At 66.4% G+C, this 112651-nt stretch carries 105 protein-coding genes, 1 tRNA gene and 1 riboswitch (2 of these 107 only partly in view); of the genes, 59 read left to right on the top strand and 47 right to left on the bottom strand.

All coding sequences use genetic code 11. The features are described 5' to 3' along the window. The 3 genes in view from ACFOOQ_RS19480 to ACFOOQ_RS19470 are tightly spaced (each overlapping or abutting the next) and all read left to right on the top strand, a layout consistent with a single transcriptional unit that may run on beyond the window. On the top strand, positions 1–1367 hold the 3' portion of the coding sequence (locus tag ACFOOQ_RS19480; protein ID WP_379729335.1) for a PAS domain S-box protein. It extends 1063 nt beyond the left edge of the window; 1367 of the gene's 2430 nt are visible here — the last part of the coding sequence; the start codon falls outside the window, past its left edge; its stop codon occupies positions 1365–1367. After that, the gene (locus tag ACFOOQ_RS19475; protein ID WP_379729334.1) at positions 1364–1738 is read left to right on the top strand and encodes a response regulator transcription factor; all 375 of its coding nucleotides are present in this window, start codon (positions 1364–1366) and stop codon (positions 1736–1738) included. Before ACFOOQ_RS19480 ends, ACFOOQ_RS19475 begins: the two co-directional genes overlap by 4 nt. Then, positions 1735–2349, top strand: coding sequence for a response regulator transcription factor (locus tag ACFOOQ_RS19470; protein WP_379729333.1), 615 nt, complete (start codon positions 1735–1737; stop codon positions 2347–2349). The genes ACFOOQ_RS19475 and ACFOOQ_RS19470 overlap by 4 nt, the downstream gene beginning before the upstream one ends. Positions 2350–2763: 414 nt before the next feature. Here the strand turns inward: ACFOOQ_RS19470 and ACFOOQ_RS19465 are convergent, their stop codons facing one another. Then, complete coding sequence (locus tag ACFOOQ_RS19465; RefSeq protein WP_379729332.1) at positions 2764–2973, bottom strand: hypothetical protein; 210 nt, start codon at positions 2971–2973, stop codon at positions 2764–2766. Next, on the bottom strand, positions 2973–3644 hold the full coding sequence (locus ACFOOQ_RS19460) for a DUF4136 domain-containing protein (protein ID WP_379729331.1): 672 nt from the start codon (positions 3642–3644) through the stop codon (positions 2973–2975). Before ACFOOQ_RS19460 ends, ACFOOQ_RS19465 begins: the two co-directional genes overlap by 1 nt. A gap of 145 nt (positions 3645–3789) precedes the next feature. Between ACFOOQ_RS19460 and ACFOOQ_RS19455 the strand changes: the two genes are divergently transcribed. Together ACFOOQ_RS19455 and ACFOOQ_RS19450 are read left to right on the top strand one after the other, a co-directional pair. Beyond that, entirely contained in the window at positions 3790–5226 is a 1437-nt protein-coding gene (locus ACFOOQ_RS19455) for a tyrosine-type recombinase/integrase (RefSeq protein ID WP_379729330.1), read from the top strand. 160 nt (positions 5227–5386) lie between these two features. Beyond that, positions 5387–6067, top strand: coding sequence for an alpha/beta hydrolase (locus ACFOOQ_RS19450; protein ID WP_379729329.1), 681 nt, complete (start codon positions 5387–5389; stop codon positions 6065–6067). Between the two features lie 106 nt (positions 6068–6173). On the opposite strand, the gene ACFOOQ_RS19445 is transcribed toward ACFOOQ_RS19450, so the two are convergent. Further along, positions 6174–6551, bottom strand: a complete 378-nt coding sequence (locus ACFOOQ_RS19445; protein WP_379729328.1) for a helix-turn-helix domain-containing protein — start codon at positions 6549–6551, stop codon at positions 6174–6176. Positions 6552–6711: 160 nt separating this feature from the next. On the opposite strand from ACFOOQ_RS19445, the gene ACFOOQ_RS19440 reads away from it, so the two are divergent. The 17 genes from ACFOOQ_RS19440 to ACFOOQ_RS19360 all read left to right on the top strand — a co-directional run bounded on the left by ACFOOQ_RS19440 (position 6712) and on the right by ACFOOQ_RS19360 (position 22286). Beyond that, positions 6712–7269 (top strand): hypothetical protein, encoded by a 558-nt coding sequence (locus tag ACFOOQ_RS19440; protein ID WP_379729327.1) that lies wholly within the window; start codon positions 6712–6714, stop codon positions 7267–7269. A gap of 198 nt (positions 7270–7467) precedes the next feature. Beyond that, positions 7468–7746: a hypothetical protein gene (locus tag ACFOOQ_RS19435; protein WP_379729325.1), complete on the top strand. Its 279-nt coding sequence runs from the start codon at positions 7468–7470 to the stop codon at positions 7744–7746. Continuing rightward, positions 7747–8253: a type II toxin-antitoxin system VapC family toxin gene (locus tag ACFOOQ_RS19430; protein ID WP_379729324.1), complete on the top strand. Its 507-nt coding sequence runs from the start codon at positions 7747–7749 to the stop codon at positions 8251–8253. It begins immediately after the preceding gene. A 356-nt stretch (positions 8254–8609) separates the two neighbouring features. Further along, on the top strand, positions 8610–8984 hold the full coding sequence (locus ACFOOQ_RS19425) for a hypothetical protein (protein WP_379729322.1): 375 nt from the start codon (positions 8610–8612) through the stop codon (positions 8982–8984). 3 nt (positions 8985–8987) lie between these two features. Next, positions 8988–9434: a hypothetical protein gene (locus ACFOOQ_RS19420; RefSeq protein ID WP_379729321.1), complete on the top strand. Its 447-nt coding sequence runs from the start codon at positions 8988–8990 to the stop codon at positions 9432–9434. Positions 9435–9513: 79 nt separating this feature from the next. Next, positions 9514–9726: a hypothetical protein gene (locus ACFOOQ_RS19415; RefSeq protein WP_379729320.1), complete on the top strand. Its 213-nt coding sequence runs from the start codon at positions 9514–9516 to the stop codon at positions 9724–9726. Between the two features lie 178 nt (positions 9727–9904). Continuing rightward, positions 9905–10624 carry a Tn7 transposase TnsA N-terminal domain-containing protein gene (locus ACFOOQ_RS19410; RefSeq protein WP_379729319.1) on the top strand — a complete coding sequence of 240 codons (720 nt, stop codon included), beginning with the start codon at positions 9905–9907 and terminating at the stop codon, positions 10622–10624. 60 nt (positions 10625–10684) lie between these two features. Beyond that, entirely contained in the window at positions 10685–12880 is a 2196-nt protein-coding gene (locus ACFOOQ_RS19405; protein WP_379729318.1) for a hypothetical protein, read from the top strand. Positions 12881–12903: 23 nt separating this feature from the next. Beyond that, positions 12904–13959, top strand: a complete 1056-nt coding sequence (locus ACFOOQ_RS19400) for a TniB family NTP-binding protein (protein WP_379729317.1) — start codon at positions 12904–12906, stop codon at positions 13957–13959. Further along, positions 13956–14915, top strand: coding sequence for a TniQ family protein (locus tag ACFOOQ_RS19395; protein WP_379729316.1), 960 nt, complete (start codon positions 13956–13958; stop codon positions 14913–14915). Before ACFOOQ_RS19400 ends, ACFOOQ_RS19395 begins: the two co-directional genes overlap by 4 nt. 17 nt (positions 14916–14932) lie before the next feature. Then, positions 14933–15346: a hypothetical protein gene (locus ACFOOQ_RS19390; protein ID WP_379729315.1), complete on the top strand. Its 414-nt coding sequence runs from the start codon at positions 14933–14935 to the stop codon at positions 15344–15346. A 100-nt stretch (positions 15347–15446) separates the two neighbouring features. Then, on the top strand, positions 15447–16505 hold the full coding sequence (locus ACFOOQ_RS19385; protein ID WP_379729314.1) for a TniQ family protein: 1059 nt from the start codon (positions 15447–15449) through the stop codon (positions 16503–16505). Positions 16506–17013: 508 nt separating this feature from the next. Beyond that, positions 17014–17853 carry an intradiol ring-cleavage dioxygenase gene (locus ACFOOQ_RS19380; protein ID WP_379729313.1) on the top strand — a complete coding sequence of 280 codons (840 nt, stop codon included), beginning with the start codon at positions 17014–17016 and terminating at the stop codon, positions 17851–17853. A gap of 291 nt (positions 17854–18144) precedes the next feature. Next, positions 18145–19131: an ABC transporter substrate-binding protein gene (locus tag ACFOOQ_RS19375; protein WP_379729312.1), complete on the top strand. Its 987-nt coding sequence runs from the start codon at positions 18145–18147 to the stop codon at positions 19129–19131. 21 nt (positions 19132–19152) lie between these two features. Beyond that, positions 19153–19923 (top strand): ABC transporter ATP-binding protein, encoded by a 771-nt coding sequence (locus ACFOOQ_RS19370; RefSeq protein ID WP_379729311.1) that lies wholly within the window; start codon positions 19153–19155, stop codon positions 19921–19923. Further along, on the top strand, positions 19913–20734 hold the full coding sequence (locus ACFOOQ_RS19365) for an ABC transporter permease (RefSeq protein ID WP_379729310.1): 822 nt from the start codon (positions 19913–19915) through the stop codon (positions 20732–20734). The genes ACFOOQ_RS19370 and ACFOOQ_RS19365 overlap by 11 nt, the downstream gene beginning before the upstream one ends. A 25-nt stretch (positions 20735–20759) precedes the next feature. Continuing rightward, entirely contained in the window at positions 20760–22286 is a 1527-nt protein-coding gene (locus ACFOOQ_RS19360) for an amidohydrolase family protein (protein ID WP_379729309.1), read from the top strand. Between the two features lie 12 nt (positions 22287–22298). Here the strand turns inward: ACFOOQ_RS19360 and ACFOOQ_RS19355 are convergent, their stop codons facing one another. Next, positions 22299–22517, bottom strand: a complete 219-nt coding sequence (locus tag ACFOOQ_RS19355; protein ID WP_379729308.1) for a hypothetical protein — start codon at positions 22515–22517, stop codon at positions 22299–22301. A 151-nt stretch (positions 22518–22668) separates the two neighbouring features. Between ACFOOQ_RS19355 and ACFOOQ_RS19350 the strand changes: the two genes are divergently transcribed. Then, a complete protein-coding gene (locus tag ACFOOQ_RS19350; RefSeq protein WP_379729307.1) occupies positions 22669–23256 on the top strand; it encodes a TetR/AcrR family transcriptional regulator in 588 nt (195 codons plus the stop codon). Positions 23257–23262: 6 nt separating this feature from the next. Here ACFOOQ_RS19350 and ACFOOQ_RS19345 read toward each other — a convergent pair whose 3' ends face one another. Continuing rightward, on the bottom strand, positions 23263–24243 hold the full coding sequence (locus tag ACFOOQ_RS19345; protein ID WP_379729305.1) for a fatty acid desaturase: 981 nt from the start codon (positions 24241–24243) through the stop codon (positions 23263–23265). A 328-nt stretch (positions 24244–24571) separates the two neighbouring features. On the opposite strand from ACFOOQ_RS19345, the gene ACFOOQ_RS19340 reads away from it, so the two are divergent. Further along, entirely contained in the window at positions 24572–24928 is a 357-nt protein-coding gene (locus ACFOOQ_RS19340) for an SPW repeat protein (RefSeq protein ID WP_379729303.1), read from the top strand. A gap of 60 nt (positions 24929–24988) precedes the next feature. Here ACFOOQ_RS19340 and ACFOOQ_RS19335 read toward each other — a convergent pair whose 3' ends face one another. Next, positions 24989–25531, bottom strand: coding sequence for a PAS domain-containing protein (locus tag ACFOOQ_RS19335; protein WP_379729302.1), 543 nt, complete (start codon positions 25529–25531; stop codon positions 24989–24991). Between the two features lie 234 nt (positions 25532–25765). Next, positions 25766–27679 carry a ribonucleoside-diphosphate reductase subunit alpha gene (locus ACFOOQ_RS19330; protein WP_449265824.1) on the bottom strand — a complete coding sequence of 638 codons (1914 nt, stop codon included), beginning with the start codon at positions 27677–27679 and terminating at the stop codon, positions 25766–25768. A 600-nt stretch (positions 27680–28279) separates the two neighbouring features. Here ACFOOQ_RS19330 and ACFOOQ_RS19325 point away from each other — a divergent pair. From ACFOOQ_RS19325 to ACFOOQ_RS19315, 3 genes are all read left to right on the top strand, one after another. Further along, a complete protein-coding gene (locus ACFOOQ_RS19325; RefSeq protein WP_379729300.1) occupies positions 28280–31750 on the top strand; it encodes a hypothetical protein in 3471 nt (1156 codons plus the stop codon). Between the two features lie 10 nt (positions 31751–31760). After that, positions 31761–32636: an FAS1-like dehydratase domain-containing protein gene (locus ACFOOQ_RS19320; RefSeq protein ID WP_379729299.1), complete on the top strand. Its 876-nt coding sequence runs from the start codon at positions 31761–31763 to the stop codon at positions 32634–32636. A 112-nt stretch (positions 32637–32748) separates the two neighbouring features. Then, the gene (locus tag ACFOOQ_RS19315; protein ID WP_379729298.1) at positions 32749–33972 is read left to right on the top strand and encodes an MFS transporter; all 1224 of its coding nucleotides are present in this window, start codon (positions 32749–32751) and stop codon (positions 33970–33972) included. A 26-nt stretch (positions 33973–33998) separates the two neighbouring features. Here the strand turns inward: ACFOOQ_RS19315 and ACFOOQ_RS19310 are convergent, their stop codons facing one another. Then, positions 33999–35504, bottom strand: coding sequence for an aspartate ammonia-lyase (locus ACFOOQ_RS19310; RefSeq protein WP_379729297.1), 1506 nt, complete (start codon positions 35502–35504; stop codon positions 33999–34001). Between the two features lie 157 nt (positions 35505–35661). Next, on the bottom strand, positions 35662–36999 hold the full coding sequence (locus ACFOOQ_RS19305) for a hypothetical protein (RefSeq protein WP_379729295.1): 1338 nt from the start codon (positions 36997–36999) through the stop codon (positions 35662–35664). Positions 37000–37156: 157 nt separating this feature from the next. On the opposite strand from ACFOOQ_RS19305, the gene ACFOOQ_RS19300 reads away from it, so the two are divergent. From ACFOOQ_RS19300 to ACFOOQ_RS19290, 3 genes are all read left to right on the top strand, one after another. Then, positions 37157–38092 carry a LysR family transcriptional regulator gene (locus ACFOOQ_RS19300; RefSeq protein ID WP_379729293.1) on the top strand — a complete coding sequence of 312 codons (936 nt, stop codon included), beginning with the start codon at positions 37157–37159 and terminating at the stop codon, positions 38090–38092. Between the two features lie 138 nt (positions 38093–38230). Continuing rightward, positions 38231–39004: an SDR family oxidoreductase gene (locus tag ACFOOQ_RS19295; protein WP_379729291.1), complete on the top strand. Its 774-nt coding sequence runs from the start codon at positions 38231–38233 to the stop codon at positions 39002–39004. Beyond that, positions 39001–40038: an alpha/beta hydrolase gene (locus ACFOOQ_RS19290; protein ID WP_379729289.1), complete on the top strand. Its 1038-nt coding sequence runs from the start codon at positions 39001–39003 to the stop codon at positions 40036–40038. Before ACFOOQ_RS19295 ends, ACFOOQ_RS19290 begins: the two co-directional genes overlap by 4 nt. Positions 40039–40060: 22 nt before the next feature. Here ACFOOQ_RS19290 and ACFOOQ_RS19285 read toward each other — a convergent pair whose 3' ends face one another. The 5 genes from ACFOOQ_RS19285 to ACFOOQ_RS19265 all read right to left on the bottom strand — a co-directional run bounded on the left by ACFOOQ_RS19285 (position 40061) and on the right by ACFOOQ_RS19265 (position 45155). Next, positions 40061–41410, bottom strand: coding sequence for a chloride channel protein (locus ACFOOQ_RS19285; RefSeq protein ID WP_379729287.1), 1350 nt, complete (start codon positions 41408–41410; stop codon positions 40061–40063). Between the two features lie 158 nt (positions 41411–41568). Next, the gene (locus ACFOOQ_RS19280; RefSeq protein WP_379729285.1) at positions 41569–42492 is read right to left on the bottom strand and encodes a glycosyltransferase family 9 protein; all 924 of its coding nucleotides are present in this window, start codon (positions 42490–42492) and stop codon (positions 41569–41571) included. A gap of 7 nt (positions 42493–42499) precedes the next feature. After that, positions 42500–43771: an O-antigen ligase family protein gene (locus ACFOOQ_RS19275; RefSeq protein WP_379729284.1), complete on the bottom strand. Its 1272-nt coding sequence runs from the start codon at positions 43769–43771 to the stop codon at positions 42500–42502. Continuing rightward, complete coding sequence (locus ACFOOQ_RS19270; RefSeq protein WP_379729283.1) at positions 43771–44727, bottom strand: glycosyltransferase family 2 protein; 957 nt, start codon at positions 44725–44727, stop codon at positions 43771–43773. Before ACFOOQ_RS19270 ends, ACFOOQ_RS19275 begins: the two co-directional genes overlap by 1 nt. Before the next feature lie 134 nt (positions 44728–44861). Beyond that, positions 44862–45155 (bottom strand): hypothetical protein, encoded by a 294-nt coding sequence (locus ACFOOQ_RS19265; RefSeq protein ID WP_379729282.1) that lies wholly within the window; start codon positions 45153–45155, stop codon positions 44862–44864. Positions 45156–45279: 124 nt separating this feature from the next. Here ACFOOQ_RS19265 and ACFOOQ_RS19260 point away from each other — a divergent pair, with 124 nt between their 5' ends. The 7 genes from ACFOOQ_RS19260 (at position 45280) to ACFOOQ_RS19230 (ending at position 51693) form a co-directional block, all read left to right on the top strand. Beyond that, the gene (locus ACFOOQ_RS19260) at positions 45280–46887 is read left to right on the top strand and encodes a class I adenylate-forming enzyme family protein (RefSeq protein ID WP_379729280.1); all 1608 of its coding nucleotides are present in this window, start codon (positions 45280–45282) and stop codon (positions 46885–46887) included. A gap of 121 nt (positions 46888–47008) precedes the next feature. Beyond that, the gene (locus ACFOOQ_RS19255; RefSeq protein WP_379729278.1) at positions 47009–47737 is read left to right on the top strand and encodes a GntR family transcriptional regulator; all 729 of its coding nucleotides are present in this window, start codon (positions 47009–47011) and stop codon (positions 47735–47737) included. Between the two features lies 1 nt (position 47738). Next, the gene (locus ACFOOQ_RS19250; protein WP_379729277.1) at positions 47739–48584 is read left to right on the top strand and encodes a transporter substrate-binding domain-containing protein; all 846 of its coding nucleotides are present in this window, start codon (positions 47739–47741) and stop codon (positions 48582–48584) included. A gap of 13 nt (positions 48585–48597) precedes the next feature. Then, positions 48598–49275 (top strand): amino acid ABC transporter permease, encoded by a 678-nt coding sequence (locus ACFOOQ_RS19245; RefSeq protein ID WP_379729276.1) that lies wholly within the window; start codon positions 48598–48600, stop codon positions 49273–49275. 19 nt (positions 49276–49294) lie between these two features. After that, on the top strand, positions 49295–49960 hold the full coding sequence (locus ACFOOQ_RS19240) for an amino acid ABC transporter permease (RefSeq protein WP_379729275.1): 666 nt from the start codon (positions 49295–49297) through the stop codon (positions 49958–49960). 6 nt (positions 49961–49966) lie between these two features. Next, the gene (locus ACFOOQ_RS19235; protein ID WP_379729274.1) at positions 49967–50755 is read left to right on the top strand and encodes an amino acid ABC transporter ATP-binding protein; all 789 of its coding nucleotides are present in this window, start codon (positions 49967–49969) and stop codon (positions 50753–50755) included. 20 nt (positions 50756–50775) lie between these two features. Then, on the top strand, positions 50776–51693 hold the full coding sequence (locus tag ACFOOQ_RS19230; protein WP_379729273.1) for an aminotransferase class IV: 918 nt from the start codon (positions 50776–50778) through the stop codon (positions 51691–51693). 73 nt (positions 51694–51766) lie between these two features. On the opposite strand, the gene ACFOOQ_RS19225 is transcribed toward ACFOOQ_RS19230, so the two are convergent. From ACFOOQ_RS19225 to ACFOOQ_RS19215, 3 genes are all read right to left on the bottom strand, one after another. Beyond that, positions 51767–51841: transfer RNA gene (locus ACFOOQ_RS19225), tRNA-Val, on the bottom strand. A 115-nt stretch (positions 51842–51956) separates the two neighbouring features. After that, positions 51957–54401 carry a penicillin-binding protein 1A gene (locus ACFOOQ_RS19220; RefSeq protein ID WP_379729272.1) on the bottom strand — a complete coding sequence of 815 codons (2445 nt, stop codon included), beginning with the start codon at positions 54399–54401 and terminating at the stop codon, positions 51957–51959. Positions 54402–54576: 175 nt separating this feature from the next. Then, complete coding sequence (locus ACFOOQ_RS19215; protein ID WP_379729271.1) at positions 54577–55830, bottom strand: N-acetylmuramoyl-L-alanine amidase family protein; 1254 nt, start codon at positions 55828–55830, stop codon at positions 54577–54579. A 455-nt stretch (positions 55831–56285) separates the two neighbouring features. Here ACFOOQ_RS19215 and ACFOOQ_RS19210 point away from each other — a divergent pair, with 455 nt between their 5' ends. Both ACFOOQ_RS19210 and ACFOOQ_RS19205 read left to right on the top strand, forming a co-directional pair. Further along, entirely contained in the window at positions 56286–59438 is a 3153-nt protein-coding gene (locus ACFOOQ_RS19210) for an Rne/Rng family ribonuclease (protein ID WP_379729270.1), read from the top strand. Continuing rightward, positions 59426–59890 (top strand): GNAT family N-acetyltransferase, encoded by a 465-nt coding sequence (locus ACFOOQ_RS19205; protein WP_379729269.1) that lies wholly within the window; start codon positions 59426–59428, stop codon positions 59888–59890. The genes ACFOOQ_RS19210 and ACFOOQ_RS19205 overlap by 13 nt, the downstream gene beginning before the upstream one ends. Positions 59891–60094: 204 nt before the next feature. Here ACFOOQ_RS19205 and ACFOOQ_RS19200 read toward each other — a convergent pair whose 3' ends face one another. The 3 genes from ACFOOQ_RS19200 to ACFOOQ_RS19190 all read right to left on the bottom strand — a co-directional run bounded on the left by ACFOOQ_RS19200 (position 60095) and on the right by ACFOOQ_RS19190 (position 63141). Further along, positions 60095–60382 carry a GIY-YIG nuclease family protein gene (locus ACFOOQ_RS19200; protein ID WP_379729268.1) on the bottom strand — a complete coding sequence of 96 codons (288 nt, stop codon included), beginning with the start codon at positions 60380–60382 and terminating at the stop codon, positions 60095–60097. 108 nt (positions 60383–60490) lie between these two features. Further along, the gene (locus ACFOOQ_RS19195; protein WP_379729267.1) at positions 60491–61660 is read right to left on the bottom strand and encodes a pyridoxal phosphate-dependent aminotransferase; all 1170 of its coding nucleotides are present in this window, start codon (positions 61658–61660) and stop codon (positions 60491–60493) included. Positions 61661–61677: 17 nt separating this feature from the next. Further along, positions 61678–63141, bottom strand: coding sequence for a gamma-glutamyltransferase (locus tag ACFOOQ_RS19190; RefSeq protein WP_379729266.1), 1464 nt, complete (start codon positions 63139–63141; stop codon positions 61678–61680). 187 nt (positions 63142–63328) lie between these two features. Between ACFOOQ_RS19190 and ACFOOQ_RS19185 the strand changes: the two genes are divergently transcribed. The 4 genes from ACFOOQ_RS19185 (at position 63329) to ACFOOQ_RS19170 (ending at position 67620) form a co-directional block, all read left to right on the top strand. After that, the gene (locus ACFOOQ_RS19185) at positions 63329–64636 is read left to right on the top strand and encodes a M48 family metalloprotease (RefSeq protein WP_379729264.1); all 1308 of its coding nucleotides are present in this window, start codon (positions 63329–63331) and stop codon (positions 64634–64636) included. Between the two features lie 126 nt (positions 64637–64762). Then, positions 64763–65527: a DsbA family protein gene (locus ACFOOQ_RS19180; RefSeq protein WP_379729263.1), complete on the top strand. Its 765-nt coding sequence runs from the start codon at positions 64763–64765 to the stop codon at positions 65525–65527. Positions 65528–65617: 90 nt separating this feature from the next. Beyond that, positions 65618–66737 (top strand): peptide chain release factor 2 gene (prfB, locus tag ACFOOQ_RS19175; protein WP_379729262.1). Its coding sequence is split into 2 segments (ribosomal slippage): positions 65618–65686 and positions 65688–66737, totalling 1119 coding nucleotides; the frame shifts between segments, so codons are not numbered across the junction. A gap of 187 nt (positions 66738–66924) precedes the next feature. Then, positions 66925–67620 carry an esterase/lipase family protein gene (locus ACFOOQ_RS19170; protein ID WP_379729260.1) on the top strand — a complete coding sequence of 232 codons (696 nt, stop codon included), beginning with the start codon at positions 66925–66927 and terminating at the stop codon, positions 67618–67620. Between the two features lie 56 nt (positions 67621–67676). Here the strand turns inward: ACFOOQ_RS19170 and ACFOOQ_RS19165 are convergent, their stop codons facing one another. From ACFOOQ_RS19165 to ACFOOQ_RS19150, 4 genes are all read right to left on the bottom strand, one after another. Next, positions 67677–68222, bottom strand: a complete 546-nt coding sequence (locus ACFOOQ_RS19165; RefSeq protein WP_379729259.1) for a bactofilin family protein — start codon at positions 68220–68222, stop codon at positions 67677–67679. After that, a complete protein-coding gene (locus ACFOOQ_RS19160; RefSeq protein WP_379729258.1) occupies positions 68179–69663 on the bottom strand; it encodes a M23 family metallopeptidase in 1485 nt (494 codons plus the stop codon). Before ACFOOQ_RS19160 ends, ACFOOQ_RS19165 begins: the two co-directional genes overlap by 44 nt. A gap of 215 nt (positions 69664–69878) precedes the next feature. Continuing rightward, positions 69879–70361: a peroxiredoxin gene (locus ACFOOQ_RS19155; protein WP_379729257.1), complete on the bottom strand. Its 483-nt coding sequence runs from the start codon at positions 70359–70361 to the stop codon at positions 69879–69881. Beyond that, positions 70348–73386, bottom strand: a complete 3039-nt coding sequence (locus tag ACFOOQ_RS19150; RefSeq protein ID WP_379729256.1) for a bifunctional [glutamine synthetase] adenylyltransferase/[glutamine synthetase]-adenylyl-L-tyrosine phosphorylase — start codon at positions 73384–73386, stop codon at positions 70348–70350. The genes ACFOOQ_RS19155 and ACFOOQ_RS19150 overlap by 14 nt, the downstream gene beginning before the upstream one ends. Before the next feature lie 111 nt (positions 73387–73497). Here ACFOOQ_RS19150 and ACFOOQ_RS19145 point away from each other — a divergent pair, with 111 nt between their 5' ends. After that, positions 73498–76854, top strand: a complete 3357-nt coding sequence (locus tag ACFOOQ_RS19145; RefSeq protein ID WP_379729255.1) for a YhdP family protein — start codon at positions 73498–73500, stop codon at positions 76852–76854. Positions 76855–76871: 17 nt separating this feature from the next. Here ACFOOQ_RS19145 and tyrS read toward each other — a convergent pair whose 3' ends face one another. After that, positions 76872–78134 (bottom strand): tyrosine--tRNA ligase, encoded by a 1263-nt coding sequence (tyrS, locus tag ACFOOQ_RS19140; protein WP_379729253.1) that lies wholly within the window; start codon positions 78132–78134, stop codon positions 76872–76874. 100 nt (positions 78135–78234) lie between these two features. Between tyrS and ACFOOQ_RS19135 the strand changes: the two genes are divergently transcribed. Together ACFOOQ_RS19135 and ACFOOQ_RS19130 are read left to right on the top strand one after the other, a co-directional pair. Then, positions 78235–79344, top strand: a complete 1110-nt coding sequence (locus tag ACFOOQ_RS19135) for an anhydro-N-acetylmuramic acid kinase (RefSeq protein WP_379729252.1) — start codon at positions 78235–78237, stop codon at positions 79342–79344. 74 nt (positions 79345–79418) lie between these two features. Continuing rightward, on the top strand, positions 79419–79628 hold the full coding sequence (locus ACFOOQ_RS19130) for a hypothetical protein (protein ID WP_379729251.1): 210 nt from the start codon (positions 79419–79421) through the stop codon (positions 79626–79628). 7 nt (positions 79629–79635) lie between these two features. Here ACFOOQ_RS19130 and ACFOOQ_RS19125 read toward each other — a convergent pair whose 3' ends face one another. Together ACFOOQ_RS19125 and ACFOOQ_RS19120 are read right to left on the bottom strand one after the other, a co-directional pair. Further along, a complete protein-coding gene (locus ACFOOQ_RS19125; protein WP_379729250.1) occupies positions 79636–81930 on the bottom strand; it encodes a methyl-accepting chemotaxis protein in 2295 nt (764 codons plus the stop codon). A gap of 228 nt (positions 81931–82158) precedes the next feature. Further along, positions 82159–82515, bottom strand: coding sequence for a hypothetical protein (locus ACFOOQ_RS19120; protein WP_379729248.1), 357 nt, complete (start codon positions 82513–82515; stop codon positions 82159–82161). Between the two features lie 170 nt (positions 82516–82685). On the opposite strand from ACFOOQ_RS19120, the gene ACFOOQ_RS19115 reads away from it, so the two are divergent. After that, positions 82686–83618 carry a hypothetical protein gene (locus ACFOOQ_RS19115; protein WP_379729247.1) on the top strand — a complete coding sequence of 311 codons (933 nt, stop codon included), beginning with the start codon at positions 82686–82688 and terminating at the stop codon, positions 83616–83618. 5 nt (positions 83619–83623) lie between these two features. Here ACFOOQ_RS19115 and ACFOOQ_RS19110 read toward each other — a convergent pair whose 3' ends face one another. Further along, positions 83624–84313 (bottom strand): alpha/beta hydrolase, encoded by a 690-nt coding sequence (locus tag ACFOOQ_RS19110; protein ID WP_379729246.1) that lies wholly within the window; start codon positions 84311–84313, stop codon positions 83624–83626. Positions 84314–84458: 145 nt separating this feature from the next. Between ACFOOQ_RS19110 and ACFOOQ_RS19105 the strand changes: the two genes are divergently transcribed. The 4 genes from ACFOOQ_RS19105 to ACFOOQ_RS19090 all read left to right on the top strand — a co-directional run bounded on the left by ACFOOQ_RS19105 (position 84459) and on the right by ACFOOQ_RS19090 (position 87523). Then, a complete protein-coding gene (locus tag ACFOOQ_RS19105) occupies positions 84459–85643 on the top strand; it encodes a cysteine desulfurase family protein (protein ID WP_379729245.1) in 1185 nt (394 codons plus the stop codon). Between the two features lie 201 nt (positions 85644–85844). After that, the gene (locus ACFOOQ_RS19100; protein ID WP_379729244.1) at positions 85845–86309 is read left to right on the top strand and encodes a group III truncated hemoglobin; all 465 of its coding nucleotides are present in this window, start codon (positions 85845–85847) and stop codon (positions 86307–86309) included. Positions 86310–86425: 116 nt separating this feature from the next. Next, positions 86426–86755 carry a ferredoxin family 2Fe-2S iron-sulfur cluster binding protein gene (locus ACFOOQ_RS19095; RefSeq protein ID WP_379729243.1) on the top strand — a complete coding sequence of 110 codons (330 nt, stop codon included), beginning with the start codon at positions 86426–86428 and terminating at the stop codon, positions 86753–86755. Positions 86756–86806: 51 nt separating this feature from the next. Then, the gene (locus ACFOOQ_RS19090) at positions 86807–87523 is read left to right on the top strand and encodes a ribonuclease activity regulator RraA (protein ID WP_379729241.1); all 717 of its coding nucleotides are present in this window, start codon (positions 86807–86809) and stop codon (positions 87521–87523) included. Positions 87524–87582: 59 nt separating this feature from the next. On the opposite strand, the gene ACFOOQ_RS19085 is transcribed toward ACFOOQ_RS19090, so the two are convergent. Continuing rightward, a complete protein-coding gene (locus tag ACFOOQ_RS19085) occupies positions 87583–87771 on the bottom strand; it encodes a CsbD family protein (RefSeq protein WP_379729239.1) in 189 nt (62 codons plus the stop codon). Positions 87772–88020: 249 nt separating this feature from the next. On the opposite strand from ACFOOQ_RS19085, the gene ACFOOQ_RS19080 reads away from it, so the two are divergent. Then, positions 88021–88854 (top strand): ferredoxin--NADP reductase, encoded by an 834-nt coding sequence (locus tag ACFOOQ_RS19080; RefSeq protein WP_449265823.1) that lies wholly within the window; start codon positions 88021–88023, stop codon positions 88852–88854. Positions 88855–88894: 40 nt separating this feature from the next. Here ACFOOQ_RS19080 and crcB read toward each other — a convergent pair whose 3' ends face one another. Then, positions 88895–89305: a fluoride efflux transporter CrcB gene (gene crcB, locus ACFOOQ_RS19075; RefSeq protein WP_379729238.1), complete on the bottom strand. Its 411-nt coding sequence runs from the start codon at positions 89303–89305 to the stop codon at positions 88895–88897. An 89-nt stretch (positions 89306–89394) separates the two neighbouring features. After that, positions 89395–89468, bottom strand: a riboswitch (Fluoride riboswitch). 76 nt (positions 89469–89544) lie between these two features. Between crcB and ACFOOQ_RS19070 the strand changes: the two genes are divergently transcribed. After that, a complete protein-coding gene (locus tag ACFOOQ_RS19070) occupies positions 89545–89922 on the top strand; it encodes a TfoX/Sxy family protein (protein WP_379729237.1) in 378 nt (125 codons plus the stop codon). Between the two features lie 6 nt (positions 89923–89928). Here ACFOOQ_RS19070 and paaI read toward each other — a convergent pair whose 3' ends face one another. The 15 genes from paaI to ACFOOQ_RS18995 all read right to left on the bottom strand — a co-directional run bounded on the left by paaI (position 89929) and on the right by ACFOOQ_RS18995 (position 105691). Next, positions 89929–90381, bottom strand: coding sequence for a hydroxyphenylacetyl-CoA thioesterase PaaI (gene paaI / locus ACFOOQ_RS19065; RefSeq protein WP_379729236.1), 453 nt, complete (start codon positions 90379–90381; stop codon positions 89929–89931). Next, entirely contained in the window at positions 90378–91184 is an 807-nt protein-coding gene (locus ACFOOQ_RS19060; protein ID WP_379729235.1) for an enoyl-CoA hydratase-related protein, read from the bottom strand. The genes paaI and ACFOOQ_RS19060 overlap by 4 nt, the downstream gene beginning before the upstream one ends. A 64-nt stretch (positions 91185–91248) precedes the next feature. After that, entirely contained in the window at positions 91249–92298 is a 1050-nt protein-coding gene (locus ACFOOQ_RS19055; protein WP_379729234.1) for a GGDEF domain-containing protein, read from the bottom strand. Positions 92299–92534: 236 nt separating this feature from the next. Further along, positions 92535–93245: an ABC transporter ATP-binding protein gene (locus tag ACFOOQ_RS19050; RefSeq protein WP_379729233.1), complete on the bottom strand. Its 711-nt coding sequence runs from the start codon at positions 93243–93245 to the stop codon at positions 92535–92537. A gap of 19 nt (positions 93246–93264) precedes the next feature. Continuing rightward, a complete protein-coding gene (locus ACFOOQ_RS19045; RefSeq protein ID WP_379729231.1) occupies positions 93265–94020 on the bottom strand; it encodes an ABC transporter ATP-binding protein in 756 nt (251 codons plus the stop codon). Then, a complete protein-coding gene (locus tag ACFOOQ_RS19040; protein WP_379729230.1) occupies positions 94013–95158 on the bottom strand; it encodes a branched-chain amino acid ABC transporter permease in 1146 nt (381 codons plus the stop codon). The genes ACFOOQ_RS19045 and ACFOOQ_RS19040 overlap by 8 nt, the downstream gene beginning before the upstream one ends. A 12-nt stretch (positions 95159–95170) precedes the next feature. After that, positions 95171–96091 carry a branched-chain amino acid ABC transporter permease gene (locus ACFOOQ_RS19035; protein ID WP_379729229.1) on the bottom strand — a complete coding sequence of 307 codons (921 nt, stop codon included), beginning with the start codon at positions 96089–96091 and terminating at the stop codon, positions 95171–95173. 80 nt (positions 96092–96171) lie between these two features. Further along, complete coding sequence (locus ACFOOQ_RS19030) at positions 96172–97371, bottom strand: ABC transporter substrate-binding protein (protein ID WP_379729228.1); 1200 nt, start codon at positions 97369–97371, stop codon at positions 96172–96174. Positions 97372–97594: 223 nt separating this feature from the next. Continuing rightward, the gene (locus tag ACFOOQ_RS19025) at positions 97595–98785 is read right to left on the bottom strand and encodes an ABC transporter substrate-binding protein (protein ID WP_379729227.1); all 1191 of its coding nucleotides are present in this window, start codon (positions 98783–98785) and stop codon (positions 97595–97597) included. A 397-nt stretch (positions 98786–99182) separates the two neighbouring features. Then, positions 99183–100823: an AMP-binding protein gene (locus tag ACFOOQ_RS19020; RefSeq protein WP_379729226.1), complete on the bottom strand. Its 1641-nt coding sequence runs from the start codon at positions 100821–100823 to the stop codon at positions 99183–99185. Continuing rightward, a complete protein-coding gene (locus ACFOOQ_RS19015; RefSeq protein ID WP_379729224.1) occupies positions 100816–102288 on the bottom strand; it encodes an oxidoreductase in 1473 nt (490 codons plus the stop codon). Before ACFOOQ_RS19015 ends, ACFOOQ_RS19020 begins: the two co-directional genes overlap by 8 nt. Next, complete coding sequence (locus ACFOOQ_RS19010) at positions 102285–103484, bottom strand: acyl-CoA dehydrogenase family protein (protein WP_379729222.1); 1200 nt, start codon at positions 103482–103484, stop codon at positions 102285–102287. Before ACFOOQ_RS19010 ends, ACFOOQ_RS19015 begins: the two co-directional genes overlap by 4 nt. Position 103485: 1 nt before the next feature. After that, positions 103486–104325, bottom strand: a complete 840-nt coding sequence (locus ACFOOQ_RS19005) for an enoyl-CoA hydratase family protein (RefSeq protein ID WP_379729220.1) — start codon at positions 104323–104325, stop codon at positions 103486–103488. After that, positions 104322–104846 (bottom strand): MarR family winged helix-turn-helix transcriptional regulator, encoded by a 525-nt coding sequence (locus tag ACFOOQ_RS19000; protein WP_379729219.1) that lies wholly within the window; start codon positions 104844–104846, stop codon positions 104322–104324. Before ACFOOQ_RS19000 ends, ACFOOQ_RS19005 begins: the two co-directional genes overlap by 4 nt. Beyond that, the gene (locus ACFOOQ_RS18995; protein WP_379729218.1) at positions 104843–105691 is read right to left on the bottom strand and encodes an SDR family NAD(P)-dependent oxidoreductase; all 849 of its coding nucleotides are present in this window, start codon (positions 105689–105691) and stop codon (positions 104843–104845) included. Before ACFOOQ_RS18995 ends, ACFOOQ_RS19000 begins: the two co-directional genes overlap by 4 nt. A gap of 213 nt (positions 105692–105904) precedes the next feature. Between ACFOOQ_RS18995 and ACFOOQ_RS18990 the strand changes: the two genes are divergently transcribed. Further along, entirely contained in the window at positions 105905–106360 is a 456-nt protein-coding gene (locus ACFOOQ_RS18990) for a hypothetical protein (RefSeq protein ID WP_379729217.1), read from the top strand. Between the two features lie 23 nt (positions 106361–106383). Here the strand turns inward: ACFOOQ_RS18990 and ACFOOQ_RS18985 are convergent, their stop codons facing one another. Both ACFOOQ_RS18985 and ACFOOQ_RS18980 read right to left on the bottom strand, forming a co-directional pair. Further along, the gene (locus ACFOOQ_RS18985; RefSeq protein WP_370155031.1) at positions 106384–106626 is read right to left on the bottom strand and encodes an Lrp/AsnC ligand binding domain-containing protein; all 243 of its coding nucleotides are present in this window, start codon (positions 106624–106626) and stop codon (positions 106384–106386) included. Positions 106627–106709: 83 nt separating this feature from the next. Then, positions 106710–108299 (bottom strand): DEAD/DEAH box helicase, encoded by a 1590-nt coding sequence (locus ACFOOQ_RS18980; protein ID WP_379729216.1) that lies wholly within the window; start codon positions 108297–108299, stop codon positions 106710–106712. A 190-nt stretch (positions 108300–108489) separates the two neighbouring features. Here ACFOOQ_RS18980 and ACFOOQ_RS18975 point away from each other — a divergent pair, with 190 nt between their 5' ends. From ACFOOQ_RS18975 to ACFOOQ_RS18955, 5 genes are all read left to right on the top strand, one after another. Beyond that, a complete protein-coding gene (locus tag ACFOOQ_RS18975; RefSeq protein ID WP_379729215.1) occupies positions 108490–109659 on the top strand; it encodes a M20 aminoacylase family protein in 1170 nt (389 codons plus the stop codon). A gap of 33 nt (positions 109660–109692) precedes the next feature. Further along, a complete protein-coding gene (locus ACFOOQ_RS18970; protein ID WP_379729214.1) occupies positions 109693–110520 on the top strand; it encodes an MBL fold metallo-hydrolase in 828 nt (275 codons plus the stop codon). Positions 110521–110532: 12 nt separating this feature from the next. Then, positions 110533–111093 carry a histidine phosphatase family protein gene (locus ACFOOQ_RS18965; protein ID WP_379729213.1) on the top strand — a complete coding sequence of 187 codons (561 nt, stop codon included), beginning with the start codon at positions 110533–110535 and terminating at the stop codon, positions 111091–111093. A gap of 187 nt (positions 111094–111280) precedes the next feature. After that, positions 111281–111766 carry a MarR family winged helix-turn-helix transcriptional regulator gene (locus ACFOOQ_RS18960; protein WP_379729212.1) on the top strand — a complete coding sequence of 162 codons (486 nt, stop codon included), beginning with the start codon at positions 111281–111283 and terminating at the stop codon, positions 111764–111766. 207 nt (positions 111767–111973) lie between these two features. Then, positions 111974–112651: the 5' portion of an FAD binding domain-containing protein gene (locus ACFOOQ_RS18955; RefSeq protein WP_379729211.1), read on the top strand. 192 nt of this gene lie beyond the right edge of the window; the window shows 678 of its 870 coding nt (coding positions 1–678); it begins with the start codon at positions 111974–111976; its stop codon lies off the right edge, out of view.

Here is a 112651-nt window from a genome sequence, read left to right as displayed (position 1 = left end):
CATTGTCCTTCGGACTGCAGGCATGCTGGTCAACGCCGATTGTTGCGCCCTGTGGAAGCGTGCTCGGTACGCTAGGGCTGCACTATCACAAGCCTTCTACACCGAATCAGCTGCAGCAGGATCTCATTGCCCAGTTCACCCATCTGGCAAGTATCGCTATAGAGCGGTCTCACGAAGAGGATGCATTGAAGCGCAACCAAGCGTTTCTTGCTGAGGCCCAACGCCTGACTTCGATTGGCAGCTTTTCGTGGAAGCCAACGACTGGTGAGATACTTTGGTCGGACGAGACATATCGCCTTTTCCAGATTGACCCGGGAACGCCGGTAACATTCGATTTGATCTCGACCCGGTACCCGACCGATGAGTGGCATCTCCTGACCAAAATGAAGGAGGATGCCAGACAGGGCGTAGAGAAATTAGGATTCGGACATCGGCTCATCATGCCGGATGGAACGGTCAAGCATGTGCATCTGGTGGCGCAAGGGCGCGTGAATCGCGATGGCGAAATGGAATACATCGGCGCCTGTCAGGACATTACAGACCGGCGATATACCGAAGAGACTCTCGACAAGGTGCGCTCCGAACTCATTCGGGTTTCGAGAGTGATGAGCCTGAGCGCTCTGACTGCGTCGATAGCGCATGAGGTAAATCAGCCGCTGGCAGGCATCATCACGAATGCCAGCACCGGTCTGCGCATGCTGTCAGCTGTTCCCCCCAATATTGAAGGAGCACTTGAAACGGCGCGACGGACAATTCGTGACGGAAATCGTGCTTCGGAAGTCATTGCCAGGTTGCGGGCACTATTTGCCGGGAAAGAGCTGGTTGCGGATGCGGTGGACCTGAATGCCGCGGCCCATGAAGTGGTGGCGTTGAACAGGACCCAGTTTCAACGGGCAAGAGTCGAAGTCAGGCAAGACTTCGAGGGCGACCTACCTCTTGTGAAGGGCGATAGGGTTCAACTCCAGCAGGTCATAATGAACTTGGTGACAAATGCGATGGATGCCTTGTCCGGTGTTCACGGTCGACCCCGTCAGATGTCAATCATGACATCTTCAGATTCCAATGGCGATGTTTGCCTGACGGTCTCTGATAACGGCATTGGTATCGATCCGGAGGTTTCCGATCGACTTTTTGATGCGTTCTTTTCAACGAAGAATGATGGAATGGGGATTGGTCTGTCTGTGAGTCGTTCAATTATCGAGAAGCACCAAGGGCGTATTTGGGCTGAGCGAAACGATATGCATGGTTCCACCTTTTCATTCTCGATTTCTGGTATACCGCCACTTGTCGTCGATGACCTGTGCGGCGGAAAGTTTGCAACGTCTTCCATTGGAGAAGCTGATGAGTCGGTGGGAAGTCGCCGATGACAAAGCGTTCTCTGATTTCGGTCGTCGATGATGATGAGTCGGTTCGAGAATCCCTGCCAGATTTGGTGCGCGAGCTGGGGTATGAAGCCCAGGCTTTTTCATCTGGCGAAGAGTTCCTGGAATCGGAGTTTGTCGGAACGACGGATTGTCTGATTATGGATGTCATGATGACCGGCATCTCGGGGCTGGATGTCCAGAAAGAGCTGAAGCGTCGAGGCTCGAAGATTCCGGTTGTATTCATTACCGCACACAAGGACGAAACGGTGCGTCCACGGGTCATCTCGCAGGGGGCGGTGGAGTGCCTGTTCAAGCCATTCTCCGACACAGCATTGCAGATCGCCCTAAAGGCGGCTTTCCGGTTGAACGAATGACCGATACCAGTTCGCAGCCTGTAGTCTTTGTCGTAGATGACGATATCTCGGTTCGCGAAGCGCTTGAGTCACTGATCCGGTTTTCCGGGTGGCAGACTGAAGTCTTCGCGACCGCGACTGATTTTCTGGCGCGACCGAAGGAAAGCCGCCCATGTTGCATGGTTCTGGATGTTCACTTGCCGGATCTGAACGGACTGGAATTGCAGGAACGGATCGCGTCGCCCCGGGGCGAGATGCCGATTATCTTCATCTCTGGTGTCGGTGACATCCCTACCACAGTGCGGGCAATGAAGGCGGGGGCCATCGAGTTTCTGCCAAAGCCATTCAGCGACGACGTTTTGCTGGACGCCATACGGCAAGCCATTGGCAGGAGTCAGTCTGTACTTGCCGAAGAGGAAGAATTTCGCGAGCTCCGCGAAAACTACGCATCGTTGAGCGATAGAGAGCGGGAAGTCATGGACTTAGTCGTTACGGGCTTGATGAATAAGCAGGTCGGTGGACGGCTCGGGATTAGCGAGATAACCGTTAAAGCTCACCGCGGCAGGGTCATGCAGAAAATGAAGGCCAAATCTCTGGCTGATTTAGTCGGAATGGCAGCTAAGTTGCGATAGAAACGGGAGGGGGTGCCGATACGGGAATTCGGCCGAACGCCGGGACGATTGCCAAGGATTGACGCTGCGTTGTGACTTAGCAAACGTAAGCCGACACTATAGGCCGTGGCTTTGGCGATAACGCCGAACCATCTCATCCGTGATGTCGGTGGGGTAGCAAAGTGGAGCTGCTCCACCTGGTCTGGAATACGCACTGCGGCCACCGCATCGCGAGCCATTCCGGGCGGCGTTATAAGGGCACGGGCAAGTACCGCGGTACCCACGAATGGACTCTTCAATCATCCGCTGGCGAATGTCCGCGTCGGACAGGGTTGATTTGGCGACGACAACAGATGCCGGTCCGCAGAGCGCCAGAAAAGCGATAAAGACGCCTGCGAGAACCGGTGCTGTGCTTTTGTCTGCCAATATAGCCGCCTAGTTGGGTGTCGCGCCTTCGGTGTCCGTCATCGATATGATGGCGCGGACGACCCTGAGCCAGACCCGCTGCCCCGCCATGTCGCCCGCATCCAGCAAGCTATCCGCCTTCTTCGAAGCCTCGAAGGAGGCCATGTCGCCATACTCCTGCAGAAGCAGCCCCGCGGTCGCCCAGATTTCCCGATCGCTGATGACCCGATCGTCGGCCATCAACACTGGTCCACCTGGGCGTCGACCTGTTCCGAGCCTGCCTTGCGGAGGTTCTCGAAGACCGCCCGGATCATGCATTTGGAAACCGGCGCAAATGAACTCGAGGTGCCGGAACTCATGGATTTGCCTTCCCAGACCCGAATGAGCTTGTTCTCCACTACCGAGCGCCGCATGTCGTAAATCTCGGCGTCCAGGAAACGGGTGTAGACGGTGCGGGTCTCAGTGGATGTCCCTACGACGCCATAGGTCGGTTGCGTGTAAGTAGTCCCGGAATAGGAGCCGTAGGCGGTGCCGCCCGAGCCGTAGGCGTAACCGGTGCCCGACGTGTAGGAGGTCCCGCCACCAGTCTGGCCATATAAAGGCGAGCTGTGGGTCTCGGTTCGGCCGCCGCTCTGGCCGTAGCTGAACGCCACAGCATCGTCGGCCGTCTTCTCGTCATTGGTCCGGTGCAGACCCTGCTTCTCGAGGAAGGTCGCGATAGCCGCAGCGTGGCTCTCATATTCGAGACTGCCCTGTTGCTTGTCCGTCGGCATGAAGACGAAGGTCTTGCCTTCAAGGTTGGTCGGCAAGCTGGTGCTCGGGAACCGATTGACGTCGGTCCGGACCTTAGGTGCGCACCCCGCCACGGTGACGGCCAGCAGCGCGCACAGAACACTCCCCCAAATACGCATCGAACTCCCCATCGACGGATTTGGTGAGGAGGATAGCCAACGGGATTTTGGCAGGCTAGATGCCTAATAATGTATGCCAGAATTGCCTTGGGATGGCTGTTGTCCGGGACTACGCTGATCGCCCCTTAGTCAGGGAGGTCGTCCAATGGCAAAGGTTGCACCTAAAGGCAGTACCCTTGAGCCCCGGCTCCTGACATTGGACGACGTCGCCGCGTATATGCGGATGTCCAAGCCAGAGTTCTGCCAGCAGCTACCCGAGTTGAGCAGACAGGGATTTCCCGACCCGGTTCCGGTGACAGGCCTGTGGGACCGTAAGGTCATCGACATCTGGCTGGACCGGGCCAGTGGCCTGAGTTCAGAGCGCTATGGCTTTCACGCTCCAGAGCCGGTCATCCTGGACAAGAAGAAGCTCAACCCGACGAAGCGGCGGTCTCCATCGGCAATGCGTCGTTACGAGGGCTATACCGTTTCCGAGTGCCTCGATGACTACATGCGCTGGTTCCGGGCGCACCGCAGGCGCATCAAGGAAACCGAGTACCAGATAAATGCTCGAATCAGGCCGCACTTCGGGCACCGGCTGGTTTCCAGCCTGACCGTCCATGAGATCCGGAAGTGGCACGAGGCAATTGCCAAGTCGCCCAAGTCAATTCATGTCGCGTTTGGTAAGCCGCGCCGGTATGGCAAACCGCCATCGACCCCGGAAGAGAAGCGCAAGCGCAGGAGCACGGCCAACAGGGATTTGTCGATACTCAAGGCTGCGCTCAACATGGCGCTCCGAGACGGTCACATTGACACGGACGTCGGCTGGCGAGGTGCGCTGCAGTTTCGGCAGGTCGAGGTCTCGAGCGCCGAGTGCCTATCCATAAACGAATGCCAGGTCCTGATGCCATTCCTGACCGCCGACTTCAGGGAGCTAGTCCGCGGCGCCCTATTTACCGGCGCCAGGTTCGCGGAGCTTTCGGTCCTGGCGGCCGGTGACTTCGATGACCGGGCGGGCAGCATATATTTGTCGCCGTCTAAGAACTTTTCGGATCGCCATGTCATTCTGACTGAAGAAGGCTGCGCGTTCTTCCGGCGGATGACGTTCAATCTGCACAAGAATGACATGATATTCAGGCGGGCCGATGGCGAACCGTGGAGGGGCAGCGACTGCAGCCACCGGCTGAAAATACCTTGCCAGCTGGCCGGTATGCGGCATGTGACCTTCCACATGTTCCGGCACACCTATGCCAGTTTGCTGGCCATGAGCGGCGTACCGATTCCGGCCATCGCAAAGAACCTGGGGCACCACAGCACCGAGACGTGCGAAAAATACTATGCTCACTTCACCAAGAACTATGTGGTGGACTCCATCCGGAACGGGACGCCGAGGCTCGGGATTGATGCCCATATCGAAGGCGATATCCGAGGCGGCAAGGTGGGGATCCGTACCAACCGCCGGGATACACCTGTCCCTCCGCCCGAACCAAGGCGCGCCCAGACGTTTACCCGTGCCGAGCTTCTAAAGCGTGCTCGGCTCCGGGGCCTGACCGGCTACAGCCATATGTCGAAGCAGCAACTCGAGCAGGAGCTTGGCCTATAATTTCCGAAAGGGAAGAGGAAGGCATGGCCCAGGGCACGGCACATCTAGAGAGTGTTGCTGGCCAGGACGTCCTAGGACCGCATCAGATCAGAACATTTCTGCTAAAAGAATTGGCGTCGCATGAGCAAGATGAGTCACGATCCTGATTTGGAGACGGAGAATGAGTACTTTTGTTTTGGTGGCTGGGGGCTGGCGTGGCGGATGGACATTCGCTCCGATTGCCAGGGCGCTTCGAGGTTTGGGGCACGAGGTTTTCACGCCGACTTTGACCGGTCTTGGCGAACGGGTCCATCTCGCGTACGCCCGCCCCAATCTCGATACACATATCATGGATGTCGCCAACGTTCTGATATACGAGAACCTGGAGGACGTGATCCTTTGCGGTCACAGCTATGCCGGAATGGTAGTCAGCGGCGTGGCGGATCGGTTGCCCGAGAAAATTGCGGCACTGGTCTACGTGGACGCGTTTGTCCCAAACGATGGCGAAGCATGGTGGGACCTGGCGGGAGATTATTTCCGCAAGCTCGCGATCGATGGATCCGCGGAGGATGGCTTTGGGGTCACGCCGCCGCCGGGCAAAGACCCGAGACGCGTTGCCCATCCGCTGGCTGCGTTTCGCCAGGCCATTCGCCTCACGGGAAGATGGCAGGAGATTCCGGAAAAAATGTTCATTTACGCGAGCGGATGGGACGGGACGCCGTTCACCCCGACCTACGAGCGCCTCAAGGACGATCGAGGTTGGATAGTGAAGACATTGCCAACCGGCCACGATGTGTTTGGCCAAGCACCTGCAGATTTCCTGAACTTCGTCCAAGAGCTCAGGGGCGTGAAGGCCAGGTGAGCCTTTCCAGCCCCTGGCGACTGATATGTAAAGGAATGGCCGAAATTTTTACATTCCCAGCCGGGGATGCAAAGAAAATCGGGAAATCTTTACATATGGAGGCGGCTCAGCGCCCCTTACCCTTGGGAGCGGGCTTCTTCCGGGCGGCCATGTTCAGCAGCTTGATGACGTCCTCGGCCTGAAAGGCCAGCTCGCCCTCGAGCATGGCCCGGAACCGGACCATGGCCACATCGATGGCCTCGTCCTCGCGGGACTTCTTCACCCGCGGTGTCCCGGCGAACAACTCGTCCATGTTCCGCCCGAGGACCTGCCCAATCTTGAATAGCGTCTGGGCGGTCGTGAAATACTCCCCACGCTCGAGGTACCCGACCGTGTCCAGGGATACCCCGACCTTTTCCGCCAGCTGCGCCTGGGTCAGCCCGGCTTCCTTACGGAATCCCCGGACCGTCCTGCCTACCGCGACGAGTATTTCCCGCTCTTTCATCGGCGGAAGATGCGCTGGTCGGCAAGGATTCGTACATGGCAGACACTGCCATATTTTCTTGTCAATAAATTCAAAATATGGCAGTGACTGCCATATATGGCGAGCGGCCAAAAAGTCCTGCCCGCGAATCGGGTGATTATCGGCGAGAGGGGTTCAGCAGATGGGGTTCAAGGTCATCACCGGCACGCTGGAGGCAACTGGCGATCGCAGGACAAGTGGCGAGGTCACCACATGGAACTTCCTGCAGATCCATGACGACGACGGCAATGATCACTTGGTGAAGGACGTGCAATCGCGCGAGCTGATGTTCGCCTACCTGCTGACTGTGCCGACCCATGGGTCGTTCGTGATTGCAGAGCACGGCCTGCCGAAGGTCGTGGGCCTGGCTACCGAGGGACGCGTCGTCCAGGACTATGCCAGCTGGGAGGCCGCCAGGCAGTTCTGGCGCAAGTTCCGGAGAATCTGCGGGATCTGTCTGGTTGCTCCCATCCTGTACATGTTTCTGTTCGTCGACATGAAGCACAGGTCGGAATTCGGCCACGTCTCCGCGAGCGACGTTCTGGTCACCTTGATGACGATCTTCGGACCCATTCTTGTTGTGGCGTGGCTGATTGCGTGGGGCGGAATGCGCCGGGCGGCCCTGCCGCCGAAGGCAGAGTTCGATGCCATCATTGCGAAGCTGAAGAAGGATGCTGGCGACAAGGCTGCTGCGGCGTAGTGCGCATCAGAGTTCAGCCGGAAACGTCACCGCTGCGGGCCGCGGGACCACACATCCGGTGCGCTGAAGACGACAGAATCTGCAAGACCGACAGGCCGCTTCAGCATACACTTCTCGCGTAACACGGTGCTTTCTGGTTTGCTTGGCGCGGTAATGTTGACAAGCTCACCCGGTACAGTTGTCGCGAGGATGCATGCGATGCCGTTGAAGACATGGACAGCGACCGATGCGCAGACGCGCTTCGCAGAGATGACAGCGGATGCACAAGCCATTCCGCAGATCGTTGCACTGCCTGATGGCAAAAAAGTTGTCGTCGTCTCTCAAGATTATTTCGACAAAGCTGAGCACGCGATTAAGCTACCTCTGATGACTGGAGGATTTGCCGGTCCAGGGGAAAGCGACTTCGATCGGGCGATGCAGGACGTTCGCGCAGAAGCAGGCTCCAAGGGTCCCGGCAGCGATGCCGAGGACTCCTGATTGTACATTCTCGACACGAATGTCCTGAGTGCGACCCACTACATCCGCCCCCCGCCAACCCTGATGGCGTGGCTGGCCTCCGTGCCGTCAACTGAAATCGCCACCACTGCCATCACCATCGCCGAAATCCAGGCGGGCATCGAAAGCATGCGCGCCACGGGCAAGAAGGGCCTGCCCGAGGTCAAGAAGTGGCTCTACCAGGCGGTCTTGCCGGTGGTCCAGGTGGTCCCGTTCACCACGGAAGCGGCCCTGATATTCGCCAAGATGCACGCCCGGCCGCAGATCCGGCATCAGATGCAGCCTGGCCGCCAGTCATCCAGGAAGGTCCTGCTCGAAGCGGATGTGATGATAGCGGCGGTCGCGATATCCATGAACGCGGTCATCGTCACTCGCAACGTCTGTGACTTTCTGCAGGTCGAAGAGCACTTCGCATTGCCCGGACTCTACGACCCGATTGCTGATGTATGGCATGTGAGGCCGCGGTGGCAGGAAGAGCTCAGGTTCTGACGGTGCCGGATGCTAACATTTTTGCAGTGCATACGGTTCGCACAGAGGCGAATGTTCGCGATGAATTCTCTGAGGTGTGGGAGGATATAACAAAATACGTTATATTCTCCCACACCTCACCTGCATGCGAAAAAGTTGTTGACGCCGATCGTGTACCTCGAGTAGAACCTCGCTCCCATGAACGCGACCTCGACATACACTGTCTCCAAGACGCTCCGGCTGCTGCCGGGCGCCGTCGCGTCGTTCATCTCCTCGATACGCTAAGACGCCCCTGACGTCTTAACAGCCCGGGTCCCAGACCCGGCGCAGGCCCAGCACGTCTGGCCTGTTCCGAAGCGTATCGAGAGGAGCCTCCCATGCTCATCACCCCGCGCCGCCAGCTGAGCGGCGAGCAGATCCGTAGCGAAGGCTACGATGTTCCGGTGCACGACGCCGTTATGCTGACCTTCCGGGCCAGCAATGACGTGACCCTGGCCGACGGCTCATCAGTTGCCGCCTGGATCATGCTGCTCGTGGATACCGCAACCGGCGAGGTCCATGCCGCCGAAGTCCAGCTGGCGGAAGACCTCGTTCAGACCGTCGGCATCGCCCAGGCAGGCCTCGACGGCTTTGGCGATCCGCGCGCAAGCTACGTGGTCACGAAGCCATGCAATGCGCCGGTCCGGGTCTTCTTCGAAGATCCGGCGGCCGTCAACGAATTCCCCCGCTATTCGCTGGCCATGGAGGGCTAAGCCATGAACAAGTTCTCAATTCCCATGTGCTTCATCGACCGTGGCCAGCAGCTCGGAGCCGCCCTGGAGGCTTTCATCGCCGATGCCAAGCCGATGGCCAAATGCCGGACCTTCGCCGAGGCGCTCGATAATCTGCAGCCAGGCTTTGCGGCTGAGGACGGGTCCTACGGCCGCGAGACGGAGCGCCAGTATATGGATCGGTGCCGCAAGAAGGGCGTAAAGCCCTGGCGCCGGATCGCCGGTGCTCCCGGCAAGGCAGGCTCCCTGGTCTACAATCCGATTTGGCGGATTGTGTTCTTCGATCCGGAAACGCTGGAGCCGGTGGCGACGCAACTCTTCTTCGAACAACCCGCCTATCACAAGGTTGTCGAGGCCATGCCGGATGAGCTGTACGACATGGGGGCACTTTTCACCTTCGATGAGGTGGAAGTCAGGGTGCCGGTCCAGTAAGGCGACACTCCAACCACACCATCTACCAACCTGAACTCTCTAGAGAACCCGGACCGCAAGGTCCGGGAACGGGGAAGCTATGCCTGCAGACGCGAAGATCAAACCTCTCAAACGGGTCATTCACCCGATCGAAATCGACACGACGGCATTGGATGTCGTTGTTCTCGACGAGAATAGCGCCGCCTCGAATGCGGCAAAGGTCCAAGCCGAGGCTCACTGGCGATGGTTCGGAACGCCTGAGTTTTACGCCTTCGACAATGGGCCGGATTTCTGCGCGATCCGCTGGAACTAGGTCGACCTCGGGACTCTGGGGATGGAGCCCCTGAGTACCGAACTGGCAAGCACAGAATCCTGAGAATTCGGGCATGTCAGTGACCGTGGAGAACAACGTGATGGCCACGAGAATACCTGAAGCGCGCTCCTCCGGGTGTCCGCCGTAACGCCTCGTATCCGCAGAGAAGGAATCTATCATGGTCCGCATCATCGGCCGCAAATCTGCCTCGGAAGTCCGGGCAGCCACAGTCAAGCGATACCCGTACCTGGCATTCGACATGGCCAGGAAGGTCGGCACCCGCCGCAAACGCCGCGTCATGGGGAAGTTCGTGTCCGTCAAAAATGGCGGGATGATGCCGTGGGAAAGCTCGCTCGAGCTCGACATGTTCCGGCTGCTTGAGGTCGATAACAACGTCATCGCGTACAGGCCCCAGCCCGAACGCCTGATCTACGACAACGGCGAGCGCGTCCGCCTGCATTACCCCGACATCGAGGTGACGTTCCTGGCGGGCAAGACCCAGATTGTCGAGGTCAAGGAAGCGGACGACGCAAACGACCCGGTGAACCAGAAGGAATTCGCTATCCGCTCGTTCCTGTATGCCAAGGAAGGGCTGGAGTACGTCGTCCGCGACCGCGACTGGGTCCATCAGGGGGTGGCGCTGGCGAATGCCCGCCAAATCCTGCTGTTCAATGACATGCGACCGGCCCCGCTGCTGCGCAAGAAGGTCCTCGAGCTGTTCGATGTCGAGCCGCCGAAGACGCTGGCCGACCTGCATGAAGCCTTGAAGATGCCGCTCGCTGACCGCGGCCTGCTGCTGAACATGGCCATGCGGAACATCTTCACCATCGATACCCACTCGGCTCCGCTGTCCGACCGGAGCGCCGTCTCACCCCGCAAGGAAAGGGCAAAGCCGTGACCATATCGCCTCGCTGCCGCGACCCACCACGACACCGAACCTTATCCAGGAGATACGGCGATGAACGCCTTCCTTCCGAAGACCACCCGGACCAACATCCACCTCGACCTCAAGGTCGGCCAGCGCATCGAGCTAGATGGCGAAGTCTATACGGTGCAGGAGCGCACCGCCGATGGCTGCACCGTTCTGCAGCACGTTACCGCCAACCGCCAGATTGTCGTGTCCAACGACGAAATCTGCCGGAAGTTCACGGAGAAGACCTTCCGCCAGCTGAAGACCAGCAAGATGCTGGTCAACTGGCAGGCGTCCCACCTCGACCGGCCGTTCGACATGTGGCCCGAGGACGTCAAGGCCGCGACCCGCCGGAAGCACTGGTATGTGCAGGGCTTTGTCGACAAGGGCCTGACGAAGCGCACCCGGGCAATCCTCCGCGCGCTGATTGCGGAAATCGCAGAGGCGAAGGGCGACAAGGATCCGCCGAGCGTGCGGCAGCTCCAGCGTTGGCTGCAGCAATGGTTCGACATCGGCCAGCCCGACCTTCGCGACATCCGCGTCCTAGTCCCCGGTTACTACCGGTGCGGCAAGAAGCGCAGCCCGCTGTTCGCCGACGAAGTCGAAGACGCGATGATGGACATCATCAACAAGCGCTTCATGCGGCCGTTGGGTCAGTATGTGACTGCCCGGGACATCTGGCTCGACCTGTGCGCTTCAGTCGCGGATCTGCAGGCGGCACTTGAAAAGGACCCAGAAGCATTCAATGTCCCAGACCGCTGCAAAGACAAGGACGGCAAGCTCCGGATTCCGAGCGAGCGCACCATCAACCGGGTGCTGAATTCGTTCGACCTGGGTGACGTGACCCAGGCACACAAGGGTCGGTACGCCCGGTACCGGAAGTATGTGCCGGTGCTGCGTGGCCCCCGTCCGAGCCGTCCGCTGGAGCGGGTCGAAATCGACCACACCCAGCTCGACGTCATCGCCATGGACGAGGTGTCTGGCCTGTCGATGTATCGCCCATGGCTGACCCTGGTGCTCGACTGCTACACGCGGTGCATCCTGGGCTTCTACCTCTCGTTCAATGCGCCTTCGGCCCGGTCGACGAGCAAGGCGGCCTACATGGCGCTCATGCCGAAGACATGGGTGCACGAGATGTACCCGGACATCGTTAATGACTGGCCCTGCTTCGGCAAATGGGAAACGGTCGTGACGGACAACGGCTCCGATTTCATCTCCGTCGACTTCACGGACAAGATGCATTCGCTGTGCATCAACGTGCAGCAATGCCCGGTCATGATGCCGAACTTCAAGGGCATGGTGGAGCGCGTTCTCGGGCGCCTGCTGCGACAGGTGTGTCACAAGATGCCGGGCGCAGCGTATCCCGACATCAAGGAGCGCGAGTTCTATGATTCGGAGATGTACGCCTGCTGCCCGGTGAAGGAGCTGGTGCACATCATTACCCGGTGGATCGCTGATGACTACCACGTTTCGTGGCATTACGGCCTGAAGGGTATCCCGCTCGAGAAGTGGAAATCTGCGACGCAGGCGAACCCGGTCCGCCTTCCGGCCAGCATGGAGGATGTCGAAGGTTTGCTCTCGGCCGTCACGACGGCGGGGTTCACCCGCGAGGGCGTCAAGATCAAGGGGCTGACGTACAACAGCAAGGCCTCGCAGGTCCAGAGGATGCTGGGCGACCCGGGAGCTCCCGACAAAGCGCGTGTTCGCTACGACTTCGACGACCTGTCGAAGTTCGAAATCCAGGACTGGCGTCCGGACGACAACGGCCAGTACCGGTGGTGGCGGCTGGAGTCCCAGATGCCGGAGTACACCATCGGCCTGAGCGAGCGGGCACACGACTATCTACGCGCCGAGGAACGCAAGACTCGCAAGGAGGGTGAGAAGGCAAAGCTCAGCAGCCTCATCGAGGCTCGCCGCACCGCCGTCCGCACGGTCGCCGCGCTGGAGGAGGCTGCGGTCGAGGGCAAGAAGAAGAAGGACCGCAAGCCGTTGCCGGTCCGCCTCGAGGCCATCTTCGGCAAGACCAGCCGCGCCGAGCTCGTTCGCGAGAAGGGGCAGGAGTTCGTCGACAAGATGGACGCCATCTACTCGCCGACCTTCACCGAGAAGGTCGAGAAACCGAATCGCCGTCGTGCGGAGGAGCAGGAAGCCGAGCAGGCCGCTCAGTACGACGCCGACGCAGAGGACGACGACATCGTGGATGACACCGATGTCCAGCCCTCTGTGACCACCGAATCCTACTAACCGGCAACCAAAGGAGACATACCATGCCGAACACCACCAACCCGGCCGACACCACAAAGGCCATCGCCGACCAGACCGGGGCCGCTGCGAGCGGCACCGCCACCGAGAAGATGGATCGCATCCGCAAGTTGGCGGAAATGCGCAGCCTCTTCTTCAATTACTCCAAGCTGGAGCACATCCAGATTGCCCTGGAGTCGCTGCTGGAGATGGGCAACCTGACGCCTCAGCGGGGAACTCCTGCGCGCTGTCTTCTGGTGACCGGACAGCCCGGCGTCGGCAAGAGCACGCTGCTGGACAAGTTCCGCTACATGCACCTGCCGTACGAGCTCGACAATCGAACGATTGTCCCGGTTCTCGTGGTCGGCCTGCACCGTGCCTGCACGCCAAAAATGCTGGCCGAGCAGATGCTGCGCGCCATGGGCGTTCCCGAGGGCTTGTGCAGCAAGGGCACCGAGGCGTCGCTGACCGAGCGGGTCAGGCACAACCTGGTCGAGCAGCGGGTGCAGGTCGTGGTGCTGGATGAATTCCAGCATCTCCTCGAGCACCGCAGCAAAGGCGGGGTATCGCGGGTCGCCGACTACATCAAGACCCTGCTGAATCTCGGTGTCGTGTCCTTCGTACTGTCCGGTGTCCCGGACGCGGAGGCCATCTATACCGAGAGCCTGCAGCTGATGCGTCGGTCCCTGGGGCATTTCGTGATTGAGCCCATGGACAAGCAAAGCGGTCAGGACATGGCTGACTATAAGGCCATCCTGGCGAAGCTGCAGACCCTGCTGCCGGTTCCGGTGACCGTCGACCTGACGCACAAGAAAATGCGCCTCAGGTTGCTCGATTTCTCCGATGGCACGATCGGCCGGACGGTGGACTTCCTCCACGCGCTCGGAACCCGGGCCATCAGCCGGAACCTCGACTGCATCGACTACGCTCTCATCAGCCGGACGGCCTATGAGATGCGCGATGCGACGAAGGGGAAGGACTGGGTCAACCCCTTCGACATCGATGACGGCGCGGAGTTCCTGAGGCCCGAGTACAAGCACCTCGCGGGAGGGTCGGCAGGCACGGCTGACGCGGCGGAGTGACGGACATCGTCAGCCAAGGGGCTCGTTTTGGGGCAGCCGGATTGTTCCGGCTGCCCCTGAGAGTCCACCCGGAAGACGATGAACCAATCCTGAGCTTGCTGGTACGCCTGTCAGAGGAAAACCGGTTCACCAAAGTCTGTAGCTTCACCCGGCTCATCAGACTTCCCACAGCGGGAATTCATATGGTTGCAGAACGCCCCGTGCACCTGGCGGCACTGGCGGCCGCCAGTGGCCTGACGGAGAACCGGCTGCAGTACATGCAGTACCAGCGAGTGTCTTCCACCCACGTTGCCTGGCTTGGGAGACCAATTCATCGGTCCCTGGTCCACAGCAAGCATCGCAGATGGTGTCCGGCATGCCTCGAAGAAGTGCCGTATCACCGGGCGGCTTGGGACCTTCTGCCGATTGGTGTCTGTCATCGGCACAAGCTGGCACTGGCGTGCTTGTGCCCTGCATGCGGTAACGAGGTCGGATGGCCGGGAAAGATGGTCGCGTGCCGGTGCGGCGGGGACCTCAGACGGTCGCCTCATAGGCCAGTAAGCGAGAGTGCCGCCGGTGCGGTCCGTGACCTGCTGGAATGGCTGTGGGTGGACGCCGAGCGAGGCGCCGAGGTCATGGTGCTGGCGACCACCTTGGGGTGGTTGAGCAATCAAGGGCGGTGCGAGCCGCCATATAAGCGGACGCTGCGGCAGTCCCTCGATAGAAGGGCGCAGGATCTGGAAATCGGATGGGCGGCGCTCCAGGACTGGCCAGACGGGTTCAACGAGTACCTGAACAGGCATTTCCCGCCTGACCGCGCGCAGTGGCCATTCGTCCGTTGGCTTGGGCGCCGGTACCAAGGCCCCCTGAAGGGAGAGATGTCCGCGGCGGTGACAGCGCGCTCTCTGGCAGCTGGCCGTAGTGAGCATCGGGCCAAGGAATTTTGCGGTCCCTTGCATGCCGATCACCCACAGTGATGGGCAGAGAGGATTGTATGAAACAGCGTTTGGTTATGTTGACCGTGTTGAAGTCGAAGCCCGAGGGTTTGTCCGATGGCAGCTTCGTGTCCCTGCTGCTTCCCGGCACGGTCCAGGAACTCCGAGACCATTTCCGCGCGTGCCTTTCAATGGATGCGGCGGCAGGTCAGGGGCGACCTGGAATAACATCGTATGTGATTGCCGTTGCCGGTGTGCGGCCGCCGACCCAAACGATGCTCAAGCGCTTCGCAAAGCTGGTCGCCGACAGCAGGCTTCAGGCGTGGGATAGCTTCAATATTGAGGCGCCGGTGGATCTGGCGCGTTACATTGGTCGAGTGGACAGGCTGAGCCGTGACCTGCATTTCGCGGGCAAGGCGCGCGCATCCGAGCCGTTGCCATCCGCCGACATCATTCCGCTGCGGCGCATCTGAGGGTCTTGTCCGGCACAAGCCTTCTCGGCCAAAATCCTTGGCACAAAAGGACTCACATTTCAGGAGTCCTTGGTAATCCTTGTGCCAAAGAGTTGGTCCGGTGCCGAAGCCAGAAGAAATCGAAGTCAGCCTCCTTACCATTCGCGATGTCCCCAAACCAGAGGAAAGCCTCGATGGCTATCTCGCCCGTTTGGGAGAGCTCAATCTCCTCGAGGTGATTGGCGCGCAGATGTCGGGTTTCCTGGGTCTCACGGTAGGCGATGGCCCCCATGACGCAGCAGCCATTCGACGCGCCGCCATAGCGACCGGCGTTAGCGCAGAGCGCCTGACCGAGATGCAGGCGCACCATTCGGCTTTGACCAACAGCTCAGACCGGCAGCCGGAAGACACTTTTGGCCGTGCTATGGTTTACCGGGCGCGCCGAGCCTGCCCCGGCTGCCTGCGGGACCACGGATACCACAAGGCGGCATTCGAATTCCGGTTCGTCCGCATCTGTCCGGAGCACAAGACGCAGCTTCTCTATGAGTGCCCTGGATGCGGAACCGGCCTGACCTGGCAGACGCCATTCCTGCATCGGTGTGGCGGGAAGTGCAAATTTGACCTGCGGTCGGTCGTTCAGGAACCGGTGCCATCGATATTGCTCGAGGGGCAGACCTATCTCCTGAACGCCATACAGGGCGTCCAGCAGCAGGAGCCGCCATTGCTGGCCGGGCTGTCGCCCTCGGAGGTCAGCTACCTCTTCAGGCATTTCGGCTACTTCGCCCATGCCTCACGGGCGGGGCTGCCCGATGACCCCTTCGGGAGGCATATCGCCGCGTTCGAGCTCGATGGGCCGGACAGCATCCGCAACGAGCGGTCGACCGACCTCTATGTCAGCCGGTTCCTGTCCGCGGGACTGCGGGTACTCTCCGAGGCGCCCGACGTCTTCGAGCAAGGGGTGGCGATGGCTATCGGTCGGGCCGAGAAGCGGGCGGTCTACATCGCCCAGACGGTACGCTTCGATGCGCTCGGGTGGGCTGAGAAGCCGCTGGTCGCCGAGATACTGGACCGGGCCGTCCAGGCGCTGCCGGAGGGGCAGGAGCGGCTGCTCAGCAGCCATGGGTCGCAGGGGCAGATGAGGGAGAGGCTGAGCAGGGGTGAGGTGAAGGCCCTCGAATAAGCGCCTCGGACGGCGAAATAGGGGATATAGACACTATTAGCGTCGATAATGGGGGCCATATACACTATTTGCGGCGACCAAATACGGGATATGGCCAGCTTTATCCGGGCCAATACTGGCTATATCCAGTATTTGGCCCGTCCTGCGCGGCCGAGGAAGGGCATTGGGCTACCCGCGGCTGGGTGATTGGGCTCGAACTCCCTGCCCGCCCCCGGATAATGGGACGGGTCGCCATTCAATAAAAACAATGGGTTGCAGAGTCCTGCATCCGAGGTGTCAAACTCTGTGTCGCGGCACCCCGCCGGGTGACAGACTCCATGGCAAAAAGCGACCAAGTAGCGGGGCAAAACGGCCGCTAAGTCGTTGATTTATGGTGGGCGGGAATCCGGTCTTTGTGGCGAACTACATGCTGCCCATCAGATAGTCCGGCTTTTCGCCTGGCACACGATGTGGCAGCAAAGAAGCCGGGCCGCGGCGGACAATACCTGGCCCCGCGAGGAGGAAGCGCATGCCTGCCCATTTCACCGAACAGCATTCGGCCGAGACCGTGAATGGCCGTATCAGCCCTGAGTCCTCGCCGCGCCTGCGCCAGATCATGGCGGCGCTGGTCAATCACCTGCATGCCCTGGTCAAGGAGGTGCAGCTGACACCGGAGGAATGGGAAACGGCGATCGGCTTCCTGACCCGTACCGGCCAGCTCTGCTCCGACCGGCGCCAGGAATTCATTCTGCTGTCCGACACGCTGGGGGTGTCGATGCTGGTCGACGCGATCAATCACCGCCGTCCGGGCAATGCCACGGAGAATACCGTCTTCGGTCCCTTCCATGTTGCCGGCGCGCCGGAGCTGCCGATGGGCAGCCGGATTTCCCGCGACGGCAAGGGCGAGAGCTGCCTGTTCACCGGCCGGGTGCTCGATCTCGACGGCCGGCCGATCGCCGGGGCGGTGCTGGACGTCTGGTCCGACAATGCGGATGGCTTCTACGACGTGCAGCAGCCGGGCGTGCAACCGGACTGGAACAATCGCGGCCGCTTCACCACCGGGCCGGACGGGCACTACAGCTTCATCGGCATCAAGCCCGTCTCCTATCCGATTCCAGATGACGGGCCGGTCGGCCAGATGCTGGCCGCACTCGGCCGCCATCCCTGGCGTCCCGCGCATATGCATTTCCTGGTCTCGGCGCCGGGCTTCGACCGGCTGACCACGCATGTTTTCGTCGCCGGCGACACATACCTCGACTCCGATGCGGTCTTCGGCGTGAAAACCTCCCTGATTGCCGATTTCAAACGGAACGCGACCGCAGATGCCGAATGGCTTTGCCAGTTCGATTTCGTCCTGAATCCGGCGTGACCGGCGCCAGCGTCACCGCGCGGCGATGCATGCGACAGGTTGCAGGACCCTGCGTGCATGCACTTCCCCAGCCCGACTGTGAACACATTCTGGCATCGCTGCCGATGCAATAGGCATTTTGCCCTTCGTCCATAACCGTGTGTTAAGGGCGGGGGTCAAATCGCTATGCGACAGAGACGTGATTCTGCGCCAGCGTTGTCAGACGGGCGCTGGCGGCGATGCCTGATCCTTGATGCTTCTGTTTCATGCGTCGTCAGACCCTTGGCAAAGGGCGATGAAAGAGGGCTGACAATGATCACGCATACCATGCAGAAACTGTTCTGTGCCGCCGCACTGGCCGCGCTCCCGTTCTCGGCCTCCGCTGCCGACAAGGTGCGCTTCCAGACCGACTGGCTGCCATCGGGCGAGCATGCCATGTTCTACGGCGGCTGGCAGAAGGGCATCTATGCCGCCGAAGGCATCGATGTCACCATCACGCGCGGTTATGGCTCCGGTGACACGGTGACCAAGATTGCCGGCGGCGCCGCCGATTTCGGCGTGGCCGACCTGGGTGCCGTGCTGACGGCACGGGCGCGCGCCAATGTGCCGGTCAAGGCGATTGCCATCAACTACCAGTATTCGCCGCATTCGTTGTTCGTGCTGAAAAGCTCGGGCATCACCGATTTCAGGCAGGTCGAGGGCAAGAAGATCGGCACGACACCGGGCAATTCGCACCAGGTCTATTTCCCTGAAGTGGCAAAGCTGGCCGGTGCCGATCCGGACAAGATCACCTGGGTGAACATGGACGGCGCGGCGATGGGCGCGCAGCTGATCGCCAAGAATATCGACGCGGCGCCGTTCTACTCGATCCACTGGTATTACCAGAACAAGGCGGCCAAGGCGGCCGGCGAGGAGATCGTCGTGCTGCCCTTCGTGAAGACGGGCTTTGCCATCTATGCCGCGACCATTATCGCGACCGACAAGACGATCGCGGAAAAGCCGGACCTGACCAGGCGGTTCCTGCGGGCGACCCGCAAGGCCTATGAGTGGGCCGCGGCCAACCCGGAAGAAGCCTGCAAGGCGCATATCGAGAAGGTGCCCGAGGTGGCGCTCGACGATTGCATCGGCAGCCTGCAGGCGACGCTGAAGTTCGTCTTCACCGATTACAACAAGACCATCGGCTACGGCAAGGAGACCGCCGAGCGGCTGGCCTTCACCTGGAAGGCGGTGGCCGACGCGCAGCATCTCGACAAGTCGTGGGACCCCAGGCAGGCGGTCGATACCAGCCTCGTCAACTGACCGCAGAACGGGGGACCGGCCATGATCGAAATAGAACGCGCATCAAAGGTGTTCACGACGCGCGACGGCGAAGAGATCGTCGCGCTGAAAGACGCCTCGCTGACCATCGGCGATTGCGAGTTCATCGCCCTGGTCGGTCCCTCCGGTTGCGGCAAGTCGACCCTGCTGCGGATGATCGGTGGCCTGCTGCCGCTGAGCGGCGGGCAGATTGCCATCGACGGCGCCAGGGTGACCGGCCCGCGGGACGATACCGGCATCGTCTTCCAGGCGCCGACCCTGCTGCCCTGGGCCACGATCAAGGACAATGTGCTGTTTCCGCTCAGCCTGATGGGCAAGATCCGGCCGGAAAGCACCGACAAGGCGCGCCAGCTGCTGGCGCTGGTCGGTCTGGGCGGGTTCGAAGGGAAGTATCCGCGCGAATTGTCCGGCGGCATGCAGCAGCGGGCGGCGATCTGCCGGGCCCTGCTGCATGATCCTTCGGTGCTGCTGATGGACGAACCGTTCGGTGCGCTCGATGCCCTGACCAGGGAGGAACTCACGCTTGAGCTGCTGCGCATCTGGACAGAGCGGCCCAAGACCATCGTCTTCGTCACACATTCGATTTCCGAGGCCGTCCTGCTGGCCGACCGGGTGGTCGTCATGTCGCCGCGGCCGGGCCAGATCGTAGAGGTGATCGACGTGCCGCTGCCGCGGCCGCGCAGTTTCGACCAGGAGGGCAGCCATGACTTCCACGAATGCGCCTCCCGCATCCGCGAACTCATTTTCGGCCGGCGGGGCGCCCGTGCAGCCTGATCCCGCCGTTGCCACTACCCTGGCGCCGATGCGCCGGCGGCCGTCACTGCTGCGCCGGACGCAGGAAATCTGGCTGCCCGTGGTGGTGATTGCTGTCCTGGTCATGCTCTGGGAAATCGCCTGCCGGGTCTTTGCCGTGCCGGGATATCTGCTGCCCAGCCCCAGTGCCATCTGGGCGGAGACCTGGCAGATGCGCAAGCAGGTGCTGGTGCATGGCGAAGCCACGCTGATCACCGTGCTGGCCGGTTTTCTGGTCTCGGTGGCGATCAGCCTGCCGCTGGCTGTCGCGCTGACCGCCTCGCGCACCATCGCCAACGCCATCTATCCGGTGCTGATCCTGACCCAGTCGATCCCGAAGGTCGCCCTGGCGCCGATCCTCGTCGTGCTGCTGGGGGCCAACGAGCTGCCGCGCATTGTCATCACCTTCCTGATCGCGTTTTTCCCGCTGGTGCTGTCCTGCGCGGCCGGCCTGCTGGCCGTGCCACCCGAACTGATGGAACTGGGCCGGGCCTGCAAGGCCTCGCGATGGCAGGAACTGACCCGCATCCGCCTGCCATTCGCCATGCCCTTCGTATTCAGCGGCCTGAAGGCGGCAATCGCGCTGGCCGTGGTCGGCGCGGTGGTTGCCGAATTCGTCAATGCAGATCGCGGGCTGGGTTACATGATCATCAGCGCCACCGCCTTCTTCAAGGTACCGCTGGCCTGGGGCGCGCTGATTCTGCTGTCGATCATGGGTATAGTGCTGTTCCAGGTCGTGGTGGTCATCGAACGCATCCTGGTCCCGTGGTCGAACGGCAACGAGAAGGCATGAGCGGAAAGCAATGAGGAAGCCTGCTATGGCAAAGCGCAAGACGACGGTCATCCGGGGCGGCAGACTGCTGGATGTCGCAAAACACCGGGCGGAGCCGGCCGATATCCTGATCACCGGCGATACCATCCTCGAGATCGGCCGGCCCGGCATGGCGGCGCCGGCCGATGCCGCCGTCATCGACGCGAGCCGCCGGCTGCTGCATCCGGGGCTGGTCAACGCGCATACCCACGGGCACGGCAATCTCGCCAAGGGCATGGGCGACCGCTGGACCCTGGAACTGCTGCTGACCGCCGGACCGATGATGACCGGCAACCGCACGGCGGAGGACAAATACCTCACCACCCTGATCGGCGCGGCGGAGGCTTTGCTCAAGGGCTGCACGGCGGTCTATGACCTCACCGTCGAATTCCCGCTGCCGTCAGTGGATGGTCTGGCGGCCTGCGCCCGGGCTTATGCCGATGCCGGCCTGCGCGCCGTGGTGGCGCCGATGGTGGCCGACAAATCCTTCTACGAGGCTGTCCCCGGCCTGATGGAGCGCCTGTCGCCCGGTCTGCGCAAAGAGGTCGAGCAGTACCGCCTCGCGCCCTACAGGCTGAGCGTGAAAAACATCCGCGCGGCACTGAAGGGCTGGCAGCACGATACCGACCTGGTGCGGCCGGCCATCGCGCCGACCATTCCGCATCACTGTTCGGATGCCTTCATTGCCGATTGTGTGAAGATCGCCCGCGATTTCGGTGTCGGCCTGCATACCCATGTGTCGGAATCGAAGACGCAGGTGATCGCCGGCTACAAGCTGTATGGCAAGAGCCTGACCCGCCACATGGACGATCTCGGCGCCGTGGGACCGGATTTCACCGTGGCCCATGGCGTCTGGCTCGACGATGACGACATGGCTTTGCTGGGCAGCAAGGGTGCCTCGGTGGCGCATAATCCGGGCAGCAACATGCGGCTGGGCAGCGGCCTGGCCGATGTGATCGGCATGATCCGGCGCGGCGTCAATGTTGGCATCGGCACCGATGGCGCCAATTGTGCCGATAACCAGAATATGTACGAGGCGATGCGGCTGGCCTCGCTGGTCTCCAAGGTGCGCGGGCCCGATATCGCCGACTGGCTGACGACAGAGCAGGTCGTCACCGCTGCCACCGAAGGCAGCGCGCGGGCGCTCGGCTTCCAGGGCAAGATCGGCCGCATCGCGGCGGGCTACAAGGCCGATATCGTTTTCCTCGATCTCGACCATATCAACTGGATTCCGTTCAACGATCCGGTCAACCAGCTCGTGCATACCGAAGACGGCACGGCCGTGCATTCCGTCATGGTGGGCGGGAAAATGATGGTCGAGAACCGCCAGCTGGTGAATGTCAGCCTGGCCAAACTGGCGCAACAGGCCGAGGCTGCCCGTGCGCGGCTGGCCAAGCTGAACAAGCCGCATGCGGCGCTGTACCGGAAACTCGAGAAGACGGTCAGCAGTTATTGCAGCGGCCTGTGCCACGAGCCGCTGCACATCCACCGCTACGGCGCGCCGCTCGGCGCCCACCGTTTCGGCCAGAGCTAAGGGCGGTGGCGGTTACAGCCTGAGTATGACGAAGGTCGATATATAGAAGGCGACCATCAGCGACATGGCGGCGAGCATCACGCCGAACAGGATGCGGATCATGCGCCGCGCGCCGTCGGACAGGCGGAACAGCGCCAGCAGGCGGCAGCACAGCATGTCCAGGAAGTAGGACAGAACAGCCATGCCGAACAGGGCAGCCCAGAAGACAATGTCGGCCGTGTAGGATTCCATATCCGGGCAAAGCCTAGTGCTGCTGCTGATGGCTGCAAATCCCAGTCCGGTCAGTATACGTCTGGCCGGCCTCCCCTGAACCTGCGGTCTGGTCACTTTCGCGTCACCCGGCCGCATTGACCGGAACCCGGCGCCATGGCTTCTATTCGCCATGACCGAAAAGACCAAGCCACCGGCCCGTCGCGGCCGGCCGCGCTCGCTGGAATCCGAAGCCGCCATCCTGCAGACCGCCTACCGGCTTGCCGCCGGCGAGGGGCTCGGTGCCGCCAGCATCGATGCCATCGCCCGCGATTCGCAGGTCTCGAAGATGACGATCTACAAATGGTGGCCGTCGCGCGAGGCTTTGCTGATCGATGCCTTCCTGCGCCAGGCCGCGGCGCTGCTGCCTTTGCCCGACGAGGGCGAGCCGCTCGCCATCCTGCGTGACCATGCGGCGGGCTACGCGAAACTGCTGAACGAGGATTTCGGGCGGGTGCAGCGCGCCATCATTGCCGAATGCATCGCCACGGCGGGCACGGCGGCCCTGTTTGCCGACCGTTACCTCGCCGCCCGCCGCCAGCTTGGCGTCGCCCTGATCCGGCGTGGCCAGGCGCAGGGCACGATCCGGTCGGGCGTGGCGGCCGCCGATCTCTATGACCGGATCTATGGCACGCTGTTTTACCAGTCGCTGTTCGGCTGGCGGGCGGTTACCCCGCGTTATGCCCGCGCCCTGGTCGATTCGGTACTGACCGGCCGCTGAGGCGCGTCAGGTAGTGGCCGCCATGCGGTCGCGCATGAAGGCCCAGACCCCGCGGACGACCTTCCGGTAGCCATCGCCCTTGTGCTGGATGCGGTCGTCGACCAGCCGGTTCAGCGCCGGCAGGGCATGGAAGGGCACCGACGGATAGGCATGGTGCTCGGCGTGATAGGGCATGTTCCAGGTGAACCAGCGCATCAGCGCGTTGGTATACGTGGTGCGGGTATTCTCGAAAGCACTGCGTGTATGCCCGCAGCCGGTATGCTCCGACAGCAGATAGGGCCGCAGCATCAGCTGGCCGACCAGGATCGGCCCGATCCAGACCCACAGCAGCAAGGTGCTGTGCAATACGACGGAGACCGCGGCCAGTGCCAGATAGGCGAGGATGTAAAGCCGCGCCTCGGCGACGATCTGGCGATGTTTGGCCTCCGGCACCCAGGGCACGGTGACCCGTCCGGTGATCGCATGGCGCAGGATCAGCGCCAGCCGCTTGAACACCTGGGTGATGCCTGAGAAGGCGAAGATCAGCATCGGCAACGAGCGCGGCGGATCGCGGAACACCAGTTCCGGGTCCTGCGCGGTATCCTGGGTGTAACGGTGATGGTCCCAGTGGAACTGGGTGTAATATTCGTAGGGCAGGATGATCGCCGCGCCGGAGATATGCCCGAACAGCAGGTTGGGCCAGCGGCTGCGGAAAGCGGTGCGGTGTGCCGTCTCGTGCACCAGCATGAACTGGAACGAGACGAGGAAGCCCTGCAGCACGACCAGCGGCAGGGCCCACAGGCCGCCGACCTGCGTCTTCACCTGCCAGATCGCCGCGCCGGTGACGGCAATCAGGAGGTATTGCAGCAGCACGCGGACGAAGGCCGGCGCATTGCTCTTGCCCGACAGGTCGCGCAACTGCAGCGGCGTGATCGGCCGCTGGCCGGCGGTGTATTCGGGGGCAAGGGCCTCGCGGATCGGTGTCTCGCTCATCGGCGCGTCGCTCATGGGTATCCTGCGTCGTCCGGCTAATAACTGTACTATTCGTATAGTTATTAAGAAAAGAGTCAATCGTCCTTTCCGCCGCCGGCCCCCATGGCTGATTTCCCCGGAAAACCGTCATCGGGTCGCGGAACTTTCCGACGGCCTGCCACGACTTTGCCCTAACTCTCTGGAATAACAACAGAAGCGACCCTAGTTCAGAGTCACGCCGTGCATCGCTGCACGGGGGGAAGGGCCGGGTCGGCCCGCAGTACGCCATCCTGGCCGATGCACCGCGCAAACCGGACACATGTCCGGAAGGCAAACCGGACACACGTCCGGAAGGAGGTGCGTCATGGTCCATATCACCCACCACGAGGAAACCCGCCACTGGCAGGACTGGGCCAATATGGTGTTCGGCATCGCCATGGTGGCGTCGCCCTGGCTGCTCGGCTATGCGGGACTCGAGGGCGCCACCATGAATGCCGTCATCATCGGCTTCCTGGTCTTTGCGCTGTCGGCCTTGGCGCTGACCCTGCTCGACCGCTGGGAAGCCTGGATCAATGCCGCGCTCGGCATCTGGCTGATCCTGTCGCCGTGGCTGCTGGGTTTCGCGATCTACGATCCGGCGCGGCTGAGCCATCTGGGCATCGGCATTCTCGTCGCGGCGGTTGCCGGGATCGAAATCTGGGACTCCCGTGCCCGCCGGTAAAAAAACGGCCCGGACGAAGCCGGGCCGAGGCGGGAGGAAACACGGGGAGGAAAAAGCGGCTCAGGCCGCCTGCGGTTCGTACTGCAGGACCAGCGTGAGCACGAATTCGTCGTAATCCTGGTGGCGCCCGGCCAGGTGATGGTCCAGCATCCGGTTGCCGGCCTGCAGGCCGGGCTCGTCGTCGCCGGCCGCAATCTCCGCCTGGCGCAGGCGTTGGTACAGCGGTGCGATTTCCGCCACCGCCGCGGGGCTGATGCCGCGTTGCACCGTGTGGTAGCCGGTCACCCGGCCAGCCGCATCGCGGCAGGGCGAGAATTGCGCAAAGGTCCAGTAGTCCACGCCGTCGCTGTTGCGGTTCTTCAGGACGGCGAAGGTTTCCGTGCCGGCCTGCAGCCGCTGCCAGATGGCGGCGAATATGCTGCGCGGCATCTCGGGATGGCGCAGGAAGTTGTGGCGCTGGCCGATCAGGTCGCGTTCGCCATAGCCATAGGCCTGGGCAAAGCTGTCGTTGGCGTAGGTCAGGGCACCCTGCAGATCGGTCTTGCACACCAGGATGTCGTTGTCGCCGATCCTGGGCGTGCGGGCGAAAGCTGTCTTGGTCATTGCGGCTGTCCTTGTTTCCATAACGACAGCAACATGGCCCCCGTGGGGATGCCTGCGCAGGTACACAGCCGGTAACCCGTCGCGGATTCTGCTAAATAGCCGGTAACGCACGGCGCTGTCCGTGCCTTGCCGCGCGGCGCAGCCGCTGCGGGGAGCTGCGACCGCTTTGCAGCGCCAACGAAAACGGCCCGGGATTGCTCCCGGGCCGTCGATACTCACCCCGTTTGGCTGCTGTTACTGGCAGGCTAGGCACTCATCGTAATCGACCGTTTCGCGCGGGCCGCCTGAAGCCGTCGCGGCGGCAGCCAGCGGCAGTTCCGGCGCGATCTCCGGCATCTTCTGCGGCCGTTCGCCGTCGTTGACGCGGCCGCCGAACGGGATCGATACCACATTGGCATCGGCGATCGACTTGCCCGACACGGTTTCGGCGCGCTGGATCGACATCGAGCGGCAGTAGTAGAGGCTCTTCACGCCCTTCTTCCAGGCCATGAAGTGGATCTGATGCAGATCGCGCTTCTGCACGTTGGCCGGCAGGAAGACGTTCAGGCTCTGCGCCTGGCAGATGAACGGCGTGCGGTCGGCCGCCAGCTCGATCAGCCAGCGCTGGTCGATCTCGAAGGCGGTCTTGAACACGGCCTTCTCGTCATCCGACAGGAAGTCGAGATGCTGCACCGAGCCGCCGCCGGTGGTGATCGACGACCAGGTGTCGTCGTCGTTCTTGCCGTATTGCTCCAGCACGGTCTCGAGATAGCGGTTGCGCACCGAGAATGAGCCCGACAGCGTCTTGTGGGTGAACGCATTGGCCACGTTCGGCTCGATGCCCGGGCTGGCGCCGCCGGCAATGATCGAGATCGACGCGGTCGGCGCGATCGCCATCTTGTGCGAGAAGCGCTCCATGATGCCGTATTCGGCGGCATCGGGGCAGGGGCCGCGCTCTTCCGCCAGCTTGCGCGAGGCGGTATCGGCGGCGTCCTTGATGTGCTTGAAGATGGTGCGGTTCCACACCTTGGCCATCACGCTTTCCCACGGCACGCCGTTGGCCTGCAGGAAGGAGTGGAAGCCCATCACGCCGAGGCCGACCGAGCGTTCGCGCTCGGCGGCATAGCGTGCCTTCGACATGCTGTCGGGCGCCTTGTCGATGAAGTCCTGCAGCACGTTGTCGAGGAAGCGCAGGCAATCCTCGACGAACAGCGGATGCTCCTTCCACTCATGGAAGTACTCGAGGTTCAGCGACGACAGGCAGCAGACCGCCGTGCGCTGCTTGCCGTGCTGGTCGATGCCGGTCGGCAGGGTGATCTCGCTGCACAGGTTCGAGGTCTTGACGCTGAGGCCGGCCAGCTTGTGATGCTCGGGCAGGGCGCGGTTCACATGGTCGATATAGACGATGTAGGGCTCGCCGGTCTCGATGCGGGCGGTCAGGATACGAATCCACAGCGCGCGTGCCGAGACGGTGCGCTGCACGGTCTGGTCATGCGGGCTGAGCAGGGCCCACATCTCGTCGTTCTCGACCGCGCGCATGAAGGCGTCCGAGATCAGGATGCCGTTATGCAGGTTCAGCGCCTTGCGGTTCGGATCGCCGCCGGTCGGCCGGCGGATCTCGATGAACTCCTCGATTTCCGGATGGTCGATCGGCAGGTAGCAGGCGGCCGAGCCGCGCCGCAGCGAACCCTGGCTGATCGCCAGGGTCAGGCTGTCCATCACGCGGATGAAGGGGATGATGCCCGAGGTCTTGCCGTTCTGCCCGACCTTCTCGCCGATCGAACGCAGGTTGCCCCAGTAGCTGCCGATGCCGCCGCCGCGGGCCGCCAGCCAGACATTCTCGTTCCACAGGCCGACGATGCCGTCGAGGCTGTCGTTCGCCTCGTTGAGGAAGCAGGAGATCGGCAGGCCGCGGCTGGTGCCGCCGTTCGACAGCACCGGGGTCGCCGGCATGAACCACAGCTTGCTCATATAGCTGTAGATGCGCTGGGCGTGGGCGGTGTCGTCGGCATAATGGCTGGCGACGCGGGCGAACAGGTCCTGGTAGGACTCGCCGGGCAGCAGGTAGCGGTCGTCCAGCGTGGCCTTGCCGAAATCGGTAAGGAGGCGGTCGCGGCTGCGGTCGACGTCGATGCGGATGCCGCGTTCAGTCTGCAGAGTGTTCAGCACGGGTTTGCTTCCCCTCGTTATCGCGGCAGGCACCACATTTTGTGGTCGCAGAGCGCCAGCCGACATATGAATCCAAAAACCGCCGTCAAAACCTGTCGGGTATCGCGCACCCGCCCTCTTCGCTCCCCGGAAAACCGGTAAAAAACAACACTGGGAAGCGGCGCGACATCCAAACGAAACAGGTCAACGAACACTACATATGGTACTGACGGTTAAGGGACCGTCAATACGATGTATGCCATCACCCTGCAAAAAAACGGGTTGACGAGTCGGCTGCAGCGTGAGCCCCCCGGTTTTATGCCGTGTCGCGCACGATGGCCGTGGGATAAAAAATCTGCCTGTGGATAGCGGGGATAACCTTTCCGGGTGACGCGGGGGCATCTTTCGTCGCAAGCGGGCGTTAACCAATCCGGTCTATGGGTTACGACGGACAGTTCCGCGTCGGGGGAGATTCGCCCCGGCGCCGGCCGCAACCGGCCGCGACCCGTGATGCACAGGGGCCGCGCCGCGCTTTGTGGCCGGGGGATTTGGTGTTTCAATGCGGGTCTTACGCGATCCGACCGGCACGGACAGGGGTCCGGCCCGGCGGGGGAGGTTGCGATGCTGATCAAACATCCGCGGGCCGATATGGCCGCCAATGCCGCGAGGCCGGCCAGCGAGGCCGCCATGGAGCGCGCCGAAGCCGAGGCGGGCGAGCTGATCGGCCTGCCGGCATTGGAACGCCGGCGCTACCTGCTGGTCGGCATCGGCGGCAGTCTCACCGTCATCTGGCTCGCGACCTGCGCTCTCTATGTGCAGAACGCAGTCGGCTGGAGCAACCTGTGGCACATGCTGCCGCATGAATTCGGCGCCTTCATCGCCGGCTGTGCGGCACCGCTCGCCTTCCTCTGGCTGCTGCTGCTCAATATGTGGCGCGGCACCGCGGTCCGCCGCCAGGCGGCGGCCCTGCATCAGGTGCTGCTCGACCTCAGCTACCCCACCCCGGAAGCCGAGCGCCGCGTCTCGGCGCTGTCCGGTGCGCTGCGCCGTCAGGCGCGCGAGATGGAAGAGGCCGCCCAGGTCGCCACCAACCAGATCGCCTCGCTGGGCGACACCATGTCGGGCCAGCAGCAGGCGCTGCTCGCCGCCGCCGCCAGTGCCGGCGAGACGGTCTCCGACCATACCCGCCAGCTCTCCGGCACGCTCAGCAACTCGTCGCGCCAGCTCGTCGCCGCCGCCGAGCAGGTCAACCGCGACCTCGACGCCACCGTGAAGGGGCTGGCCGGCCAGTTCGAGGAGCAGAGCAGTGTGCTGCTGCAGGCCGCCACCAAGGTCGGCGAGGAGATGAACGCCAAGGTCAACGGCATCGGCCAGACCGTGTCGACCCAGGCCCAGGTGCTGCTGCAGGCCGCCGACGTGATCGTCCGCGAGGTCGAGACGGCGCGCGGCATCTTCCAGAACAAGGCGTCCGAGATCGCCCGCATCACCTCGGCGATCCAGTTCCAGAACGACCGCGTCGAAGAACTGTCGCGCCGCCATGGCGAGCTGATGGAACAGGCCGTCGAGCGGGCCGCCGCGGTCGCCCAGCAGATCGCCGGCGCGCTGGAGCAGAAGATCGTCACGCTGGAGCAGGCGGTCAGCCGTGCCAGCGGCGAGGCCGGCCGCATCGGCACCAGCTTCGTCGAATCCGCCCAGACGATCACCACGGCGGCCGAGATCACCGTGGCGCGCGCCACCGCCGCCAGCGAGAGCTTTGGCCGCGAGACCCAGATGTTTACCGCTGCCAGCGAGAAGGTGATCGGCAGCGCCGAGGCCGCCGGCACCGTGCTGCGCGAACGCGTGCGCGAGATCGAGCAGGCGACCAGCACCACCATCGGCCGCATCCGCGATATCGGCGAGACTGTGCGCTCCGAGGTCGGGGCACTGGACGAGCAGGGTGCCCGCGTGGTCGAGCGCCTGCGCATCGGCGCCGACGACATGCGCACCCGCACCGGCGCGCTGGACCAGGCCGGCCAGTCGGCCAGCCGCCAGGCCGAGGCCTTTGCCGAGGCCGCGACCCAGGCCGAACAGCGCCTCAAGCTGACCGGCGACCTGGTGCGCCACCAGACCGACCAGCTCGGCCATGCCGCCGAACTGGCCGACCAGCGGCTGGCGCAGGCCGGCGACGCGCTACGCCGCGAGGCCGCCAACATGGGCAGCACCCTGCAGCAGATCGCCGAACGCACCATGCGCACCGGCGACGATCTGAAGCAGCGCGCCGAAAGCCTCGACGAGACGGCAGGGCGCGCGCTGGCCAAGATGGGCGAGGCCGACGACACGGTGAAGGCGCGGGTCGAAAGCCTCGGCCAGGCCGGGCGCGACGCCCTGGCGATGGCCGCCCAGGTGCAGGAGACCATGACCCAGGCCAATGCGCTGCTGGCGCAGGCGAGCCAGCGCACCCAGGACCAGATCGGGCTGGCCGGCGGCCAGCTGCGCGACCAGACCATGCAGATGGAAGTCTCGATCGGCGGGCTGGCCCGGCAGATCAACGAGTCCGGCGACCAGATGCGCGACCAGATCGAAAGCCTCGACCAGGCCGCGGCACGCACCGCCCAGCGGCTGCGGTCGGCCGGCGAGAGCGCCGGCCAGGATGCCGTGCAGCTGCAGACCGCTGCCGAGCGCACCGCCCAGCGGCTGCATCAGGTCAGCGAGATCGCGCAGACCCAGGCCCATGCGCTCAGCGCCGCCTCCGAGCGCGCCGCCATGGAGGCGCAGCTTGCCGGCAACGCGGCGCAGGCGCGGGCCAAGGACCTGCAGGATCTTGCCGTCGGCGTCGCCGATGCGATGGCGCGGCTGGCCGAGACGGCGCAGGCACAGAGCGCCGCGCTGGTCGGCATGAGCGAGAAGGCGCAGAACGAGGCGACGGCGCTGAACGCCGTGGCCGAGAAGGCGACCGCCAGCATCGTCATCGCCGGCGACACCGCGCAGGAACGTTCGGCGCAGCTCAGCGCCGCCGCCGGCAGCGTGGTCGACCGCACGCTGGAACTGCGCAGCACCATCCACGAGCAGGCCGGCGCACTGACCGAACTGAGCACCGAACTGAGCCGCCAGGCCGAGAATATCCGGGAGAATTTCCGCGGCCGGGTGCAGGAACTCTCGGAAGCCTCCGACGCGGCGATCCTCAAGACCGCCAATATCGGCGACAGCTTCCGCCGCCAGGCCCAGGAGGTCGCCCGCATCTCCGACGAGGCAGTCAGCCGCGTCGACCAGGTCGGCACGGCCTTCGATGCCCGTGCCCGCGAGATCAACCTCGCGGTCGGCAATGCCTCGGGCCGCATCGACGATGCCAGCGAACTGCTGCGCAACCGCACCCGCGAGCTGGCCAATATCGTCGAGGATGCGATGAAGCAGACCGACCGCATGTCGGACGGTTTCCGCCGCCAGGCCGACGAGGTCGATACCCGTGCCGGCCGGCTCAGCGAGAAGGTCACCGAGATCGGCGAGCGGCTGACCCGCACCGGCAACGAGTTCGGCGCCGTCACCGACCGCGCCACCGCGCGCGCCGCCGAGACGGCGGAAGTGCTGGCCAAACGGGCGCAGGAGCTGTCCTCGGCCGCGGCCCGCGCCGCCAGCGAGGCGGCCAATGCAGAGGCCAGCCTGAAGGCGGATTCGAAGGCCCTGGCCGAAGCCGCGCGCACCGCCAGCGTCGAGGCCGAGGCCTTGCGCAAGGCGACCCAGGCGCTGCGCGGCGAGCAGTTCCTCAAGACCGCCGCCTTCATCACCGGCCACCTCAATTCAATGGCCATCGACATCACCCGCCTGCTCAACCGCGACCTGTCGGAAGACCTGTGGCGCCGCTACTACAAGGGCGAGCGCGGCCTGTTCACCCGCAAGCTGATCGACCAGCGCGACCTCGACAAGATCCGTGGCAAGTACCAGGAGAACGGCGAGTTCCGCGATTTCACGGATCGCTACGTCGCCGAATTCGAGCGCGTGCTGGCCGGCGCCAAGGGCGTCGAGCACGAGGAACTGCTGACCTCGGCCTTCGTGACGGCCGATATCGGCAAGGTCTACCTGCTGCTGCGCGAGGCGGTCGGCAAGGCCCGCCACTGACGGGGATTGAATGCCGGACCGGATACCGGACCTCAAAGACTGGGTCGGCGGCTCGCAGGAAGCCGCCGATCTCGTTTTGACCGAACGCTGCGTGGCCCTGGCGGCTGCGCTCGGCGAGCCGACTGTGGACCTGCAGGACGGCGGTGTCCTGCCGCCGCTCAGGCACTGGCTGTATTTCTGGGACATCGTGGCGCGCGACCGGCTCGGCCGCGACGGCCATCCGGCATTGGGCGGCTTCCTGCCCGATATCGGCGCCCATTGGGGCGGCAGCGCCACCCGACGCATGTGGGCGGGCAGCCGCATCGACCTGCACCGGCCGCTGACGCTCGGCCAGCCGGTCCGGCGGCTGTCGGTGATCGAGGCTATCGCCGAGAAAAGCGGCCGCAGCGGCCGGCTGGTGTTCGTCACCGTGCGGCACGAGATTTTCGACCATGCCGGCGACCTCGCGATGACCGACCGCCACGACATCGTCTACCGCGAGGAGACGCCCGGCAGCGGCGGCGGTCTCGCGGCGCCCGAACCGGCGCCGGCCGACCACGCGTGGGAAGACGCAGCCACCGGCGACCCGGTGCTGCTGTTCCGCTATTCGGCGCTCACCTTCAACGGCCATCGTATCCACTACGACCGCGACTATGCCCGTGAGGTCGAGGGCTATGCCGGGCTGGTCGTGCACGGCCCGCTGCTGGCGACCCTGCTGTGCGACTTCGCCTGTACCCTGCGGCCGGGCCAGAGCCTGCAGGGCTTCGCGTTCCGCGGCCGCCGTCCGGTCACCGACGGCCGGCCGTTCCGCCTGCGCGCGAAGGTGCTGAGCGATGCGGCGCTCAGCCTGTGGATCGCCGATGCCGACGACGCGCTGGCGATGACGGCGGAGGCGACCTTCGGCTGACGCTTTTTGGCGCTGAATGGCCATGGGGCAAGGCCGGCATCTCTGCTATGCTGGCGGCGTCCGTTCCCGCCCGCCGATTCCAGGCCCCCGCACCCGCGCAAAAATCCGCTGCATGTTTCGGCTGTCTTTCCGTTCCGGTGGTGACGCCGCCGGCCTGCCGCGCCGGCTGGTCTGGGGCATCGCGCTCGGCCAGCTGATCGCCTGGGGCACGCTGTATTATTCCTTCGCCCTGGTGATCGGCCCGATGGCCGACGAGCTCGGCTGGTCGCGCGTCGACCTCAATGCCGGGCTGACCCTCGGCCTGATCGCCGCCAGCCTCGCCGCCATCCCGGTCGGCCGCCTGATCGACCGCCATGGCGGACGCTGGATGATGACGGCGGGGTCGGTGGCGGCGGCCGTGCTGCTGGTGCTGTGGTCGCAGACCGGCAGCCTGGCCGGCTTCTATGCGATCTGGATCGCCATCGGCCTGACCCAGGCCTGCTCCTTAAGCGAGGCGGCCTACAACGTGGTGGCCGCCAATGCCGGCGATTACCGCCGCGCCATCATGGGCATCACGCTCATCACCGGCTTTTCCTCGACCGTGACGATTCCCTTCATCACCCTGGCGGTCGAACTGCTGGGCTGGCGCCATGCCCTGCTGGTGCTGGCGCTGATCCAGCTGCTCGGGCCGGCGCTGCTGTACTGGACCTGCCTGCGCGATACGGTCAGCGGTCGGCAGAAGCTGGCCCGGCAGCCCGAGGGCAGTGCCGCCGCCTACCTGCCGCTGGCCGATGCCTTCCGCGATTCGCGTTTGTGGATCATGGCGGCCTGTTTCGGCGCGCAGATTTTTTGTACCAGCGGCATGACCTTCCACATCATCCCGCTGCTGCAGGAACGCGGCTACGAGATGGCGCTGATCGCCGGCCTGCTGGCCCTGCACGGCCCGTCGCAGGTGCTGGCGCGGCTGCTGGTGGTGCTGCTCGGCAAGGCGACCTCGACGGCGACGCTCGGCCGGCTGTCGTTCGGCATGCTGGTGGTGGCGATGCTGCTGCTCTGCCTCGGCGCGTCGCTCGGTGTGCCCGGCCTCGTCGCCTATATCATGCTTTACGGCGCCGCCAGCGGCCTGGTTATCGTGGTGCGCACCACCAGCACGCTCGAATACCTCGGCGGCTATGGCTTCGGCACCGCCGCCGGCGCGCTGGCGGTGGTCACCCTGCTGCCGCGCACCGGGGCACCGACCGTCATCGCCGCCCTGTGGGAAGTAATCGGCAGCTACACGCCGGTGCTGTGGCTCATCGTGCTGCTGCTCGGCGGCGGCACAGCGGCCTTCTGGTATATCTCCGGCCGCCGCGCCTGAAAGGCCGGCCTCAGGCGTTGCCGCCCTTATGCGTTGCCGGGCACGATCTTGCGGCCGCGGCGGCGCGGCGCGGTCAGCTTGGCGACATCGAGGATGTCGTCGAGCTGGGCCTCGGTCAGCCAGCCTTTCTCGGTGACCAGCTCGCGCACGGTGCGCCCGGTCTTCAGTGCCTCCTTGGCCAGCGCCGCCGATTTCTCGTAGCCGATATAGGGGTTCAGCGCGGTGACGATGCCGACCGAGGCCTCGACATGGCGCCGCGCATTCTCGGGATTGGCCTGGATGCCGGAGACGCATTTCTCGGCGAAGGTGCGCGCCGCGCGCACCAGCATGTGCATCGAGTCGAGGATGTTGTAGGCGATCACCGGCTCCATCACGTTGAGCTGCAGCTGGCCGGCCTCGGCCGCCATGGTCACCGCCACGTCGTTGCCGATCACCTGGAAGCAGACCTGGTTGACCACTTCCGGGATCACCGGGTTGACCTTGCCCGGCATGATCGACGAGCCCGGCTGCATCGGCGGCAGGGCGATTTCGGCGAAACCGCCGCGCGGCCCGGACGACAGCAGCCGCAGGTCGTTGGCGATCTTGCTGAGCTTGACGGCGATGCGCTTCAGCATGCCGGAATACAGCACGAAGGCGCCCATGTCCCAGCTCGCTTCGATCAGGTTGCTGGCGCGCACCATCTCGATGCCGCAGATCCGCGTCAGCTCGCCGATGGCGAGGTTGGAATATTCCGGCTCGGTGTTGATGCCGGTGCCGACCGCCGTGCCGCCGAGGTTGATCTCGCGGAACAGCTTGACGATCTCGTCGCCGCGGGCGACGTCTTCCTTGATGTTGATGGCGAAGGCCTCGAATTCCTGGCCCAAGGTCATCGGCACGGCGTCCTGCAGCTGGGTGCGGCCCAGCTTGATGATGTCGGCGAATTCGACGCCGCGCTGGCGGAACTCATACGACAGGTCGTCCAGCGCCTGCATCAGTTCGGCATGGCTCAGCAGCACCGACAGACGCACCGCGGTCGGATAGACGTCGTTGGTCGACTGCGACAGGTTGACGTCGTCGTTCGGGTGCAGGTGCTGGTACTCGCCCTTGTGGAAGCCGAGCAGTTCGAGTGCCCGGTTGGCGATCACCTCGTTGGCATTCATGTTGGTGGACGTTCCCGCACCGCCCTGAAACACGTCGATGGCGAACCATTCGAGCAGCTTGCCGGCGATCAGCTCGTCGCAGGCATGGGCGATCGCCTTGTATTTCTCCGGCGCCAGATAACCGAGCTTGTGGTTGGCGGCGGCGCAGGCCTTCTTCACCATGCCGAAGGCGCGGATCAGGTTGGGGTAGTGGTTGATGCCGACGCCCGAGATGTGGAAGTTGTCGAGCGCGCGCTGGGTCTGGATGCCGTAGTAGCTGGCGGCCGCGATCTCCATGTCGCCCAGGCTGTCATGCTCGCGGCGGGTGGCGGTGGCGCCGGGAACCGGCTCGCTGGCGACGGCGGCGTCGCTGCTGTGGCTGACGGTGTCGGTGGGGGTGCTGTGCTGACTCATGGGGCTGCCCTGTTGCCTGCGAACTGCCGTGAACGGCAGTGCCATTCTGCGCTGCCGCTACGTCAATGCGAAGGCTTTGGGCAGGTTTATTTGGTTGAAATCATTAATGATTTTGCATGCAAACAAATGACCGCCGCACCTAAGCCCTTGCGCGGCCTTACGGCCGGCGCGGATAGACCCGGGTGCTGAAGGCGGCCGGATGGTAGTCCGGCCGGAAGGCGCAGAGGCCGCCATAGACGGCCTGGTACTGCGCGCAGGAAGCGGCGATGCCGGCCGGGGTCGGCTTCTTGCCCGCGGTGATCCACTGCATCAGGGCATTCAGCATGGCGGGGTATTCCGCGTCATGCAGCTTGCTGTGCACATGCTCGTCGGTGAAGGTCTGCACCAGCAGGTCGCCGTGGCCGGCCTTCTCGACCACCGCGCGGTAATGCGCCTCCTGTTCGACCATGGCGGTCGGATCGTCGATGGCATGCATGGTGACCACCGGGATGGCGATCTGCCCGGTCATGTCGCTGTCATCGGCCAGCATGGCCACCGCCTTCAGGTCGGCGCGGAAGCGCACCACGCCGGCATTCAGTGCCGCGTCGTCGGTCGAGCCGGTGTAATGCACCCCCTCGTTGGTAAAGGGGTTGCGGCCGTCGAGGCGCTTCTGCACCAGGTCGCGGAACAGGAAGGTCGCCCAGGCCATATGCGAGACCAGGGTGCGTTCCGGGATGCGGATCACGTTCAGGATATTGTCGAGGTTCTGCTGCTGCGCCGCGCTGCGCTGGTCCTTCGGCAGGCCGACGCCGGTGCAGTCCTTCATGCGGGCGGCGAGCTCGTCACGGGTCATCTTTGAATCGGCGGCGAGGCCGGACCACAGCGGATACTGCTCCTCGTCGGGCTTCGGATGGTTGTGGCAGTAATACTGGTAGACGGCGCGCAGGTCGGCGCGGAAGTCATAGGCATCGGTGCCGCCGGCCAGCATGCCGCTGGTCAGCAGGGCGCCGTCATAATTGCGGTGGCCGTCGGGTGCCACGGCATAGAGCTCGATCAGCTTGGCACCGACATTGCCGCCCCAGCTCTGGCCATGCACGATGGTATGGCGCGGCTGGCCGAAACTGGCGATGAAGATCTTGCGCGCTGCCTCGCTGTCCTCGGCGGCCATGCGCACGCCATAGCCGCCGCGACGGTAGCTCGAGGCGATCCAGGCATAACCTTCCTGCACCGTGACGGCGAAGCGCTCAAGGTCGGCCTTTTCAGAATTCTGGTTCGGTGCACCGAGGCGCGGGCCGCCATGGGCATGCACGATCAGGGTGCCGTTCCACGACAGCGGCCGGGCGATCCAGTAATGGGCGCCGCGGTCGTCGGCGCCGGTATAGCAGGTGATGGCGCCGGCCAATTCCTTCGGACAGGGGGTTTCGGCGGGGGGTGCGGCCGCATGGCCGGCCACAGGCACGGCAAAGACGGCAAGGACGGCCAGCGACAGGCCGGCGGCGGCGTGACGGAACAGCATGGTTCACTCCCGGATTTGCGCTCCCGTCCTTGTGATGCGGGGCATTATGGCCGGGAGCATACAAAAGCCCGGCGCAGCCCGATAATATAACCTCGTTATGACTTGATAGGCGGCGCTTATAAGCTGCCGGCGACAAACGATCTGGGGAAACGCGGGCATGAACATCCGGGCATTGCAGGCCTTCCGCCTGGTGGTCTCCGAAGGCTCGGTGGCCGGCGCGGCGCGCGCCATGCACATCAGCCAGCCGGCGGTCAGCCGGCTGGTCGCGCTGCTGGAAGCCGAGTTCCGCCTCACCCTGTTCCGCCGCAGCCGCCAGCGCCTGGTGCTGACCGACGAGGGCCGCGCCTTCCTGCGCGAGGCCAGCCGCATCCTCGCCAACCTCGACGAACTGCCGCGCATCGCCGGCGAGATCCGCGCCAGCCGCGGCCAGCGCCTGCGGCTGGTGACCATGCCGCGCATCTCGCTCAGCATCGTCAGCCCGGCGGTGGCGCGCTTCGCCGCGCAGCATCCCGACCATCATGTCAGCGTCGACCTGCGCACCCGCCGCGACCTCGAATTGTGGATCGCCGGCCGCGAATACGATCTCGGCATCGGCAATGTGCCGGTGCACCGCGACACCGTGCAGGGCATCCCGCTGGTGCGCGCACGGCTCGGCGTGCTGCTGCCGGCCGGCCACCGGCTGGCCGGACGCAGGAAACTGCGGCTGGAGGACATCGCCGGCGAGCGGCTGATCGGCCAGATGCCCGGCCTGCTGCTGCGTCGCCAGGTCGACGAGCTGTTCGGCGCCATCGGCCTGGTGCCGGATTACGCGCTCGAGACCTCGTCGTCGCAGATTTCCTGCCAGATGGTGGCCTGCGGTGCCGGGCTGACCGTCATCGACCGGCTCAGCATTTCGGATGCGCTGGCCGACAGCACCCGGCTGGTGGCGCTGGAGCCGGCGCGCTGGGTGTCGTTCGGCCTCATCCTGCCGTCGGGCGCCGGCCTCGACGGCCTGACTGCACAATTCGCCGACTGCCTGAAAGCCGAACTCGCGGCCCGGCATGAAAAGGGCTGGGTCGCACCGGCGCGCGGCGGTGACTACGACCTGACCTGAGCCGGTTTCGGGCGGGATACCGGCCGCGGCGACACGCCGGGGGCCGCCTCTCTTGCGCCCGTGGGTCCGGTGGATTAGCCCTAGAGGCGACGACAAAAACCATTCCCCTCCCAGGGGGCCAATCGAGGACTCCGAGACATGGATCTGCAGCTTTCCGGCAAGGTCGCCATCATAACCGGCGCAAGCCGCGGCATCGGCCGCGCCATTGCCGAAACCCTCTCCGCCGAAGGCATGAAGCTGGTGCTGGCTGCCCGCTCGCGCGAGCCGATGGAAGACCTGGCGAAGAGCCTGCCGACCGAATGCCTGGTGCAGGCGGTCGACCTGCGCGACCCGGCCGTGCCAGCCGCCGTGGTGGCCGTCGCGAAACAGAAATTCGGCGGCGTCGATCTCGTGGTCAACAATGCCGGCGCCACCAAGCGCGGCGATTTCCTGGCACTCACCGACGACGACTGGGCCGACGGCTATGCCATGAAGCTGTTCGGTGCCATGCGCCTGAGCCGCGCCGCCTGGCCGGACCTTGCCGCCCGCAAGGGCGGCATCATCAGCATCATCGGTGTCGGCGGCCGCACCGGCGCGGCGGAATTCGCCATCGGCGGTTCGGTCAACGCGGCGCTGATGAACCTGACCAAGGTGCTGGCCGACCGCGGCATCACCGATGGCGTGCGCGTCAATGCCATCAATCCCGGTGCCATTGCCACCGAGCGCCTGCAGGTCCGCATCCGCAACTTCGCGAAAGAGCAGGGCATCGACGAGGCGGAATCCGCCCGGCGCCTGCCGCGCGCCATGAACATCGCCCGCTTCGGCGAACCGCGCGAGATCGCCGAGGCGGTGGCTTTCCTTGCCTCGCCGCGCTCCGCCTATATCCAGGGTGCTATCATTGACGTCGATGGCGGCGTGACGCGCACCCTGTGACGCGGCCCGGGCTGTTCCGCATCGCCGGCTGGCGGCTGCTGCCGCTGGTTGCCCTGCTGCTGGCGCTGCAGCTCGGCGCCTGCGCGCCGCGGCTGCAGCCGCCGGGCGATGCGGCGCTGCCGCCGGCACTCGATACTGCTGCCGGCGACTGGCGGGCCGATGACGGGCGGGTGCTGCCTCTGCGCAGCTGGCTGCCGGACGGCAAACCGAAGGCGGTGATCCTCGCCCTGCATGGCTTCAACGATTACGGCATGGCCTTCGCAGATCCCGGCGCCTGGTGGGCGCAACGCGGCATCGCCACCTTCGCGCCGGACCAGCGCGGTTTCGGGGCCGGGCCATATCACGGCTACTGGCCGGGCGGGCAGCGCATGGCCGATGATGTCGGCGACCTGACCCGCCTGCTGCGCAAACGCTATCCCGGCGTGCCGCTCTACTGGCTCGGCGAGAGCATGGGCGGCGCCGTGGCGCTGGCCGCCTGGCAGGACGAGACGGATCATCCAGACGGGCTCGTCCTGTCGGCGCCGGCGGTCTGGGGCCGCGCCAGCATGCCGCTGCTCTATCGCGCCTCGCTGTGGCTGGCGAGCTACACCATACCGTGGAAGACCTTCACCGGGCAGGGCCTGGACATCCAGGCCTCCGACAACATCCCGATGCTGATCCGGCTCGGCCGCGACCCGCTGGTGATCAAGGCGACCCGGGTCGATACCATCCATGGCCTGGTCAACCTGATGGACATGGCCTCGACCGTGCGGCCGCAGGGCGTGCCGCTGCTGCTGCTCTATGGCGCGAAGGACGAGGTGATCCCGCGGCCGCCGGTGGAAAGGTTCGCCGAGGCCCTGCAGGCGGCGCGTCCGTCCGGCCTGCAGATCGCGGTCTATGGCAACGGCTGGCACATGCTGCTGCGCGATCTCGAGGGCAAGACCGTATGGCGCGACATCGCCGCCTGGATCGCCGATCCGGCGCTGGCGGCGCTGCCGTCCGGGGCCGGGCGGAAAGCCCTGCCGCTATTTGCCGGCGCCGTGCCGGCGCGCTAGAGGCCTGCGCCGTGCCGGCGCGCTAGGCGGACGGCGGCGTTTCGCCGGCCACGGTCGCCATGGCCTGCTGTTTGCCGGCGCGCAGCGCGCGGGTGTTGCGGATGAAGTTCTTTGCCAGGCCGTGATAGAGCGGCGTCGGGCAGATCAGCCGCGAAGTGGCAAAGGCCAGCATCGAGGCCGCCATCAGCGGCAGGATCATGTTATGGCCGCTGGTCATCTCGAACACGATGACAAACGAGGTGATCGGCGCCTGCACCACGCCGGCGAGGTAGCTGACCATGAACAGCAGCACGATGGTGCCCGGGTCGATCTGCGGCAGCAGGGCGGCGAGGTTGGCGCCGAAGCCGGCGCCGATCGACAGCGACGGCGAGAAGATGCCGCCGGGAATGCCGCAGATCGCCGACAGGGTGGTGGCGACCATTTTCAGGATGCCGTACTGCCAGGGCAGGGTGCCCTCGCCGAGCAGGATGGTGCGCGCCTCGTCGTAGCCGGTCGCGTAGGTGTGGTTGCCCGACAGGATGCCGCAGATCGCGGTGCCGAGGCCGCAGAGGGCGGCAAAGGCGATCGGATGCTGGCGGATGAAGCTGCCGAGCCGGCCGCCCGGGCCGCCCAGCACGAACAGCAGGATGCGGCTGAAGATGCCGCCCAGGAAGCCGCCGACGACGCCGCAGAGCAGCACGGCGGGAATGTCCTTGTAGCCGGTCAGCGAGATATTGGCGTGGCCGAAATAGACATAGTCGCCGAGGAAGAACAGCGACACGAGGCCGGCGGCGATGATCGAGCCGAGCACGAATCCGCTCATGCGATGCTCGAAGGAGCGGCTCATCTCCTCGATGCCGAACACGAGGCCGGCCAGCGGCGTGTTGAAGGCGGCGGCGATGCCGGCCGAGGCGCCGGCCAGCACGAGGCCCTGGTGCTTGCGGAAACGACCCTTGCCGAGCGTATGCATGATCGAGGCGCCGACCTGCACGGTGGGGCCCTCGCGGCCGACCGAGGCCCCGACGCCGAGCGCGAAGACGGTCAGCAGGATCTTGCCGATGGCGATGCGCAGCGACAGCAGGCGGCTGCGGTCATCTTCATCCGAGAGATGGCGGGCCGCGATCGCCTGCGGAATACCGCTGCCCTGCGAATTCTGGAAATAGCGCCGGGTGATCCAGAAGGAGAGCGCCAGTCCGGCCGGCGTGACCACCAGCGGCGCATAGGGGGAGATGCCGACAAGCAGCTTGAACAGGTGCTGCGCGTAATCGGCCGCCCAGGCGAAAGCCACCGTCACGATGCCGATCAGCAGGCCGCCGATCCAGAAGATGCCCCGCCGCTGCCAGATGTAGCGGTTGAACCAGATGCGACGCAAAAGATGAGTGCTGTGGGACATCGGAAGTCGTATTTCGGGCTGTGGAACGGGGAGGGCCGCGCTGGACGCGCTGTTGCGGCCAGTATTTGCCCGATGCGCCGGCATCGCAAGCGCAGCGGCATGAATTTTTGCCGATTTGCGCCGCAATTTGCGCGACGATTTGCCGCCTGAGCCCGGATTCAGCCGCCGCGTGGCGGCGGCAGGGCCGCGATGGCATCGGCGGCGGACAGGGTCTCCAGCGTGGGCCGCTGCAGCAGGCGAACCCAGTCGCCGCGTGGCGAGACCTTGCGCGGGTCGGATTCTGCCGAATAGAGCACCAGCGACGGGCAGCCGGCGGCGGCGATGATATGCATCGGTCCGGTGTCGTTGCCGACGGCCAGTGCGGCACTGCGGGCCAGCGCCGCCAGCTCGGCGACGGAGGTCTGTCCCAGCAGGCTGACGGCGGCCGGACAGGCGGCGGTGATTGCGTCGATCGCCTGCTGTTCGGCGCGCTGGCCGATCAGCACCGGGGTGATGCCGCGACCGGCAAGATGACTGGCCATTGCCGCGAAGGCGGTCGCCGGCCAGCGCTTGGCCGGGCGGTGCGGCGCGCCACCGGGCACCAGCAGGGCATAGCGCGGCGGCAGGCCGTAGCGGCCGGTATCTGCGGTCAGGAACGACAGGTCGGGCAGGCCGGGATCGGGGATGCCGACCAGGGCGAGCTGGCGCCGGCGATGCTCGGCGATATGCACCGGTTCGACCGGGTCGGGAATATGATGCCGGCAGCCCGCCGCGTTGCCGACCCAGCGGTCGCGCGGCGATCCCATCAGGCGGTAATAGATACGGCGGGTGCGCTGGCTGCCCTGCAGGTCGTAGATGCGGCTGAAATCCTCGCTGCGCAGCAGCCGGGCCAGCCGCAGCAGGGCGCCGGGCTGCCACAGCTTCGGCCGGCTGTCGGTCCAGATCGCATCGAAGCAGCCGCTGGCGCGCGTCAGCTCGACATAGGGTGCGGTGGTCAGCAGCACGATCCGTTCGCCCGGATGATGCGCCCGGATCGCACGAAACAGCGGCAGGGCGAGGATCATGTCGCCGAGCGCCGAATGCTTGATGACCAGGATCGTCATGATCGTGCTATGCCGACTTGTCGGTCGCAGCCTGCTGCGCGATGCGCGTCACGCCGGCCACCACGCCCAGCGCCGTCCACACCACCATGGCCGGCCAGTTGCTGAAGAAGCTCTGGGTGGCGGCGACGGGGAACAGCGTGACGATCAGGCCGCCGCAGAGTGCCGCGCCGGTCAGCCGCCGGTCCGGTCGCGTCCAGGTCAGCCGCAGCACCGGCCAGACCAGCAGCGCCACGAAGGTCACAAAGCAGATGAACCCGACCAGCCCGCTTTCCGACAGCCATTCGAGGTAGATGTTATGGGCGTGGGGATAGCAGGCATCATGCAGTCCCGGCAGGGGCGTTTGCTGGCAGGCGAGCTGGAAGTTCTTCATGCCGCTGCCGGTGAGCGGGTTGCGTTTCCAGATGCCAAAGGCCACGCGAAAGATCTCGCCATAGGGCGATACCCAGAAATGGTCGACATCGGTCCAGAAATCGCTGACCCGCTCCTGCACGTTTCTACTCAGGGTGTACAGCAGCAGAAAGGCGGCCGGCACGGCAGCCAGCAGCAGCAGCCCGTAGAGGCGCAGTTGCCGGGCGCGCAGTATGACAATGCCGGCGCCGAACAGCACCGCCATCATGGTCAGGATCGCTGCCGTCCGTTCGCCGCTGAGGATAATGAAGGCGAAAGCGACCAGCGCAAAGCCGGCGAGCAGCACAAGCCGGCTGGCCGATATCCGCTTGCTCGCCGCCAGCGTCAGGGCGGCAGCCAGCAGCGGAAAGCCCATGCGTGCGGTGAACATGCCGATATTCGGGCGGTCGAGCGGACCGGTCAGCCGTTCACCGGTGGCGATATTGCCGGACAGCGAGGTGCCGGTCAGCAGTTGCACATAGCCGTCGAGCATGCCGAGCGCCAGCGTAACCGACCAGAAGACCAGCAGAAACTTCAGGTCGCGACGAGACCGCAGCAGCCAGGTCGATGTGCCGGCGAAAAACATCACAAAGCGCAGCCACAGCAGCGAGCGCGAGAAGGAAACGCCCGGATCGAGCGCCAGCGGCGAGATGACCAGGTTCAGCAGCAGCCAGGTCACCAGCAGGATGGCGATGCTGCGCTCGGTCAGGTTGCTCCAGCGCCGCTCGGCAACGGTGACCCACAGGAAGGACAGGCCGATCACCGCCATGATGACCTCGGCGCCGCCGCGCGCCAGCAGCAGGGCGGCCGGCATCAGGCCGAGCAGGACCAGGTTGGCATGCCGCAGGCGCGCGAAACGCTCCGCGCTGGCCGGCAGGAAAAAGGACATCATCAGGCAATCGCTTTTTCTGAAGGAACGGGGACCCGCCTGACACCGTCGAGGGCAGTAAAAGCTATTGCAATGCGTGCCAGTGTCGCGTCGGAAGGCGGGGCCAGGCCTGCCTTCGCCCCGGCATAACCGAGCAGGATGCCAAGCCGGACATCGCCGAGCAGGCCGGCACGCAGGGCCTTCCAGGCCGCCGACAGGCAGCGCCGGCGCAGGGCGGCGCGGATGCCGGCGGGCAGGTCCGGGCGGTCGCGCAGCAGGTTGTAGGCGGCGAAGAAGCGGTCGTGATGCTGTTGCACCTTGTCGGTCGACAGCCGCGAGGCCGCCGCCGGCGCGTAGCCGGTGGTTGCGCGCAGGTCGACCATGCGGCGCGCCGCCGCCGCCAGCCGCAACGGCAGCGATTCATCCTGGATGAAAATGCGCGGGTCGCAACCGCCGGCGGCGTGGAACACAGATGTCTCGACCAGCCAGCTCATGCGCACGAAGCCGCGCCCGGCCAGGATATCGGCCAGCGGGGCGTCGAGTACGGCGAAGTCCGGAGTGCCGCCGACCGGCGCCGGCGTCAGATCGGCGGCCGGTCGCTCCGCATCGCGGATCTTGCCATGCACCATCTGCGCGCCGGTACGCTCCATCAGGGCCAGCATGACGGCGACGGCGTCGGGCGCGATCAGTTCGTCGGCATCGATCAGGCAGAGATGGCGGCCACGCGCCGCGGCGGCGCCCTGGTTGAGCCGGATACTGGGACCGGCATTGCGGTCATTGGTCATCACGGTCATGCCCGGCAGCTGCGTCGCCAGACCCTGCAGCAGCGCGACCGAGCCATCGGTAGAGGCGTCATCGACGAAAATATACTCGGCCTGCGGCGCTGGCTGCTGCGCGGCCAGCGCGCGCACCACGGCCGGCAGGACATCGGCCTTGTTGTAGACCGGAATGACGAAGCTGATATCCGGAGCGGATGCCATGAGGGCAGGCCTGGGCGCTGGGCGGAAACGGGTGAAGGCCGGATTACAGGGGTTTCCGGCATTTGACAAGCAAGGCAGCCTGCCGGCCGTCGCCCAGGTGCCAGGGCCGGGCGATCAGGGCCGGGCGATCAGGGTCAGGCGATCAGGTTGATCGATTCGGCCGGCGGTGTCCGCGCGGGGGAAAATCCGCCCTCGGTGATCGGCGGCGGGTGGAATTCGCGCAGCGAGGCCTCCTGCTCGGCACGGGCCTTGTCGGGGCCGCCGATGGCGCCGCGGATCTTCAGCAGCTGCTGCATCATCGTCTCGGCGCCGGCCGGCTGGCCCGAGGAGACCACCTCGGCGAGCGACTGCGGACGCACGCCGACGCCGTAACTCAGACTGGCCATCTGGGTCGGCAGCTTCGGATATATGGCGGTCACATCGCTCATTAAGACATTTTTTACCATGAAAACGGCCGGCCGGGTAGGGCAGTTCTGGCGCGGTTGACACCCGGCCCGCTGCCCGAGCAGGCTGCCGGCAAGGCCGCGCGCACAGGCGGCCACGGAGGAAACCATGGCCTGGCAACTCGACCCCGCCGTCGTGCTGCGTCACGAGGTGCATTTCGGCGACCGCGTGCTGCGCTGCTTCGCCGATCGCCCGCCGCACAGTTTTGCGATGTTTGCCGATACCGTCGCTGCGCGGCCTGGTGCCGAGGCGCTGGTCTGCGGGCCGGTCCGCCTGACCTATGCCGAGCTGGCGGTGGCCGCCGAAGCCCATGCCGCCGGTCTGGCCGCGCTGGGGATCGGCGCCGGCGACCGGATCGCGCTGCTGCTGGGCAACCGGGTCGAATTCGTCGTCGCGCTGCTGGCGGCCTTGCGGCTCGGCGCCATCGCCGTGCCGCTCGGCACCCGGCTGCAGACGCCGGAGATCGCCTATATCCTCGATCATGCCGGCGCCGTCGCGCTGGTGCACGAGGCCGATCTCGCCGCGCGCCTGCCGCCTGATGCTGAAACCCCGCTGCTGCGCCATCGCTTCTCGGCCGGCGGCGACTGTGTCGGCGCGCGGCCTTTCGCCGATCTCGCCGCGGGTGGGGCTGCGCCGCCACTGGTGCCGCCGGCGGAGGATGACACGGCGGTCATCCTCTACACCTCGGGGACCACCGGGCGGCCCAAGGGCGCCATGCTGTCGCACCTCAATCTGGTGCATTCGACGCTGCATTTCCGCTATTGCATGGATCTCGGCGCCGAGGATCGCATCCTGCTGGCGGTGCCGGCCAGCCACGTCACCGGCCTGGTCGCGGTGATCATGACCGCCTGGGCCTGCGGCGGCGCCATCATCATGATGCCCGAGTTCAGGGCGCGCGATTTCCTCGCGCTGGCGGCACGCGAGCGGCTGACCTACACCGTGATGGTGCCGGCGATGTATAACCTGTGCCTGCTGCAGCCGGATTTCGACAGTTACGATCTCGGTCCCTGGCGGGTCGGCGGCTATGGCGGCGCGCCGATGCCGGAGGCGACGATTGCCGCGCTGGCGCAGAAGCTGCCACGGCTTGGCCTCGCCAATGCCTATGGCGCCACCGAGACCAGTTCGCCGACCACCATCATGCCGGCCGCGCTGACCGCCGCCAATCTCGACAGCGTCGGCTGGACGGTGCCCTGCGGCGAGGTGATCGTGGTCGACACAGATGGCCGCGAGGTGCCGCCGGGCGCGACCGGCGAGATCTGGATCCGCGGCGCCATGGTGGTCGGCGGCTACTGGAACAACCCGGAGGCCACGGCGCAGAACTTCACGGCCGGCTTCTGGCATTCCGGCGACATCGGCTCGGTGGATGCGCAGGGCTTCGTGCGCGTCTTCGACCGGGTCAAGGACATGATCAACCGCGGCGGCTACAAGATCTTCTCGGTCGAGGTCGAGAATGTGCTGGGCTACCACCCGGCGGTGCTGGAAAGCGCCATCGTGGCGCGGCCCTGCCCGGTGCTGGGCGAGCGGGTGCATGCCTTCGTCGCCCGCAAGACGCCGGACGGGGTGGACGAGGGGGCGCTCCGCGCCTTCTGCGCCGCGCGGCTGGCCGACTACAAGGTGCCCGAGACCTTCACGCTGCTCGACGAGCCGCTGCCGCGCAATGCCAACGGCAAGCTGCTCAAGCGGGTGCTGCGCGACACCCTGCTGGCGGGGACCTGACCGGCGCAGAACCCGCCAACCGGCCGGCTGACCGGCCGGTTGTCCGCGCCGGGCGGCATTTTCGCCTTGACGGCCGCTTTCTCAATGGTAGATTGTCAACAATCGACAATTGGTGGGGCAAATGCAGGCAGCCGCGGTTCCGTCGTCTTCCCAGCCGCTGGCCCGGCTGTCCAAGAGCACCTTCCGCGAGCACATCGTCGAGCAGCTCCGCGCCGCCATCCTGTCGGGCGAGTTGCCGCCGGGCAGCCAACTGGTCGAATCCGGGCTCGCCCATCAGTTCAATGTCAGCCGCGGCCCGCTGCGCGAGGCGCTGCGGCAGCTGATCGAAGAGGGGCTGGTCGTCACCGTCCCCTATACCGGCACCCATGTCATATCGCTGTCGGTCAGCGACGTGCGCGAAATCCATTCGATGCGGGTGACGCTGGAATGCTTCGCTTTCGAGCAGGCCTGGGAGCGCCGCGACCAGGCCTTCCGCGACGAGCTGCTGCGCCGCCATGCCGTGCTGGTCGGCACCATCGACGACGGCGACGACCGCGCCAGCATCCTCGCCGAACTCGAGCTGCATGGCCTGGTCTACGAGGCCAGCGGCCATCGCCTGCTGCAGCGGACCTGGAGCAGCCTGCGCGGCCGGCTGCAGCTCTACTGGGCGGCGCATCACCGCGCCCACGCCATCCGCGGCCCGAAACGCGAAGGCCACGAAAGCTATGTGGCCGCCGCACTCGGCGACGACCTCGCCGCCATGCGGGCGGAACTGGTCGAGCATATGCGCCGCGGCGGCGAGCAGACCGAGAACTTCCTGCGCGCCAGCGGGCAGGCCAGCAACGAAAAACCCGATAGACAGGAGAGCTGACATGACGATCGACCGCCGCACCCTGATGACCGGCCTTGCCGCCGCCGTCGCCGGCCTGACCCTGGCCACGCCGCGGCTGGCGCGCGCCGATGCCGATACGCTGGCGCAGATCAAGCAGCGCGGCAGCCTGCGCGTCGGCGTCACCCAGGCGCCGCCGTGGTATTCCAAGGACCCGAAGACCGGCGAATGGTCGTCCGGCGTCGGCGTCTCGCTCGGCAAGGCGATGGCCAGGGCGCTCGGCGTGAAGTTCGATCCGGTCGAGGTCACCTGGGGCACCGCCATCGCCGCCCTGCAGAGCAACAAGATCGACATCATGTACATGATGGATGCGACGCCGGAGCGCGCGCAGGCGGTCGATTTCCCGAAAGCGCCGCTGTTGTACTATTCGCTGGCGGTACTGGCCAAGGATGGTCTCAAGGTGAAGACCTGGGAAGACCTCAACAGGCCCGAGGTGCGTATCGCCGTGCCGCAGGCCAGCAGCATGGACAAGTTCCTCACCGAGCATGTCGCCAAGGCCAGCATCGAACGCTTCCCCGGCAACCAGGAGGCCATCGCCGCCTTCCAGGCCGGCCGCGCCGATGCCGTCTGCCTGTTCCACCCGCCGCTGCTGGCCGCCCGCCAGAAGCTCGGCACCGGCAACATCATCGTGCCGTCGCCGGCGATGTCGCAGGCCTCCAGCGCCGCCGTGCGCAAGGATGACGACAAAGCCTTCGTCAACTGGGTCGACAAGGAAATCGCCGGCTATTACCAGAGCGGCCAGACCGAGAAATGGTACGAGGAGTTCCTCGCCGGTTTCGGCCTCGACCCGAAGACCGTGCCGCCGGTGATGAAGGAAATGCTGAAGTAACCGGCGCGTCCGGATGTATCACTGGGACTTCTGGCCGGTCATCGCCAATGCCGACCTGCTGTTCCGCGGGCTGCTGAACACGCTGGCGGTCACCGGAACGGCGCTCGCCTTCGGCGTGCCGCTCGGTCTGGCGCTGGCGCTGTCCCGCCTGTCGGGGCGGCGCTGGCTGTCCTGGCCGGCGGGCTTCGTGATCGAGGTGTTCCGCACCACGCCGCCGCTGGTCCAGCTGTTCTGGTTCTTCTTTGCCCTGCCGCTGCTGATCCATGTCGAGATGACGCCCTTCGTCGCCTCGGCGCTGACCTTCTCGATCCAGTCGGCGGCCTTTTTTGCCGAGGTGTTCCGCGCCGGCATCGTCTCGGTCGAGCGCGGCCAGTGGGAGGCGGCGCGCGCCGTCGGCATGACCGGGCGGCAGTCGCTGCACCGGATCATCCTGCCGCAGGCGGTCAAGCGCATGATCCCGGCCTTCATGGAACGCGCCATCGAGCTGATGAAGACGACGACGCTGGTCGCCACCGTCTCCTACGCCGACCTGCTCTACCAGGCCAACGAACTGGCGCAGAAGACCTTCCGTCCGCTTGAAGTCTTCACCGTGGCGGCGCTGATCTATTTCGTCTTCATCACCATGGTCAGCGTCTTTGCCCGCCGGCTCGAACGCCGGCTGGCGGTCAGCGGCGATTCCACGGTGCAGTGAGGGCAGAGGGGGCAGGGCCATGGGCTATCACTGGAATTTCGCACCGGTCTTCGAGAATGCCGACGCCCTGCTGGTCGGCGCGGTCGGCACCCTGCGGATTTTCGTCATCTGCCTGCTGCTCGGCCTCAGCCTCGGGCTGGTGGTCGGATTGGGCCGCTATTCCCGGCGCCGCCTGCTGAACTGGCCGGCCACCGCCTTCGTCGAGTTCTTCCGCAACACGCCGGTGCTGGTGCAGATCCTGTGGTTCTATTTCGCGCTGCCGATCCTGCTGCCCTTCGAGATCAGCCCGCTGCTGGCGGCGACGCTCGGCATCTCGCTCAACTCGGCGGCCTTCTCGGCGGAAATCTACCGCGCCGGCATCCAGTCGATCGAGCCCGGCCAGTGGGAAGCCGCCCGCGCGCTCGGCATGAGCCCGCTGCAGGTGATGCGGCGCATCATCCTGCCGCAGGCGATCCGCCGCGTGCTGCCGGCGCTGACCAACCGCGGCATCGAGATCTTCAAGATGTCGACGCTGGCCTCGGTGGTCGCCTATGTCGAACTGCTGCAGCAGGGCAAGCTGATCGCCTCGCTGAATTACAACCCGATTGAGACCTACAGCGTCATTGCCGTGGTGTTCTTCCTGTTTCTCTATCCGCTGGTGCGCGCGACCTATCGGCTCGAACGCATCCTGTCCCGCGGCGACTGAGGCCCGATGATGACCGAACCCCTGCTGCGCGTGAGCGGACTGCACAAGAAATTCGGCAGCTTCGAGGTGCTGCGCGGCATCGACCTCGACGTCGCGCCGGGCGAGCGCATTGCCATCCTCGGCGCGTCGGGCTCCGGCAAGAGCACCCTGCTGCGCTGCCTGAACTTCATGGAAACCCCCAGTGCCGGCACCGTCACGCTGGCCGGCCGGGCGATCGGCAGCGAGCGCCAACGCCGCGACGGCAGCATCGAACGGGTCTATGCCGAACGCGAGCTGACCCGGGTGCGCCAGCGCGTCGGCATGGTGTTCCAGCAGTTCAACCTGTTTCCGCATATGACCGCCGTCGGCAACGTCATGGAGGCGCTCCGCACCGTGCGCGGCGTCGATGCTGCTGCCGCGCGCGAACGCGCCATGACCGAACTCGCCCGCGTCGGCCTCGCCGACAAGGCGGACCAGTATCCGGCGCGGCTGTCCGGCGGCCAGAAGCAGCGCGTCGCCATTGCCCGCGCGCTCGCCATGGACCCCGAGCTGCTGCTGTTCGACGAACCGACCTCGGCGCTCGACCCCGAACTGGTCGGCGAGGTGCTCGGCGTCATCCGGTCACTGGCCGACGAGGGCAGGACCATGCTGCTCGTTACCCACGAAATCGGCTTTGCGTATCACGTCGCCACCCGCGTGCTGTTCGTCGCGGATGGCGTGATCCATGAGGCCGGTACGCCTGACGAGGTGCTCAAGCACCCGCGCCGTGAGCGCACGCAGGCCTTTCTCGCCCGCCACCGGGAATTCAGCCTTTAACCCTGTCCGGACTCGCAACCATGACCCAATCCGCCACCCAAAGTGCCCAGTCCTACATGGACGATCCCCGCAACGCCGACGTGCTGGTCTACGTCAACGGCGACTACTTCCGCCGTGACGAGGCCCGCGTCTCGGTCTTCGACAGCGGCTTCGCGCTGGGCGACGGCGTCTGGGAAGGCCTGCGCCTCGTCAACGGCAGGCTGATCAGCCTGGAGGCGCATCTCGACCGGCTGTTCGAGGGCGCCGGCTCGATCGCGCTCAACATCGGGCTGGGGCGCGACGGCATCCGCGCCGCCCTGCTGGAAACCCTGAAGCGCAACGACATGCAGGACGGCGCCCATGCTCGCCTGATGGTCACCCGCGGCGTGAAGAAGACGCCGAACCAGGACCCGCGCTTCGTCATCGGCGACGCCACGGTGGTGATCGTCGCCGAATACAAGACGCCGCGGCCGGAACTGCGGGCGCGCGGCCTGTCGCTGTTCACCTCGACCTTCCGCACCAGCGGCCCGGACGTCTTCGACCTGCGGCTCAATTCGCACAGCCGGCTCAACCTGATCCAGGCGCTGATCCAGGCGATCAATGCCGGCGCCGACGAGGCACTGATGCTGGACCCGCGCGGCTTTGTGGCGAGCTGCAACTCGACCAACTTCTTCATCGTCCGTCGCGGCGAGCTGTGGACCTCGACCGGCGGCTGGAATTTCCGCGGCATCACCCAGCAGACCGTGCTCGACGCCTGGCGCGCCGCCGGCTGGGTGGCGCGCGAATGCGACTTCACGCTGGCCCAGGTCTATGCCGCCGACGAGGCTTTTGTGACCGGCACGCTGGGCGGGGTGACGCCGGTGACCCGCATCGACGGCCGCGTGATCGGCGACGGCACGCCCGGTCCGCTGACCCAGGCGGCATCGGAGCTGTATCTGGCGGAAGCCCTGCGTCGCTGACGCGGGCAGGGGGCGGCATCGGGGCTGCTGCATCGGCAGTCCCGGACGTCGTGCATTTTTCCGAGGGAGAAAATGGTGGGCGGTACTGGGATTGAACCAGTGACCCCAGCAATGTGAATGCTGTGCTCTACCGCTGAGCTAACCGCCCGACCGGGACGGTGCGCAAAGGCCGGCACCGTCTGGATGGGCAGCGTATAAAGACGCTGCCGGGGAGTGTCAAGCCGTCTCCTTAGGCCTGCCGGATCAGGCGGTTAGCAGCCCGCCTAGTACAGCCCGCCGGTGCCGGAAATGGCGCCGGCCCCGGCGCTGTCGCCGGCGCCGCTGATCCCCTCGTGCTCGTCCATCGAGCCGTCGAGCACGCTGCCATGCTCGCCGGGCTGCGGTTCGGTGCCGGGGCGGAAGGCTTCGAGGATGACATTGCGGTCGCCCGGCGGCGGCAGTTCGCCGGTGCTGGCGTCGACGCGCACCAGCCGTACGCCCGGCGGCACGCGGAACTGGATCGCCGGCTTGCCCTTCAGTGCGGTGCCCATGAATTCCTTGAAGATCGGCACCGCGATGGAGGCGCCCTGTTCGTGCTTGCCGAGGCTTTTCGGCGTGTCGTAGCCGGTGAAGACGCCGACCGCGAGGTCGGGGCTGAAGCCGATGAACCAGGCGTCGTTGCTGTCGTTGGTGGTGCCGGTCTTGCCGGCGAGCGGGATGCCGAGCTCGCGGATGCGCACGCCGGTGCCGCGCTGCACGACGCCTTCGAGGATCGAGACGATCTGGTAGGCGGTGACGGGATCGATCACCTCGGGCCGCATGTCGGGCAGGGCCGGCGTGCTCTGGCCGTCCCATGGCGCGGTGCAGCCGGGGCAGGGCCGGTTGTCGTGGCGATAGATGGTATGGCCCTGGCGGTCCTGGATGCGGTCGATCAGGGTCGGCGTGATCTTGCGGCCGCCGTTGACGAATTCCGAATAGGCGGTGGTCATCTTCAGCAGGGTGGTCTCGCCGGCGCCGAGTGCCATCGACAGGACCTGCGGCAGGTCCTCGACCACGCCGAAGCGCTTGGCGTAATCCGCCACCTTCTCCATGCCGACCGCCTGGGCGAGGCGCACCGTCATCAGGTTGCGCGACTTCTCGATGCCGATGCGCAAGGTCGACGGGCCGTAGAACTGCTTGGTGTAGTTGCCCGGCTTCCACAGCGGCAGGCCGGGGCCCTGGTCCATCACGAAGGGCGCATCGAGGATCAGGCTCGACGGCGTGAAACCGTTGTCCAGCGCTGCGGCATAGACGAAGGGCTTGAAGGCCGAGCCGGGCTGGCGCTGCGCCTGGATGGCGCGGTCGAACTGGCTGACGCGGTAGTCGAAGCCGCCGACCAGCGCCAGCACGCGGCCGGTATGCGGGTCCATGGCGACCAGCGCGCCGCCGACGTCGGGCACCTGGCGCAGGCCGTAGCCGTCCTTCGGCGTGGGCCCCAGCGGCTCGACCGCGATCACGTCGCCCACCTTGACCACCTCGGCCGGCTTTTTCGGCAGCGGCCCGAAGCTGTCGGTGCCGAGCTTCTTGCGGGCCCAGCGCAGGCCGGCATAGGGCAGCTTGCCCTGGCTGCCGTCGGCGAAGCCGATTTCGGCGGCATCGTCGGTGACGCCGAGCACGACGGCCGGCTGCCACGGCGGCAGCACGCCGGGGATGCTGCCCAGCTCGCTCAGCCGGCCGGGCCAGCCGACATCGACGGAGATATGGTTGAGCGGGCCGCGCCAGCCGCCGGCGCGGCGGTCATAGGCCTCGAGGCCATCGCGCAGGGCTTTCTCGCCGATCGCCTGCAGGCGCGGGTCCATGGTGGTGCGCACGCTGAGGCCGCCCTCGTAGAGCCGCTTCTCGCCGTATTTCTGCGCCAGCTCGCGGCGCACCTCTTCGGCGAACCAGTCGGCGCGCGCGACGTCGGATTCCGGACGGGCCACCACCGTCAGCGGGGTGGCCAGCGCCTCCTTGGCCTGGTCCTGGGTGATCACGCCGTCTTCCAGCATGCGTTCGATCACCCAGTCGCGGCGCGCCTTGGCGCGGTCGTGGTGGCGCACGGGGTTATAGTTGCTCGGCGCCTTGGGCAGCGCGGCGAGATAGGCGGCTTCCGCGACGTTGAGGTCGTAGAGCGACTTGTTGAAGTAGGTCAGCGCGGCCGACGCCACGCCATAGGCACCGCTGCCGAGATAGATCTCGTTGAGATACAGTTCGAGGATCTTGTCCTTGGAGAAGGCGCGCTCGATGCGGAAGGCGAGGATCGCCTCGCGGGCCTTGCGGCCGAGCGAGACCTCGTTGCCGAGCAGGAAGTTCTTCGCCACCTGCTGGGTGATGGTGGACGCGCCGACCGGCCGGCGGCCCTGGGCGATGTTGCCGAGGTTCTGCACGACGGCGCGGGCGATGCCGACCGGGTCGATGCCGGCGTGCTCGTAGAAATTCTTGTCCTCGGCCGAGATGAAGGCGTGCTCGACCAGCTTGGGGATCGCGTCGACCGGCACGAACAGCCGGCGCTCGCGGGCGAATTCGGCGATCAGGCGGCCGTCGCCGGCATGCACCCGGGTGGTCACCGGCGGTTCGTAATCGGCAAGCTGCTGGTAGTCGGGCAGGTTGCGGCCGAAATACCACAGGCCGCCGAGGCCGGCGATGGCGGCGCCGAGGCAGGCGATGATGGCCAGGACGACCAGAAAAATGAAATGACGCAGCAGACGCATGACGGTACCGGCTTCTCCGGACTGGTGTTCCCCGGACTGGTGTGTTCCCCGAGCGGTGGTCTCGGCGGGCGCAACTGGTACTCCCGGCCGGGCCGCCTGTACAGCGGCATGTGGCCCTCAGATGCGGCATTAATGTGGCGCGAATAGGGCGGTGCCCGGCGCGGTTTCCGGCGGTTTACCGGTCGTCGACCCCGAAGAACCGGTCGATGGCCGCGACCACCCCTTCGGCCAGTTCGGCGCGGCCGGCATCGGAGAACAGCAGGGCCTCGTCGGCCGGGTTGGACAGGTAGCCGAGCTCCAGCAGCGCCGAGGGAATGTCGGGCGCCGACAGCACCTTGAAATTGGCGGCGCGCAGCGCGTTGTGGCGGAGCGTCAGGCGGTGGCCGAGGCTGGCGGTCAGCAGCCCGGCAAAGCGGCTCGACAGCCGGCCGGTATCGCGCGAGGCAAGATCCAGCAGGATGGCGACCACCTCGTTGACGTCCCTGGCCGGCGCGCCTTCGGCCAGCTGGTCGGCACGGTTCTCGCGCAGCGCCAGCGCTTCGGCATCGGTGTCGCTGGCATCGTCGGCGCGCACATAGACGCTGGCGCCGCGGGTGGCGCGGTCGGCGGCCAGGCTGTCGGCATGGATCGACAGGAACAGGTCGGCCTCGTGGCGGCGGGCCAGCGCGACGCGGTCGCCGAGCCGGATGAAACGGTCGGCCTCGCGGGTCATCAGCACGCGGTAGCGATGGGTCTGGCGCAGCCGGGTGGCGACGGCGCGCGCGATGGCCAGGGTGACATCCTTCTCGTAGCGGCCCGCGGCCGAGATGGCGCCCGGGTCCTGGCCGCCATGGCCGGGGTCGAGCACCACCAGCCGCAGCCGGCCGGGCGATACCGGCGGTGGCGGCAGGATGTCGGCCGAGCCGGCCAGCGGCAGGGACACCGGCGCGGCGAAGGCGGCCTGCCAGGCCTGCGGATCGGCCGGGCGCAGGTCGATCACCAGCCGGTCGCCGACTGTGCCTTGCGGCGGCAGGCGGAAGGCACGCTCCACCACCGCGGGTTCCACCAGGTCGATGCCGAGGCTGACCTGGCCGGCGCTGTCCACCGGCAGGCCGAGGCCCGCCACCAGGCCGGCGGCGCGGCTGCTCGGCACTGCGGCGTCCCAGCGGGCCTGGCTGAGGGTCAGCACCAGGCCGAGCCCGTCCGCGGCGGCGCTCAGGCTGCCGTTGAGCGGGCCGTCGGCTTCCACCACCAGCCGGGTCAGGCCGGCATTCAGGCCAAGCTGCAGCCCGGTAACGCGCAGCGCCGCGGCGCTGGCGGCCCCGGACAGGAAAAACAGCGAAAATACAAATAAAAACAGCTTGTTAATCGGAAAACCCCCGGCCGGACCGAATCCGCGCGCCCTGTGACGAGAAAGACCTTGTGGGTCAGCCCCATGGCAGCGTACCATGCCGGCGCGAATATCCGAGTCAGATCCCGCCGTCCTGCCAGGGTTTTATCCCGCAAGGGTTTCCACGGTCGCGATACGGGGATCGGCGCGTCGGCGGTGAGCCTTCTGCATCATCCAGTAGCCAGCCCTGAAGGAGGCGGCCTGGGGCAGGGGGCCTCGGTCGCCGCGCTCAAGACACCACGGATTTGGAGTGAACCTTCGAAGCGTCCGCCGTCTTTTCTACAGGCGGTGGTGGCGCGGTTGGCAGGTGGCGCGGTGCGCGCTCGGGCCGGAAACTTTCCCGGCCGGATAAAGCGAGCCCCCCATTCGCCTTGCGGATCATTACCGCCTGCGGGATCAGACATCGTTCTGGGACTGTCAGGCGGGCCGGTCCGCCCGATGCCGGCTTCGAGAACCCAGGCGCGCCGCCGTTTGTTATTCGCGCGGGCGGCGCCGCGCCGCAGGAATTATGCCGCATGGGCATGCGTATGCTGATCGACGCCACCCACCTGGAAGAAACCCGGGTGGTTGTCGTCAAAGGAACCCGTCTCGAAGAATTTGACTACGAGACCTCCACCAAACAGGTCCTCAAGGGGAATATCTATCTGGCACGGGTCACCCGCGTCGAACCCTCGCTGCAGGCCGCTTTCGTCGAATACGGCGGGAACCGTCACGGTTTCCTCGCCTTCAGCGAAATCCATCCCGACTATTACCAGATCCCGATCGCCGACCGGCAGCGCCTGCTCGCCGAACAGGCCGCGGAGGAGGCGCTCGCCGCCGCCGAGGAAGAGGCCGAGCTCGATGCCGCCGAGGCGCGCGCCGCTGCCGGCGGGAATGACGCCGACGGCGAGGCCGATACCGGCGGCATCGAAACCGTCGAGGGCGACTTCGACAGCGTCGAGGAAATCACCGCCGACGGCGCCGATGACCACGACGATCACGATGATCACGACGATCACGATGATCACGATGATCACGATCATGACGACGACCACGACCACGACCACGATCAGAATCATGACGAGCATCACGACGAGCCGGCCGTGGCCGCCGGCCCGGCGGCCGATGATGCCGTGTCGCCCGCCCCGGCCTACTGGAACGTGCCGGCGGCTGCGGCGGATGCCGTGCCGACCGTTACGGCCGAGGCCGAGCCGGAAGACGCCGCCTACGGCGAGACCGCCGAAGACGGCGCCGCTGCGGAAGACGATGACGGCGAGGATGACGACGCCGACGACGAGAATGATGACGAGCACGGCGACGAGGCTGCGGCCGAGGCCGGGACCGGTGAAGGCGGGGCTGGCGAGGAGAGCACCGGCGGGAACGGCCGTGGCAACCGCCGCGGCAACCGTCGCGGCAACGGCCGGCGTGGCCGCACCGGCGGTCGTGGCGGCAACGGCAGCAGTAGCGGCAGCAGCAGCAGTGCGGGCGGCAGCGGCGACGACAGCCGCCGTCGACGCACCAACGTGTTCCGCCGCTACAAGATCCAGGAAGTCATCAAGCGCCGGCAGATCATGCTGGTGCAGGTCGTCAAGGAAGAGCGCGGCAACAAGGGCGCGGCGCTGACCACCTATCTGTCGCTGGCCGGCCGCTACTGCGTGCTGATGCCGAACACGGCGCGCGGCGGCGGCATCAGCCGCAAGATCCAGTCGCAGGCCGACCGCAAGCGGCTGAAGGCGATCACCAGCGAGCTCGACATTCCGGAAGGCATGGGCGTCATCGTGCGCACCGCCGGCATGGAACGCTCGAAGCCGGAGATCAAGCGCGACTTCGAATTCCTGCTGCGCAGCTGGGACAGCATCCGCGAGATGACGCTGGAATCCTCGGCGCCGGCGCTGATCTACGAAGAGGCCGGGCTGATCAAGCGGTCGATCCGCGATCTCTATTCCGACCAGATCGACGAAGTGACGGTCGAGGGCGAGCAGGGCTACAAGTTCGCGCACGACTTCATGCAGATGCTGATGCCGACGCATGCCGATCGCGTGACGCTGTATCAGGACAAGATCCCGCTGTTCCATCGCTACCAGGTCGAACAGCAGCTCGACAGCATGTTTTCGCCGACCGTGCAGCTCAAGTCCGGCGGCTATATCGTCATCAATCCGACCGAAGCGCTGGTCTCCATCGACGTGAACTCGGGCAAATCGACCCGCGAGCACAACATCGAGGAAACCGCATACAAGACCAACCTGGAGGCGGCCGAAGAGGTCGCCCGCCAGCTGCGCCTGCGCGACCTCGCCGGCCTTGTGGTGATCGACTTCATCGACATGGAGGAGAACCGCAATATCCGCAAGGTCGAGCAGAAGCTGAAGGAATGCCTGCGCAACGACCGCGCGCGCATCCAGGTCGGCCGCATCTCGGCCTTCGGCCTGCTGGAAATGTCGCGCCAGCGTCTGCGCCCCAGCCTGATCGAAAGCTCGACCATGCCCTGCCCGCATTGCCAGGGCCGTGGCTATGTCCGCTCGATCGAGTCCACCGCGCTGCAGGTGCTGCGTGCCATCGAGGAAGAGGGCATCCGCGACCGCTCCGGCGAGATCACCGTGGCGGTTTCGGCCGAGGTGGCGATCTATCTGCTCAACCACAAGCGCGAGCGGCTCAGCGACATCGAGCGCCGCTATGTGATGAAGGTGATCGTGGCGGCCGATGCCAGCCTGGTGCCGCCGGATTACCGCATCGAGCGGACCCGCACCCGCCAGCCCGGCGAGGTCAGCCGGCCGGAACTCGCGGTGCGCGGTGACGGCCAGAGGCCGATCACCCAGGAAACCGCCTATGCCGAGACCGATGAGGAACCGGCTGCCGTTGCGGATGTCGCCGAAGGCGAGGCCGACGAGGCTGTTGCCGGCGAGGGCGACGAGCAGGGCGAGGACGGCCGCAAGCGTCGTCGTCGCCGCCGCCGTCGCCGTGGCGGCCGTGCCGGCGAGGTTGGCGCGGAGGGCGCTGCCGGTGATGAGCCCGGCAGCGACGAACCGGGCGACAGCGAAACCGCCAGCGAGGATGCCGCCGGCGATGACGCCGGTGATGACGAGGCAGGTGAGACCGGCGAGACGGAGACCCAGGCCGAGACCGGCGATGGCGAGGTCGGCGATGACGGTCGCCGCCGCCGCCGCGGCCGCCGTGGTGGCCGCCGCCGCCGTCGCGGTGGCGAGGGTGACGACGCCGGCACTGCCGGCGACACCGCCCCGCAGGACGAAGCCGTCAGCCAGCCGCGCCGCATCGCCCCGGCGATGACGCCGGCCGCGATCGGCGCCATGCTGGATGGTGTCCCGAGCTTTGAATTCGATGACGAAGAGGATGTGCGGCCGGCCCCGAAGCCGCAGCCGAAGCCGCAGCCGCGGGAAATCCCCGTCGCTGCCGATGTCCCGGTCCATGTCATGCCGACGCCGCCGGTGACCACCGACGATGTCGTGCTGCCCGAGGTGGCGCCTGCGCCACCGCCGGCGGCTGCGACTCCCGCACCGGCTCCCGCATCGGCACCGGCCGCTACGCCGCCGCAGCCTGCGCCTGTCGCGCCGGTTTCCAGCGGCCCCATCTTCGAGGGCCCGGTCTTCGAGACCGTGGTGGTCAGCACCGATGGCACCAAAGAGAAAGCGGACGCCGAACCTGCGGCGCCGAAAAAGGGCTGGTGGAGACGCTGAACGAGCCGGCGATCCGCCGGGCCACGCCGGATGACGTGGCCCGGCTGGGCGCTCTGCAGAAGCGGGCTTATGTAAAGTATGTCCCGCGCATCGGCACCGAACCGGAGCCGATGGCAGAAGACGCGGCCGCCCTGCTCGATGCCTACGAGGTCTGGGTCGTCGATGGCGACGAGGATGTGCTGGCTGCGGCGCTGGTGCTGCACCAGGCGGCCGACCACCTGCTGATCTGGAGCGTCGCCGTCGACCCGACCCAGCAGGGCACCGGGCTCGGCCGCCGGCTGATCGATTTCGCCGAGGAGCAGGCGCACAGCCGCACCTTGGGCGAGGTACGGCTCTACACCAACGCCGAATTCACCGAGAACCGCGCGCTCTACGCCCATATGGGCTATGTCGAGACCGGCACCAGGCAGAACGGCGACGGCGCCTACGTCCACATGGCGAAGACGCTGTAGGGCGTCCCCTGATCTATAGATCATCACCCCGTGTAGATCGTTACCCTGACCTGTAGATCGTCACCCCGGGCTTGCCCCGGGGTCCCGTTTATCCTGACCATCCGGTATGGCAGGTGGTTGGGTCTATATCGTCACCGACAAGCCCTATGGGACGCTGTAGCGCGTCCTGTTCGTCGTCCCGGCCTTGAGCCGGGACCCCGTTTGTTATGCCAGGGTATCATACAGGTCGGCCCATGTCGGATTGACCGACTGGATCAGCTCAATCTTCCAGGCTCTTCGCCAGCGCTTCACGCGCTTCTCCCTGAGGATGGCGTCCTGGATGGTGTCGTGGGCTTCGATATACACCAGCCGTTTGAGGCCATGGCGTTTTGTGAAGCCGTCTGCGACCGCTTCACGGTGTTCCCATGCACGCCGTTGTATGTCCGATGTGACGCCCGTGTAGAGCGTGCCGTATGGCTTGTCCGTGACGATATAAATCCAGCCGCCCGCCATGCGGGGATGATTCTGGAAATGGGACCCCGGGGCAAGCCCGGGGTGACGGAATGTTCTTATTAAAGCGGCGCCCCTCAGAACGTAGCGGAGAGCCGGGGCTATTCCTCTTTATTTCCCCCACGCCTTCAGGCGTTTTGCCGCCTCGATCATGCGGTCGGTGGCGCCGGCGAAGGAAAAACGCATGAAGTAATGGCCGCGGCCGCGGTCGAAGTCGAAGCCCGGCGTGGCCGCGATGCCGGTCTCGGCCAGCATGCGCTGGCAGAAGGCCGCGGCATCGTTGGTGAAGCGGCTGATGTCGGCATAGAGATAGAAGGCGCCGTCGGCCGGCGCCAGCCGGTCGAAGCCCGCCTGCGGCAGGTCGTTCAGCAGGATCTCGCGGTTCTTCGCATAGCGCGCGACATTGGCTTCCAGCTCGTCATAGGCGGACAGCGCGGCGACGCCGGCGACCTGGCTGATGCCCGGCGCCGAGATATAGAAATTCTGCGTCAGGCATTCGATCGGCCGCAGCAGGGCCTCGGGCACCACCATCCAGCCGAGCCGCCAGCCGGTCATCGAAAAGTATTTCGAGAAGCTGTTGATCACGATGGCCTGGTCGGTCAGCGCCAGCACCGACTGGGCGCGGCCGCCATAGGTGATGCCGTGATAGATCTCGTCGACGATCAGCCAGCGGCCATGGGCGGCGCAATCGTCGACCAGCGCCCGCATCTCGGGCTCGCCCAGCATGGTGCCGGTCGGGTTGGCCGGACTGGCCACCAGCACGCCGCGGGCCTGCGGCGCCTGGGCGGCGATCTGCGCCGGCGTCGGCTGGAAGCGCGTCTCCAGTTCGGTAACGATCATGGCGGGCACCAGATCGAGCGCCTTCAGGATGTTGCGATAGGCCGGATAGGCCGGCTCGCCCAGCGCCACCATGTCGCCGGCATCGAAAGCGGACAGAAAGGCCAGTTGAAAACCGGCCGACGAGCCGGTGGTCACCACGATGCGCTCCATCGGCACGTCAAGGCCGTAGTAATCGCGATAGTGCCGGGCGATGGCGGCGCGCAGTTCGGGAATGCCGAGCGCCAGCGTATAGCCGAGCGGCTCGCGCTGGGCGGCGGCGACGGCGGCTTTGATGGCCGCCTGCGGGGCCGGCGTCGACGGCTGGCCGACCTCCATGTGGATGACATCGCCGCCAGCGGCCGCGCGCGCGGCGGCGGCCTTCATCACCTCCATCACATAGAAGGGATCGATGGCGCCGCGTCGCGACGGCTGCGGCGGCACTGCAGGCCTGGCGATCGACATGACGGGCGGCTCCCGGCTCAGAACTGCCGGCCGAGCGACAGGCCGTAGCCGCGCGGATCGGCGGCGAAGCTGCAGCTCTGCGGACTGCGCGGCAGGCCCTCGCCGCAATAGGCGATGTTGACGCGGCCAAGCGCCGTCGTGTCGGTGACCTGCAGGCCGCGCTGGCGCAGGGCGGCCAGCGCGTCGGCCGGCGCACCCGGCTCGGCCAGCACCGGCGCCTGCGGCCCGGCATGGAACAGGCGCGGCTGGCGGATCGCCTGTGGCGCCGGGTCCTTCTGCTGCTTGGCGAGCGTGGTCTGCAGCACGGTCTGGGCCAGCGCGGCCGCCGCCGGTGCGCCGCCGGTCGCGGCGCCGGCGATGTAGCCCTGGCCGATCTTGGTGTTGATGCCGACCATGGCGGTGAGGTAGGGGCTCTCGTCGTCGGCACCGCCGGGCGGTGCGGCGAACAGCAGGCCGGTTTCGCGGCCGACCAGGCGGGCGCCGAACGGCCGGTCCATGGTGAAGGCGCAGGCGACGGCCTGGCCGGTGCGGTCGATGACGGCAATGCTGCTCGATCCGTTGCCGTGCAGCGGCGCGCTGGTGGCGAGGCCGCGATAGGCCTGGCCGATATTGTCGGCGAATTTCCGCTGGTCGAAGCGCGACGAATTCAGCAGTCCGCCATCGTCATAGCCCTGCTCGGCCAGCCAGGCGGCGATGGCGCCGCCCTGCGGATTGCTCGAGGTGAACAGCGTGACGCTGTTCTCGAAGGCAAGCTGGATCGGCTTGCCGATGGTGACCGCATAGGCGCGCAGCTCGGCGCCGGTGACCTTGCCGCCGGCACGATCCATGTCGCCGAGCAGGGTCTGCGCCAGGTTGCCCTGGTAGAAATCGGCCGAGCCGGCACTGCGCAGGCGGGCCAGCACGGTGGCGAGTTTCGGCTGGCTGCGCCGGGTGCCTTCGGCCGGCAGGCTGCCGCCGGGACCGCCGAGGATTTCGGCCAGCGCCGGGTCCTGTGCCAGCGCCGGATCGCTGTCGGTGACCGAGCGGAGGAAGGCGCGGCTGGCGCCTTCGCCGAAGCGGGCGATCTGTTCGGCGGGCACGACGACGGATTCCCAGCGCAGCTTGCCGTAACGGCTCTGCAGCAGGCCGAGGCCGCGTACCATGCCGGGAATGGCGATCGGGCCGCCGCCCTGCGGTGCCAGTGCCGGGAATTCGATGGTTTCGGCCTGGCGCTTGTTCGGCGTGCCGACCACGCAGACGCCGCCGCCGCCAAGGCCACCGCCGCCCGGATAGGTGACGGCATAGGTCAGCGCCGCAGCGGCCACCGCATCGGCGGCCGAACCGCCGGCCGACAGGATGTCCCGGGCCACCAGGGCGGCGCGCGGCTCGTCGGCGGCGACGCCGCCAATGAAACCCTGCAGGTAATCGAGCTGGCCGACGGTCGCGGTTTTGTCGGATCCGGAGCAGTTTACCAGGATTATCGCCGTCACGGCGAGCAGCACGCATTGACGCATGAGTTTACGGCCCTTACCTAAATGAGGCTGGCGCAACGGGGCCAGCCTGTCGGGACAATGCTCCACCATGACCGTTCGCTGGTCCGCCATGCGCCGTTCTTTCGTGTCTCACCGGTCGATGGGAGTCCGCCGGGCCGTGGTGATGTGTTGCGCGGTCCTGATGGCGGCCTCCGGCATGATGCCGGACGCTGCCCGAGCCCAGGGGCGCGGCCCCCAGCTGGTGCGGGACGCCGAGATCGAAAATACCATCCGGGTCTATGCCGCGCCACTCTTCGCGGCCGCCGGACTCGATAACAGCGCCATCTCGGTCCATCTGGTCAATGACAGTGTGCTGAACGCCTTCGTGGCCGGCGGCCAGCGGATTTTCATCAATACCGGCCTGCTGATCCGGGCCGAACGGCCGGCCCAGATCATCGGCGTGCTGGCCCATGAAATCGGCCATATCGCCGGCGGCCACCTGCTCCGCATGGGGCAGGAGGTCGAGAATGCCACCACCGCGCTGATCCTGTCGGCGCTGTTCGGCGCCGCCGCCGCCGTGGCCGGCTCCGGCGATGCCGCCGCCGCTGCCGTGCTGGGCGGCCAGCAGATCGCCGAACGCAGCTTTCTTGCTTACACCCGCGGGCAGGAGGCCGCCGCCGACCAGGCCGGCGCCACCTACCTCGAGGAGAGCCACCAGTCGGCCAGCGGCCTGATCGAATTCCTCAAGATCATCGGCCAGCAGGAACAGCTGCTGGTCGGCCGCCAGGACCCGTATATGCGCACCCATCCGCTGACCCCGGATCGTGTCGCAGCCCTGGAATCGCGCCTGCAGCGCTCGCCCTACAAGGATGCCAAGGACAGCCCGGAGAACATCGAGCGGTTCAAGCGCATGCAGGCCAAGCTGATCGGCTATCTCGACGGCCTGCCGGCGACCTTGCGCAAATATCCGGAGACCGATACCAGCCTGTATGGCCGCTATGCGCGGGCCTTCGCCTATTTCCGGGGGCTGGACTTCGACCGGGCGATCAAGGACACGGATTCGCTGATCCACGATTATCCGAACGATCCGTATTTCCACGAGCTGAAGGCCGACATCCTGCTGAATATCGGCAAGGTCGCCGAATCGATCCCGCCGATCACCGAGGCCTACCGGCTGGCGCCGAACGAGCCGCTGATCGCCTATGGCCTCGCCAGCCGGCTGGTCGCCCTGGAAGACACCAGCCGGCTGCCCGAAGCCATCGGCATCCTCAAGAAGGTGACCCTGGCCGAACCCGACAATGGCAGCGCCTGGCAGCAGCTTGCCGTTGCCTATGGCCGCAGCGGCGACATCGGCATGGCCTCATTGGCCTCGGCCGAACGGTTTCTGGTGCAGGGCGACCTGCGCGATGCCCAGGGCCAGGCCGACCGTGCCGCCCATTTGATGAAAGAGGGCACGCCCGGCTGGCTGCGCGCCCAGGACATCATCGTTTTCGCCAAGGACCAGCGCCGGCAGCAGCGCCGGTAAGGCGGTTTTCCCGGTTCCCTTCACAGCCCCGTTTCCCTTCACAGCCCCCGCTTCTCTTCACAGCCTTGTGGCTTGCCGCGGCCGGCCCGCGGCCGGCATAGTGCCCCTGCTAACCGAGGATTCTGCATGCCCCCGTTCCGTTTCCTGTCCGCCGCCGTTGCGGTGCTTGCGCTGAGCCTGGCGCTGCTGGCGGCCCGTCCCGCCGCGGCGCAGCAGACAAGCTTCACGCCGGCGCAGAAGACCGCCATCGAGGCGATGATCCGCGACTATCTGGTGAAGAATCCGGAAGTGCTGGTCGAGGCCATGCATGCGCTGGATGCCAAGCAGCAGGCCGGCGCCGCCGCGGCGTCACGGGCGGCGATTGCCGCCAGCCACAAGGACCTGTTCGAGGATGCCGCCTCCTACGTGGCCGGCAACCCGAAGGGCGATGTCACCATCGTCGAGTTCTTCGATTACCGCTGCCCCTACTGCAAGCAGATGCAGCCGCATATCCAGGCCCTGCTGAAGGAAGACGGCAAGCTGCGGCTGGTACTCAAGGAACTGCCGGTGCTGGGCCCGGAAAGCGTGATCGCCTCGCGCGCCGCGGTGGCCGCGCTGCAGCAGGGCAAGGGCAGCAAGTACATGGCCTTCCATGACGCCATGATGGCCTTCCGCGGCCAGCTGTCGGATACCGAGATCTTCCGCATGGCCGGCGAGGCCGGACTCGATGTGGCGAAGCTGAAGACCGACATGCAGACGCCCAAGGTCGAGGCGGTGCTGCGCGACAACCTGGCACTGGCCGACAGGCTCGGCATCCAGGGCACGCCGGCCTTCGTGATCGGCACCGAACTGGCGCCCGGCGCGGTCTCGCTCGACAGCCTGCGCCAGATGGTGAAGGCGGCGCGGAGCTGACCGCCGTTTTCCGCCATTCCGGTGATTTGACGGCGGGGCCGGGAATCCGTATGGTCCGGCCCGGATTCACCCGCTTTTTCAGGAACCGACATGCGCGCCGAAATCAGGGCGATGGCCGACGAAATCCAGCAGTCGCTTGGACTGCTGAGGAGGTCTCTTTGACTGGGATAGCGCGGTCAAGAAGCTCGAAGAACTGAATGCCCGGGCGGAGGATTCCGCCCTCTGGAACAATCCCGCCGACGCCCAGGCCATGCTGCGCGAGCGCAACCGGCTCGACCGTGCCGTCGGCACCCAGCGCCGGCTGGAATCCGGCCTGCAGGACAACATCGACCTGATCGAACTCGGCGAGGCCGAGGGCGACCAGGGTGTGGTCGACGAGGCGGAAGCCGCCATCGCCGGCCTGCGCGACGAGGTCGCCAAGGCGCGGCTGGAAAGCCTGCTGTCGGGCGAGGCCGATGCCAATGACGCCTTCCTCGAGGTGCATGCCGGCGCCGGCGGCACCGAAAGCCAGGACTGGGCCTCGATGCTGCTGCGCATGTATGTGCGCTGGGCGGAAGCCCATGGCTACAAGGTCGAATTCCAGGAAGAGAGCGACGGCGAGGAGGCCGGCATCAAGTCGGCCACCATCAAGGTCTCCGGCCCCAATGCCTATGGCTGGCTGAAGAACGAGAGCGGCGTGCACCGGCTGGTGCGCATCTCGCCCTACGATTCCAACGCACGCCGGCATACCAGCTTCGCTTCCGTGGGCGCCTATCCGGTGGTCGACGACACCATCGAGATCGAGGTGCTCGACAAGGACCTGCGCGTCGATACCTACCGCGCCTCGGGTGCGGGCGGCCAGCACGTCAACAAGACGGATTCGGCGGTGCGTATCACCCATATGCCGTCGGGTATTGTCGTGGCCTGCCAGACCAACAAGAGCCAGCATCGCAACCGCGACGAGGCGATGAAGATGCTGAAGGCGCGGCTCTACGAGCAGGAACTGCAGAAGCGCGAAGCCGCCAAGCAGGCCGCCTTCGACAGCAAGAGCGACATCGGCTGGGGCCACCAGATCCGCTCCTACGTGCTGCATCCCTACCAGATGGTGAAGGACCTGCGCACCGAACTCGAGACCAGCGACACGCAAGGGGTGCTCGACGGCGATCTCGACCCGTTCATGGCCGCCCAGCTTGCCGCCAAGGTCGGCGCCGGCGGCGACGAGGCGGCGTAAGCCGCTGTCTGGAACGTCGTTCCCGCGCAAACGGGGACCCCGGTTTTAACGGGACCCCGGCGTGACGGGGTGGCGTAGCGTTAAGACAAGATAATTTCGTCATGGCCGGGCCTGACCCGGCCATCCACGTTTATGGCTTCAAAAAAGCGTGGATGCCCGGATCAAGTCCGGGCATGACAATAGGGCTATGGACAAGACACCCCCCGACCGCGTGATCCTGCTGCATGGCCTGGCGCGCACGCCGCGCAGCATGGCCGGGCTGGCCCGCGCGCTTGCGGGCGCCGGCTATGCCGTCGTCAATCACGGCTACCCCAGCCGGCGGCACGATATCGCCACGCTGACCGCGCAGGTGCGCGACTTTCTTGCCGGGCTGCCGCCACTGGCGGAAGGCGGCCGGACTCATCTGGTCGGTCATTCGCTCGGCGGCCTGCTGATCCGCGCCGCGCTGGCCGGGCCGCCGCCGCATTTCGAGCCCGGCCGTGTCCTTGGCCGTGTCGTGCTGATCGGGGTGCCCAATCGCGGCGCGAAAGTCGTCGACCGCCTGCTGGCCCGGCCGCTGACCCGGCCGGTCGCCGGCTGGTTCGGCCGGCCGACGGCCGAGCTTGGCCGCGATGCCGCCTGGCTGAACACCCTGCCGCCGCTGCCGGCGCCCGAGACCGGGGTGATCGTCGGCACCCGCCGTTTCCATCCGTTCAACCCGAGCGCCTGGGTCAATCTTGCGCATGGGGCGGGGGAGGCCGGTGACGGCACGGTGGAGCGCGATTCCGCCATGCTGGCCGGCGCCGCCGACGGCATCGCGGTGGATGCCGCCCACAGCCTGCTGCCCGGCGACCGCCGCGTGATTGCCGCCGTGCTGCGTTTCCTGCGCGACGGGCGGTTCTGAACCCACAAAAAAGGCGGCCGAAGGGGCCGCCTTTTTCCGGGAATGATCGGTTGCGCCTAGCTGGTCACCGCGGCGGTGCGCGCCATCGCCGGCATCGGCATGTCGGCGCCGGTAGTGTTGCCTGCGCTGCTGCTGCTGCCCTTCACGGCGGGCTTGCCGGCGAGCTTGGCGTCCTTGTCGGCGGCCTCGTCCTTGCGCGCCTCGGCGCCGTCGATGACGCTCAGCTTGGTCGGCAGCTCGCGCGGGTTCTCGGTCTGCTTGCAGTGACCCTCGACCTTGGCACCGGCGGCGATCGACAGCAGCTCGTGCCAGATGTCGCCGCGCACCCGGGCGGTCTTGTCGAGCTCGACCGACTTGGCGCGGATGCGGCCGACCACTTCGCCGCGGATCAGCACCTGGTCGGCCATCACCTCGCCGACCACGCGGGCATTCTCGCCGACGGCAAGCCGCACCGCAGTGACGTCGCCGTTGACGACGCAGTCGATCTGCATTTCGCCTTCGCTGACCAGATCGCCATTGACCGTCAGCCCTGCGCTGAGGATCGACGGCGGGTTCTGCTTAGCGGCGGGCGCTGGATTGCTCTTCTTGCTGCTTGAAAACATGGTAGCCGGCCTCGATGAATTTGGCGGGATCGATCTGCTCGTCGTCGAGCAGGATTTCATAATGCAGATGCTGGCCGGTACTGCGGCCGGTGGAACCCATGGTCCCCACCTGGCGCCCGTAGGGAACGGTGTCGCCGGTCTGCACGGTGATCGAACTCATGTGAGCATAGCGCGTTTTGATGCCGAGGCCATGGTCGATTTCGACGGTGCGGCCGTACGGGCCTTTGCGGCCGGCGAATACAACGACGCCGGGCGCGGTCGACAGGATCGGCGAGCGCAGCGGGCCGATGAAATCAATGCCTGCGTGAAATGCCCATTGCTTGGTAAACGGATCGAGCCGGCGGCCGTAGGTGCTGGAGACTTCCGGGTCGCCGGCCATCGGCACGGCGAGCGGCAGGCGCTGGGCCAGGATCATCAGTTCGCCCCAGCGGCCGAGCTTGCCTTCCAGGCTGTTCATGTCCTGGTCGATCCCGTCGGTGCTGCCGAGCGACGCGACGGCGACGCCGGTCTTGGCGGCATCGCCGCCGGTCTTGCTGTCGCCGGCAAAGCCGAGCGCCTTGAGCGGGCCGCCGATGCCGACATCGGCGCGGGCCTCGGCGGCACGCGCCAGCATGCCGCCGACATCGAGGCCGGTCAGCTTCAGCGCCTTCTCCATCTGGGCGACGCTTTTCTCGGTGCGCTGCGACAGGTCGTCGAGCAGTTCGCGCTGGCGGCCGCGCACGGCGAGGATGCGGGTTTCGAGATCGCCGGGCTTCACCGCGGGAACCGGCGGGCGGCTCTTCGCCTCGCGCTGCATCGCCTCGAGGTCTTCGCCTGCGGCGGCATCGTCGGCGCTGTCATGATCGTCGCCGGCATGCAGCGGCGCCACCGGCACGATCGAGGCGAGCTTGGTGCCGGCATTGGCGGCAGCATCCTTGACGGCCGGTGCCGGATCGGCAGCCGGCGCGGCGGCGGCCTTGCCCTTGGCGGGTTTGGCATCTGCGACTTTGGCCTCGGGCGCCTTGTCGGCGGTTTCAGCCAGCTTGCTCGTGTCGGGCGCCTTGTTGGCCGGCGCGGCGGGCAGGGCGCCGGTCTGCACATTGCTGCCGGGGCTGCCGGCGCTGCCGGGCAGGCCGGGGGCGCGCTGCTTCATCGTCATGTCGTAGAGGCGACGATAGCGCTCTTCGAGGTCGCGCGAGGCGACGACGAAATTCTCCTGGCTGTGGTCGAAATCCGCCGACAGGCGGTCATAGGCGAGGCTGAGTTCGGCGATGCGGCGGTCCCGCGCGTCCAGCAGGCTGTCGCGGTAGAAGACGTTCACCGATGCGTAGCCGACCCAGCCGGCGAAGGCCACCACGGTCGTCGCCATCAGCAGCTGGCTGCGGGTCGACAACGCGATATAGCGGACATCGCCCCGGCTGCGGAAGATGATCTGCCGCTCGGGAAACAGGCGGTCGCGCAACTCCCGCCATTGCCGTCTCGCGCGTCTTATCACACGGCCCCCCGGTGTTTGTTGATAATCCCTCTGAAATTCTCGCGAGGATTAGGGCTTATTTGGTTTGGTTAATGCAAGGTGGATTCGATGACGTTTCGGGAAAAAACGCGCGCGAACACAGACTTAGGTGGTGTCGCGTTGGTTATCCACAGGATGTGGATAAAAGCCGCAAGCAGTTGATTCTAAATCGACTGGGCTGCTTTCAGCACCGCCTCGACATGGCCGGCCACTTTCACCTTGCGCCAGACGGCAGCGAGTTTTCCCGCCCCGTCGATCAGGAAGGTGGCCCGCTCGATGCCCATGTACTTGCGCCCGTACAGGCTTTTCTCGCCCCAGACGCCATACGACTCGGTGGCCTTGCCGGTTTCGTCGGCCGCCAGCGTCACCTTCAGCTTGTGCTTGCCCTTGAACTTGTCGTGGCTGGCGACGCTGTCGCGCGAACAGCCGATCACCACGGCGCCCAGCTTGTCGAACTTCGCCTTGGCGGCGCTGAATTCGATGGCTTCCTTGGTGCAGCCCGAGGTGTCGTCCTTGGGATAGAAATACAGCACGACGATCTGGCCCTTGAGGGAGGACAGCGAAACCTTGCCGCCGCCATCGGTCGGCAGGGTGAAGGCCGGCGCCTTGTCGCCGACGGCGAGCTGTACGGTGTCAGTCTTGCTCATGATCCTGTCCTGTGGCCGGGCCGCGCGTGGCGAGGGAATCTGCCAGCGCCAGATAGGGGGCGGCGGGAGTTTCAACCAGCGTGTCGAACAGTGCAAGCACCGCCTGCTGGGTGGCGGCGAGCCGCGCGGTCAGCGCGTCCATATCCGCGCAGCCGGCCAATTCAGGCAGGCGTTTCGCCAGTGCCGGCGGCCAGTGCGCCGGGTCGCCGGCTTCCTCGCGGCCGGCCAGCCGCGAGGCGGCCAGCAGGGTGGCATAGAGCTGCGCCGCCGCGGTCAGGGTGGCGACGGCGTCCGCATCCAGCAGGCCGGCCGCACCGATGGCGGCCAGCGCCGCCACCGGATTGCTGTGCAGGATCTGCGGCGCCGCCGCGCCATGGCGCAGCAGCAGGTATTGCACGATGAATTCGAGATCGACGAGGCCGCCGCGCTGCTGCTTCAGGTCCCAGGGTCCGCTGGCGCGCGTATGATCGGCCATGCGTTTGCGCATGCTGGCGACATCGGCCAGCAGTTTTTTGCCGTCGCGGTCGCGGGTCAGGATTTCGGTGCGCAGCCGGTCGACCTTCTTCGCCAGCGCCGGCGGGCCGCAGATCACCCGCGCGCGGGTCAGCGCCATATGCTCCCAGGTCCAGGCCTCGTTGCGCTGGTAGCCGGCGAAGCCGTCGAAGCCGACGGCCATCGGCCCGGCGTTGCCGCTGGGCCGCAGCCGCATGTCGACCTCGTAGAGGCGGCCCTCGCCGGTCATCGCGGTCATGGCGTTGATGAAGCGCTGGCACAGCCGGGTGAAATACAGCCCCGGCGTCAATGGCCGTTCGCCGTCGGATTCACCGGCCTTGGCCGGCACCTCGAACACCAGGACAAGATCGAGATCGGATTCCAGCGTCAGTTCGCGGCTGCCGAGCCGGCCGAAGCCGACCAGCACCAGTTTCGCCTGGCGGATGCGGCCGTGCTGGGCGGCGAATTCCGCCTCGACATGACCGAGCAGGTCGGCCAGCACCACATCGGCCACCGTGCTCAGCGCCGCGCCGGCGGCGGCGCCGTCCAGCGTGCCGCGCAGCAGGCCGATGCCGACCTGCAGTTTCAGCTCGTGGGTCCAGCGCCGGGTCCAGTCGAGCACGTCCTGGAAATCGCGCGCCGCCGACACCTGGCGCTGCAGGCTGGCGGCGAGCTTGGCGGCGTCGAATTCTGCCGGCCGGTCGGCATATTCCAGCAGGCTGTCGAACAGCGCGGCATTCTGCGCCAGCGCCTCGGCAAGCTGCGGCGCCGCGGCCAGCAGCTCGGCCAGCGTATCCAGCACGCCGGGATTGGCCTGCAGCAGGGCGAAGAGCTGCACGCCGGCCGGCAGGCTGGACAGGAACTGGTCGAAGCGGCGGATCGCCACATCGGGGCTGCCGGTGCGCGCGAAGGCATCCAGCAACTGCGGCATGATCGCGGTCAGCTTTTCGCGCGCGCGCTCCGAGCGCATGGCGCGATAGCGGCCGAAATGCCAGCCGCGGATCATCGCGGCGATCGCCGGCGGATCGGTGAAACCGAGGCCGCTCAGCGTGCGCAGGGTTTCCGGATCGTCTTCCTTGCCGGTGAAGACCAGACTGCCGGCATCGCTGCTCAGCGCCGGCGCCTCGCTGAACAGGTCGTCGTATTGCGTCTTCACGCGCTTGAGCACCGCCAGCAGTTCGGTCGCGAAGGCGGCGGTATCGGCGGCACCGAGAAAGCAGGCGAGATGCGCGAGGCGATCCGGATCGTCGGGCAGGGTATGGGTCTGCTCGTCGTCGATCATCTGCAGGCGATGCTCGACGCGCCGCAGATAGCGGTAGTCCGCAATCAGCTCGTCGCAGGCCGCCTGCGACAGTCGCCCGGTGGCGACCAGGGCGCGCAGCGCGTCGCAGGTCGCCGTCTCGCGCAGCCGGATGTCGCGGCCGCCGGCGATCAGCTGCTGGGTCTGGGCGAAGAACTCGATCTCGCGGATGCCGCCACGGCCGAGCTTGATGTTGTGGCCGGCCACCGCGATCTCGCCGTGGCCCTTGTGGGCATGGATCTGCCGCTTGATCGAATGGATATCCTCGATGGCGGCGTAATCGAGATTCTTGCGCCAGACATAGGGCGTCAATCGCTGCAGGAAGCCGGCGCCGGCCGCGATGTCGCCGCCGACCGGCCGCGCCTTGATCATGGCGGCGCGTTCCCAGTTCTGGCCGAAGCTTTCGTAATAGGTTTCGGCGGCGGCCATCGACAGCGCCACCGGTGTCGAGCCGGGATCGGGACGCAGCCGCAGGTCGGTGCGGAACACATAGCCGTCCTCGGTGCGGTCGCTGAGCAGGCGCACCAGCTGCTGGGTCAGGCGCACGAAGCATTCCAGCGCCGACTTGCGGCCCTGATAGCGTACGACATCCTGGTCGTAGAGCATGATCAGGTCGACATCGCTGGAGTAGTTCAGCTCGCGGGCGCCGAGCTTGCCCATGCCAAGGGCCACGAAACCCGAGCCGCGGCAGGGATCGGCCGGATCGGCCAGCACAAGGTCGCCATCGGCCGCCGCCGCGCGCAGCAGCACCGCCATGGCGCTGTCGATGGCCAGCGCGGCGAGATCGCTTAACATTCCCGTGATCCGTTCCAGCGGCCACAGGCCGGCGATGTCGGCCACCGCCACCGCCAGCGCCGCCTGCCGCTTGGCCCGGCGCAGCGGCGCCTCGATATCGCCCGGTGTGGCGGCCGTCACGGCCGCGGCACGCAGGGCCGCCAGCGCCTGGGCGACCGCCTCATCCGGGCCATATTCCAGGAGTAGGGACACGGTCGCCGGTTCGTGCAGCGCCAGCTGGGTCAGGTAGGGCGAGTTGCCGAACAGGCAGTCCAGCAGGGCCCGGGCGCCGGATTTGCGCGCGGCGGCCGTGAGGGTCAGGGTCTTCAGCCGGCGGGCGAGGTCCCGGTCTTCCAGGGCGGCCAGGGCCTCGGTCCAGCTTTCGATGCCGCGCGCGGTAGCCGCGGTGTCGTACGGAGACGGAAGGTCGCGCCATTGCGGCGCGGTGCTGACAGGCATGCGTTCCCCTCGTGCCGGTCGGCAAGTTCGGCTAAACTTGCAGGCGGGTCAAGCGACTGGCCCTCGAATCGGTTTTTCCCGCATGGAACAGGATGAATGGCGCGGCGCGTGATGTTGCGATGGAGTCGGTTGCTGGTGCGCTGGGTGATGGCCGCCGCGGTGACTCTTCTGGTGCTTGCCGGCGCCCTGGTCTGGCGGATTTCGCAGGGGCCGATCTCGGTCGGCTTCCTCGCCCCCTATGTCAGCGACGCGCTGGCGCTGTCGGATTACGGGATCACCGCCGAATTCGACGATATCGTGGTGGCCTGGGCCGAGGACGACGAGGCCCTGCGGCTGCGCATGTACAATGCGCGCTATCGGGCTGCCGGCGGCCAGGTCGCCATGCGGATTCCCACGGTCGACATGGCGCTGAGCATCCGCGCGCTGCTGCATGGCGTGATCGCGCCGCGCTATGTGCATGTCTCCGGCATCCTGGCGCGCATCGTCCGCGATCGCGACGGTCATTTCCAGGTCGGCATTCCCGCCGCCGACGGTGACGATGCCGCCGCCGCGCCGCCCGGCCAGCTGCCACCGGCCGCCCAGGTCCCGCCTGCCGGTCAGCCCTCTGATGTGCCGGCCCCGTCTGGTCAGGGCCTGTCTGGTCAGGGCCTGTCTGGTCAGGGCCCGTCTGGTCAGGCCCCGGCTGCCCAGGTGCCGTCTGCCGGTCCGGCAGCGGGCCCCGATCTTGCCCAGGTCATGCTCGGCGCATTGTTCACCGAGATGTCGGCGCCGCGTGGCTACGACAATCCGCTCGGCCAGCTCGATACGGTGTCGATCTCCGCCGACCGTCTGGTGCTGGAGGACTGGAAACTCGGTCAGCGCTGGGTGGTGCCCGGCGCGCAGATCGTGTTGCAGCGCGGCGAGGGCCATGTCTTCGCCACCGGGACCGGCGCGCTGGATTTTCGCGACAAACGGGTCAACCTCGATGTGAAGGCCGATTACACGCTGGCCGACCGTTCGGCTGGCGTCACGCTCGGCTTCGACAACATCGAGCCGGCGGATTTCGCCGATGTGGTGCCCGAGCTGGCGCCGCTGAAATACCTGCGCACGCCGCTCGGCGGCAGCCTGATCCTGCATCTCAACGAGAACGGCGAGCAGGTCGATCTCGGTTTCGACCTCAAGGCCGGCGCCGGCACCATCGTCATACCCGACCAGACGGCCGTGCCGCTGCAACTGCAGGAAGCGGCCTTCCGCGGCACGGTGCTGGATGGCGGCCGCCGCCTGCGGCTCGACGAGGCCAATTTCGCCTTCGCCGACAAGTTCCATTTCTCGCTGGCCGGCATGGTGACCCGCGATCCCGCGCCCGCCGGCGGCAGCGACCGTGTCGGCGCCGATCTCACCGGCCAGTTCTTCGACCTGTCGACCGATGCCACGGCACGTTACTGGCCGCCGGCCATGGCGAAGAACGCCCGCGACTGGATCATCGGCCACCTGCATGGCGGGCGCATATCGGCCGGCCGGTTCGCCGCGAAGCTGACGCCGGACATGCTGGATGGCACCACGCGCATCCCGGCCGATGCGATCAAGCTGGATTTCGCCTTCGATGGCGTCGATGTCGATTACCTGCCGCCGATGACTAGGCTGACCGGCGGCAATGGCGTGGCCAATCTCGATGCCGACACTTTCCGCCTCACGCTGGAGGCAGCGAAAGTCGGGCCGCTGGTGGTCGATGGCGGCGAGGTGACGATTACCGGCCTGCAGGACAAGGACCAGTTCGCCACCATCAGCAGCATGGCCAAGGGCAGCAGCCGCGACCTGCTGGCCCTGATCGATCAGAAACCGCTGGGTTTCCCGTCCAAGCTCGGGATCAGGCCCGACCAGACCAGCGGCAGCGGCAGCGTAAAATGGCGGCTGAAATTCCCGCTGGAGAGCAAGCTGAAGCTCGATGACCTGACGGTCAGCGCCGAATCCACCATGACCGACATGGGTATGACCGGCCTGATGGGGCGCTACGACCTGTCGGGCGGCGCCATGACCATGAAGGCCGACAACAAGGGCCTGCAGGCCGAAGGCAGCGCATCGCTGAACGGCGTGCCGGTGCAGATCGGCTGGCGCCAGAGCTTCGATGCCAAGGCCGCCGTGCAGGCGCGGTACAATCTCAAGGGCCGCTTCGACGAGGCGCAGCGCAAGGCGCTCGGCTATCCGCTGGCGCCTTATGTCGAAGGCCCGGCCGACGCCAATCTCGATATCGAGGAGCGTCGCGGCGGTGAAGTGGCGGTCGGCGGCGAGTTCGACCTGACGGCCGCCACCATCACGGTGGCCGAGGCCCATGTCGACAAGCCGGCCGGCGAGCAATCGCAGGGCCGCATCCTGGTGCGCACCAAGACCGGCCAGCCGGTGCAGTTCGATGCCGTCGAGCTGACCGGACCCGGCCTCACGCTCCGGGCACGGGCGACCCTGCCGCAGGGCGGCGGCTGGAGCGCCGAGGTGACCCGGCTGAAATATGGCGACAGCGAGGTTGCCGGCAAGGTCGCCTTTGCCGCCAATGGCGACACCACCATCGACATGGCCGGCAAGCGCTACGATCTGCAGCCGTTCCTGAAGGATGCCTTCGAGGACGATGCCGGGCCGGACGCGACCAAGCCGCGGCTGGTGCTCAACCTGCGGCTCGACGAGGCGGCGATCGACAAGGATCTCGAGATGCGCAATCTCGTGCTGCAGGTCCGCCGCGAGCCGACCCGGCTGGAGCATGTCTCGCTGACCGGCGGCTTCGCCAAGGCCGGTGGCGTTACGCTGACCATCGCGCCGGAACTTGGCGCACGCAACCTGGAGCTGGTCTCCGACAATGCCGGCGCCGTGCTGCATTTCCTCGGCCTGACCAACATGGAAGGCGGCACCATGCAGGTGCATGCCCGCTACGACGACACCAAACCCGGCCACCCGATGGCCGGCAAGATGGAGATGAAGAACGTCAAGGCGGTGCGCGCGCCGTTTCTCGCCCGGCTGCTCGGCATCGGCTCGTTTGCCGGCCTGTCGGCGGTGCTGAATTCCGAGCAGGGCATCCTGTTCGAGCGTGGCGAGGTGCCGTTCAGCCAGAAGGATGGCGTGCTGACCATCGGCGACAGCCGCCTGCAGGGACCGCAGCTCGGCATCACCTTCTCCGGCACCGTCAACAACAAGACCCGCGCGATCAGCGTCAGCGGCACCGCGGTGCCGGCCTTCGTGCTCAACACCATCCTCGGCAAGATCCCGATCCTCGGCGATATTTTCGTCGGCGATGGCATCATCGGGGTGAATTTTGCGGTGTCGGGCCCGAAGGACGACCCGCAGTTCACCGTCAATCCGCTGTCGGCGATTGCGCCGGGCTTCCTGCGCAAGATCTTCCAGGCGCCGGAGGCGCCGCCGCCGCCGCTGCCGGGCGAGAAGCCGAAACCGGTGGTCCCGCCGCCGCGCTACGATCCCTCGGTACCGGCCCTGCGGCCGGAATAGGCGATCCGGCGGGCGGCTTACGCCGCCTCGATCAGCACGTGACGCTTCTTGCCGAAGCTGAGCCGCAGCCGGCCGTCGGGGCCGAGATCGGCGCTGCCGATCTTGCGGGTTTCCTCGGCGACCGCCGCGTCGTTGACGCGGATCGAGCCGCCGCGGATCTGCCGGCGCGCCTCGCCGCCGGACTTGGCGAAACCGGCTTCCTGCACCAGCGCGAAGGCCTCGATGCCGGCATCGAGGCGGTCGCGGGCGATGCGGAGCACCGGCAGGTCGCCGCCGAAGCTGCCTTCCTCGAAGGCCTTGCGCGCCGTCTCGGCGGCCAGCTCGGCGGCCTCGCGGCCGCGGCACAGCGCCGTTGCCTCGGTGGCGAGGATCTTCTTCGCCTCGTTCAGCTCGGCGCCCTGCAGCGTTTCCAGCCGGGCGATCTCGTCGAGCGGCAGTTCGGTATAGAGGCGCAGGAAGCGGCCGACATCGGCATCCTCGCTGTTGCGCCAGTACTGCCAGTAATCGTAGGTCGGCAGCATGTCCTCGTTCAGCCACACCGCGCCCTGGGCCGACTTGCCCATCTTGGCGCCCGACGACGTGGTCAGCAGCGGGCAGGTCAGGCCGAACAGGCTGAGGTCGGCGGCGCGGCGGCCGAGCTCGACGCCGTTGACGATGTTGCCCCACTGGTCGGAGCCGCCCATCTGCAGGTTGCAGTCATAGCGCCGCGCCAGTTCGACGAAGTCATAGGCCTGCAGGATCATGTAGTTGAATTCGAGGAAGCTGAGCGGCTGCTCGCGCTCCAGCCGCAGGCGCACGCTGTCGAAGCTGAGCATGCGGTTGACCGAGAAATGCCGGCCGTAATCGCGCAGGAAGTCGATGTACTGCAGCTTGTCGAGCCAGTCGGCATTATTGGCCATCACGGCATCGCCCGCAGCCTCGCCGAAGCGCACGAAGCGGGCAAACGCGGTCTTGATGCTGGCCATGTTGCCGGCGATGTCGTCGGCGGTCAGCAGCTTGCGGCTCTCGTCCTTGCCGGACGGATCGCCCACCTTGGTGGTGCCGCCGCCCATCAGGACGATCGGCTTGTGGCCGGCCTTCTGCAGCCAGCGCAGCATCATGATCGACAGCAGGTTGCCGACATGCAGGCTGCGCGCGGTGCAGTCATAGCCGACATAGCAGACGATGCCGCCGGGCTGCATGGCCTTGGCGTCCAGCGCCGCCGGATCGGTGCACTGGTGCAGGAAGCCGCGCTGGCTCAGCGTCTGCAGGAAGTCGGACTGGTAGCTGTACTCGGTCATCACGGGCCTGATGGTCTGGTCTGTGCGGAAAGGGGCCCGATGATCTAACATACAGGTCCCGATTCTCCCAGCCCTCCAACCCGGACGCAGCGTTCCCCTCTTGTCCCAGCCCGTCCTTTCCCAGCCATACTGGATCATCGGCCTGATGAGCGGCACCTCGATGGACGGCATCGATGCCGCGCTGCTGCGCACCGACGGCGAGACCATCGCCGGCTTCGGCCGGGCCCTGACCCTGCCTTACCCCGAAGCGCTGCGGGCGCAGATCCGCGGCTGCCTCGGCGGCCAGGGGCCGACCGCAGCGGTCTCCCGCGCGCTCACCGCCGCCCATGCCGATGCCGTGCGGGCGCTGCTCGGGCAGGCCGGCATGGCGCCGGCCGACATCGCCTGGCTCGGCTTCCACGGCCAGACCCTGCTGCACCGGCCCGATGCCCGGCCGCGGCGGAGCTGGCAGCTCGGCGACGGCGGTCTGCTGGCGCGGCTGACCGGCATCGCCACGGTCAGCGATTTCCGCGCCGCCGATATCGCCATGGGCGGGCAGGGGGCGCCGCTGGTGCCGCTGTATCACGCAGCCCTCGCCCGCCATGCCGGACTGGCTGCACCACTGCTGGTGCTCAACCTCGGCGGCGTCGGCAATGTCACCTGTATCGGCGCGCGCGACGACGACCTGCGCGCCTTCGACACCGGCCCGGGCAATGCGCTGATCGACGACTGGCTGCGTCGCCATACCGGTGCCGCCCATGACGAAGGCGGTGCGCTCGCCGCCACGGGTATGGTCGACGAGGCGGCGCTCGCCGCGCTGATGGCGCATCCGTATTTTGCCGCGCCGCCGCCGAAGTCGCTCGACCGCGACGATTTCGCCGCCCATGCCGAGGCCATCACCGCCGGGCTGTCGCCGGCCGATGGCGCGGCGACGCTCACGGCGTTTACCGCGGCCAGCGTGGCGCGGGGGCTGGCGCATCTGCCGGAACGACCGCTGCGCTGCCTGGTCGCCGGCGGCGGCCGGCATAATGCGACCCTGATGCGGCTGCTGCCGGGCTATCTCAACATGCCGGTGGAGGCGGCCGAACAGGCCGGCTGGCACGGCGACCATCTGGAAGCCGAGGCCTTTGCCTTTCTGGCGGCGCGCGCGGTGCGCGGCCTGCCGCTCAGCCTGCCCGGCACCACCGGCGTGCGGGTGCCGGTCACCGGCGGCCGGCTGTGGCGGCCGTGACAGTTCGACCTCATGAGCCGGCCCGGATGCCCTATACTGGGTCCTGACGGAGCCGTATTCAGGGAGGACCGACCATGACCGACAGTTACGCACTGGCCGAGGATGAGCGTCGGGTGCTCGAATGCCTGGGGGCTGCGGTGGTGCTGCAGTGGAACGAGCTGCCGATGCCGCTGCAGCGCGACCTGTTTCGCGCCGCCGCGGCAGCAAAGACGCAGCCTGACCCGGCGCTGAAGACCGCCATCGCCCGCTTCCTGCACCTGCACAAGGACGATCCGGCGTCCTAGCCGTCGCTTACTTGGTGCGGAAGAAGCCGACCAGTTCGGCGAGCTGGCGGGCCTGGTCGGCCAGCGCCTGCGCCGAAGCGGAGGTCTCTTCCACCAGCGCGCCGTTGCGCTGGGTGGTTTCGTCCATGCTGCCGACCGCGGTGTTGATCTGCTCGAGCCCGGTGGCCTGCTCGCGCGACGCTGCCGCGATCTCGGCGACGATGTCGCTGACCTTCTTGATCGCCGCGACGATCTCGTCGAGCGAGCTGCCGGTCTGGTTGACGAGGCCGGCGCCGGTCTTGACCTGCGCGTTCGACGCCGAGATCAGCGCCTTGATGTCCTTCGACGCATTGGCGCTGCGCTGCGCCAGCCCGCGGACTTCCTGCGCGACCACGGCAAAGCCCTTGCCGGCCTCGCCCGCACGCGCCGCCTCGACCGAGGCATTGAGGGCAAGGAGATTCGTCTGGAAGGCGATCTCGTCGATCAGGCCGACGATGTCGGCGATCTTGCGCGCGCTGTCCTCGATCTGCGTCACGGCAGTGACGGCATCGCGCACCACGGCGCCGCCCTTCTGTGCCGTATCGCGGGCCGTGACGGCCAGCTGGTTGGCGGCCTGGGCGTTGTCGGCATTCTGCTTCACGGTTGTCGTGATCTCGTGCATCGACGCCGCCGTTTCCTCGATGCTGGCTGCCTGCGATTCCGTGCGGCTGGCCAGGTCCTGGCTGCCGGCGGAGATTTCCGCCGAGGCATCCTGCACCGTGCGCGCCGCCTCGGCGAGCTGGCGGGCGATGGTGTTGAGCCGCTCGCCCATGCGGTTGGTCGAGCCTTTCAGCTCGCCAAACGCACCGCGATAGTCGCCGGCCACCGCGCGGGTGACGTCGCCTTCCGACATCGCCGAGACCACGGCGGCGAATTCGCCGATCATGCTGTCGAGCGTGCCGGCGAGGCCATTGAGCTGGCGCGAGAAGTCGAGGAACACGCCGTCCTTGCCGGTCTCCGCGATGCGGCTGTCGATGCGGCCGTCGGACACCGCGCTGCAGAAGGCGGCGATCTCGCGGGTGATCTCGGCGTTGCGCGCCATCTCGTCTTCCTGCTGGCGCTGCTGCTGCGCCAGCCGGTTGCGCTCGTCCTCTTCCAGCCGCTTGGCCTGGCCGGCGCTGTCGCGCAGGGCTTCCAGCGCGGTGCCGATGCGGCCGAGCTCGTCGGGATGCCGCGACGGCGGCACCGGGGTGGCGAAGTCGCTCGCGCGCAGGCGGTCGACGGCGCCGAGCAGCTCCTGCACCGGGCGGCTGAAGCGGCGACGCAGGGTGACGATGCCGAACAGCGCGATCAGCAGGGCGGCGGCAAGCGCCAGGCCCGACAGGGCGAGGCCCTGCTGGGCGGCGGCCTGGCCGGCCGAGGAATCGGCAATCGCATCATCCAGCGCGGTGAAGGCGATATCGACGATCGGATTGAACGGGCCCTGGCAGGTCTTGTCCCAGTCGACCGGCGAGACCACCGGCTTGCCGCTGCCGTCCAGCTTGGCGACGAGGCCATCGACGCCGGCCTGGTATGTGTCATAGGCCGCCTTGCCCTCCTGCACTGCCTTGGCGATGGAGGGCGGGATGCCGTCGCGGGCGACGATCTCCGCCAGACCGCTCCAGCCGGCCAGCACCATGCCGCGATTGCGGTCCAGCATCTGGCGCTGCTTGTCGTCGAGCGGTTTGCTGGTGTTGATGTTCAGGCGCTGCTGCGAGCACTGCAGGCCGTAGCGGTCGCGGATCTGCCAGGCGAAGCGGCGCACCTGCACCAGCTCGGCGATGCTCGGATCGAGGATGCGGATCTCGTTGCTGACCACGCCCGAGGCGGCATTGGCGGCGGCGATCACCGCGCCGGCGGCGTTGTACCAGTCGCTGGTGTTGGGCACCGACCGCTCGCCGCGCGGCTTGGCGGCCTCGGCGTAGAGCAGCGCATACTTCGGCTCGAAGGCCGCCCAGCGCTGGTTCAGTTCGGCAATCGCCTTGTCGCGGCCGGGGATCGCCACCTTCTGCAGCGCGGCCAGCATGCCCTGGTATTTTCCGGTGGCGGTGGCCTTGGCCTTGTCGATGCTCGGCCTGGCGTCGTCCTCGCCGAGCAGGGCGCTCTGCACGTTGCCGCGGTCGGTGCGGATATGGATGACGGCGTCGAACAGCACGCGGTCGGCCTGGGCCAGCGCGGCGATGCGGCCCTTCTCGGCGACATTGTCCCAGGCCTCCTTGACCTGCAGCAGGGTGACGACGAGGCCGACGGCGCCCAGCAGCAGGATGATCACCAGCAGCAGGCGGTTGAGCGATGTGCGGAACATGGTGCGTTTCCCCACCCGCCAGGGCGGGTTGTGTCAGGTCAGATGAAGGGTCGGGTTGATCCCGACCTCGCGGAATGACAGTACCGGAGGGTAGGGTGGCGGGACCATACCCGCCGTACACGCACCGTACAATCGAAATAGTATTGCATGGACTGCACGTCATGATTGATGTGGCAGCATAGCCGATGGCCCGGTTTTTGCCTGTTTCCGGGGCGAAAGAGTCCCGATCTAGACCTGGTGCAGCAGGAACATGCCGCCGCCGAGCAGCACGAGTGCGCTACCGAAGGTGCGGGCGATATACAGCAGCCGGTGGCGCTCGGTGCGCAGGGCCAGCCTGGCGAGGCGGGCTTCCGGCACGCGCTCCTGCATGTCCTCGTACTGCCGGGCTAGCATATGGGCGGTGGGCAGCGGCGCCGGGCTGTCCTCGGTCATTTCCTGCCGGCTGGCGACCAGCAGCACAGCCAGCCCGATCAGCGCGATCCCGGCCCAGCCGACATGGGCGACCAGCATCAGCGCCAGCAGGCCGGCCGCCGTCCAGCCGGCGGCGGCGATCACGGCAAGGGCAAGCCAGTGGCGCGGGTCCATGGCGGCAGGATAGGGCGGGATGGCCCCGGCAGGACACCGGGAATTGCAGGAATCCGGCCGGTTGGCCTCTCTATCTGTGTATTATATCCTAGTTTGTTCCCTATATGTATTGAAATGCGCTGACCGCCGCCTATCTCCCCCTGCATCCCCAGCAGCAAGGAGCCGGACCCATGTCCACCGAAGCCCCCATTGCGTCCGCCGATGACTCCACCAGTGCACCCGGGCCTGCCGGCCCGGCGTCGCGGCCTTACACGAAAATCGACTGGAAGCAGGCGGCGGCGCTGATCGCCGGCGGCCGCACGGTGGAGGCCACGGCCGTCGCGCTCGGCCTGGCGCCCGAGCGGATCTGGCGGCATCTCAATCGCAGCCTGCGCTTCCGCTTCTATCTGCGGCAGGCCATCGAGCGGCAGCGGCTGGAGGCCGAGCTGCATCTGGCCGCGGCGGCCCGCGACGCCGTGCTGGCGCGCAGCCGCGACCCGGCCGGGCTGGACGGCGCCGACCTGCGCTGGCTGGCCGGCGAAGGCGGGCTCAGCGGCTGCGCCGGGCGCCGGGCTGCCGAACAGGGCGGTGCCGGCGAGGATCTGGTCATGCAGCTTGCCGCCACCGGCAACCGGCCGCCGAGCCAGGCGCTGCGCCGCCGGCTGGCCGCCCGGCAGGCCGAGATGGACCGCTTCATGGCCGAGGCCCGCGACGAGCTGGCGGCCGCCGAAGCCGGATGGCGCGCGGCGGATGCCGGCGCCGCGCCGGTCACCGCGCCGGGCGCTGCCGGTGCGGAACAGGCTGGAACGGTCACCAGCGGTCACGAACGGGCGGAAACGGTCACCAGCGGTCCGGAACGGTCCGCAGCGGGCGCCAGCGGTCTGCAACGGTCGTCAGCGGGCACCAGCGGTCCGGAACGGACCGCAACGGTTACCGCCGGGGCGGAGGAAGACGCGGCGCCGGACGACAGGGAGCGGGATTGCCGCATCCCGCGGCCGTATCTGTCAGGGGCCGTCATCGACCTGCCGCCCTCGACCGATGCGGCCGGCAATCCGCTGGAACCGGAGGCGGCGGCCGACGGCACGTCCCGGGCCGGGTTCCGTGCGGGCGGGCGGGACGGATAAGCGTGTCAGTTCTGCTGCTGGGCGGCGGCGGCGCCCTTGCCGGCGCGCGCCGAGGTCGGCACCAGCGAGACCTTGATGTATTTGTCGGCCGCGGCGGTCAGCTCGTCGAGCTTGCCCTCGAAGAAATGGTCGGCGCCCTGCACCTTCTTGTAGTCGATCTTGATGCCCTTCTGCAGCGCCAGGCGCTGGGACAGCTTGGCGCTGTCGTTCTCCGGCACGATCTTGTCGTCGCTGCCCTGGATGATCAGGCCCGAGGAGGGGCAGGGGGCGAGGAAGCCGAAGTCATACATATTGGCCGGCGGCGCCACGGCGATGAAGCCGTCGATCTCCGGCCGGCGCATCAGCAGCTGCATGGCGATCCAGGCGCCGAAGGAAAAGCCGGCGATCCAGACCGCGGCGGCATTCGGGTTGTGGGTCTGCAGGTAATCCAGCGCCGAAGCGGCATCCGACAGTTCGCCGATGCCGTTGTCGAAGGTGCCCTGGCTGCGGCCGACGCCGCGGAAGTTGAAGCGCAGCACCGAAAAGCCGCGCTTGGAGAAGACGTGAAAGAGGTTGTAGGTCACCTTGTTGTTCATCGTCCCGCCATACAGCGGGTGCGGATGCAGGATCAGTGCGATCGGCGCATTGGCCTCCGGCCCGTGGCTGTAGCGGCCTTCCAGCCGCCCGTCGGGACCGGGGAATATGATCTCTGGCATTTTTGCTCGTCGCTTTTCGCCGGATTCCGGGGAAGAAATCCCATATCACGGCTGCTGGTATCGGGTGACTGCTGGTATTCGTTTGCGCGTTGGCCAATTTTACCATAATCGGCATCGCGAAATTCAAGCCTGAAATGCAGTTGTCATGTCGCCATCCACAGATTCTTCGCCGGTTTACCTCGATTACAACGCCACGGCCCCCCTGCGGCCGGAGGCGCGCGCGGCTTTGCTGGCGGCTTTGGCGGCGCCGGCCAACCCCTCCTCGGTGCATGGCTTCGGTCGGGCCGCCCGCAGCATCGCCGAGTCGGCGCGCGAGCAGGTTGCGGCGCTGGCCGGGGCCGAACCGAAGCGGGTAGTGTTCACTTCGGGCGGCACCGAGGCCAATAACCTCGCCATTGCGCTCGCCCGGGCTCCGGTCAGCGGCCCGGTCGGCGCCCGGCCTGGCGTGACCCGGCTGGTGGTTTCGGCCATCGAGCATGATTCCGTGCTGCGCCCGGCCCGCGCCAGTGGCCTGCCGGTCACCGAAGTGCCGGCCGGGCCGGACGGCCGGGTCGATCCGGCGGCGGTGGCGGCGGCTCTCGATGCGGGGGAAGGCCCCGCCCTGGTCTGCCTGATGCTGGCCAACAACGAGACCGGGGTGATCCAGCCGGTGGCGGACGTCACCCGGCTGGCCCATGAACGCGGCGCCCTGGTGCTCTGCGATGCCGTGCAGGCGGCCGGCAAGATCCCCCTCGACCTCGCCGCGCTGGGCTGCGACTTCCTCACCCTCTCGGCCCACAAGCTCGGCGGCGCCACCGGCTGCGGCGCGCTCATCACCCGCGACGACTGGGCCCCGGCGCCGCTGATCCGCGGCGGCGGCCAGGAACTCGGCCAGCGCGCCGGCACCGAGAACTTGGGCGGCATCGCCGCCTTCGGCGCCGCGGCGGCCGTCGCCCGGGCGAGCCTGCCGGAGCAGGCGGCCCGGATCGCCGGCTTGCGCGACCGGCTGCAGGCGGCGCTGACCGGCGCCTGCCCGGCGGCCGTCGTCTACGGGGCGGAAGCCGGGGGGATGGGGGCCGGGCGCCTGCCCAACACGCTCTGCATCGGCATGCCCGGCGTGCCGGCCGAGACCCAGGTGATGGCGCTGGATCTTGCCGGCGTGGCGGTCTCGGCCGGCTCGGCCTGCTCGTCGGGCAAGGTGACGCCGAGCCATGTGCTGACCGCCATGGGCCTGCCCGGACAGGCCGCCCGCGAGGCCGTCCGCTTCAGCCTCGGCTGGGCCAGCACGGATGCCGACATCGAGCGTGCAGCCTCCGCCTGGATCGCGCTGGCGGCGCGCAAGGTGAAGTGATTTTTCCGTTCATATATTAACTATAATATATTGAAACATATACTAAATTATAACTTTAACTGAAGTTTCCGATCAATTTGGAACCGGATCCGCCGGCGCGGCGTTTCAACCCTGCGCAGCCGGTCTTTGATCCTGCGCAAACTGCGCCATGGCGGTCTGGTCTATGCCTGCGCCACGGCCATCCGCGGGAGGAAGCGCAGCATGCAACAGGCCCGTATCGAGACGGTTCGCCAGCCGGCCGCCCGGCCGGTCGTCCAGTCGCCCATCCAGTCGCCCGCCCGGTCGCTCACCCGGGCCGCCGGTCCGGCGCTGACCGAGGCCATGGTCGGCGACCTGGTCCGCCACCTCTATGGCCGGGTGCATGACGATGCCCTGCTCGGTCCGATGTTCCGCATGGCCGCCCCGGACTGGGAGGAGCATCTCGAGGAGGTCACCGATTTCTGGTCCCACGTCCTGCTCGGCACCGGCCGCTACGAGGGTGGCATCATGGGACTGACCGGGACCTTGCGGATGAAGCCGGCGCATTTCGAACGCTGGATGGCGCTGTTCCGCGCCAGCGCCGAGACCCTGCTGCCGCCCGGCGCCTGCCGGCAGGCCTTCGACGCCGCCTCGGTGATCGACCTGCGCCTGCGCGCCTGGCAGGCCCAGCTGCAGCAGCCGGACTGACCGCCGCCAGGACCATCTTCCGGGATCGACCCCGCCCCCCGTACCCCCGGCGGTTGCGACCGGGGAGGCCGGGCGATATATCGACCGGGCGCCCCCGCAAGGAGATGGTTCCCGGAATGCCCAAGATGACTTTCATCCAGCCGGACGGCAAACGCCTCGAGGTCGACGCCCCCGTCGGCCTGTCGGTGCTGGAGATCGCCCACAAGCACGGTGTCGATATCGAGGGGGCCTGCGAGGGCTCGCTGGCCTGCTCGACCTGCCACGTGATCATCGACCCGGCGTGGTACGGCCGGCTGCCGGCCGCCAAGCCCGACGAGGAAGACATGCTCGACCTCGCCTTCGGCCTGACCAAGACCTCGCGGCTCGGCTGCCAGCTCATCATGACCCCGGACCTCGACGGCCTGACCGTTGCCCTGCCGACGGCGACCCGTAACATGATGGGCTGAGACGCTCGCCTGAAAAGCAGAAATCACCAGATCCCGGGGAGGGGACTGACCATGGGCCTGAAGGCCGAGACGCGCGACCGCCTGAAGACGGTCAGCACCGCCACGCTGGCCACCGCGCTGTACAAGCGCGGCCTGCGCAGCCAGTTCATCCAGGATGTGAAGCCGCTCAATCCGGCGCTGCCGGTCATGGTGGGCGAGGCCTTCACGCTGCGCTACATGCCGGCGCGCGAGGATCTCAACCCGATCACGGTGTTCCAGAACCCCGAGCATCCGCAGCGCAAGGCGGTGGAAATCTGCCCGGCCGGCGCCGTGCTGGTGATGGACAGCCGCAAGGATGCGCGCGCCGCCTCGGCCGGCTCGATCCTGATTTCGCGGCTGATGATGCGCGGCGTTGCCGGCGTGGTCACCGACGGCGGCTTTCGCGATGCCGCCGAGATCGCCCGGCTGGCGATTCCGGCCTTCCACAGCCGGCCCTCGGCGCCGACCAACCTGACCCTGCATCAGGCCATCGACATCAACGTGCCGATCGGCTGCGGCGACGCTCCGGTCTTCCCGGGTGACGTGGTGGTCGGCGATGGCGACGGGGTGATGGTGATCCCGGCCGGGATCGCCGACGAGATCGCCGACGAGGCGGTGGAGATGACGGCCTTCGAGGATTTCGTCACCGAACAGGTGCTCGCCGGCCGCTCGATCCGCGGTCTCTATCCGGCGACCGATCCGCAGACCAAGGTGGATTTCGAGGCCTGGCGGAAACAGACCGGCCGCTAGGTCGGCATCCGGAGAGGAAAACCGGATACCGGCCCAGACGGTATGGTCAGTGCTTGGCGTCAGTGCTTGGGCTTGGCGGCGTCGCGCACGGCGTCCTTCATGCCGCCGACGGCATTCTGGATCTTGCCCTCGGCCTTGTCGGCCTTGCCTTCGGTTTTCAGCTTGGCATCGCCGGTCAGCTTGCCGGCGCCCTCCTTGAGGCTGCCCTTGACCTGCTTGGCGGTGCCTTCGATGCGATCGTGGTCCATGATGTCTCTCCGGGGTCGGTCCATGCCGTGAAAGGCTGGCATGCAGACGTAACGCCGGGCCCGCCCCGTGGGTTCCTGCCTATATTCTCATCAAGTTTATGTGAATTATCATGAAGGCTTGATATTTTGTGGGGAATGTATATTTCGGGATGCGCCGGCTGCCGGAGTGTATTATATGTACACATATGAATAGGCCGGGACGTATTCCGGCCAGCCCGCCAAGCTGTCCCAGACCTGTCGAGCGAACTCATGACCCAGACTGCCGCCGCCGTTGCCGAGACCGCCCCGTCGCATCCGCTGCTCAAGCCGGGCGGCAACCTGCGCGAAGAGACCGTGACCCACGTCCATCACTGGACCGACACGCTGTTTACCTTCAAGACGACGCGCGACCCCAGCTTCCGTTTCATCAACGGCCAGTTCGCCATGATCGGCCTGTTCGTCGACAACAAGCCGCTGCTGCGCGCCTATTCGATGGTCAGCGCGAACTATGAAGAGTTCCTCGAATTCCTCTCGATCAAGGTGCAGGACGGCCCGCTGACCTCGCGGCTGCAGCACATCAAGGTCGGCGACCGCATCATCGTCGGCCGCAAGGCGACCGGCACCCTGCTGCAGGACAACCTGACGCCCGCCAAGACGCTCTATCTGCTGTCGACCGGCACCGGCCTCGCGCCCTTCATGTCGGTGATCAAGGATCCGGACGCCTACGAGCGCTTCGAGAAGATCGTGCTGGTGCATGGCGTGCGCACCGTGGGCGAACTCGCCTACCAGGACCTCATCACCAAAGAGCTGCCCGAGAATGAATTCTTCGGCGACGAGGTGAAGAAGAAGCTGGTCTATTACCCGACCGTGACCCGCGAGGATTTCCGCAACCGGGGCCGCGTCACCGACCTGATCACGTCCGGCAAGCTGTTCAGCGATCTCGGCCTGCCGCCGCTGAACATCGAGAACGACCGCATCATGCTGTGCGGCAGCCCGGCGATGCTGGCCGACATGCGCACCATGCTCGACGGGCTGGGCTGGCAGGAAGGCTCGACCACCGGCGCCGGCCAGTATGTGATCGAGAAGGCGTTTGTTGAACAGTAATATTGGCGTCGAGCAGTAAGTCTTTTCTACGCTGCCGGCCTCAGCTGACCGGCCGGCCGAGCGCGTGCATCAGCGCGATGCCGGCCCAGGTGGCGATCAGGCAGAGCAGCACCGACAGCGCGACATTGCCGCCGGCGCGCAGCAGCAGGCCCTCGCGCAGCAGGCCGAGGGTCTGCAGGCTGAAGCTCGAAAACGTCGTGAAGCCGCCGCAGAAGCCGACCATCAGCAGCAGCCGGGCGTCGTTCGGCAGGCCCCAGCGGGTGACCTCCTCTTCCATGCCGGCCAGCGCGCCGATCACGAAGCTGCCCAGCACGTTGACCAGCAGGGTGCCGGTCGGGAACATCAGCTGCGGCAGGGCGGCATTCAGCCGGGCATCGAGGCTGCCGGCCATCCAGTAGCGGCCGATACTGCCGAAGGCGCCGCCGGCGGCGACAAGAAGATAGGGCGTCATGATCTGCGTCTGTCCTTCCTCGTAACCGGCCGGGCCGGCATTTCACTCGGTGCAGCGGCGAGGAGCGGACAGAATCCTACCGTCAGCGCGCCGCGGTAGGAGCCATCAGCGACCGGCATCGGGCCGGCGGCGGTTGTCGGGGGACTCCATCCCCATCGCCGGGAATGCTAGCGAAAATTTTTTCGCCGGTCAAAAGCCCGCTCTTGGCGGCATCCCGGCGGCCCTCTAGTCTGCGCCGCATGGATACGAGTCCCGACTTTCTCGACTTTGCCCAGGAGCTGTTCGCCCCGCTGGGCGGCGTCAGCGTCCGCCGCATGTTCGGCGGCGCCGGACTGTACTGCCGGGGCCTGATGTTCGGCCTGATCCACGACGATACCATCTACCTGAAGGCCGATGCCGAGACGGCCAAGGCCTTCGAGGCGCGCGGCTGCGGCCCGTTTACCTACGAGGGCAAGGGCAAGCCGGTGCAGATGAGCTACTGGCAGATGCCGGCCGACCTGATCGACGACGCCGACGAGGCGGTTGCCTGGGCCAAGACGGCACTCGGTGTTGCCCGCGCCCAGAAGGCCGCGACACCGCCGCCGGCGAGGCGCCAGCCGGTCCGCCGGCGCTTCTAGGCCGGATCACTCTCCCGGTTCGGGGCCGCCGAGGCCCGGAATGGTTTCGCCGGCCACCGTGCGGGCGAGGCCACGGAACAGCGCGACCATGTTCCCCGTGGCGTCGGTGACCGTCATGTCGTAGACGCTGCTGCGTCCTGTGGTCGAACGCAGCTCCGCGGTGGCAGTCAGCTCTGTGCCGACCGCCACCGGGCGCAGGAAGCTGATGTCGCACTGCTGCGCCACGGTGTTGCGGTTGAAGGAATTGCAGGCATAGCCGAAGGCGCTGTCGGCCAGCGTGAAGATCACGCCGCCGTGGCAGGTCCCGTGGCTGTTGACCATGTCGGGCTGCACGGTCATGCGTAAGCAACAGCCGCCGGGCGCCATGGAGACCAGCGCGATGCCGAGCCGACGCGCGGCCATGTCGCGTTCGGCGGCGAGCTTGCCGACGGCGTCGGCGATGGCCTGCGGCGAGGTCATTGGCCGGTGAACTTGGCCGGGCGCTTTTGCAGGAAGGCGGTCACGCCCTCGATGAAGTCGCGGGTACGGCCGGCCTTGGTCTGGGCCGCGCGTTCGGCCTCGAGCTGGGCATCCAGCGAAGCATCCCAGCTCTGGCGCATCACCTGGCGGATCAGGCCGAGGCCCACGGTCGGGCCCTTGGCGAATTTCGCTGCCAGCTTGCCGGCTTCGGCCATCAGTTCATCGTCGGCGACGCATTTCCAGATCAGGCCCCAGGCGGCGGCGGTCTCGGCCGGCAGCGGTTCGCCCAGCATGGCCAGCCCCATGGCGCGCGCAGTGCCGGCCAGACGCGGCAGGAAATAGGTGCTGCCGGCATCGGGCACCAGGCCGATATTGGCAAAGGCCTGCAGGAAGCTGGCCGACTGCCCGGCGAGGACGATGTCGCCGCACAGCGCCAGCGACATTCCGGCACCGGCGGCCGGGCCGTTGACCGCGCAGACGATCGGCATGCGGAAGGCGGCGAGGCGGCGGATCACCGGGTGATAGCGCTCATGCAGGGCGCGGCCGAGGTCGGGCAGGCCGCAGCCCTGGTTGAGGTCGCCCCCTAACTTATTATCTGGGGCCAGATCGGCACCGGAGCAGAAGCCGCGGCCGGCACCGGTCAGCAGCAGGCAGCGTATCGTCGCATCGGCATCGATCCCGTCGAGGGCGGCCAGCAGTTCGGTCATCAGTTCGGCGCTCAGCGCGTTCAGCCGTTCGGGCCGGTTCAGCGTGATGGTGGCGATACCGTCCGCCTTGCCGACCAGCAGGGTGCTGTAGGCCATGATGGTTTCCTCCCGCAGGTTTATGCGGGCAAGGCTAGCCGATTTCCAGGCGGAACAGGAAGGATCAGGCCGCCGGGGCGTCGGCCGGGGCTTCCGCTGCGGCAACCACGATGTTGCGGCCCTTGCGCTTGGCGGCATAGAGCGCGGTGTCCGCGCGCTGCACGAAGGTGCTGAGCGGTTCGCCGGCACGATACTGGGCGACGCCGGCCGATATGGTGATGCGGCCGAGATCCTCGCCGGAATTGCGCTTCACCAGCTTGCGGCCCGACACCAGCACGCGGATGTTGTCGCCGAGCTTGACCGCCTGTTCGGCGCGAGTGCGCGGCAGCAGCAGGGCGAATTCCTCACCGCCATAGCGTGCCGCCAGATCCTGTCCCTTGACGTTGTCGCTGAGCGTGCGGGCGACCAGTTGCAGCACCGTGTCACCGGTCTGGTGGCCGTGGCGGTCGTTGAACAGCTTGAAATGGTCGATGTCGATCAGCATCAGCGCCAGTGGCTCGTGCTCGTCCTGCGCCGCCTTGGCCAGCAGGGTGAGCGTCTGCTCGAAATTCTTCCGGTTGGCCAGGCCGGTCAGCGAATCCGACAGCGCCTCGCGGCGGGCCTGCTCGAAATGCTCGCGCAGCAGCTTCACCTCCGCCGTGGTCTCGGCGAGGCGGTCTTCCAGCGTGCGGTTGCGCTCTTCCATGGCGCGGGTTTCCTGCAGCATACCGCTGACCAGCGAGCCCAGCGCGGGTTCCGGCTCGTGGCGGTCGAGGTTACCGGAGAAATGTTCCAGCTTGGCGCCATAGGAGCGCGCATTCTCCTCGGCCGCGCCGACGACGCTGCGCAGGTCGTCCATTGCCTCCTGCAGCTTCTCGGTGGTCTCGCGCGAGGCGCGCAGCAGGCGGGCCGGATTGAGGAATTCCTCGTAGAGCTGCAGGGTGGTTTCCGGCGTGAACGGTGCGTTGCCGGCCAGCAGGCCGTCGATGGCGCGGCTGAGCGCCGGATCGCGGCCGGCATGGTATTCGTACCAGATGGTGAAATTGATCGGGGTCGGCGGAATCGAGAAGCGGGTCATGCTGGTGACGGCCGCGTGGGCCAGTTCTGCCGCGTGATGCAGATCGTCGTGATACATCCCACCCAGCCCCCAGACCAGCCCTTACTGACCAGCCTCTGTTCAGGCGCTTCCCTGTCGGAACGCCCCCTTACACATCTCTCGGCGTGTACGCTGCTGCGGCTGTTTCAGCGTCTGCGGGCGAAATTCCCCGTTCGCGCGTTTTTACGCCGCCGGACATACTTTGCGGCGAAGTGCGCAGGCTGGCAATGGGGTTGCGGCGAAATTTCCGCCACGGCCCCCGGATGCGGCAGTCTTCAGATGCCGAGATAGCGGTGCTGGATATCCGGGGCGGCGAGCAGGGCGGCGGAATCGCCCTGCCAGACCACGCGGCCCTTTTCGATCACGTAATGGCGGTTGGCCAGCCGGGTCAGGGCATCGACATTCTTGTCTACCACCAGGATCGACTGGCCGGCCTGCTTCAGCCGTTCGAGGCAGTTCCAGATTTCCAGCCGGATCAGCGGCGCCAGACCCTCGGTGGCCTCGTCGAGGATCAGCAGGTGCGGATTGGTCATCAGCGCCCGGCCGACCGCCAGCATCTGCTGTTCGCCACCCGACAGCTGGTTGCCCATGTTGCCGGCGCGCTCGGCAAGGCGGGGAAACAACTCGATCACCCGCTCATAGGTCCACGGGCTGTCGGCGGCGCGGCGGTTGGCCGCCGTGGCGACAAGGTTCTCGCGCACCGAGAGATTGGGGAAGATCTGCCGGCCTTCCGGCACCAGACCGATGCCGACCTTGGCGACGCGGTAACTGGGCAGGCCGCGGATGTCGCTGCCACGGAAGCGGATGGCACCCTGCGAGGCGGGGGTCAGCCCCATGATCGAGCGGATCGTGGTGGTCTTGCCCATGCCGTTGCGGCCCATGAGCGTGACCACCTCACCGGCATCGATGGCCAGGCCCATGCCGAACAGCACCTGGCTGCGGCCGTAGAAGGTGTCGATGGAGTCGACTTCGAGCAGGCGGGCCATCTGTTACTCCGTCATCTTCTCAGGCCGGCATTTCGTCGCCGAGATAGGCCTGGCGCACCGCCTCGTTGCTGCGGATCGCGTCCGGCACGTCGGTGGCGATGTTGCGGCCGTAGACCAGCACGGTGATGCGGTCGGCGAGGGCGAAGACCGCATCCATGTCGTGTTCGATCAGCAGCATCGGGATGCTGCCCTTGATACGCTTGAGCATCTGTACCATGCGGGCCGAATCCTCCGGCCCCATGCCGGCCATCGGTTCGTCGAGCAGCAGCAGTTTCGGGTTGGTGGCCAGTGCCATGGCGATCTCAAGCTGGCGGTGCTCGCCATGGCTCAGCACGCTGGCGGTCACCTCCGCGCGATGGGCGAGACCGACCTGCTCCAGCGCCCGCAGGGCCGGGGTGCGCAGGCTGGCATCGGCGCGCGCATTGCCCCAGAAGCGGAAGGAATGGCCCTGCCGGGCCTGCACGGCCAGCGCGACATTGTCGAGGGCGGTGAAGTCATGGAAGATCGAGGTGATCTGGAATGAGCGCGCGATGCCGAGATCGGCGCGGGCATGCACCGGCAGGGCGGTGATGTCCTGGCCCATGAAGCGGATGCTGCCGGCATCGGGGCGCAGTTCGCCGATCAGCTGGCCGATCATCGTGGTCTTGCCGGCGCCGTTCGGGCCGATCACGGCGTGTATCTCGCCGGGCCGGATGTCGAGCGACAGGTTGTCGGTGGCGAGCAGGCCACCGAAGCGTTTGATCAGGCCGTCGACCTGCAGGATGGCCTCAGGCATGGTCGCCTCCGGTCTGGACATGGCCGCCGGTGCCGTAACGCCACAGCAGCAGCACGACGCCGCCGGCGCCGAGCAGCAGCAGGGTCGGCACCAGCCAGGCATCCTCGTAGATCAGGTGCACGCCGTAAATCAGATACAGCGTGGCGGCGCCGGCGAGGAGCGTGCCCGACGAGCCGCGCAGCATGGCGCCGGCGATGCCGCCGCGGGCGAAGATCACCACCAGCAGCAGGATCGGGCCGAACACGATCTTCCAGTATTCGGTCCAGCCCGACAGGATCTCTTCCAGCAGCAGGAAGATCACCGAGCCGAACAGCGGCCCGAACAGGTTGCCCATGCCGCCCAGCACCACCATGACGATCAGGTCGCCCGAGCGGGTCCAGTGCATCATCGCCGGGCTGATGAAATCGGTGTTGGTGGCAGTCAGCACGCCGGCCAGGCCGCAGATCATGCCGGCGATGACGAAGGCGGTCAGCCGGTAGCGGAACACCGGATAGCCCAGCGTCGCCATGCGACGGTCGTTCGAGCGGGCGCCCCGGATCACCATGCCGAAGCGCGAATTGATGATGCGGTGGCTGAGATACAACACGGCGGCCAGCAGGACCCAGCACAGCCAGTACAGGCTCGGCCTGCTGGTCAGGTCGATCAGGCCGCTGAACTGCGAGCGCTGCAGGATGGTCAGGCCGTCATCGCCGCCATAGGCATAGGCGCCGTTGCCGAGGTAGTAGATCAGCTGCGCCAGCGCCAGCGTGATCATGATGAAGAAGATACCCCTGGTGCGCAGCGACAGCAGGCCGATCAGCAGGGCGACGATGCCCGACATCAGGATGGCCAGCGGCCATTGCAGCCAGCCATTGGTGACGCCCGAGGCGGCCATGATGCCGACGGTATAGCCGCCGACGCCGATATAGGCGGCATGGCCGAAGCTGACCAGGCCGCCATAGCCGAGGATCAGGTTCAGGCTGACCGCCGCGATCGCCATGATGACGATGCGGGTGAACAGGGTCAGCATGAAGGGATCGTCGAAGGCCGCGGCATAGGCTGGCACCAGCGCCAGCGCGGCCAGCAGCGCGAGGCCGACGATGGTGGTGACGGGCCACGAACGGGCGCGCGGCGATGCGGAGGACGCGGGCGAAGACATCGGCGGCATTCCTCAGCGGCCCGGAGCGGGGAACAGGCCGGCCGGTCGCAGCACCAGCACGCCGGCCATCAGGATGTAGATCAGCATCGAAGAGACCGCCTGCGCCAGCGTGCCGGCATCGGACGGGTTGAGGAAATGGCCGAGGATGTTGGGCAGGAAGGCGCGCCCCATGGTGTCGATGACGCCGATGGCGACCGCGGCGATGAAGGCGCCGCGGATCGAGCCGATACCGCCGATCACGATGACGACGAGGGCGAGGATCAGGATGTTGTCGCCCATGCCGATCTGCACCGTGGTGATCGGTCCCGACATCAGGCCGGCCAGCGCGGCCAGCGCCGAGCCCAGTCCGAAGACGAGCGTGAACAGCAGCTTGATGTCGATGCCGAGCGCCCCGATCATCTCGCGGTTGGACGCGCCGGCGCGGATCAGCATGCCGAGCCGGGTGCGCTGGACCAGCACATAGAGGAACAGCGCGACGGCCAGCCCGACGGCGATGATGGCGAAGCGGAAGCTGGAATAGGGCAGGCCGGGCAGTATCTCGATCTGGCCCTTGAGGAACTCCGGCAGATCGATGGCCATGCCGCCGACGCCGAACACCAGCCGGGCCAGTTCGTTGAAGAACAGGATCAGGCCGAAGGTGGCCAGCACCTGGTCAAGATGGTCGCGGGCATACAGCGTGCGCAGCGCGATCACCTCGGTGACGATGCCGAGCAGTGCGCCGGCTGGCAGGGCAAGCAGGGCGCCGAGGAAGAAGCTGCCGGTCCACTGGGTGAAGACCGCCGCAAAATAGGCCCCCATCATGTACAGCGAGCCATGGGCGAGGTTGACCAGGTCCATGATGCCGAAGACGAGGGTGAGGCCGGCGGCCAGCAGGAACAGCAGCAGGCCGACCTGCAGGCCGTTGAGGAATTGCTCGAAGAGAAGAAGGGACATGATCTGCGGTCGGCTGGGCTGCGGGTCTGACGGGCCGCGGGGGTCTAGCCCGCGGCCCGCCGGTGAAAGAACGCCGGAGGTTACTGCATTTTGCACTGGGCGGCGTGGGAATCCTGATAGGCGGTGAGAATCGTGCTGACTGTCCGCGTGTCATACCCGCCATCCGCGCTCTTGTACGCTTCCTGCTGGTAGACATTGTGGATCGGGAAGTGATTCGGCCCGAACTTGAAGGCGCCGCGCACCGAATCGAACTTCGCCGCTTCCAGCGCCTTGCGCACCGCGGGCTTGTTCTTCAGGTCGCCCTTGGTGGCGGTCACCGCCGAGGCGATCAGGTTGATCGCGTCATAGGATTGCGCGCCGTAGAAGGTCGGCGCCCGGCCATGCGTCTTGCGGAAATCGGCAACCATCTTCTGGTTGATCGCATAGGGCAGGTCGGAACCCCAGAAGGCGCCGAAATAGGTGTCGAGCGCCAGATCCTTCTGCAGGGTCAGCGACACGGCATCCACGGTGAAGGCGGAATAGAGCGGCACGTCCTTCTTCAGGCCGGCCTGGCTGTACTGGGTCAGGAACTGCACGCCCCAGCGGCTCGGGTAGAAGATGTAGACCGCATCGGGTCTGGCGGCGCGGATCTTCGAGATCTCGGCCGAGAAGTCGAGCTGGTCGGGCCATTTGGTCATATCCTGGCCGATCACCTTGCCCTTGAAAGTGGCCTTGACGCCATTGGCCTGATCGTTGCCGGCGGCATAGCCCGGCGCGACGATATAGAGGGTCTTCACGCCCTTCTGGTTCAGCAGCTCGCCCATGGCATTCGGCAGCTGGTCGTTCTGGTAGGAGGCAGCGAAGAAATACGGATTGCACTGGGCGCCGGCGAGCTGCGAGGGGCCGGCATTGGCGCTGATCAGGAAGGTGTTCGCATCGACCACCGGCTTGTAGGACGCCAGCAGCACGTTCGACCAGATGTAGCCGGTGACGAAATCGACCTTGTCGCGCTGCAGCAGCTTTTCGGTCTTCTGCTTGCCGACTTCCGGTTTCTGCTCGTCGTCCTCGTAGATCACCTCGACGGGGATGCCACCCATCTTGCGGCCGAGATGATCGAGCGCCAGCTCGACGCTGTTCTTCATGTCCTGCCCGTAGGCCGCATTGGGGCCCGACAGGGTGGTGACGAAGCCGATCCTGATCTTCTTGTTGGCCTGCGCGGCGGCGGGCTGCGGCGCGGCGAACAGGATCGTCAGCGCCAGTGCGGTGGCACCGGCGAAATGTGCAAAACGGAAAGCGGTCATGATGGTCTCCCGATAAGACACGCCGTCGCGCCGGCAATGATGCCGGACGCAGTGGCCGGATGCTGTCCGGCGTTGCATGCCCTCAAGGAGTCCCCCGTGGGAGATATTTTAGACATAAAATAATTCACGAGGCAATCGGGCTTTCACAGGATGCCGCAGCAATACAGGGCGGCAGACGCAGAAAGGGCGCCGCACGAGACCGTGCGGCGCCCCCCGGTGGTGGTTACATCTTGCACTGCTTGGCGTAGGGATCCTCGAGGTTGTCGACGATCTTGCTGATCGTGCGGATATCGTACTCGCCGTCGCCCGCCTTGTAGGCTTCCTGCTGGTAGATCGCCTCGATCGGGAAGTGGTTGGTGTTGAACTTGAACGGCCCGCGCACCGAGTCGATCTTCGCCGCCTCGAGCGCCTTCTGCACCGCCGCCTTGTCCTTCAGGTTGCCCTTGGTGGCGACCACTGCCGAAGCGATCAGGTTGATCGCGTCATAGGACTGCGCGCCGTAGAAGGTCGGGGTGTCCTTGAACTGCTTCTTGTAGTCGCCGACGAACTTGGTGTTGGCGGCGAACGGCAGGTCGGGCGCCCAGAACAGGCCGAAGTAGGTATCCAGCGCCAGATCCTTCTGCAGCTTCAGCGTCACCGCGTCGACCGAGAAGACGGAATAGAGCGGGATTTCCTTCTTCAGGCCGGCCTGGCTGTACTGGGTGAGGAACTGCACGCCCCAGCGGCTCGGGTAGAAGATCCAGACCGCATCGGGCTTGGCGGCGCGGATCTTCGAGATCTCGGCCGAGAAGTCGAGCTGGTCAGGCCACTTGGTCATGTCCTGGCCGACGACTTCGCCCTTGAAGGTGGCCTTGACGCCGGTGGCCATGTCCTGGCCGGCGGCATAGTTCGGCGCCACGATGTAGAGCTTCTTCACGCCCTTCTGGTTCAGCAGCATGCCGAGGCCCATCGGGTTCTGGTCATTCTGCCACGAGGCCGAGAAGAAATACGGGCTGCACTGGGTGCCCGCGAGCTGCGACGGGCCGGCATTGGCGCTGATCAGGAAGGTCTTGTTGTCGATCGCCGGCTTGTAGGAAGCCAGCAGCACGTTCGACCAGATATAGCCGGCAATGAAATCGACCTTGTCGCGCTGCAGCAGCTTTTCGGTCTTCTGCTTGCCGACTTCCGGCTTCTGCTCGTCGTCCTCGTAGATCACCTCGACGGGGATGCCGCCCATCTTGTGGCCGAGATGATCGAGCGCCAGCTCGACGCTGTTCTTCATGTCCTTGCCGTAGGCCGCATTGGGGCCCGACAGGGTGGTGACGAAGCCGATCTTGATCTTCTTGTTGGCCTGCGCGGCGGCCGGCTCGGTGATGAACGGCGTCGCGGCCAGCGCGAGGCCCGCAGTCAGTTGCAGCAGCGTTGAAATCTTCATTCCTGTTTCCCTTTCCCTATGTGTGACGCAGACGGCCCTTGCGGCAGCCTGTGCCGGTCACATCCCTGATTATCGTCTGGCCCCCGAACGCCTGTGGCGTGGTGCCTTGCCCTGTTGCCATCGACTGTAGTCCACGCCCGTGGCGCAAGTCCATGTCGCCTCCGGCACAAGGTCCGGGGACGCGGATCGCGGGGGCGGCCGAGGGCCTGGAGTCTGTGACGGTAACGGATTGATGCCGCAGCGTTGATGCTGTCTGTCGCGGCCCAGCCCGTGATGCTGGCGGTTCCTCCCCTCCCTGTTGCAGCCGGTATTATATTGCAGCTTTTAGTCCCGGCAAGAAATATCCTGCATGCGAGCCTCGCATGCCGCGACGTGTATTTGCAAGCGCAAATAAATGTCAGGCAGCAGCCGGATCACGGCTGCGCAGAGCGAAGCGCTGCACCTTGCCGGTCTGGGTGCGCGGCAGGGTGTCGATGAAGTCGATGGCGCGCGGGTATTTGTAGGGCGCGATCTCGGCCTTGACGAAATCCTGCAGCAGTTTCGCGGTCTCCGCCGTCGCCCGGTCCTTCTCGCGCAGCACCACGAAGGCTTTCACGATCTGGCCGCGCTGGGGGTCCGGCGCGCCGACCACCGCGCATTCCTGCACCAGCGGATGCAGCATCAGCACGGCTTCGACCTCGGGGCCGGAGATGTTGTAGCCGGCCGAGACGATCATGTCGTCGGTGCGGGCCTGGTACCAGAAATAGCCGTCCTCGTCGCAGACATAGGCGTCGCCGGTGAAGTTCCAGCCGTCCTTCACATAGGCGGCCTGGCGTTCCGGATTGTCGAGATAGCGGCATCCGGTGGGGCCGCGCACCGCCAGCCGGCCGACCGTGCCGGGCGGCACCGGATTGCCGCGCTCGTCGACCACGCGTGCCTCGAAGCCGGGGATCGCCTTGCCGGTGGCTCCCGGGCGGATGCCGTCGCCCGCGGATGTGACGAAGATATGCAGCATCTCGGTCGAGCCCAGCCCGTCGGTGATGCGGATGCCGGTGGCGTCGCGCCAGCCGTCCCAGGTCGGTCGCGGCAGGGTCTCGCCGGCCGAGACGCATTTCTCCAGCGACGCGATGTCGTAGTCCTTCGCCATCTCGGTCATGGCGCGATAGGCGGTCGGCGCGGTGAACAGCACGCTGACCTTTTTCGCCTGGATGGTTTCGAGGATCTTCTGCGGCGTGAACTGTTCGACCAGCACGGTCGAGGCGCCGGCATGCATCGGGAAGGTGACCAGCGCACCCAGCCCGAAGGTGAAGGCGAGCGGCGGGCTGCCGGTGAAGACGTCATCCTTGTCCGGCTGCAGCACATAGCGGCTGAAGGTGTCGCAGATCGCCATGATGTCGCGATGGAAGTGCATGCAGCCCTTGGCGGGGCCGGTGGTGCCGGAGGTGAAGGCGATCAGGCAGACATCGTCCCAGGCGGTGTCGACAGTCTCGAAGGTCGCCGGCTTGGTCGCCATCAGGCTTTCCAGCGACTCCGGGCCCTCGGCATAGAAATAGCGGCAGGTTCTGAGCTGCCGCGATTCCTTCAGGGTCGTCTCCATCTCGTCGCGCAGGCGCCAGTCGCAGATCGCCACGGCAATCTCGGCCTTGTCGGCCATGAAAGTCAGCTCGCGCCAGCGATAGAGCGGCATGGTCGCCACCGCGATGGCGCCGACCTTCATCACCGCGAACCAGCAGGCGACATACATCGGGTTGTTCGGCGCGCGCAGCAGCACCCGGTTGCCCGGTTTGACGCCGAGGTCATCGACCAGCACATGGGCGATGCGGTTGGCGGCCTCAAGCAGGTAGCGGTAGGTCCAGACCTCGTCGTTGTAATGGATCACCGGCCGGTCGCCGTATTTCGCTGCCTGTCTGTCGAGCAGTTCGCGGGCGCAGTTCAGTCGCTTCGGATAGGCGGCCAGCTCGGGCAGTGTGTCCCAGCGCATCTCCGGCCACTGGTCCTGCGGCGGCAGGTGATCGCGGGCGAAACTGTCGGTATGGGCGGAGGATTCGAACCTATGCATGATGCACCTCGGCAATAGAAGAGGCGGGTTCGGCGATCGGGACGGGGAGGTCGATACGCACCGCATCTGACGGCGGTGTTGCACGTCCGGCCGCATCATGGGCACGGACGTAATAGGTGTAGCGCAGGCCGCCGAGCACGACGCGGTCGGCATGCTTGGTCGATTTCACCGCCTCGGTGACGCGGGCGGTGCCGTCGTCCTCGGCGCGGTACACGTTATAGCCGGCAATCGGTGCGGTGCCGGGCAGGGCCGGCTTCCAGGCGAGTTTCACCTGGCCTTTCGCTACGGTGGCGACCAGTCCGGCGCCACCATCCGGCCAGCGCGGCGCCTCGCCGCCGGTGCGGTCAGGCGGCGCCTGGCGCAGGCCCTTGGGCCAGAGGAAGCAGTTCACTTCCTTGAAATTCTCGTCGAGCTGCTTGCAGACGTTGCAGTAGATGCAGCGCACGATCTGGTCGGCGCGATTGTCTTCGAGTTTCTTCACCCAGTCGGGATCTGCGAGCAATTGCCGCGCCATGCCGACCATGTCGGCGCGGCCCTCCTGCAGCAGGGCCTCGGCATCGGCCGGGTCGCTGATCTTGCCGACCGAGATCACCGGCACGTCGAAACCATGCGCGTTGATGAACTGCTTCACCCCGGCGGCCAGATGGGCATGCGGCAGCGGCGGATACCAGTCGCCGGGCATGCAGCGGTCGCCGGAATAGCCGGTATAGGGATAGAGCGGCTGGCCCTCGCGGTGCACCGCATCTTCGAACTTGCCGCCGACCGACAGCGAGATGTAATCGACGCCGAGCTGCGCCATGCGCAGGCCGATCAGCTTGGCGTCCTCGACGGTATAGCCTTCCTTGATCGCTTCCTCGGCGAGGAAGCGCACGCCGACGGGGAAGTCATGGCCGACCTGGCGGCGGACTTCCGCCATCACCCGGCCGAACATGGCGAGCCGGCCCTCCAGCGTGCGGCCGTCGTAATCGTCGCGGCGCGGATTGCGGCGCGACAGGAAGGACGACAGCGTATAGGCATGCGCCGAATGCAGCTCGACGCCGTCGTAGCCGGCAAGGCGCGCGCGCGCGGCGGCGGCGCCGAACTGGGCGATGATGGTCTCGATCTCCGGCGGCGACAGGCTGTCGATGGTCTGGCGCCAGCCGGACCGCGCGACCTTCAGGAAATGGATGATCTGCGGCACCACCTTGCTGTCGGAGGTGTCGTGCACCTGCCGGGTCAGGTCGCGGTGGCCGGCGATGAATTCGTCCGACGACAGCCGCAGCAGCGGGCCGGACTTGTTGGCATGCACCGCCGTCGCCTCGACCACGATCAGGCCGACATGGCCCCGGGCATAGCGGACGTAGCGGTCGACGATGTCCTGGTTGACGAAGCCGTCCTCGCCGGACAGCCGTGTCACCATGGCGGGTACCGCCACCCGGTTGGGCAAGGTCATGCCGTTGATGGCGAGCGGCTGCAGCAGCTTCATGGCGCGCCGCCCTCTGAGGCCGCCCCATTCTCGGCCATATAGGCGGCATAGGTCTGGCCGGCGATCACCAGCTTGTTGACCTCGGTGGTGCCCTCGTAGATGCGGAGCGCCCGGATCTCGCGATACAGGCTTTCGACCATGACGCCACGGGTGACGCCAAGCCCGCCCCAGAGCTGCACGGCGGCATCGATCACCCGCTGGGCCGCCTCGGTGGCGTACATCTTGGCCATCGAGGCCTCGCGGGTGACGCGGTCGGCGCCGCGATCCTTGGTCCAGGCGGCGCGGTAGACCAGCAGGGCCGAAGCGTCGATCTCGGTCGCCATGTCGGCGATCCTGGCCTGGGTCAGCTGGTAATCGGCGAGCTTCTGGTCGAACACCTTGCGCACATGCACGCGGCGCAAAGCCTCGTCGAGCGCGCGGCGGGCGAAACCGAGCGCGGCGGCCCCGACGGTGGAGCGGAAGACGTCGAGATTGCTCATGGCGATCTTGAAGCCTTCGCCGGGGCGGCCGATCAGGTTGCCGGCGGGTATCACGCAGTCGCGGAATTCGAGCCGGCCGAGCGGATGCGGCGCCATCACATCGATGCGCTCGGGCACACTGAAGCCCGGCGTGCCGGCCTCGACCACGAAACAGGCCAGTCCCTTGGTCCCGGGTGCGTCGCCGAGCCGGGCGATCACCGTATACTGGTCGGCGATGCCGCCGTTGGAGATCCAGGTCTTCACGCCGTTCAGCCGGAAGCCCTGCCCATCGGGGACGGCAACCGTGCTGACATTGGCGACGTCGGAGCCGGCATCGGGTTCCGACATGGCCAGCGCCGCGATCTTCGAGCCATTGGCCACGCCGGGCAGCCAGCGACGCTTCTGCTCGGGCGTGCCGAACAGGCTGATCGGCCCGGAGCCGAGCCCCTGCATGACAAAGGCGAAATCGGCGAGGCCGTGGTGATAGGCGAGAATCTCGCGGGCCAGCGCCAGTGCGCGGACATCCAGCACCTCGTTCAGGCCGCCGCCGTCGCGCGGCACGGTCAGGCCGAGGAAACCGTCCTTGCCGAGCTGCCGCACGAAGCCGCGGCAGACGTCATCGATATCGGCATCCTCGTCGTGGTGCGCGGCATGTTTCGCCGCCCAGTCCTGCAGGCAGGCGGCGAGGCGGCGGTGATGCTCCTCGAAGAACGGCCAGTTGAGATAGCTGCGGTCCATCTCAGTTGCCCCCGAAGACCGGCTTCTGCTTTGCCACGAAGGCATGGTAGGCGCGGGCAAAATCCCGGGTCTGCATGCAGATCGCCTGGGCCTGCGCCTCGGCCTCGATGGCGGCATCGAGATCCATCGACCATTCCTGGTGCAGGCAGGTCTTGGTGATGCCGTGCGCAAAGGTTGGCCCGGCGGCGAGTTCGGCGGCCAGCGCCTGCGCCTCGGCCAGCACCTGTTCGGGCGCGACCAGCCGGTTGAAGAAGCCCCAGCGCTCGCCTTCCTCGGCCGCCATGCTGCGACCGGTATAGAGCAGCTCGGCGGCGCGGCCGGAGCCGATGATGCGCGGCAGGATGTTGCAGGCGCCCATATCGGCACCGGCGAGGCCGACCCGGGTGAACAGGAAGGCGGTTTTGGTGCGCGGCGTGGCCAGCCGCAGGTCGGAGGCCATGGCGAGGATGGCGCCGGCGCCGGCGCAGATACCGTCGATGGCGGCGATGACCGGCTGCGGGCAGTGGCGCATCGCCTTGACGAGGTCGCCGGTCATGCGGGTGAAGGCGAGCAGGCCCTGCATGTCGCCGGACTCTTTCATCTTCACCAGCGGGCCGATGATCTCGTGCACGTCGCCGCCGGAGCAGAAATTGCCGCCTGCGCCGGTGATCACCACCGTCTTCACGTCGGCGACATGACTGAGCGCGCGGAAGGTGTCGCGCAGTTCGGCGTAGGATTCGAAGGTCAGCGGATTCTTGCGCTCGGGCCGGTTCAGCGTGACGGTCGCCACCTTGCCGGCGACGGCCCAGCCGAAATGCACGGGGCGGAAATCGGCCGCCTTGGTCTGTGTCGTGCCGCTCACCGGTCGTCTCCCTCGTCTTTGTCGGTTGCGGTGCTGAGCACCGAGGTCTTCAGCCGGCCGAGCAGCTGGAACAGCTGCTGCATGTCCTGCCGGCTCAGGCCGGCCATCATGTCGTCGACCCATTGCTCGTGTTCCGGGGTCATGGCGTCGAAGGCCTTCTTGCCGGCCGGCGTCAGGCTGACATGGCTGCTGCGGCGGTCGCGGGCCGAGGGGGTGCGTTTGACCAGGCCTTCCTCGACCAGCCGGTCGGTCAGCCCGGTGATGTTGCCGTTCGAGACCATCATGCGGGCGCTGAGTTCGCCCATGCTGAGGCCGTCCGGGCTGCGGTCGAGCTGGGCCAGCAGGTCGAAGCGCGGCAAGGTCGTGTCAAAGCGTGTGCGCAAGGCGCCACGCACGCGGCCCTCGATCAGGTTCGAGCAGGTCAGCAGCCGCAGCCACAGCCGCAGTTCCAGCTTGTCGTCGCGGGTGGTGCCGGTCTCGCGGTCGTTGGCGGGCGGGGCAGGCTGGCGCAGTTCGCTCATGACATGACCTCTCCGCCGGCGACGGCGATGCACTGACCGGTCACGGCGGCGGCGGCGTCGCCGGCCAGCCAGATGACGGCATCGGCCACTTCCTCGGGCCGGACCAGCCGGCCCTGCGGATTGCCGGCCGCCAGTTCGGCGCGGGCCTCGGCGGCACTGCGGCCGGTTTTCTTCACGATGGTGTCGATGGTGGTGGCGGTCATGTCGGTATCGACATAACCGGGGCAGACGGCATTCACGGTGATGCCGCTTTTCGCATATTCGCGGGCCAGCGCCCGGGTCAGCCCGACCACGCCGTGCTTCGCCGCGCAATAGGCGGCGACATAGGCATAACCGGTCAGGCCGGCGGTGGAGGCGACGTTGATGACGCGGCCGCGCTTGCGCGCCAGCATGCCGCCGATGGCGGCGCGGGTGACGGTGAACACGCCGGTCAGGTTCACCGCCAGCATGTCGTTCCAGTGCCCGGCGGTCATCTTGGCGAAAGGCTGGCTGGCGCCGAAGCCGGCATTGTTGACCAGGATGTCGACGGGCCCCAGCAGGGCGGCGGCTTGCTGCAGCATCGCCGCGACGGCGGCCGCGTCGGTGACATCGGCGGGGAAGGCCCCGGCGCTGACGCCGTAAGCCTCGTCGAGTTCGGCAGCACGGCGTTCCAGCAGGGCGGCGTCGCGGCCGATCAGGCTGACGGCGGCACCGGCGGCAGCGAGGCGTTGCGCCACGGCCCAGCCGATGCCGCGGCTGGCGCCGGTGACCAGCGCATGCCGGCCGGCCAGCGGCGCGGTGCTGTCATCCGCGGCGCCATCTTCCGCGGCGGGTGTTGATGCTGCCTTGCGCTTGCTTGCGGCCATCGGCCCAGGCTCCCTGAATTATATTTTAAATATAAAATAAATCCTGGAGCCGGGCAAGGCCGCATCGGTGCGCCGGAACCTGTGCGGGTATCGGAGAATCGAAAGGCGACGCAGGCGGGTTAAGTATGGTAAACAATGCTTTGTCGATTCGCGGGGGATATAGACGGCGCAATGAGCTTGGCGCGATTTTCCATATTGCCGATGATGATGCTGATGACGGCGCTCGTCCTGGCGGGCTGCCAGTCGATGAGCCTGGGCGGTGGCGGCAAGACCTCTTCCGATAACAAGGTGCAGGGCGGTCCGCCGCCGCAGATTTCCGGCGTCGCGCTGCCGGAGGGCTATTCGCTGGATGCAGACCGCACGATTATCCTCGGCGAGGGCGACCGCTGGATCGGCCGGCTGTCCTACAGCATCAATTCCTCGGCCGATGCGATGTTCGATTTCGTCCGCGGCGAGATGGCCAACCATGGCTGGAAAGAGGTCGCCGTGGTGCGCGCCGAGACCAGCCAGCTCACCTTCCTGTCGGGCGATGGCGACCGCGTCGCCTCGATCCTGATCACCCGCAGCACGCTGTACGGCTCCAAGGTCGACATGACGGTGTCGCCGTCGTCGTCGGCGTCGGGCCTGTCGGGTGGAGGCGCTGCGCGCACGCCGGTGCAGCGCCGCTGAAGCGGCGCCGGGCGTTTTTCAGCTCAGTTGAAGGCCTTGAAGGTGATCAGCGTGAAGGTGTCCTTCACGCCGGTGATGGTCTGCAGCTTGTTGACCACGAAATGCCCGATATCCTGGCCGTCGGGCAGGTAGCATTTCATCATCAGGTCGTACTGGCCGGAAATCGAATGGACTTCGGAAACCTGCTCGATTTCCTCGACGGCCTTGACGGCAACGTCATAGGCGCGGCCGAGGTCGCATTTCACCATCACGAAAATCGTCTGCATCGCCGGCTCCGTATCCTGTGCTGAGCGGACTGTAATCGAAGTCCGCGTCCCGGTCCAACCGGCCGGACCGCCCGGGCAGGGCGTCAGGAGTTGGCGGCGCGGCGCACCGGGCGCAGCAGGAAGTCGGGGACATGGTCGCCCATGCCCACCACCGGCGGCTCGCGGTCATCGCGGTCGCGGCGGCGGTTGTCGTCACGGCGGCTGTCGTCACGACGCGGCTCGTCGCGGCGGGGCTCGCGGGCCACGCGTTCGCGCGGCTGGTCGTTCTGGGCGTCTTCGGCACGGACCGGCTCGTTGCGGACCGGTTCGCTGCGCACGGGCTCACTTCGCACGGGCTCGGGCCGCACTGGCTCGGGCCGCACTGGCTCGGACCGCACAGACTCGGGCCGGCTCTGGCGCGGCGCGGCCTCGGTTGCTGCATCGGCGCTCTTGGCGCCGCTGCGCTTGCGGCCGCCGCGTTCACCGCGCTCGCCGCCACGATCCTTGCGCTCGCCGCGATCCTTGCCGCCGCGGCGACCGCGCCGGCTGCCCTGGTCCTCGGGCTCGGCGGCGGCCATCTCTTCGGCGCCGACGTCGAAGCCCTGCATCTCCATCACCGGGATGTCGCGGGCGATCAGGCTCTTGATCTGCGCCAGATATTTGCCGTCCTCGCCGGAGACGAGCGTGAAGGCGCGGCCGTTCAGGCCGGCACGGCCGGTGCGGCCGATGCGGTGGACGTAATCTTCCGGATGGGTCGGGACGTCGAAATTGAACACATGGGTCAGGCCCTGGACGTCGAGGCCGCGGGCGGCGACGTCGGAGGCGACCAGGATGCCGATCTCGCCGCGCTTGAACTTCTCCAGCGTCCCGGTGCGGGTCGACTGATCCATGTCGCCATGCAGGGCCGCGGCGTCGAAGCCGTGCCGGATCAGCGATTTGGCCAGGATGTCGACGTCACGCTTGCGGTTGCAGAAGATGATCGCGTTCTTGACTTCCTCGCTGCGCAGCAGGGCACGCAGGGCCTCGCGCTTCAGCTTGTGCGGCACGTTGATGGCGAACTGCGCGATCGACTCGGCGGTCGTCGCCTGGCGGGCAACCTCGATTTCCTTCGGGTTGCTAAGGAACTTGTCGGCCAGCCGGCGCATTTCCGGCGCCATGGTGGCCGAGAAGAACAGCGTCTGGCGCAGCGGCGGCAGCATTTTGCCGATCCGCTCGATATCGGGCATGAAGCCCATGTCGAGCATGCGGTCGGCCTCGTCGATGACGAAGATCTGCACGCCGGTCAGCATCATCTTGCCGCGTTCGAAATGGTCGATCAGGCGGCCCGGCGTGGCGATCAGCACGTCGACGCCGCGGTCGAGCAGCTTTTCCTGCTCGGTATAGTTCACGCCACCGATTAGCAGGGCCATCGAGAGCGGGGAATTCTTGCCGTATTTGTCGAAGCTGTGGGCGACCTGGTCGGCCAGTTCGCGGGTCGGCTCGAGGATGAGGGCGCGCGGCATGCGGGCGCGGGCGCGACCGCCGGCCAGGATGTCGATCAGGGGCAGGGTAAAGCCCGCGGTCTTGCCGGTGCCCGTCTGCGCCGTGCCGAGCACGTCACGCCCCATCAGGACGATGGGGATGGCCTGCGCCTGGATCGGGGTCGGGGTTGTGTAGCCAGCTTCGGCGACGGCCTTGAGAACCGGCTCGCTCAAGCCTAAATCAGTAAATTCCATGGATTTCCGCATTGTCTGGACAGCCAGCGCAAGATGCACGGCGCCCGCAGGGCGGGACAAGACCACAGGCGTCAGGGGGTGTCAATGCCTGTTGAAGCCGCTGGAAATAGCAAAATCAATCGGTTATCGTCACTTTTCGCGATTTTTCCGTAACCGGAGTGTTCATCCCATGAAGCTGATTGACGAGATCGTGGCCAACAAGGCGCAACTGACCGAATGGCGCCGCGATCTCCACATGCACCCCGAAACCGCCTTCGAAGAGCATCGCACCGCCGATTTCGTCGCCAAGGCGCTGGAGTCGTTTGGCATGCCGGTGCACCGGGGCCTGGCCAAGACCGGCGTGGTCGGCACGCTGAAGGCCGGCAAGGGCAACCGGGCGATCGGCCTGCGCGCCGACATGGATGCGCTCGACCTCATCGAGATGAACGAGTTCGCGCACAAGTCGACGCACCAGGGCAAGATGCATGGCTGCGGCCATGACGGCCATACCATCATGCTGCTCGGTGCCGCGCAGTATCTGGCCAAGACCAAGAATTTTGACGGCACCGTGCATTTCATCTTCCAGCCGGCGGAAGAGAATCTCGCCGGCGGCAAGGTGATGGTCGACGAAGGCCTGTTCGAGAAGTTTCCCTGCGAGACCGTGTTCGGCATGCACAACATGCCCGGCGTCGATGTCGGCAAGTTCGGCGTCCGCGTCGGACCGATGATGGCCTCGGCCGACATGTTCTGGATCCGGGTGAAGGGCGTCGGCGCCCATGGCGCCTATCCGCATCGCGGCGTCGACCCGGTGGTGATCGCCGCCGAGATCATCCTGGCGCTGCAGTCGATCGTCGCCCGCAACACCGATCCGATGCACAGCGCGGTGGTCAGCTGCTGCCATGTCGAGGCCGGCCATACCACCAACGTGATCCCCGAAGAGGCGATGATCGCCGGCACCACGCGCGCCTTCCTGCCCGAAGTGCAGGACATGATCGAGAGCCGGCTGAAGCAGATCGCCACCGGCATCGCCGCCGCCCATGGCGCCAGCGCCACGATCGATTACCAGCGCCGCTATCCGCCGACCATCAACACCGCGGAAGAGAGCGAGCTGGCCGCCGCCGCGGCTGCCCAGGTGGTGGGCAGCGAGAATGTGCTGCGCAACCTCAACCCCAGCATGGGCGCCGAGGATTTCGCCTGGATGCTGCGCGAAAAGCCGGGCGCCTACGTCTGGGTCGGCAACGGCGCCGGCGAGGGCAGCTGCATGGTCCATAATCCGCGGTATGACTTCAATGACGATGTCCTGCCGATCGGCGCCAGCTACTGGGCGCGACTGGCCGAGATGGCGCTGCCCGCCGGCTGACGGCGGCCGGCGCTGCGCGGGGGAGGCGCGGCGATGAGCTTCAAGGTGAAGTTCTGGGGCGTGCGCGGCAGCATCGCGACGCCGTCGGCGCGCCATATCGGCTTTGGCGGCAATACCTCCTGCGTCGAGGTGAAGGCCGGCAGCGAGACGATCATTTTCGATGCCGGCACCGGCATCCGCAATCTCGGCCACTGGCTGCTCAAGCGCGGCGTGCGGCAGGGCTCGCTGCTGCTGTCGCATACCCACTGGGACCATATCAACGGCTTTCCGTTCTTCTCGCCGGCCTTCAAGCCAGACCGGCATTTCCTGATCCATGCCGGCCACCTGATCGACAAGGGCGGCATCGGTAATGTCCTGGCGTCGCAGATGGCGCAGCCGTTCTTTCCGGTGCCGCTGGAGAAAATGGGGGCGCGGATCGAGAGCGTCGATTTCCGTGCCGGCGACAGCTTCTCCCTGGGCAACGGCAGCATCCGGGTGCGCACCACGCCGCTGAATCATCCCGACGGCGCCACGGCTTACCGCCTGGATTTCGGCGGCAAGTCGCTGTGCTACGTGACCGATACCGAGCATGTGCCGGGCAAGCCCGACCAGAACATCCTTGGCCTGATCGAGGGCGCCGACCTGGTCATTTATGACAGCACCTATACCGACGCCGAATATGAAAAGCATGTCGGCTGGGGGCATTCGACCTGGCAGGAGGGCGTCCGGCTCTGCCGCATGGCCAACGTCAAGACGCTTGCGATATTCCATCATGACCCCGATCATGAGGACCTGTTCATGGAGGCGCTGGAAGCCGAAGCGCGCCAGCTCTGGTCGGGAACCCTGGTGGCGCGGGAAAATATGCGGATCAATCTGCTTTAGGGGAGGGAAGGCATGGCGCGGCTGTATCTCGTGCGGCATGCGAAGGCGGCGGCAAGATTTGACGAAGACCCGGATCCCGGCCTCTCGGAAGAGGGCAAGGAGGCGGCCGTCGAACTGGCTCTCGACCTGGAGAAGATCGGACCCTGTCCGATCCTGACCTCGCCGCTGGAACGCGCGCGGGAAAGCGCGCTGCCGCTGGCCAACCGCTGGGGCATCCAGCCCGAGGTGAGTGCGGCCTTCAGCGAGATTCCGACACCGCCGGAGATCGCCCAGCAGGGCATCAAGGCACGCGGGCCATGGCTGAAGGAGATCGCCGGCCAGCGCTTCGGCACCCAGCCGTCGCTGATCCGTGCCTGGCGCGAGGGCCTGATCGGTATGCTGAAATCGACCCGCAGCGATACGGTGATCTTCACCCATTTCATGGTGATCAACGCGGCGCTCGGCGCCGCCACCAATGACGACCGCGTGGTGATCATGCAGCCGGATTACTGCTCGTACTTCGTGTTCGAGACGACCAGCCGCGGCCTGTCGCTGGTGTCGCGCGGTGCCGAAGCCACCACGACAGTACTCTGATCGCCGGCGCCCCGGCGCCGGCAGCTCCTGCGCATGCATTGTCCACCTGCCCGGCCTTGCGACCGGGTCCCGGAAATCAGGCGGTGCGCCGCCCGGCGGGAACAGCTTGGCCATGGCGGGCGAGACCGGCTAATCTGTCTGCAACCCATCCTGCATGGTTTTGCCGTTTGCTACCGGGGACGTTGTGATGAATGCCAAACCAGAGATCAAGACGGCCCCGGCGTCGGCTTCCGCGGCGCCGGCCTCGGCCGACCTGCCGGCCGGCTATGTGCTGGAAGACCAGATCGGCCATCTGATCCGGCGCGCGCATCAGCGCCATACGGCGCTGTTCATGGCGATGATCGGCGATGCCCAGGTGACCACCACGCAATATGCGGCGCTGGTGAAGCTCTACGAGATGGGCGAGCTGTCGCAGAATCACCTCGGCCGCCTGACCGCGATGGATCCCGCCACCATCCAGGGCGTGATCCGCCGGCTGACCGACCGCAAGCTGATCGCCCATCGCCCGGACCGCAACGACAAGCGGCGCCGCTGCCTCAGCCTCACCACCACCGGCCGCGACCTGGTCGGCCGCCTGCTCGCCAACGGCCCGAAGGTGACGCAGGCGACGCTCGATCCGCTCAGCCCGGACGAGCAGCGCCAGATCGTCGCACTGCTCAAGCGGCTCGGCTGAACGCAGGAAACCCTTTATCGATGCGGGTTTTCACGCCGTCGGGCGCTGCCGGCGGCGATGCTGCGCTGCCGCATTTCTGCGCAGCAGGTGCCTATATTTTGACGTTGACTCTGAGCGGGCAAAACCGCAGCATCGTTTGCGTACAAACGATACGGCCCGCAGGGGGTGGGCCGTACGCAGATGCCGGCGGGGAGGCCCCAAACACCGATGGCGTCCAGTTATGTGCGTCCCACCAGCCTCGATGAGGCTCTGGCCAGCCTGAAGGCGGCGACCGCCGCCGGCGCACCGCGCCGGCCGGTGATCCTGGCCGGCGGCACCGATTATTACCCGGCGCGCGTCGGTCGCGCGCTGGATGACGATATCCTCGACATCACCGCGATCCCCGATCTCAAGGGCATCAGTGAAACCGCCGAGCACTGGCGCATCGGCGCCACCACCACCTGGGGCGAGATCGTCGCCGCCGACCTGCCGCCGCATTTCGACGGCCTGAAGCAGGCGGCCCGCGTGGTCGGCGGCGCCCAGATCCAGAATGCCGGCACCATCGCCGGCAACCTGTGCAATGCCTCGCCGGCCGCCGATGGCGCGCCGATGCTGATGGCGATGCGCGCGCGGGTCGAAATCCGCAATGCCGCCGGCCGCCGCGAGATGCAGCTCTCCGAGTTCATCACCGGCAACCGTCGCACGGCTTTGCAGCCGGGCGAACTGGTCACCGGCCTGATCGTGCCGAAGCCGAAAAAGCCGTCCTGCAGCGTGTTTCTCAAGCTCGGCGCCCGTGAATACCTGGTGATCTCGATTGCCATGGCCGGCCTGGTGCTGGAGGTCGAGGACGGCGTGATTGCCGGCGCCGGGCTGGCGGTCGGCGCCTGTTCGGCTGCCGCGATGCGG

This window comes from Ferrovibrio xuzhouensis (genome assembly GCF_042648965.1).
GTDB classification, from domain to species: Bacteria; Pseudomonadota; Alphaproteobacteria; order Ferrovibrionales; family Ferrovibrionaceae; genus Ferrovibrio; species Ferrovibrio xuzhouensis.
The sequence above is the reverse complement of the archived record's forward strand: the minus strand, read 5'-3'. Positions and strand labels throughout refer to the sequence as shown.

Coding starts and splice junctions, on each gene's coding strand:
- ACFOOQ_RS19475 (WP_379729334.1), top strand. CDS start 1,364: ATGACAAAGCGTTCTCTGATTTCGGTCGTCGATGATGATGAGTCGGTT.
- ACFOOQ_RS19470 (WP_379729333.1), top strand. CDS start 1,735: ATGACCGATACCAGTTCGCAGCCTGTAGTCTTTGTCGTAGATGACGAT.
- ACFOOQ_RS19465 (WP_379729332.1), bottom strand. CDS start 2,973: ATGGCCGACGATCGGGTCATCAGCGATCGGGAAATCTGGGCGACCGCG.
- ACFOOQ_RS19460 (WP_379729331.1), bottom strand. CDS start 3,644: ATGCGTATTTGGGGGAGTGTTCTGTGCGCGCTGCTGGCCGTCACCGTG.
- ACFOOQ_RS19455 (WP_379729330.1), top strand. CDS start 3,790: ATGGCAAAGGTTGCACCTAAAGGCAGTACCCTTGAGCCCCGGCTCCTG.
- ACFOOQ_RS19450 (WP_379729329.1), top strand. CDS start 5,387: ATGAGTACTTTTGTTTTGGTGGCTGGGGGCTGGCGTGGCGGATGGACA.
- ACFOOQ_RS19445 (WP_379729328.1), bottom strand. CDS start 6,551: ATGAAAGAGCGGGAAATACTCGTCGCGGTAGGCAGGACGGTCCGGGGA.
- ACFOOQ_RS19440 (WP_379729327.1), top strand. CDS start 6,712: ATGGGGTTCAAGGTCATCACCGGCACGCTGGAGGCAACTGGCGATCGC.
- ACFOOQ_RS19435 (WP_379729325.1), top strand. CDS start 7,468: ATGCCGTTGAAGACATGGACAGCGACCGATGCGCAGACGCGCTTCGCA.
- ACFOOQ_RS19425 (WP_379729322.1), top strand. CDS start 8,610: ATGCTCATCACCCCGCGCCGCCAGCTGAGCGGCGAGCAGATCCGTAGC.
- ACFOOQ_RS19420 (WP_379729321.1), top strand. CDS start 8,988: ATGAACAAGTTCTCAATTCCCATGTGCTTCATCGACCGTGGCCAGCAG.
- ACFOOQ_RS19415 (WP_379729320.1), top strand. CDS start 9,514: ATGCCTGCAGACGCGAAGATCAAACCTCTCAAACGGGTCATTCACCCG.
- ACFOOQ_RS19410 (WP_379729319.1), top strand. CDS start 9,905: ATGGTCCGCATCATCGGCCGCAAATCTGCCTCGGAAGTCCGGGCAGCC.
- ACFOOQ_RS19405 (WP_379729318.1), top strand. CDS start 10,685: ATGAACGCCTTCCTTCCGAAGACCACCCGGACCAACATCCACCTCGAC.
- ACFOOQ_RS19400 (WP_379729317.1), top strand. CDS start 12,904: ATGCCGAACACCACCAACCCGGCCGACACCACAAAGGCCATCGCCGAC.
- ACFOOQ_RS19390 (WP_379729315.1), top strand. CDS start 14,933: ATGAAACAGCGTTTGGTTATGTTGACCGTGTTGAAGTCGAAGCCCGAG.
- ACFOOQ_RS19380 (WP_379729313.1), top strand. CDS start 17,014: ATGCCTGCCCATTTCACCGAACAGCATTCGGCCGAGACCGTGAATGGC.
- ACFOOQ_RS19375 (WP_379729312.1), top strand. CDS start 18,145: ATGATCACGCATACCATGCAGAAACTGTTCTGTGCCGCCGCACTGGCC.
- ACFOOQ_RS19370 (WP_379729311.1), top strand. CDS start 19,153: ATGATCGAAATAGAACGCGCATCAAAGGTGTTCACGACGCGCGACGGC.
- ACFOOQ_RS19360 (WP_379729309.1), top strand. CDS start 20,760: ATGGCAAAGCGCAAGACGACGGTCATCCGGGGCGGCAGACTGCTGGAT.
- ACFOOQ_RS19355 (WP_379729308.1), bottom strand. CDS start 22,517: ATGGAATCCTACACGGCCGACATTGTCTTCTGGGCTGCCCTGTTCGGC.
- ACFOOQ_RS19350 (WP_379729307.1), top strand. CDS start 22,669: ATGACCGAAAAGACCAAGCCACCGGCCCGTCGCGGCCGGCCGCGCTCG.
- ACFOOQ_RS19345 (WP_379729305.1), bottom strand. CDS start 24,243: ATGAGCGACGCGCCGATGAGCGAGACACCGATCCGCGAGGCCCTTGCC.
- ACFOOQ_RS19340 (WP_379729303.1), top strand. CDS start 24,572: ATGGTCCATATCACCCACCACGAGGAAACCCGCCACTGGCAGGACTGG.
- ACFOOQ_RS19335 (WP_379729302.1), bottom strand. CDS start 25,531: ATGACCAAGACAGCTTTCGCCCGCACGCCCAGGATCGGCGACAACGAC.
- ACFOOQ_RS19325 (WP_379729300.1), top strand. CDS start 28,280: ATGCTGATCAAACATCCGCGGGCCGATATGGCCGCCAATGCCGCGAGG.
- ACFOOQ_RS19320 (WP_379729299.1), top strand. CDS start 31,761: ATGCCGGACCGGATACCGGACCTCAAAGACTGGGTCGGCGGCTCGCAG.
- ACFOOQ_RS19315 (WP_379729298.1), top strand. CDS start 32,749: ATGTTTCGGCTGTCTTTCCGTTCCGGTGGTGACGCCGCCGGCCTGCCG.
- ACFOOQ_RS19310 (WP_379729297.1), bottom strand. CDS start 35,504: ATGAGTCAGCACAGCACCCCCACCGACACCGTCAGCCACAGCAGCGAC.
- ACFOOQ_RS19305 (WP_379729295.1), bottom strand. CDS start 36,999: ATGCTGTTCCGTCACGCCGCCGCCGGCCTGTCGCTGGCCGTCCTTGCC.
- ACFOOQ_RS19300 (WP_379729293.1), top strand. CDS start 37,157: ATGAACATCCGGGCATTGCAGGCCTTCCGCCTGGTGGTCTCCGAAGGC.
- ACFOOQ_RS19295 (WP_379729291.1), top strand. CDS start 38,231: ATGGATCTGCAGCTTTCCGGCAAGGTCGCCATCATAACCGGCGCAAGC.
- ACFOOQ_RS19285 (WP_379729287.1), bottom strand. CDS start 41,410: ATGTCCCACAGCACTCATCTTTTGCGTCGCATCTGGTTCAACCGCTAC.
- ACFOOQ_RS19280 (WP_379729285.1), bottom strand. CDS start 42,492: ATGACGATCCTGGTCATCAAGCATTCGGCGCTCGGCGACATGATCCTC.
- ACFOOQ_RS19275 (WP_379729284.1), bottom strand. CDS start 43,771: ATGATGTCCTTTTTCCTGCCGGCCAGCGCGGAGCGTTTCGCGCGCCTG.
- ACFOOQ_RS19270 (WP_379729283.1), bottom strand. CDS start 44,727: ATGGCATCCGCTCCGGATATCAGCTTCGTCATTCCGGTCTACAACAAG.
- ACFOOQ_RS19265 (WP_379729282.1), bottom strand. CDS start 45,155: ATGAGCGATGTGACCGCCATATATCCGAAGCTGCCGACCCAGATGGCC.
- ACFOOQ_RS19260 (WP_379729280.1), top strand. CDS start 45,280: ATGGCCTGGCAACTCGACCCCGCCGTCGTGCTGCGTCACGAGGTGCAT.
- ACFOOQ_RS19255 (WP_379729278.1), top strand. CDS start 47,009: ATGCAGGCAGCCGCGGTTCCGTCGTCTTCCCAGCCGCTGGCCCGGCTG.
- ACFOOQ_RS19250 (WP_379729277.1), top strand. CDS start 47,739: ATGACGATCGACCGCCGCACCCTGATGACCGGCCTTGCCGCCGCCGTC.
- ACFOOQ_RS19245 (WP_379729276.1), top strand. CDS start 48,598: ATGTATCACTGGGACTTCTGGCCGGTCATCGCCAATGCCGACCTGCTG.
- ACFOOQ_RS19240 (WP_379729275.1), top strand. CDS start 49,295: ATGGGCTATCACTGGAATTTCGCACCGGTCTTCGAGAATGCCGACGCC.
- ACFOOQ_RS19235 (WP_379729274.1), top strand. CDS start 49,967: ATGATGACCGAACCCCTGCTGCGCGTGAGCGGACTGCACAAGAAATTC.
- ACFOOQ_RS19230 (WP_379729273.1), top strand. CDS start 50,776: ATGACCCAATCCGCCACCCAAAGTGCCCAGTCCTACATGGACGATCCC.
- ACFOOQ_RS19220 (WP_379729272.1), bottom strand. CDS start 54,401: ATGCGTCTGCTGCGTCATTTCATTTTTCTGGTCGTCCTGGCCATCATC.
- ACFOOQ_RS19215 (WP_379729271.1), bottom strand. CDS start 55,830: ATGGTACGCTGCCATGGGGCTGACCCACAAGGTCTTTCTCGTCACAGG.
- ACFOOQ_RS19210 (WP_379729270.1), top strand. CDS start 56,286: ATGGGCATGCGTATGCTGATCGACGCCACCCACCTGGAAGAAACCCGG.
- ACFOOQ_RS19200 (WP_379729268.1), bottom strand. CDS start 60,382: ATGGCGGGCGGCTGGATTTATATCGTCACGGACAAGCCATACGGCACG.
- ACFOOQ_RS19195 (WP_379729267.1), bottom strand. CDS start 61,660: ATGTCGATCGCCAGGCCTGCAGTGCCGCCGCAGCCGTCGCGACGCGGC.
- ACFOOQ_RS19185 (WP_379729264.1), top strand. CDS start 63,329: ATGATGCCGGACGCTGCCCGAGCCCAGGGGCGCGGCCCCCAGCTGGTG.
- ACFOOQ_RS19180 (WP_379729263.1), top strand. CDS start 64,763: ATGCCCCCGTTCCGTTTCCTGTCCGCCGCCGTTGCGGTGCTTGCGCTG.
- ACFOOQ_RS19170 (WP_379729260.1), top strand. CDS start 66,925: ATGGACAAGACACCCCCCGACCGCGTGATCCTGCTGCATGGCCTGGCG.
- ACFOOQ_RS19165 (WP_379729259.1), bottom strand. CDS start 68,222: ATGTTTTCAAGCAGCAAGAAGAGCAATCCAGCGCCCGCCGCTAAGCAG.
- ACFOOQ_RS19155 (WP_379729257.1), bottom strand. CDS start 70,361: ATGAGCAAGACTGACACCGTACAGCTCGCCGTCGGCGACAAGGCGCCG.
- ACFOOQ_RS19150 (WP_379729256.1), bottom strand. CDS start 73,386: ATGCCTGTCAGCACCGCGCCGCAATGGCGCGACCTTCCGTCTCCGTAC.
- ACFOOQ_RS19145 (WP_379729255.1), top strand. CDS start 73,498: ATGTTGCGATGGAGTCGGTTGCTGGTGCGCTGGGTGATGGCCGCCGCG.
- tyrS (WP_379729253.1), bottom strand. CDS start 78,134: ATGACCGAGTACAGCTACCAGTCCGACTTCCTGCAGACGCTGAGCCAG.
- ACFOOQ_RS19130 (WP_379729251.1), top strand. CDS start 79,419: ATGACCGACAGTTACGCACTGGCCGAGGATGAGCGTCGGGTGCTCGAA.
- ACFOOQ_RS19125 (WP_379729250.1), bottom strand. CDS start 81,930: ATGTTCCGCACATCGCTCAACCGCCTGCTGCTGGTGATCATCCTGCTG.
- ACFOOQ_RS19120 (WP_379729248.1), bottom strand. CDS start 82,515: ATGGACCCGCGCCACTGGCTTGCCCTTGCCGTGATCGCCGCCGCCGGC.
- ACFOOQ_RS19115 (WP_379729247.1), top strand. CDS start 82,686: ATGTCCACCGAAGCCCCCATTGCGTCCGCCGATGACTCCACCAGTGCA.
- ACFOOQ_RS19110 (WP_379729246.1), bottom strand. CDS start 84,313: ATGCCAGAGATCATATTCCCCGGTCCCGACGGGCGGCTGGAAGGCCGC.
- ACFOOQ_RS19105 (WP_379729245.1), top strand. CDS start 84,459: ATGTCGCCATCCACAGATTCTTCGCCGGTTTACCTCGATTACAACGCC.
- ACFOOQ_RS19100 (WP_379729244.1), top strand. CDS start 85,845: ATGCAACAGGCCCGTATCGAGACGGTTCGCCAGCCGGCCGCCCGGCCG.
- ACFOOQ_RS19095 (WP_379729243.1), top strand. CDS start 86,426: ATGCCCAAGATGACTTTCATCCAGCCGGACGGCAAACGCCTCGAGGTC.
- ACFOOQ_RS19090 (WP_379729241.1), top strand. CDS start 86,807: ATGGGCCTGAAGGCCGAGACGCGCGACCGCCTGAAGACGGTCAGCACC.
- ACFOOQ_RS19085 (WP_379729239.1), bottom strand. CDS start 87,771: ATGGACCACGATCGCATCGAAGGCACCGCCAAGCAGGTCAAGGGCAGC.
- ACFOOQ_RS19080 (WP_449265823.1), top strand. CDS start 88,021: ATGACCCAGACTGCCGCCGCCGTTGCCGAGACCGCCCCGTCGCATCCG.
- crcB (WP_379729238.1), bottom strand. CDS start 89,305: ATGACGCCCTATCTTCTTGTCGCCGCCGGCGGCGCCTTCGGCAGTATC.
- ACFOOQ_RS19070 (WP_379729237.1), top strand. CDS start 89,545: ATGGATACGAGTCCCGACTTTCTCGACTTTGCCCAGGAGCTGTTCGCC.
- paaI (WP_379729236.1), bottom strand. CDS start 90,381: ATGACCTCGCCGCAGGCCATCGCCGACGCCGTCGGCAAGCTCGCCGCC.
- ACFOOQ_RS19060 (WP_379729235.1), bottom strand. CDS start 91,184: ATGGCCTACAGCACCCTGCTGGTCGGCAAGGCGGACGGTATCGCCACC.
- ACFOOQ_RS19055 (WP_379729234.1), bottom strand. CDS start 92,298: ATGTATCACGACGATCTGCATCACGCGGCAGAACTGGCCCACGCGGCC.
- ACFOOQ_RS19050 (WP_379729233.1), bottom strand. CDS start 93,245: ATGGCCCGCCTGCTCGAAGTCGACTCCATCGACACCTTCTACGGCCGC.
- ACFOOQ_RS19045 (WP_379729231.1), bottom strand. CDS start 94,020: ATGCCTGAGGCCATCCTGCAGGTCGACGGCCTGATCAAACGCTTCGGT.
- ACFOOQ_RS19040 (WP_379729230.1), bottom strand. CDS start 95,158: ATGTCTTCGCCCGCGTCCTCCGCATCGCCGCGCGCCCGTTCGTGGCCC.
- ACFOOQ_RS19035 (WP_379729229.1), bottom strand. CDS start 96,091: ATGTCCCTTCTTCTCTTCGAGCAATTCCTCAACGGCCTGCAGGTCGGC.
- ACFOOQ_RS19030 (WP_379729228.1), bottom strand. CDS start 97,371: ATGACCGCTTTCCGTTTTGCACATTTCGCCGGTGCCACCGCACTGGCG.
- ACFOOQ_RS19025 (WP_379729227.1), bottom strand. CDS start 98,785: ATGAAGATTTCAACGCTGCTGCAACTGACTGCGGGCCTCGCGCTGGCC.
- ACFOOQ_RS19020 (WP_379729226.1), bottom strand. CDS start 100,823: ATGCATAGGTTCGAATCCTCCGCCCATACCGACAGTTTCGCCCGCGAT.
- ACFOOQ_RS19015 (WP_379729224.1), bottom strand. CDS start 102,288: ATGAAGCTGCTGCAGCCGCTCGCCATCAACGGCATGACCTTGCCCAAC.
- ACFOOQ_RS19010 (WP_379729222.1), bottom strand. CDS start 103,484: ATGGACCGCAGCTATCTCAACTGGCCGTTCTTCGAGGAGCATCACCGC.
- ACFOOQ_RS19000 (WP_379729219.1), bottom strand. CDS start 104,846: ATGAGCGAACTGCGCCAGCCTGCCCCGCCCGCCAACGACCGCGAGACC.
- ACFOOQ_RS18995 (WP_379729218.1), bottom strand. CDS start 105,691: ATGGCCGCAAGCAAGCGCAAGGCAGCATCAACACCCGCCGCGGAAGAT.
- ACFOOQ_RS18990 (WP_379729217.1), top strand. CDS start 105,905: ATGACGGCGCTCGTCCTGGCGGGCTGCCAGTCGATGAGCCTGGGCGGT.
- ACFOOQ_RS18985 (WP_370155031.1), bottom strand. CDS start 106,626: ATGCAGACGATTTTCGTGATGGTGAAATGCGACCTCGGCCGCGCCTAT.
- ACFOOQ_RS18975 (WP_379729215.1), top strand. CDS start 108,490: ATGAAGCTGATTGACGAGATCGTGGCCAACAAGGCGCAACTGACCGAA.
- ACFOOQ_RS18970 (WP_379729214.1), top strand. CDS start 109,693: ATGAGCTTCAAGGTGAAGTTCTGGGGCGTGCGCGGCAGCATCGCGACG.
- ACFOOQ_RS18965 (WP_379729213.1), top strand. CDS start 110,533: ATGGCGCGGCTGTATCTCGTGCGGCATGCGAAGGCGGCGGCAAGATTT.
- ACFOOQ_RS18960 (WP_379729212.1), top strand. CDS start 111,281: ATGAATGCCAAACCAGAGATCAAGACGGCCCCGGCGTCGGCTTCCGCG.